At 70.3% G+C, this 112,925-nt stretch carries 102 protein-coding genes, 3 rRNA genes and 1 pseudogene (2 of these 106 only partly in view); 67 read left to right on the forward strand and 39 right to left on the reverse strand.

Annotated features, from left to right (window positions below; genetic code table 11):
- From DEJ49_RS20285 to DEJ49_RS20295, 3 genes are all read left to right on the forward strand, one after another.
- Nucleotides 1-781: the 3' portion of a CobW family GTP-binding protein gene (locus DEJ49_RS20285; RefSeq protein WP_411757241.1), read on the forward strand. The gene continues 404 nt to the left of window position 1, outside the view; only the last 781 of its 1,185 coding nucleotides appear in the window; its start codon lies off the left edge, out of view; it ends in the stop codon at nucleotides 779-781.
- Nucleotides 782-784: 3 nt separating this feature from the next.
- Nucleotides 785-1,024: a 30S ribosomal protein S18 gene (rpsR, locus tag DEJ49_RS20290; RefSeq protein ID WP_150185434.1), complete on the forward strand. Its 240-nt coding sequence runs from the start codon at nucleotides 785-787 to the stop codon at nucleotides 1,022-1,024.
- Nucleotides 1,025-1,295: 271 nt separating this feature from the next.
- A complete protein-coding gene (locus tag DEJ49_RS20295; protein ID WP_223775964.1) occupies nucleotides 1,296-1,535 on the forward strand; it encodes a DUF397 domain-containing protein in 240 nt (79 codons plus the stop codon).
- Nucleotides 1,536-1,546: 11 nt separating this feature from the next.
- On the opposite strand, the gene DEJ49_RS20300 is transcribed toward DEJ49_RS20295, so the two are convergent.
- Nucleotides 1,547-2,041 (reverse strand): ATP-binding protein, encoded by a 495-nt coding sequence (locus DEJ49_RS20300; RefSeq protein WP_150185435.1) that lies wholly within the window; start codon nucleotides 2,039-2,041, stop codon nucleotides 1,547-1,549.
- 304 nt (nucleotides 2,042-2,345) lie between these two features.
- On the opposite strand from DEJ49_RS20300, the gene DEJ49_RS20305 reads away from it, so the two are divergent.
- The 6 genes from DEJ49_RS20305 to DEJ49_RS20330 all read left to right on the forward strand — a co-directional run bounded on the left by DEJ49_RS20305 (nucleotide 2,346) and on the right by DEJ49_RS20330 (nucleotide 7,776).
- Complete coding sequence (locus DEJ49_RS20305) at nucleotides 2,346-3,209, forward strand: helix-turn-helix domain-containing protein (protein WP_150170547.1); 864 nt, start codon at nucleotides 2,346-2,348, stop codon at nucleotides 3,207-3,209.
- Nucleotides 3,210-3,286: 77 nt separating this feature from the next.
- Entirely contained in the window at nucleotides 3,287-4,744 is a 1,458-nt protein-coding gene (locus tag DEJ49_RS20310) for an aldehyde dehydrogenase family protein (protein WP_150185436.1), read from the forward strand.
- A gap of 143 nt (nucleotides 4,745-4,887) precedes the next feature.
- The gene (locus DEJ49_RS20315; RefSeq protein ID WP_150185437.1) at nucleotides 4,888-5,439 is read left to right on the forward strand and encodes a DinB family protein; all 552 of its coding nucleotides are present in this window, start codon (nucleotides 4,888-4,890) and stop codon (nucleotides 5,437-5,439) included.
- A 33-nt stretch (nucleotides 5,440-5,472) separates the two neighbouring features.
- Complete coding sequence (locus DEJ49_RS20320) at nucleotides 5,473-6,090, forward strand: PadR family transcriptional regulator (RefSeq protein WP_150185438.1); 618 nt, start codon at nucleotides 5,473-5,475, stop codon at nucleotides 6,088-6,090.
- An 87-nt stretch (nucleotides 6,091-6,177) separates the two neighbouring features.
- Nucleotides 6,178-6,936 carry a MerR family transcriptional regulator gene (locus tag DEJ49_RS20325; RefSeq protein WP_150185439.1) on the forward strand — a complete coding sequence of 253 codons (759 nt, stop codon included), beginning with the start codon at nucleotides 6,178-6,180 and terminating at the stop codon, nucleotides 6,934-6,936.
- A gap of 147 nt (nucleotides 6,937-7,083) precedes the next feature.
- Nucleotides 7,084-7,776, forward strand: a complete 693-nt coding sequence (locus tag DEJ49_RS20330) for a DedA family protein (protein ID WP_150185440.1) — start codon at nucleotides 7,084-7,086, stop codon at nucleotides 7,774-7,776.
- An 18-nt stretch (nucleotides 7,777-7,794) separates the two neighbouring features.
- Here the strand turns inward: DEJ49_RS20330 and DEJ49_RS20335 are convergent, their stop codons facing one another.
- Nucleotides 7,795-9,468 carry a threonine/serine exporter ThrE family protein gene (locus DEJ49_RS20335; protein WP_150185441.1) on the reverse strand — a complete coding sequence of 558 codons (1,674 nt, stop codon included), beginning with the start codon at nucleotides 9,466-9,468 and terminating at the stop codon, nucleotides 7,795-7,797.
- Nucleotides 9,469-9,586: 118 nt separating this feature from the next.
- Entirely contained in the window at nucleotides 9,587-10,078 is a 492-nt protein-coding gene (locus DEJ49_RS20340) for an inorganic diphosphatase (RefSeq protein ID WP_055701044.1), read from the reverse strand.
- A gap of 124 nt (nucleotides 10,079-10,202) precedes the next feature.
- Here DEJ49_RS20340 and dacB point away from each other — a divergent pair, with 124 nt between their 5' ends.
- From dacB to DEJ49_RS20375, 7 genes are all read left to right on the forward strand, one after another.
- The gene (gene dacB / locus DEJ49_RS20345) at nucleotides 10,203-11,714 is read left to right on the forward strand and encodes a D-alanyl-D-alanine carboxypeptidase/D-alanyl-D-alanine-endopeptidase (protein WP_411757181.1); all 1,512 of its coding nucleotides are present in this window, start codon (nucleotides 10,203-10,205) and stop codon (nucleotides 11,712-11,714) included.
- A 214-nt stretch (nucleotides 11,715-11,928) separates the two neighbouring features.
- Entirely contained in the window at nucleotides 11,929-13,056 is a 1,128-nt protein-coding gene (locus DEJ49_RS20350; protein WP_150185443.1) for a zinc-dependent metalloprotease, read from the forward strand.
- Between the two features lie 231 nt (nucleotides 13,057-13,287).
- Nucleotides 13,288-14,343 (forward strand): tRNA lysidine(34) synthetase TilS, encoded by a 1,056-nt coding sequence (gene tilS / locus DEJ49_RS20355; RefSeq protein WP_150185444.1) that lies wholly within the window; start codon nucleotides 13,288-13,290, stop codon nucleotides 14,341-14,343.
- Nucleotides 14,344-14,397: 54 nt separating this feature from the next.
- Nucleotides 14,398-14,958 carry a hypoxanthine phosphoribosyltransferase gene (gene hpt, locus DEJ49_RS20360; protein ID WP_150175769.1) on the forward strand — a complete coding sequence of 187 codons (561 nt, stop codon included), beginning with the start codon at nucleotides 14,398-14,400 and terminating at the stop codon, nucleotides 14,956-14,958.
- A gap of 208 nt (nucleotides 14,959-15,166) precedes the next feature.
- Nucleotides 15,167-17,191 carry an ATP-dependent zinc metalloprotease FtsH gene (ftsH, locus tag DEJ49_RS20365; RefSeq protein WP_150185445.1) on the forward strand — a complete coding sequence of 675 codons (2,025 nt, stop codon included), beginning with the start codon at nucleotides 15,167-15,169 and terminating at the stop codon, nucleotides 17,189-17,191.
- A gap of 110 nt (nucleotides 17,192-17,301) precedes the next feature.
- Complete coding sequence (gene folE / locus DEJ49_RS20370) at nucleotides 17,302-17,907, forward strand: GTP cyclohydrolase I FolE (RefSeq protein WP_150185446.1); 606 nt, start codon at nucleotides 17,302-17,304, stop codon at nucleotides 17,905-17,907.
- Between the two features lie 118 nt (nucleotides 17,908-18,025).
- Nucleotides 18,026-19,030: an aldo/keto reductase gene (locus tag DEJ49_RS20375; protein WP_150185447.1), complete on the forward strand. Its 1,005-nt coding sequence runs from the start codon at nucleotides 18,026-18,028 to the stop codon at nucleotides 19,028-19,030.
- Between the two features lie 30 nt (nucleotides 19,031-19,060).
- Here DEJ49_RS20375 and DEJ49_RS20380 read toward each other — a convergent pair whose 3' ends face one another.
- The 6 genes from DEJ49_RS20380 to DEJ49_RS20405 all read right to left on the reverse strand — a co-directional run bounded on the left by DEJ49_RS20380 (nucleotide 19,061) and on the right by DEJ49_RS20405 (nucleotide 23,999).
- Nucleotides 19,061-19,546: a DUF3180 domain-containing protein gene (locus tag DEJ49_RS20380; protein ID WP_150185448.1), complete on the reverse strand. Its 486-nt coding sequence runs from the start codon at nucleotides 19,544-19,546 to the stop codon at nucleotides 19,061-19,063.
- A 47-nt stretch (nucleotides 19,547-19,593) separates the two neighbouring features.
- The gene (folK, locus tag DEJ49_RS20385) at nucleotides 19,594-20,205 is read right to left on the reverse strand and encodes a 2-amino-4-hydroxy-6-hydroxymethyldihydropteridine diphosphokinase (RefSeq protein ID WP_150185449.1); all 612 of its coding nucleotides are present in this window, start codon (nucleotides 20,203-20,205) and stop codon (nucleotides 19,594-19,596) included.
- Complete coding sequence (gene folB, locus DEJ49_RS20390; RefSeq protein WP_055565731.1) at nucleotides 20,202-20,561, reverse strand: dihydroneopterin aldolase; 360 nt, start codon at nucleotides 20,559-20,561, stop codon at nucleotides 20,202-20,204. The genes folK and folB overlap by 4 nt, the downstream gene beginning before the upstream one ends.
- Before the next feature lie 155 nt (nucleotides 20,562-20,716).
- Nucleotides 20,717-21,253: a nuclear transport factor 2 family protein gene (locus DEJ49_RS20395; protein WP_150185450.1), complete on the reverse strand. Its 537-nt coding sequence runs from the start codon at nucleotides 21,251-21,253 to the stop codon at nucleotides 20,717-20,719.
- Nucleotides 21,250-22,122, reverse strand: a complete 873-nt coding sequence (gene folP, locus DEJ49_RS20400) for a dihydropteroate synthase (RefSeq protein WP_150185451.1) — start codon at nucleotides 22,120-22,122, stop codon at nucleotides 21,250-21,252. Before folP ends, DEJ49_RS20395 begins: the two co-directional genes overlap by 4 nt.
- Nucleotides 22,123-22,178: 56 nt before the next feature.
- The gene (locus DEJ49_RS20405; protein WP_150185452.1) at nucleotides 22,179-23,999 is read right to left on the reverse strand and encodes a phosphatidylglycerol lysyltransferase domain-containing protein; all 1,821 of its coding nucleotides are present in this window, start codon (nucleotides 23,997-23,999) and stop codon (nucleotides 22,179-22,181) included.
- A 262-nt stretch (nucleotides 24,000-24,261) separates the two neighbouring features.
- Here DEJ49_RS20405 and DEJ49_RS20410 point away from each other — a divergent pair, with 262 nt between their 5' ends.
- Entirely contained in the window at nucleotides 24,262-25,380 is a 1,119-nt protein-coding gene (locus tag DEJ49_RS20410; protein ID WP_150185453.1) for an alpha/beta hydrolase, read from the forward strand.
- A gap of 18 nt (nucleotides 25,381-25,398) precedes the next feature.
- Here DEJ49_RS20410 and DEJ49_RS20415 read toward each other — a convergent pair whose 3' ends face one another.
- Entirely contained in the window at nucleotides 25,399-26,553 is a 1,155-nt protein-coding gene (locus DEJ49_RS20415) for an ABC transporter ATP-binding protein (protein WP_150185454.1), read from the reverse strand.
- 158 nt (nucleotides 26,554-26,711) lie between these two features.
- Between DEJ49_RS20415 and DEJ49_RS20420 the strand changes: the two genes are divergently transcribed.
- The 4 genes from DEJ49_RS20420 (at nucleotide 26,712) to DEJ49_RS20435 (ending at nucleotide 30,466) form a co-directional block, all read left to right on the forward strand.
- Nucleotides 26,712-27,440, forward strand: a complete 729-nt coding sequence (locus tag DEJ49_RS20420) for an ABC transporter permease (RefSeq protein ID WP_150185455.1) — start codon at nucleotides 26,712-26,714, stop codon at nucleotides 27,438-27,440.
- Nucleotides 27,437-28,099, forward strand: coding sequence for an ABC transporter permease (locus DEJ49_RS20425; RefSeq protein ID WP_150185456.1), 663 nt, complete (start codon nucleotides 27,437-27,439; stop codon nucleotides 28,097-28,099). The genes DEJ49_RS20420 and DEJ49_RS20425 overlap by 4 nt, the downstream gene beginning before the upstream one ends.
- A gap of 83 nt (nucleotides 28,100-28,182) precedes the next feature.
- A complete protein-coding gene (locus tag DEJ49_RS20430) occupies nucleotides 28,183-29,154 on the forward strand; it encodes an ABC transporter substrate-binding protein (RefSeq protein ID WP_150185457.1) in 972 nt (323 codons plus the stop codon).
- A 163-nt stretch (nucleotides 29,155-29,317) separates the two neighbouring features.
- Nucleotides 29,318-30,466, forward strand: a complete 1,149-nt coding sequence (locus DEJ49_RS20435) for a hypothetical protein (protein WP_150185458.1) — start codon at nucleotides 29,318-29,320, stop codon at nucleotides 30,464-30,466.
- A 40-nt stretch (nucleotides 30,467-30,506) separates the two neighbouring features.
- Here the strand turns inward: DEJ49_RS20435 and DEJ49_RS20440 are convergent, their stop codons facing one another.
- Entirely contained in the window at nucleotides 30,507-31,796 is a 1,290-nt protein-coding gene (locus DEJ49_RS20440; protein ID WP_223832915.1) for a PH domain-containing protein, read from the reverse strand.
- Between the two features lie 77 nt (nucleotides 31,797-31,873).
- Nucleotides 31,874-32,380, reverse strand: a complete 507-nt coding sequence (locus DEJ49_RS20445; RefSeq protein WP_223832916.1) for a PH domain-containing protein — start codon at nucleotides 32,378-32,380, stop codon at nucleotides 31,874-31,876.
- 55 nt (nucleotides 32,381-32,435) lie between these two features.
- Between DEJ49_RS20445 and DEJ49_RS20450 the strand changes: the two genes are divergently transcribed.
- On the forward strand, nucleotides 32,436-33,599 hold the full coding sequence (locus DEJ49_RS20450) for an NADH-quinone oxidoreductase subunit D (protein ID WP_150185461.1): 1,164 nt from the start codon (nucleotides 32,436-32,438) through the stop codon (nucleotides 33,597-33,599).
- Here DEJ49_RS20450 and DEJ49_RS20455 read toward each other — a convergent pair.
- On the reverse strand, nucleotides 33,564-34,595 hold the full coding sequence (locus tag DEJ49_RS20455; protein ID WP_223832917.1) for an SAM-dependent methyltransferase: 1,032 nt from the start codon (nucleotides 34,593-34,595) through the stop codon (nucleotides 33,564-33,566). The two genes, DEJ49_RS20450 and DEJ49_RS20455, sit on opposite strands and share 36 nt — an antisense overlap.
- Nucleotides 34,596-34,701: 106 nt before the next feature.
- Between DEJ49_RS20455 and DEJ49_RS20460 the strand changes: the two genes are divergently transcribed.
- Together DEJ49_RS20460 and DEJ49_RS20465 are read left to right on the forward strand one after the other, a co-directional pair.
- The gene (locus DEJ49_RS20460) at nucleotides 34,702-35,904 is read left to right on the forward strand and encodes a sensor histidine kinase (RefSeq protein ID WP_150185462.1); all 1,203 of its coding nucleotides are present in this window, start codon (nucleotides 34,702-34,704) and stop codon (nucleotides 35,902-35,904) included.
- Between the two features lie 35 nt (nucleotides 35,905-35,939).
- On the forward strand, nucleotides 35,940-36,611 hold the full coding sequence (locus tag DEJ49_RS20465) for a response regulator transcription factor (RefSeq protein ID WP_150185463.1): 672 nt from the start codon (nucleotides 35,940-35,942) through the stop codon (nucleotides 36,609-36,611).
- On the opposite strand, the gene DEJ49_RS20470 is transcribed toward DEJ49_RS20465, so the two are convergent.
- Complete coding sequence (locus DEJ49_RS20470; RefSeq protein ID WP_150185464.1) at nucleotides 36,608-37,714, reverse strand: DUF5937 family protein; 1,107 nt, start codon at nucleotides 37,712-37,714, stop codon at nucleotides 36,608-36,610. The two genes, DEJ49_RS20465 and DEJ49_RS20470, sit on opposite strands and share 4 nt — an antisense overlap.
- A gap of 258 nt (nucleotides 37,715-37,972) precedes the next feature.
- Between DEJ49_RS20470 and DEJ49_RS20475 the strand changes: the two genes are divergently transcribed.
- On the forward strand, nucleotides 37,973-38,200 hold the full coding sequence (locus DEJ49_RS20475) for a hypothetical protein (protein WP_150185465.1): 228 nt from the start codon (nucleotides 37,973-37,975) through the stop codon (nucleotides 38,198-38,200).
- On the opposite strand, the gene DEJ49_RS20480 is transcribed toward DEJ49_RS20475, so the two are convergent.
- Nucleotides 38,157-39,341 carry a threonine aldolase family protein gene (locus tag DEJ49_RS20480; protein ID WP_150185466.1) on the reverse strand — a complete coding sequence of 395 codons (1,185 nt, stop codon included), beginning with the start codon at nucleotides 39,339-39,341 and terminating at the stop codon, nucleotides 38,157-38,159. The two genes, DEJ49_RS20475 and DEJ49_RS20480, sit on opposite strands and share 44 nt — an antisense overlap.
- Nucleotides 39,342-39,488: 147 nt before the next feature.
- Between DEJ49_RS20480 and DEJ49_RS20485 the strand changes: the two genes are divergently transcribed.
- From DEJ49_RS20485 to DEJ49_RS20535, 11 genes are all read left to right on the forward strand, one after another.
- Nucleotides 39,489-40,409 (forward strand): Rossmann-like and DUF2520 domain-containing protein, encoded by a 921-nt coding sequence (locus tag DEJ49_RS20485; RefSeq protein WP_150185467.1) that lies wholly within the window; start codon nucleotides 39,489-39,491, stop codon nucleotides 40,407-40,409.
- Nucleotides 40,406-41,416: a pantoate--beta-alanine ligase gene (panC, locus tag DEJ49_RS20490; RefSeq protein ID WP_150185468.1), complete on the forward strand. Its 1,011-nt coding sequence runs from the start codon at nucleotides 40,406-40,408 to the stop codon at nucleotides 41,414-41,416. Before DEJ49_RS20485 ends, panC begins: the two co-directional genes overlap by 4 nt.
- A 55-nt stretch (nucleotides 41,417-41,471) precedes the next feature.
- On the forward strand, nucleotides 41,472-43,187 hold the full coding sequence (locus tag DEJ49_RS20495; RefSeq protein WP_150185469.1) for an L-aspartate oxidase: 1,716 nt from the start codon (nucleotides 41,472-41,474) through the stop codon (nucleotides 43,185-43,187).
- Between the two features lie 2 nt (nucleotides 43,188-43,189).
- Complete coding sequence (gene nadC, locus DEJ49_RS20500) at nucleotides 43,190-44,188, forward strand: carboxylating nicotinate-nucleotide diphosphorylase (protein ID WP_150185470.1); 999 nt, start codon at nucleotides 43,190-43,192, stop codon at nucleotides 44,186-44,188.
- A complete protein-coding gene (locus tag DEJ49_RS20505) occupies nucleotides 44,188-44,994 on the forward strand; it encodes a type III pantothenate kinase (protein ID WP_150170621.1) in 807 nt (268 codons plus the stop codon). The genes nadC and DEJ49_RS20505 overlap by 1 nt, the downstream gene beginning before the upstream one ends.
- Before the next feature lie 114 nt (nucleotides 44,995-45,108).
- A complete protein-coding gene (locus DEJ49_RS20510) occupies nucleotides 45,109-45,309 on the forward strand; it encodes a hypothetical protein (protein WP_150185471.1) in 201 nt (66 codons plus the stop codon).
- Between the two features lie 623 nt (nucleotides 45,310-45,932).
- Entirely contained in the window at nucleotides 45,933-46,589 is a 657-nt protein-coding gene (locus DEJ49_RS20515) for a hypothetical protein (RefSeq protein WP_150188355.1), read from the forward strand.
- Between the two features lie 14 nt (nucleotides 46,590-46,603).
- A complete protein-coding gene (locus DEJ49_RS20520; RefSeq protein WP_150170627.1) occupies nucleotides 46,604-46,783 on the forward strand; it encodes a hypothetical protein in 180 nt (59 codons plus the stop codon).
- Nucleotides 46,784-47,004: 221 nt separating this feature from the next.
- Complete coding sequence (locus tag DEJ49_RS20525) at nucleotides 47,005-47,493, forward strand: BlaI/MecI/CopY family transcriptional regulator (RefSeq protein ID WP_223832918.1); 489 nt, start codon at nucleotides 47,005-47,007, stop codon at nucleotides 47,491-47,493.
- Between the two features lie 10 nt (nucleotides 47,494-47,503).
- Nucleotides 47,504-48,055, forward strand: a complete 552-nt coding sequence (locus DEJ49_RS20530) for an amino-acid N-acetyltransferase (RefSeq protein ID WP_150185473.1) — start codon at nucleotides 47,504-47,506, stop codon at nucleotides 48,053-48,055.
- Nucleotides 48,056-48,287: 232 nt separating this feature from the next.
- Nucleotides 48,288-48,623, forward strand: coding sequence for a histone-like nucleoid-structuring protein Lsr2 (locus DEJ49_RS20535; RefSeq protein WP_150170631.1), 336 nt, complete (start codon nucleotides 48,288-48,290; stop codon nucleotides 48,621-48,623).
- Here DEJ49_RS20535 and DEJ49_RS20540 read toward each other — a convergent pair.
- Nucleotides 48,602-49,192, reverse strand: coding sequence for an SCO3374 family protein (locus DEJ49_RS20540; protein ID WP_150185474.1), 591 nt, complete (start codon nucleotides 49,190-49,192; stop codon nucleotides 48,602-48,604). The genes DEJ49_RS20535 and DEJ49_RS20540 overlap by 22 nt on opposite strands.
- Nucleotides 49,193-49,633: 441 nt before the next feature.
- On the opposite strand from DEJ49_RS20540, the gene DEJ49_RS20550 reads away from it, so the two are divergent.
- Nucleotides 49,634-52,162: an ATP-dependent Clp protease ATP-binding subunit gene (locus tag DEJ49_RS20550; protein WP_150185475.1), complete on the forward strand. Its 2,529-nt coding sequence runs from the start codon at nucleotides 49,634-49,636 to the stop codon at nucleotides 52,160-52,162.
- Nucleotides 52,163-52,261: 99 nt separating this feature from the next.
- Here the strand turns inward: DEJ49_RS20550 and DEJ49_RS20555 are convergent, their stop codons facing one another.
- The 6 genes and pseudogenes from DEJ49_RS20555 to DEJ49_RS20580 all read right to left on the reverse strand — a co-directional run bounded on the left by DEJ49_RS20555 (nucleotide 52,262) and on the right by DEJ49_RS20580 (nucleotide 59,218).
- Nucleotides 52,262-54,841, reverse strand: a complete 2,580-nt coding sequence (locus DEJ49_RS20555; protein ID WP_150185476.1) for an NACHT domain-containing protein — start codon at nucleotides 54,839-54,841, stop codon at nucleotides 52,262-52,264.
- A 16-nt stretch (nucleotides 54,842-54,857) separates the two neighbouring features.
- The gene (locus tag DEJ49_RS20560; RefSeq protein ID WP_150185477.1) at nucleotides 54,858-57,413 is read right to left on the reverse strand and encodes an NACHT domain-containing protein; all 2,556 of its coding nucleotides are present in this window, start codon (nucleotides 57,411-57,413) and stop codon (nucleotides 54,858-54,860) included.
- Between the two features lie 291 nt (nucleotides 57,414-57,704).
- A pseudogene (locus DEJ49_RS20565) lies at nucleotides 57,705-57,875 on the reverse strand (DUF397 domain-containing protein); the annotation flags it as partial.
- A gap of 25 nt (nucleotides 57,876-57,900) precedes the next feature.
- Nucleotides 57,901-58,113 carry a DUF397 domain-containing protein gene (locus tag DEJ49_RS20570; protein WP_150185478.1) on the reverse strand — a complete coding sequence of 71 codons (213 nt, stop codon included), beginning with the start codon at nucleotides 58,111-58,113 and terminating at the stop codon, nucleotides 57,901-57,903.
- The gene (locus DEJ49_RS20575) at nucleotides 58,110-58,319 is read right to left on the reverse strand and encodes a DUF397 domain-containing protein (protein WP_150185479.1); all 210 of its coding nucleotides are present in this window, start codon (nucleotides 58,317-58,319) and stop codon (nucleotides 58,110-58,112) included. Before DEJ49_RS20575 ends, DEJ49_RS20570 begins: the two co-directional genes overlap by 4 nt.
- Complete coding sequence (locus DEJ49_RS20580) at nucleotides 58,316-59,218, reverse strand: helix-turn-helix domain-containing protein (RefSeq protein ID WP_150185480.1); 903 nt, start codon at nucleotides 59,216-59,218, stop codon at nucleotides 58,316-58,318. Before DEJ49_RS20580 ends, DEJ49_RS20575 begins: the two co-directional genes overlap by 4 nt.
- A gap of 232 nt (nucleotides 59,219-59,450) precedes the next feature.
- Here DEJ49_RS20580 and DEJ49_RS20585 point away from each other — a divergent pair, with 232 nt between their 5' ends.
- Complete coding sequence (locus tag DEJ49_RS20585; RefSeq protein ID WP_150185481.1) at nucleotides 59,451-59,855, forward strand: ATP-binding protein; 405 nt, start codon at nucleotides 59,451-59,453, stop codon at nucleotides 59,853-59,855.
- Here DEJ49_RS20585 and DEJ49_RS20590 read toward each other — a convergent pair.
- Entirely contained in the window at nucleotides 59,845-62,985 is a 3,141-nt protein-coding gene (locus DEJ49_RS20590) for an NACHT domain-containing protein (protein WP_150185482.1), read from the reverse strand. The genes DEJ49_RS20585 and DEJ49_RS20590 overlap by 11 nt on opposite strands.
- Nucleotides 62,986-63,535: 550 nt before the next feature.
- Here DEJ49_RS20590 and DEJ49_RS20595 point away from each other — a divergent pair.
- On the forward strand, nucleotides 63,536-64,192 hold the full coding sequence (locus DEJ49_RS20595) for a M23 family metallopeptidase (RefSeq protein WP_150185483.1): 657 nt from the start codon (nucleotides 63,536-63,538) through the stop codon (nucleotides 64,190-64,192).
- 22 nt (nucleotides 64,193-64,214) lie between these two features.
- Here the strand turns inward: DEJ49_RS20595 and DEJ49_RS20600 are convergent, their stop codons facing one another.
- On the reverse strand, nucleotides 64,215-64,808 hold the full coding sequence (locus DEJ49_RS20600; RefSeq protein WP_150185484.1) for a TetR/AcrR family transcriptional regulator: 594 nt from the start codon (nucleotides 64,806-64,808) through the stop codon (nucleotides 64,215-64,217).
- A gap of 157 nt (nucleotides 64,809-64,965) precedes the next feature.
- On the opposite strand from DEJ49_RS20600, the gene DEJ49_RS20605 reads away from it, so the two are divergent.
- Nucleotides 64,966-66,588: an MDR family MFS transporter gene (locus tag DEJ49_RS20605; protein ID WP_150185485.1), complete on the forward strand. Its 1,623-nt coding sequence runs from the start codon at nucleotides 64,966-64,968 to the stop codon at nucleotides 66,586-66,588.
- Between the two features lie 75 nt (nucleotides 66,589-66,663).
- On the opposite strand, the gene cseC is transcribed toward DEJ49_RS20605, so the two are convergent.
- The 5 genes from cseC to DEJ49_RS20630 form a co-directional block, all read right to left on the reverse strand.
- Nucleotides 66,664-68,058: a two-component system sensor histidine kinase CseC gene (cseC, locus tag DEJ49_RS20610; RefSeq protein ID WP_150185486.1), complete on the reverse strand. Its 1,395-nt coding sequence runs from the start codon at nucleotides 68,056-68,058 to the stop codon at nucleotides 66,664-66,666.
- 13 nt (nucleotides 68,059-68,071) lie between these two features.
- Nucleotides 68,072-68,785, reverse strand: a complete 714-nt coding sequence (cseB, locus tag DEJ49_RS20615; protein WP_150185487.1) for a two-component system response regulator CseB — start codon at nucleotides 68,783-68,785, stop codon at nucleotides 68,072-68,074.
- 95 nt (nucleotides 68,786-68,880) lie between these two features.
- Nucleotides 68,881-69,483, reverse strand: a complete 603-nt coding sequence (locus DEJ49_RS20620) for a hypothetical protein (RefSeq protein WP_223832920.1) — start codon at nucleotides 69,481-69,483, stop codon at nucleotides 68,881-68,883.
- A gap of 29 nt (nucleotides 69,484-69,512) precedes the next feature.
- Entirely contained in the window at nucleotides 69,513-70,052 is a 540-nt protein-coding gene (locus tag DEJ49_RS20625; RefSeq protein WP_055567865.1) for a SigE family RNA polymerase sigma factor, read from the reverse strand.
- A 253-nt stretch (nucleotides 70,053-70,305) separates the two neighbouring features.
- Complete coding sequence (locus DEJ49_RS20630) at nucleotides 70,306-71,241, reverse strand: A/G-specific adenine glycosylase (RefSeq protein WP_150185489.1); 936 nt, start codon at nucleotides 71,239-71,241, stop codon at nucleotides 70,306-70,308.
- Between the two features lie 345 nt (nucleotides 71,242-71,586).
- Here DEJ49_RS20630 and DEJ49_RS20635 point away from each other — a divergent pair, with 345 nt between their 5' ends.
- Both DEJ49_RS20635 and DEJ49_RS20640 read left to right on the forward strand, forming a co-directional pair.
- A complete protein-coding gene (locus tag DEJ49_RS20635) occupies nucleotides 71,587-73,236 on the forward strand; it encodes a sensor histidine kinase (protein WP_150185490.1) in 1,650 nt (549 codons plus the stop codon).
- Entirely contained in the window at nucleotides 73,233-73,943 is a 711-nt protein-coding gene (locus DEJ49_RS20640; RefSeq protein ID WP_317850458.1) for a response regulator transcription factor, read from the forward strand. Before DEJ49_RS20635 ends, DEJ49_RS20640 begins: the two co-directional genes overlap by 4 nt.
- Before the next feature lie 22 nt (nucleotides 73,944-73,965).
- Here the strand turns inward: DEJ49_RS20640 and DEJ49_RS20645 are convergent, their stop codons facing one another.
- Nucleotides 73,966-74,721, reverse strand: coding sequence for a phosphatase PAP2 family protein (locus DEJ49_RS20645; RefSeq protein WP_150185491.1), 756 nt, complete (start codon nucleotides 74,719-74,721; stop codon nucleotides 73,966-73,968).
- 172 nt (nucleotides 74,722-74,893) lie between these two features.
- Here DEJ49_RS20645 and DEJ49_RS20650 point away from each other — a divergent pair, with 172 nt between their 5' ends.
- Nucleotides 74,894-75,709 (forward strand): hypothetical protein, encoded by an 816-nt coding sequence (locus tag DEJ49_RS20650; RefSeq protein ID WP_150185492.1) that lies wholly within the window; start codon nucleotides 74,894-74,896, stop codon nucleotides 75,707-75,709.
- Between the two features lie 30 nt (nucleotides 75,710-75,739).
- On the opposite strand, the gene disA is transcribed toward DEJ49_RS20650, so the two are convergent.
- Together disA and radA are read right to left on the reverse strand one after the other, a co-directional pair.
- Entirely contained in the window at nucleotides 75,740-76,864 is a 1,125-nt protein-coding gene (gene disA / locus DEJ49_RS20655) for a DNA integrity scanning diadenylate cyclase DisA (protein ID WP_150170668.1), read from the reverse strand.
- A gap of 78 nt (nucleotides 76,865-76,942) precedes the next feature.
- Nucleotides 76,943-78,352 (reverse strand): DNA repair protein RadA, encoded by a 1,410-nt coding sequence (gene radA, locus DEJ49_RS20660; RefSeq protein WP_150185493.1) that lies wholly within the window; start codon nucleotides 78,350-78,352, stop codon nucleotides 76,943-76,945.
- Nucleotides 78,353-78,517: 165 nt separating this feature from the next.
- Here radA and DEJ49_RS20665 point away from each other — a divergent pair, with 165 nt between their 5' ends.
- Nucleotides 78,518-80,329 (forward strand): BACON domain-containing protein, encoded by a 1,812-nt coding sequence (locus DEJ49_RS20665; protein ID WP_223832921.1) that lies wholly within the window; start codon nucleotides 78,518-78,520, stop codon nucleotides 80,327-80,329.
- Nucleotides 80,330-80,363: 34 nt separating this feature from the next.
- On the opposite strand, the gene DEJ49_RS20670 is transcribed toward DEJ49_RS20665, so the two are convergent.
- Complete coding sequence (locus DEJ49_RS20670; protein WP_150185495.1) at nucleotides 80,364-81,278, reverse strand: hypothetical protein; 915 nt, start codon at nucleotides 81,276-81,278, stop codon at nucleotides 80,364-80,366.
- A gap of 71 nt (nucleotides 81,279-81,349) precedes the next feature.
- On the opposite strand from DEJ49_RS20670, the gene DEJ49_RS20675 reads away from it, so the two are divergent.
- The 5 genes from DEJ49_RS20675 to DEJ49_RS20695 all read left to right on the forward strand — a co-directional run bounded on the left by DEJ49_RS20675 (nucleotide 81,350) and on the right by DEJ49_RS20695 (nucleotide 86,272).
- Nucleotides 81,350-82,282: a Ppx/GppA phosphatase family protein gene (locus DEJ49_RS20675; protein WP_150185496.1), complete on the forward strand. Its 933-nt coding sequence runs from the start codon at nucleotides 81,350-81,352 to the stop codon at nucleotides 82,280-82,282.
- A 71-nt stretch (nucleotides 82,283-82,353) separates the two neighbouring features.
- A complete protein-coding gene (locus DEJ49_RS20680; protein ID WP_150185497.1) occupies nucleotides 82,354-83,178 on the forward strand; it encodes a sugar phosphate isomerase/epimerase family protein in 825 nt (274 codons plus the stop codon).
- On the forward strand, nucleotides 83,175-83,810 hold the full coding sequence (locus DEJ49_RS20685) for a TetR/AcrR family transcriptional regulator (protein ID WP_150185498.1): 636 nt from the start codon (nucleotides 83,175-83,177) through the stop codon (nucleotides 83,808-83,810). The genes DEJ49_RS20680 and DEJ49_RS20685 overlap by 4 nt, the downstream gene beginning before the upstream one ends.
- A gap of 178 nt (nucleotides 83,811-83,988) precedes the next feature.
- Nucleotides 83,989-85,842, forward strand: a complete 1,854-nt coding sequence (gene ilvD / locus DEJ49_RS20690; RefSeq protein ID WP_150185499.1) for a dihydroxy-acid dehydratase — start codon at nucleotides 83,989-83,991, stop codon at nucleotides 85,840-85,842.
- Nucleotides 85,843-85,966: 124 nt separating this feature from the next.
- The gene (locus tag DEJ49_RS20695) at nucleotides 85,967-86,272 is read left to right on the forward strand and encodes an SH3 domain-containing protein (protein WP_150188357.1); all 306 of its coding nucleotides are present in this window, start codon (nucleotides 85,967-85,969) and stop codon (nucleotides 86,270-86,272) included.
- Between the two features lie 58 nt (nucleotides 86,273-86,330).
- Here the strand turns inward: DEJ49_RS20695 and DEJ49_RS20700 are convergent, their stop codons facing one another.
- Nucleotides 86,331-88,634: a serine/threonine-protein kinase gene (locus DEJ49_RS20700; RefSeq protein ID WP_150185500.1), complete on the reverse strand. Its 2,304-nt coding sequence runs from the start codon at nucleotides 88,632-88,634 to the stop codon at nucleotides 86,331-86,333.
- 108 nt (nucleotides 88,635-88,742) lie between these two features.
- On the opposite strand from DEJ49_RS20700, the gene DEJ49_RS20705 reads away from it, so the two are divergent.
- The 5 genes from DEJ49_RS20705 (at nucleotide 88,743) to proC (ending at nucleotide 92,942) form a co-directional block, all read left to right on the forward strand.
- Complete coding sequence (locus DEJ49_RS20705; RefSeq protein ID WP_411757242.1) at nucleotides 88,743-89,321, forward strand: EamA/RhaT family transporter; 579 nt, start codon at nucleotides 88,743-88,745, stop codon at nucleotides 89,319-89,321.
- Nucleotides 89,322-89,527: 206 nt separating this feature from the next.
- Nucleotides 89,528-90,325 (forward strand): class I SAM-dependent methyltransferase, encoded by a 798-nt coding sequence (locus tag DEJ49_RS20710; RefSeq protein WP_150185502.1) that lies wholly within the window; start codon nucleotides 89,528-89,530, stop codon nucleotides 90,323-90,325.
- A gap of 63 nt (nucleotides 90,326-90,388) precedes the next feature.
- Entirely contained in the window at nucleotides 90,389-91,273 is an 885-nt protein-coding gene (locus tag DEJ49_RS20715) for an ABC transporter ATP-binding protein (RefSeq protein WP_150185503.1), read from the forward strand.
- A complete protein-coding gene (locus tag DEJ49_RS20720; RefSeq protein WP_150185504.1) occupies nucleotides 91,270-92,007 on the forward strand; it encodes an ABC transporter permease in 738 nt (245 codons plus the stop codon). Before DEJ49_RS20715 ends, DEJ49_RS20720 begins: the two co-directional genes overlap by 4 nt.
- A 110-nt stretch (nucleotides 92,008-92,117) precedes the next feature.
- Entirely contained in the window at nucleotides 92,118-92,942 is an 825-nt protein-coding gene (proC, locus tag DEJ49_RS20725; RefSeq protein ID WP_150185505.1) for a pyrroline-5-carboxylate reductase, read from the forward strand.
- Nucleotides 92,943-92,960: 18 nt separating this feature from the next.
- On the opposite strand, the gene DEJ49_RS20730 is transcribed toward proC, so the two are convergent.
- Nucleotides 92,961-93,548 (reverse strand): cysteine hydrolase family protein, encoded by a 588-nt coding sequence (locus DEJ49_RS20730; protein ID WP_150185506.1) that lies wholly within the window; start codon nucleotides 93,546-93,548, stop codon nucleotides 92,961-92,963.
- Nucleotides 93,549-93,622: 74 nt separating this feature from the next.
- On the opposite strand from DEJ49_RS20730, the gene DEJ49_RS20735 reads away from it, so the two are divergent.
- The gene (locus tag DEJ49_RS20735) at nucleotides 93,623-94,639 is read left to right on the forward strand and encodes a GlxA family transcriptional regulator (RefSeq protein ID WP_150185507.1); all 1,017 of its coding nucleotides are present in this window, start codon (nucleotides 93,623-93,625) and stop codon (nucleotides 94,637-94,639) included.
- Here DEJ49_RS20735 and trpS read toward each other — a convergent pair.
- The gene (trpS, locus tag DEJ49_RS20740) at nucleotides 94,594-95,604 is read right to left on the reverse strand and encodes a tryptophan--tRNA ligase (protein WP_150185508.1); all 1,011 of its coding nucleotides are present in this window, start codon (nucleotides 95,602-95,604) and stop codon (nucleotides 94,594-94,596) included. The genes DEJ49_RS20735 and trpS overlap by 46 nt on opposite strands.
- An 863-nt stretch (nucleotides 95,605-96,467) precedes the next feature.
- On the opposite strand from trpS, the gene DEJ49_RS20750 reads away from it, so the two are divergent.
- From DEJ49_RS20750 to DEJ49_RS20805, 12 genes are all read left to right on the forward strand, one after another.
- Nucleotides 96,468-97,993: ribosomal RNA gene (locus tag DEJ49_RS20750) — 16S ribosomal RNA — on the forward strand.
- A gap of 311 nt (nucleotides 97,994-98,304) precedes the next feature.
- Nucleotides 98,305-101,426: ribosomal RNA gene (locus DEJ49_RS20755) — 23S ribosomal RNA — on the forward strand.
- Nucleotides 101,427-101,513: 87 nt separating this feature from the next.
- Nucleotides 101,514-101,630: ribosomal RNA gene (gene rrf, locus DEJ49_RS20760) — 5S ribosomal RNA — on the forward strand.
- The 16S, 23S and 5S rRNA genes sit together here, the layout of an rRNA operon.
- Nucleotides 101,631-101,717: 87 nt before the next feature.
- Nucleotides 101,718-102,362, forward strand: coding sequence for an HAD family hydrolase (locus DEJ49_RS20765; protein ID WP_150185509.1), 645 nt, complete (start codon nucleotides 101,718-101,720; stop codon nucleotides 102,360-102,362).
- 140 nt (nucleotides 102,363-102,502) lie between these two features.
- On the forward strand, nucleotides 102,503-103,249 hold the full coding sequence (locus DEJ49_RS20770) for a VC0807 family protein (protein ID WP_223832922.1): 747 nt from the start codon (nucleotides 102,503-102,505) through the stop codon (nucleotides 103,247-103,249).
- 56 nt (nucleotides 103,250-103,305) lie between these two features.
- Nucleotides 103,306-104,523, forward strand: a complete 1,218-nt coding sequence (locus tag DEJ49_RS20775) for an MFS transporter (RefSeq protein WP_150185510.1) — start codon at nucleotides 103,306-103,308, stop codon at nucleotides 104,521-104,523.
- Nucleotides 104,474-105,649: an acetoin utilization protein AcuC gene (locus tag DEJ49_RS20780; protein ID WP_150185511.1), complete on the forward strand. Its 1,176-nt coding sequence runs from the start codon at nucleotides 104,474-104,476 to the stop codon at nucleotides 105,647-105,649. Before DEJ49_RS20775 ends, DEJ49_RS20780 begins: the two co-directional genes overlap by 50 nt.
- 129 nt (nucleotides 105,650-105,778) lie before the next feature.
- Entirely contained in the window at nucleotides 105,779-106,594 is an 816-nt protein-coding gene (locus tag DEJ49_RS20785) for a phosphatase (RefSeq protein ID WP_150185512.1), read from the forward strand.
- A 132-nt stretch (nucleotides 106,595-106,726) separates the two neighbouring features.
- Entirely contained in the window at nucleotides 106,727-106,936 is a 210-nt protein-coding gene (locus tag DEJ49_RS20790; RefSeq protein WP_157869005.1) for a helix-turn-helix domain-containing protein, read from the forward strand.
- Between the two features lie 147 nt (nucleotides 106,937-107,083).
- Nucleotides 107,084-107,182 (forward strand): 30S ribosomal protein bS22, encoded by a 99-nt coding sequence (locus DEJ49_RS20795; RefSeq protein ID WP_003948845.1) that lies wholly within the window; start codon nucleotides 107,084-107,086, stop codon nucleotides 107,180-107,182.
- Between the two features lie 175 nt (nucleotides 107,183-107,357).
- Nucleotides 107,358-108,413 (forward strand): NAD-dependent epimerase/dehydratase family protein, encoded by a 1,056-nt coding sequence (locus DEJ49_RS20800; protein ID WP_150185513.1) that lies wholly within the window; start codon nucleotides 107,358-107,360, stop codon nucleotides 108,411-108,413.
- Nucleotides 108,414-108,427: 14 nt separating this feature from the next.
- Nucleotides 108,428-109,498, forward strand: a complete 1,071-nt coding sequence (locus DEJ49_RS20805; protein ID WP_150185514.1) for a lysophospholipid acyltransferase family protein — start codon at nucleotides 108,428-108,430, stop codon at nucleotides 109,496-109,498.
- Nucleotides 109,499-109,580: 82 nt separating this feature from the next.
- Here DEJ49_RS20805 and DEJ49_RS20810 read toward each other — a convergent pair whose 3' ends face one another.
- The 3 genes from DEJ49_RS20810 to DEJ49_RS20820 form a co-directional block, all read right to left on the reverse strand.
- Nucleotides 109,581-110,834: a DUF5667 domain-containing protein gene (locus DEJ49_RS20810; protein ID WP_150185515.1), complete on the reverse strand. Its 1,254-nt coding sequence runs from the start codon at nucleotides 110,832-110,834 to the stop codon at nucleotides 109,581-109,583.
- A 238-nt stretch (nucleotides 110,835-111,072) separates the two neighbouring features.
- Complete coding sequence (locus DEJ49_RS20815) at nucleotides 111,073-111,861, reverse strand: ECF subfamily RNA polymerase sigma factor, BldN family (protein ID WP_150185516.1); 789 nt, start codon at nucleotides 111,859-111,861, stop codon at nucleotides 111,073-111,075.
- 336 nt (nucleotides 111,862-112,197) lie between these two features.
- Nucleotides 112,198-112,925: the 3' portion of an HAD family hydrolase gene (locus DEJ49_RS20820; RefSeq protein ID WP_150185518.1), read on the reverse strand. It continues 226 nt past the right edge of the window; the window shows 728 of its 954 coding nt (coding positions 227-954); the start codon falls outside the window, past its right edge; its stop codon occupies nucleotides 112,198-112,200.

The following is a 112,925-nucleotide window of genomic DNA, read 5'->3' on the forward strand; positions in this document are numbered from 1 at the left end:
CGTCGTCACGGCCGTCGACCCGGCTCTGCTCCTGCCCTGCCTGAGCAACGGCGACGACCTCATGGACGCCGGGCTCGCCGCGGCCCCGAGCGATCAGCGCACCGTCGCGGACACCTGGGCGCGCCAGCTGGAGTACGCGCCGGTGCTCGCCGTGGCGGACGGCGATGACGCCGCAGCCGATGACGAGGACCGCGCCCTCCTGGCCCAGCTCCACCCGACGGCACGACAGGTGCCGGTCGGGCGGGGCGAGCTGGCCGCGGCCGCCCTCGCCGGGTTCGACGTCGAGGCCGCCGCCGCGGCGCAGCACCCCGCCTGCGCGCTGCTGCCGGCCGAGGCGGACGCGTGCGGCGTCGCGACCCTCGTATGGCGCGGGGAGCGGCCGTTCCACCCGGGGCGGCTGTACGACGCGCTGGAGGATCTGACCTGCGCGGCCGCCCGCAGCCGGGGCCGGTTCTGGCTGGCCGACCATCCGGACACGCTGCTCGGGTGGGACGCGGCGGGCGGCGCGCTGTGCGTCGAGAGCGCCGGGCCGTGGCTGGCCTCGCTGCCGGACGCCGCGTGGGAGATGGTCCCGCCGGTGCGCCGCGCGGCCGCCGCCCTCGACTGGCATCCGGAGCACGGCGACCGCTGCAACCACCTGGTGTTCATCTCGCCGGGCCTGGACCGCGACGGGCTCCGACAGCTCCTGGAGTCCTGCCTGCTGACGGACGAGGAGTACGCCGCCGGGCGCGACGCCTGGAAGAACCTGCCCCCCGCCTTCGACACCCTCCTGGAGGTCTGACCCTTGACCCCGCGCAAGTCCGCGGCCCGCCCGCACAAGCCGAAGCCCAACCCTCTGGACGCCGCCGGCATCACGTACATCGACTACAAGGACACCGATCTGCTCCGGAAGTTCATCTCGGACCGCGGCAAGATCCGCAGCCGACGCGTCACGCGCGTGTCGGCGCGGCAGCAGCGCCGGATCGCCGCGGCGATCAAGAACGCCCGAGAGATGGCACTGCTGCCGTACGGGTCGCCGCGGTAACCCGCCGCGTTTCGGCCGACTTCGCCGACCGGACCGCCACCCGGATCGTGGAACACCAAGGGCGCGGCATGCGTCTCTTCCTAGTGCACGAGGAATTCGATCCGGCCGGTCCGGGCTCCGGAACAGGTGCTGACAAGCCTGTAATCAAGGGAACACCCCGCGTGCACGTGCATCTGCCCATGCATCTGCATGTGAACACAGCTATGATCCGGGACAGTTGACCACTGCATCTAGAGCCACACACGGCACCGCATGACCCGGGGAGCGATCTGTGCACCACGCGTTTAACGGCATGGCGGCCACGGAGCTTCACGGGGTCGTCTGGCAGAAGAGCAGGCACAGCAACTCGCAGGGCTCGTGCGTGGAGTTCGCGAAACTGCCGGGCGGCGACGTCGCCGTGCGCAACTCGCGGTTCCCGGACGGCCCGGCGCTCGTCTATACGCGCGCCGAGATCGAGGCGATGCTGCTGGGGATGAAGGACGGGGAGTTCGACCACCTGATAGGTGGCTGACTCGACCGGGCTCAGCTCAGGCTGAACAGCGCCCAGACCACCTTGCCGCGCAGCGCGCCGGCGAGCGGGTGCCAGCCCCAGCTGTCGCTGAAGGAGTCCACGAGGAACAGGCCCCGCCCGGACTCCGCGGAGAAGTCGTCGTCCGTGTCGCGCGCGACCGGACTCTCGTCGCTGGGGTCGCGCACCGCGCACACGAGCCGCGTCGCCCAGTGCATCAGGTGCAGCCGCACGGGCGGCTCCTGGTGATGGTGATCGCGCGGCGTGTCGGCGGGCAGCGCGTGACGCAGCGCGTTGGTGACGAGTTCGGAGACGACCAGCGCGATGTCGTCGAACCGCTCGTCGAGATCCCACTGGCCCAGCGTCTTGCGGGTGAACTGCCGGGCGCTGCCCACTGCTTCGTAGCGGGCGGGGAGGGCGACGGAGGCCGCGTCCGAGACGGCGGAGGGGTCGATCGGAGGTAGCCCCTGCCTTAACGGCTCGAGCATGGTCGATCCATTCGTCCCCATGCGAGGCACTCCCCGGTTTCGCGGTACGTAGCGATGGAGCGGTTGGCGCGGTCGGTCGCCGATGGTGCGGTCGGTACAGCGGTGGCGCGCGGACCATGGTTCCGAATGCGCACAGCAGATGCAAGGGCAGATGCACGTGCACGCGCCCGTCTTGGTCGATCCCGTGCCACTTCTTGCCCATTTCTTCCCACGACTTCTTCTGAGGACCTTTCGGACCCTTTCTGTTTCTGTAACCGGACGTGTACGGCCCGAAGCGTTTAATGGCAGACTGCTGGCTTCCAGTCGATCGGGAGGATTGAGCGAAGTGACCGCAGGGGAGTCGAGCGGCTCGGTGGTACGGCGCATCCTGCTGGGCTCGCAGCTGAGGCGGCTCAGGGAATCCCGCGGCATCACCCGCGAAGCGGCCGGGTACTCCATCCGCGCCTCCGAATCGAAGATCAGCCGCATGGAGTTGGGACGGGTGAGCTTCAAGTCCAGGGATGTCGAGGACCTTCTGACGCTCTACGGCGTCACCGACGACGCCGAGCGCGGCGCGCTGCTCTCGCTCGCCAAAGAGGCCAACCTCACGGGCTGGTGGCACAGTTACTCGGACGTCCTGCCCGGCTGGTTCCAGACATATATCGGCCTGGAGGGCGCGGCCTCGCTCATCCGCGTCTATGAAGTCCAGTTCGTGAACGGCCTGTTGCAGACCGAGGCGTACGCGCACGCGGTCGTCGCCCGCGGCATGAAGGGCGCGAGCCGCGCCGAGATCGACCGCCGCGTCGCCCTGCGCCTCGAACGCCAGAAACTCCTCACCTCCGAGCACGCACCCCGCTTCCACTGCGTCCTGGACGAGGCAGCGCTCCGGCGTCCGTACGGCGACCGCGAGGTGATGCGGGGGCAGATCCAGCACCTCATCGAGATCTCCGAGCGCCCCAACGTCACTCTCCAGGTCATGCCGTTCAGCTTCGGCGGGCACGCGGGCGAGAGCGGCGCCTTCACCATGCTGAGCTTCCCGGAGTCCGACCTCTCCGATGTCGTGTACGTGGAGCAGCTCACCGGCGCCCTCTACCTCGACAAGGCCGAGGAAGTCGCCCAGTACGAGCGCGTGGTCGCGCAGCTGCAGAAGGACAGTCCCGATCCGGTCGGCAGCCGGGATCTTCTCCGTGGTCTACTCCAACTCACCTGAAACATAAGTACTATGACGTGAGATCAGGTGTCTGCTTCCGTTTGCGGCCGTCTGCTGCCGCGGCAAGGGGTCCGCTCATGTCCTTCTTCACCGACCTGGCCAATCAGTACATCGACGGGGAGTGGAAGGCCGGGTCGGGTTCCTGGGACATCATCGACTTCAATCCGTACGACGGGGAGAAGCTGGCGTCCATCACGGTCGCCACGGCGGACGAGGTCGACCAGGCCTACCGCGCGGCCGAGCGGGCGCAGCGGGACTGGGCGGAGACGAACCCCTACACGCGCCGAGCCGTCTTCGAGCGCGCCCTGCGGATCGTCGAGGACCGCGAGGAAGAGATCACCGAGGCGATCGTCGCCGAGCTCGGCGGCACGCGCCTCAAGGCCGCCTTCGAGCTCCACCTCACCAAGGAGTTCCTGCGCGAGGCCGTCCATCTCGCGCTGCGCCCCGAGGGCCGCGTCCTGCCGTCCCCGGACGAAGGCAAGGAGAACCGCCTCTACCGCGTCCCGGTCGGTGTGGTGGGCGTCATCAGCCCGTTCAACTTCCCGTTCCTCCTGTCGATCAAGAGTGTCGCCCCCGCGCTCGCCCTCGGCAACGCCGTGGTGCTCAAGCCGCACCAGAACGCGCCCGTCCTCGGCGGCAGCCTGGTGGCGAAGGTCTTCGAGGACGCGGGCCTGCCGGCCGGTCTGCTCAACGTAGTGATCACGGACATAGCCGAGATAGGCGACGCCTTCCTCGAGAACACCGTGCCGAGCGTCATCTCCTTCACCGGCTCGGACCGTGTGGGCCGCCATGTCGCGACGGTCTGCGCCTCGCACTTCAAGCGCTCCATCCTGGAGATGGGCGGCAACAGCGCGCTGATCGTCCTGGACGACGCCGACATCGACTACGCGGTGGACGCGGCGGTCTTCAGCCGCTTCGTGCACCAGGGCCAGGTCTGCATGGCCGCCAACCGCATCCTCGTGGACCGGTCCGTGCTGGCGGAGTTCACGGAGAAGTTCGTCGACAAGGTCGCGGGCCTGAAGGTCGGCGACCCGGCCGACCCCGCCACCCACATCGGCCCGCTCATCAACTCCTCGCAGGCGGACGCCGTCACGGCTGTCGTCGAGCAGGCCGTCGCGGCGGGCGCGAAGGCGCTGCTGCAGGGGCGCGCCGAGGGCAACCTGGTCGCCCCCTCGGTCCTGACCGACCTGCCCGAGGACTCCCCGGTCCGCACCCAGGAGATCTTCGGTCCCGTCGCCCTGCTGCTGCCCTTCGACGGCGAGGACGAGGCGGTCCGCATCGCCAACGACACGCCGTACGGCCTGAGTGGCGCCGTGCACACCGCCGACACGGAGCGCGGCGTACGCATCGCCAAGCGCGTCAGGACCGGCATGATCCACGTGAACGACGGCACCGTGCACGACGAGCCGATCGTGCCGTTCGGCGGCGAGAAGAACAGCGGCATCGGGCGGCTGAACGGCGAGTCGACGGTCGACGCGTTCACCACGCAGAAGTGGATCTCGGTGCAGCACGGCCGATCGCGCTTCCCGTTCTGATCCACCTCGATTTCTTCCTGCTCCCGGAGCCTTGCGGACAGAAACTGACCGCAAGGCTCCGTAGCGTCTGTGGTGTCGAAAAAGCCCGGCGGACGAGCCCGGCGGAACGGCCCGCGACAGCGGGCGGGAGAGAGGCGGACACCATGGTCACCCACGTCAGCGCGGAAGCCCACGGCGACGAGCGGGGCGCCCTGATCGCCTTCGTGGAGGCGCAGCGCGGCGGCATCCGCCGCTCGGTCATCGGCCTCACCGACGAGCAGGCGAAGACCCGCCCGAGCGCCAGTGAGCTGACCCTCGGCGGCCTCGTGAAGCACGTCGCGGAGGTGGAGCTCAACTGGCTCCGCATGGCGCAGCAGAAGCCCAACGAGAAGGCCCGCACGCAGGAGACGTGGGGCGACGGATTCGTCCTCGTGGAGGGCGAGACGCTCGCGGAGACGCTGGCGTTCTGGGACGGGGTCGCCCGCGAGACCGAGGCGTTCATCCGCGAGGTCCCGAGCCTCGACGACACCTTCCCGCTGCCCGAGGCGCCGTGGTTCCCGAAGGACGGCGCCGTGTCGATGCGCTGGCTGATGCTGCACCTGGTCGAGGAGATCGGACGGCACGCGGGCCACGCCGACATCATCCGCGAGTCGCTGGACGGCAGGACGGCCTTCGAGCTGGTGGCGCTGGAGCAGGGCTACCCTAGTCAAAATTGATGACTCGGGGGGCTGAGTGGAAGGGCGCGGTACATGTCAGCGATCCGGCTCCTTGTCCTGGGGGCCGTGCGCCAGCACGGCCGCGCCCACGGCTACCAGGTCCGCAACGACCTGGAGTACTGGGGCGCCCATGAGTGGTCCAACGCCAAGCCCGGGTCGATCTACCACGCCCTGAAGCAGCTGGCGAAGCAGGGCATGCTGCGCGCCCACGAGGTCGCCCCCTCCACGGTGGGCGGCCCGCCCCGCACGGAGTACGAGATCACGGAGCAGGGCACGGAGGAGTTCCTCTCCCTCCTCCGCGAGTCCCTGACGACGTACGACCAGCGGCCGGACATCCTCACGGCCGCGCTCGGCTTCATGGTGGACCTGCCGCGCGAGGAGGCCGTCGCCCTCCTCAAGGAGCGGGTGCGCCGCATGGAGGAGTGGCGGGCCTCCGTCACCGAGTACTACACGCCGGCGGAGGGCCCCGAACAGCTGGGCCACATCGGGGAGATCATGAACTACTGGGTGCACTCGGCCGACACGGGCGCGGAGTGGACCAAGAGCCTCATCGCGCGCGTGGAGGGCGGCGCGTACACCTTCGCGGGCGAGGGCGAACCCTTCGTGGCGGTGCTCGCGGACGGCCAGGAGAACCCGTACGCGACGGGGTAGCACCGGTTGCCCCGCTGTCGCGCTTGCACCTCACGCGACGTGAGGACAGAGGCTGATGCGCGAACCGAGAGACGAAGGGCGGACGCCATGAGCTGGTCCGTGGGACAGGTCGCCGCTTTCGCCGGAGTGACCGTGCGCACGCTGCACCACTACGACGAGATCGGCCTGCTGGTTCCCGGCGGGCGCAGCCACGCGGGTCACCGTCGCTACGGCGACGACGACCTCGACCGGCTGCAGCAGATCCTGTTCTACCGGGAGCTCGGCTTCCCCCTCGACGAGGTGGCGGCCCTTCTGGACGACCCGGACACGGACCCGCGGGACCACCTGCGCCGTCAGCACGGACTGCTGACCGCGCGGATCCACCGGCTCCAGGAGATGGCCGCCGCCGTCGAGACTGCCATGGAGGCGAAGAAGATGGGCATCAACCTCACGCCCGAGGAGAAGTTCGAGGTCTTCGGGGACCACGATCCCGACCAGTACGCCGAGGAGGTCGAGCAGCGCTGGGGCGACACGGACGCCTACCGCGAGTCGCAGCGCAAGGCCGCCTCGTACACCAAGGACGACTGGAAGCGGATCAACGACGAGCTCGACGCGGTCCACGCGCGCGTGGGCGACCTGCTGGGCCGCGGTGTGCCCGCGGACTCCGCGGAGGCCATGGACGCCGCCGAGGAGCACCGCCGCTTCATCACGGCGAACCACTACGCCTGCTCGCACGAGATGCACACCTGTCTCGGCGAGATGTATGTGGCCGACGAGCGGTTCACGGCCTTCTACGAAGCCATCAGGCCGGGCCTGGCGGTGTACCTGCGGGACGCGATCCTCGCGAACGCGGCACGCAACGGGTGAGGCCTGAGCGGCCCGGCCATGTCCCAGTTGTCGCACGGTGCGGCGGGAGAAGGGCACTGGAACCTGGCCGGGCCGCGGCGCGTTGCTAAATTTGGGGGGCTGCACCTGCCGCCGCCCCGCCCCCTCACCCCTCAGGAGCCCGGAACCGTGACGACGCTTGCGCTCGGACCAAGCTGGTTGGATCCGGACTACCTGCTCAACCAGTTCGGTCTCTGGGGCCTGCTGGTGATCGTCTTCGCGGAGTCGGGCCTGCTCATCGGCTTCTTCCTGCCGGGTGACTCGCTGCTGTTCACCACCGGCCTGCTGATCACCACGAACAAGCTGGACACCCCGCTGTGGCTGGCCTGCCTGCTGATCTGCATGGCCGCGATCCTCGGCGACCAGGCGGGCTACCTCTTCGGCAAGAAGGTCGGCCCCTCGCTCTTCAACCGCCCGGACTCCAAGCTCTTCAAGCAGGAGAACGTGGTCAAGGCCCACGACTTCTTCGAGAAGTACGGCCCGAAGTCCCTGGTCCTGGCCCGCTTCGTGCCGATCGTGCGCACCTTCACGCCGATCATCGCCGGCGTCTCCGGCATGCGGTACCGCTCGTTCATCACGTTCAACATCATCGGCGGCGTCATGTGGGGCGCGGGCGTCACGCTGCTCGGCGCCTGGCTCGGCAACATCGAGTTCGTGCACAAGAACATCGAGGCGATCCTCATCCTGATCGTCCTCGTCTCGGTGGTGCCGATCGCCATCGAGTTCCTGCGCGCGCGCAGCAAGTCCAAGAAGGCCATGGCCGCGGAAGGCGCTCCGGGCACGCCCCCGGCGCAGCAGCGCGGCCGCCACGCCAAGCGCTGACGCACTCCGCGAGAGGACTCAGAAGCCGCGCGTCCGCTTGGCCGCGCGGCGGTTCGCCGCCGAGGCCGCGCCCGGCACCTTCAGGATCAGCCGGGAGACCTCGCTCCCCAGGTTCACGCCGATCGCGATGGCCAGGGCCGTCGCGACGGCCTTGGTGAGCGAGTTCATGCCCGTGTTCAGGTCGTTCTGCGCCAGCGCGAGCAGCCCGAAGTACGTCGCGCTACCGGGCAGCAGCGGCCCGATCGCCGCCGTCACGTACGGCAGTGACGACGCGAACCGGTACCGCGAGAAGAGCTGCCCGAACAGGCCCACCAGACCGGCCGCCACGGCCGTCGCGGCGACGGGCGAGAGCTCCAGCGGCGTCTGCGCCAGCGCCCCGAACATGACCCAGGCGATGCCGCCGTTGAGGGTCACCATCAGCACGGTGTTACGTTCCTGCTGAAGCAGGATCGCGAACGCCAGACTCAGTGCCATCGACGCCAGGATCTGGATGACCGGCCGCGACGACGTCACGCCGAACTTCGTCTCCGGAGTCAGGTTCGTCGCGTCGAGCATGACGCCGAGCGACAGCACGAGCAGCACACCGCAGACGATGCCCACGATGAGGTACATGACCTCAAGGAGACGTGCGGCCGCGGTGATGTAGTAGCCGGTCAGACCGTCCTGCACGCCCGCCACCAGGGCTCGCCCCGGGATCAGCGCGAAGAGCCCACCCGTGATCACCGCCGAGGCCATGGACGCCTCGGTGTGCACGAAGCTGAGCGCCACACCCATCCCCGCGGGCGGCATCGCGGCGCCCACGAACTGGTAGAACTCCGGCAGCCCGCGCCCCGCGCACAGCCAGGCGAGCCGGTCGCCGAGCATCGCGCCCACGGCGGCCACCAGGAAGACCAGCGCGCCACCGCCCACCAGAACCGACGCGGAGCCCGCGAGGAGCCCGCTGGCGGCCGTGAGGGCCCAGCCGGGATAGGGGTGACGGTTACGCCGAATGCCCGCGAGCCGACGGTAGGCCTCCTCCAGGGAGATCTCCAGGTCCGGGTCGCTGATGTCGTCCACCAGGTGGAAGACGGCCGCGAGACGCGTGTAGTCGGTGCCGCGCCTGCGCACCGTCCTGGAGGCCGTGACCGGGTCGTCGACCAGCGAGGGCTGGTGCGAGATCGACAGGAGCGTGAACGTCACGTTCGGCTCGCAGCGGTCGAGGCCGTACGAGCGGCAGACGGCGAACATCGCCGCCTCCACGTCCTCGGCGCCCTCACCGCCCGCGAGCAGCAGCTCGCCGATACGCAGGGTCAGGTCGAGCACGCGCGGCACGGCGGGCCCGCTGTCGTCCTCCTGCTTCTGCGCGGGCTCGGGAGCGGGCCGCTCGGTGACCGGCATGCGCAGCATCGTGCGCATCTGGTCCTGCCACGGCACGTCCTTGGTGAGCTTCACCAGGGGTATGCCCTGCGCGGGCGTGAACGCCTGCGGGGCGTTGCGGGAGGTGTAGGTGTGCGGCGTGGTGAACGCCGACTTCTCGGTCTCCTGCGTCGTCGACGACGGTGTCGCGAGACCGGTGGGAATGGCGAACTCGGACGTCGTCTGGGACTCGTCCTCAGGGGCCGGTGGCTGCGCCACCACACCGCTGGGCTGCACGAACGCGCTGCGTGCTTCGTCCGACTGCGGCTTGCGGTCCTCGGCCTCCTGCTCGGCCACTGATGCCCTCACTTTTCATACGACTCGTACGCACCCTCCGTATGGCCAGTATGGGCACAGATACACGAACGGGCCGCGTGACCCCCTTGGGTCGCGCGGCCCGTCCGGGGCGAGTGGCTCAGTGGCCGCCCTCGTCCTTGAAGCGCTTGTAGGAACGCTCGATCTCGGCCTCGGCGTCCGCGCGGCCGACCCAGTCGGCGCCCTCGACGGACTTGCCGGGCTCCAGGTCCTTGTAGACCTCGAAGAAGTGCTGGATCTCCAGGCGGTCGAACTCGGAGACGTGGTGGATGTCGCGCAGGTGCTCCACGCGCGGGTCGGAGGCCGGGACGCAGAGCAGCTTGTCGTCGCCGCCCGCCTCGTCGGTCATCCGGAACATGCCGATCGCGCGGCACTTGATGAGGCAGCCCGGGAAGGTCGGCTCGTCCAGGATGACCAGGGCGTCCAGCGGGTCACCGTCCTCGCCGAGGGTGTTCTCGACGAAGCCGTAGTCCGCGGGGTAGCTGGTCGACGTGAAGAGGCGACGGTCCAGACGGATCCGGCCGGTCTCGTGGTCCACCTCGTACTTGTTCCGCGAACCCTTCGGAATCTCGATGGTGACGTCGAACTCCACGGGTGGCTCCTCCATGATCAGCACATACTTCGGGTGATTAAGTGTCCCTCACGCAGATGTGTGATCGCGAAAGGGGCTGGTCGTCGTGCCGGAGCTCAAGCCTTGGCAGCGGCCTCGACAGCTTTTGAGACAGCTGCCAAAGCCTTCCGCCACCAAGCTCTCCGGGTTCTCCGGGAAGCTCACGACCTGGCAGCTCACAGCTGGGTCCGCCGCCTTCGGCCTGGTCATCGCGGCCGGGGCGGTGGCCGCGGCCGGCCCTTGGGACTCCTCCGGTCAGCGTACGGCGGAGCGGGACCGGGCCGCTTCCCAGGAGGCCTGGGGTGGCGCAGATCACGCTGGTCGGGCGCCCGGGAGCGAGCCCGAAGCGGCTCCGAGCGCCCCTTCGGTGCTCGCGGGGCTCGGCGCGCCCGCGGGGGTGGCACCGGCACCGACGGACTCCGCGCTGGCGGAGGTGCTCGATCCGCTCATGCGGGATCCGGCGCTCGGTCCGAAGCGGTCGGCCGTCGTGCTCGACGCGGCCACGGGGAAGCCCGTCTACGGCAAGAGCGCGGGCGACGGCCTGACGCCCGCGTCGACCATCAAGATCGCCACGGCCGTCGCGGCGCTGTCCGCGGTGGGCCCGGACCACCGCATCGCCACGAAGACGGTGATCGAACCCGCCGGCTCCTCGGCCGCTCCTGACGTCGTCCTGGTCGGCGGCGGCGACCCCACACTCACCGCCCGCAAGGACGGCCGCTACACGGACACGGCGGCGAGCCTGCGTACCCTCGCCGAGGACACGGCACGCTCCCTCAAGAGCCGCGGCATCGACAAGATCAAGCTCTCGTACGACACGTCGCTGTACTCCGGCCCCGTGCAGCACCCGATCGGCCCGAACGAGAACATCACGCCGGTCAGCGCCCTCATGGCCGACGAGGGCCGCCTGGACGACTCCACGAGCGGCCCCGCACCGCGCACGGCGGACCCGGCGGGCGAGGCGACGAGGAAATTCGCTTCGTTCCTCCGCGACAAGGGCATCGACACATCAACACCCCCCGAGGCGACCCCGGGCCCCTCCAAGGCATCGGACCGCGCCGAGGCCCTGGCGAAGGTCGAGTCGCCGCCGCTGTCGGCGCTGGTCGAACGGATGCTGACGCACAGCGACAACGACATCGCCGAGGCGCTGGCCCGCCAGGCGGCGATCGCCGCGAAGGAGCCGGCGAGCTTCGACGGCGCGGGCAAGGCGGTGCGCGCCACCCTCTCCAAGCAGAAACTCCCCCTCTCCGGCACGAAGTTCGCCGACGGCAGCGGCCTGGACCGTGCCGACCGCGTCTCCGCGGAGCTCCTCGCCGCGCTCCTGGACCACGCGGCGGACCCGGGCCGCCCCGAACTCCGCTCGGTCGTCACGGGCCTGCCCGTGGCGGGCTTCACCGGCACGCTCGTCGACCGCTACCCCAAGGACTCGCCGGGCACGGGGGTGGTCCGCGCCAAGACCGGCACGCTGACGGGCGTGAACAGCCTCGCGGGAACGGTGGTGGACGCGGACGGCCGCCTCCTGGTCTTCGCCTTCATGACCACAGGCACGACGGACCCCCAGTCGGCCCAGAGGGCCCTGGACCACATGGCCTCAACAGTGGCGAACTGCGGCTGCCGCTAAAAGCCCCCTGAACGACTGATCGCCGGGCCCTGAAACCCGAACGCCCGGGAGCCGCCGCCAGGGGCGCGGGGAACTGCGCGAGCAACCCCCACCGGGCCCGCGCGGGAGCAACCGAGGCCCACCCGCCCCAAACGGGCCCTAGGGGCAGGCTCCAGGGCAATGTCAGGGATGCCAGCCCCTCCACAGGAGGGAGCCAGCACGTACCGTTGAGCGCATGACGAGCATCGGTGGTGCCGAGATGGTCGACTGGAATCTCGCGGTGGCGACCGCGACCCGCCTCGTGAGGCCGGGCCCCGAGGTGAGCCGCGACGAGGCGCGAGCCGTCGTCGCGGAGCTCCGTCGGCACGCCAAATCCTCGGAGGAACACGTCCGTTCCTTCACGAGGATGGGGACGGAGGCCACCCACGACACCCCGGTCCTCGTGGTGGACAGGGCCGGCTGGGTCAGGGCGAACGTCGCGGGGTTCAGGGAGATCCTGAAGCCCCTCCTCGACAAGATGCAGGACCGCCGCACGGGCCCCGGCGGCGCCGTGCTGGGCGCGGTCGGCGGCAAGGTGACGGGCGTGGAGCTCGGCATGCTCCTGTCGTTCCTCGCCTCCCGCGTCCTCGGGCAGTACGAGACGTTCGCCCCGGCTACCCGCGACCTCCCCGCGGGAGCGAACGGCGGCGGCAGGCTCCTCCTGGTCGCCCCGAACATCGTGCACGTGGAGCGCGAGCTCGACGTGGACCCCCACGACTTCCGCCTCTGGGTCTGCCTCCACGAGGAGACGCACCGCACGCAGTTCACCGCCGTGCCGTGGCTGCGCGACCACCTGGAGGCCGAGATCCAGTCGTTCCTCGGCGAGACCGAGGTCGACCCGATGACGGTCCTGGAGCGCGTCAGGGAGGCCGCCCAGACCTTCGCGGGCGGCCGTACCGACGCGGCGGAGGGCGAGGAGTCCGAGGGCGGCCGCTCCCTCGTCGAGCTCGTCCAGACCCCCGCCCAGCGCGAGATCCTCGCCCGCCTGACAGCCGTGATGTCCCTGCTCGAGGGCCACGCGGACTTCGTGATGGACGGCGTGGGCCCGGACGTCGTGCCGTCCGTCGGCGAGATCCGGGAGAAGTTCCAGCAGCGCAGGGCCCGCGGCGCGAGCCGCCTCGACCAGGCGCTGCGCAAGCTCCTCGGTCTCGACGCCAAATTGCGCCAGTACCGCGACGGCGAGCGCTTCGTGCGCGCCGTCGTCGACGAGGTCGGCATGGACGGCTTCAACCGCGTGTGGACGTCGCCGAACACGCTGCCCACGAAGGCGGAGATCGCCAAACCGGCGGACTGGGTCGCGCGGGTGCACCGTAAGGGAGACTGACAGGCCGGAAGCGGCCGATGGCAGGAGAACGCCCCCGTAATCACCCGTCCGAGGGACCGTAGGCGATGGGTAGGCGTGCAATGCTCGGGTAACGGCTCGGCTCTGTCACCATCGACACACTCTGAGTGACCGAACGCGCGGGAAGCGAGGCCCCCCGAGGGCCGGACGACCCGAGTGGGTCCTGAGTGACTGGTCCGAGCTCACCCCCGAACTTCACGAAGGGAACCGGACATGGGTCCCCATCCTGCGGTCGCGGCGATACGCCTGGCGGTCCGCCGCGTACTCCACGACGTCCTGACCGACCTACAGCGCACCTCCGAGAACGACCCCCCACGCCCCCCGCTGCCCCCGCACCCCCCGCACGAGCAGCCCGCGTCGCCGCTCGTGCTCGTCGCCTGCTCCGGCGGCGCCGACTCCATGGCGCTCGCCTCCGCGCTCGCCTTCGAGGCCCCCAAGCTCGGCATGCGCGCCGGCGGCATCACCGTCGACCACGGCCTGCAGCCCGGCTCCGACCTGCGCGCCGCGGAAGTCGTCGTGCGCCTCACCGCGCTCGGCCTGACCCCGGTCGACTCCGTGGCCGTGTCCGTGGGCCGCGACGGAGGCCCCGAGGCCGCCGCCCGCGACGCGCGCTACGCAGCCCTGGACGCCGCCGCCGAACGGCATTCGGCGGCCGCCGTCCTGCTCGGCCACACCCGTGACGACCAGGCCGAGACCGTCCTGCTCGGCCTCGCCCGCGGCTCCGGGATCCGCTCGCTGTCCGGAATGGCGGCGACCTCGGGGGTCGCCGGCCGTTACCGCCGCCCCTTCCTGCACCTGGACCGGCAGACCGCCCGCAAGGCGTGCATGGTCCAGTCGCTGCCCGTCTGGGACGACCCGCACAACGCCGACCCGGCGTACACCCGCTCCCGGCTGCGCCACGAGGGCCTGCCCGCCCTGGAGAAGGCGCTCGGCAAGGGCGTCGTCGAGGCGCTCGCCCGCACGGCGCAGCTGTCCAGGGACGACGCCGACGCCCTCGACACCTGGGCCGCCCAGGCCGAGACGACCGTGCGCGACTCCACCGGCCTCCTGGAGTGCGCGAAGCTCTACGCGCTGCCCCCCGCGGTGCGCCGCCGCATCGTCCGCCGGGCCGCCATCGACGCGGGCGCCCCCGCGGGTTCGCTCTTCGCCCGGCACATCGAAGAGGTCGACCGTCTGATCACGGGCTGGCGCGGCCAGGGAGCCATCAACCTCCCGGGCAAAGTCGTGGCTCAGCGCCAGGGTGGCAGACTGGTGATCCGGCAAGGCTGACGAGAGGCCCGTGTGACTGGCGGGCCGAGTCGGCCGGTGGGACGACCGAAAGTGATGCGGGTGGACGCGAAAGACATGGGCACCGACCTCCAGTCGGTGCTCATCACCAAAGAAGAGATCGACGCGAAGCTGGCCGAGCTGGCCGCCAAGATCGACGCGGAGTACGCGGGCAAGGACCTGCTGATCGTCGGCGTCCTCAAGGGCGCTGTGATGGTCATGGCGGACCTGGCGCGTGCGCTGTCCACTCCCGTCACGATGGACTGGATGGCCGTTTCGTCGTACGGCGCGGGGACCCAGTCCTCCGGCGTCGTGCGGATCCTCAAGGACCTGGACACCGACATCAAGGGCAAGCACGTCCTGATCGTCGAGGACATCATCGACTCCGGTCTGACGCTGTCCTGGCTGCTGTCCAACCTCGGCTCGCGCGAGCCCGCCTCCCTCGAGGTGTGCACACTGCTGCGCAAGCCCGAGGCGGCCAAGGTCGCGATCGACGTGAAGTGGATCGGCTTCGACATCCCGAACGAGTTCGTCGTGGGGTACGGCCTCGACTTCGCCGAGAAGTACCGCAACCTCCCGTTCGTCGGGACGCTCGCTCCGCACGTCTACGGCGGCTGACGTCTCGTAGGGCCGCCGAGCGGTCCGCCGAGCGCGCCGCGTACGACGCAGGGGAACCCTCACCCGTTTCCCGACGTTGGAGCATGCGAAGGCCGGATTGCCAGCAGTCCCGGGCAGCTTCGGGTCACAATGCTGGGGTACCGTCCGAAGAACAGTCTTTATCAAACTCACTATGGCAGGAGGGACGGGGCGTCATCGCTCCGTATGGATGGACGTGAAGCGATACTTCCGTGGGCCAGTCATGTGGATCGTGCTGGCCGTCCTTGCCGTGGTCGTGTTGATGCAGGTCGTCGGCTCGTCCGGTGGCTACAAGACGGTGGACACCGGCCAGGTCGTCCAGGCGATCAACGACAACAAGGTCGAGTCCGCAAAGATCACCACCGGTGACGAGCAGATCATCAAGGTCGAGCTCAAGGACGGCCAGAAGGTCAAGGACAGCAGCAAGATCCAGGCGAGCTACATCGGCGACCAGGGCGTCGACCTCGCCAAGACCCTGCAGTCCAAGTACCAGACCAAGGACATCCCGGACGGTTATACCGTCTCGCCGTCCAAGCAGAACCCGTTCGTCGGCATCCTGCTCTCCCTGCTCCCCTTCGTCCTGATCGTCGTCGTCTTCCTGTTCCTGATGAACCAGATGCAGGGCGGCGGCTCCCGGGTCATGAACTTCGGGAAGTCCAAGGCGAAGCTCATCACCAAGGACACCCCGAAGACGACGTTCGCCGACGTGGCGGGGTCCGACGAGGCGGTCGAGGAGCTCCACGAGATCAAGGAGTTCCTCCAGGAGCCGGCGAAGTTCCAGGCCGTCGGCGCCAAGATCCCCAAGGGCGTGCTGCTCTACGGCCCGCCCGGTACCGGTAAGACGCTCCTCGCGCGTGCCGTCGCCGGTGAGGCCGGAGTCCCGTTCTACTCGATCTCCGGTTCCGACTTCGTCGAGATGTTCGTCGGTGTCGGTGCCTCCCGTGTGCGTGACCTCTTCGAGCAGGCCAAGGCGAACGCCCCGGCGATCGTCTTCGTCGACGAGATCGACGCCGTCGGCCGTCACCGCGGTGCCGGTCTCGGCGGTGGCCACGACGAGCGCGAGCAGACGCTGAACCAGCTGCTCGTCGAGATGGACGGCTTCGACGTGAAGGGCGGCGTCATCCTGATCGCCGCCACGAACCGCCCCGACATCCTCGACCCGGCGCTGCTGCGCCCGGGCCGCTTCGACCGGCAGATCGCCGTCGACCGCCCGGACATGCAGGGCCGTCTGGAGATCCTCAAGGTTCACCAGAAGGGCAAGCCGGTCGCCCCGGACGTCGACCTCTCCGCGGTCGCCCGTCGCACGCCGGGCTTCACCGGCGCGGACCTGAGCAACGTCCTCAACGAGGCCGCGCTGCTCACCGCCCGCAGCGACAAGAAGCTGATCGACAACAGCATGCTCGACGAGGCGATCGACCGCGTCGTGGCGGGCCCGCAGAAGCGGACCCGGATCATGTCCGACAAGGAGAAGAAGATCACCGCGTACCACGAGGGCGGACACGCCCTGGTCGCGGCGGCCTCACCGAACTCGGACCCGGTCCACAAGATCACGATTCTGTCCCGCGGCCGGGCCCTGGGTTACACCATGGTCCTGCCCGAAGAGGACAAGTACTCGACCACGCGCAACGAAATGCTCGACCAGCTGGCGTACATGCTGGGCGGGCGCGCGGCCGAGGAGCTCGTCTTCCACGACCCGACGACGGGCGCGGCGAACGACATCGAGAAGGCCACGGGCACGGCCCGCGCGATGGTCACGCAGTACGGCATGACCGAGCGGCTCGGCGCGATCAAGTTCGGCGGCGACAACACCGAGCCCTTCCTCGGCCGCGAGATGGGCCACCAGCGCGACTACTCGGAAGAGGTCGCGGCGCTGGTCGACGAAGAGGTCAAGAAGCTCATCGAGACCGCGCACAACGAGGCGTGGGAGATCCTCGTCGAGAACCGCGACGTGCTCGACAACCTGGTCCTGCAGCTCCTGGAGAAGGAGACGCTCGGCAAGGAAGAGATCGCCGAGATCTTCTCGACCATCGTGAAGCGCCCGGCCCGCCCGGCGTGGACCGGCTCCTCGCGGCGCACGCCCTCGACCCGCCCGCCGGTGCTCTCCCCCAAGGAGCTGTCGCTGACGAACGGTGCGAACGGCGCGACCCCGGCGGTCACGTCGGGCAGCACGGAGCAGCCCCTCGAGGTGGCCCCGGAGGACCGCCCCGAGAGCTGATCCCGCTCGCCTCAGCAGGCCCGGAATGGATGCCGCGCCCCCCTGGTTCTAGCCTGGGGGCGCGGCTTATTTCGTACGCCCGCGTGAGACGCACAGGAACGAGGCACAAGATGACCGACCCGGTGACGCTGGACGGCGATGGCCTGATCGGCGAGTTCGACGAGAAGCGGGCCGAGAACGCCGTACGCGAGCTGCTCATCGCCGTGGGGGAGGACCCCGACCGGGAGGGGCTGCGTGAGACCCCGGGACGCGTCGCGCGGGCGTACAGGGAGATATTCGCCGGGCTCTGGCAGAAGCCCGAGGACGTGCTGACGACGACGTTCGATCTCGGCCACGACGAGATGGTCCTGGTGAAGGACATCGAGGTCACCTCCTGCTGTGAGCACCACCTGGTGCCGTTCCGCGGCGTGGCGCACGTGGGGTACATCCCGTCCACCTCCGGCAAGATCACCGGCCTGTCGAAGCTGGCCCGCCTCGTGGATGTGTACGCGCGCCGTCCGCAGGTGCAGGAGCGCATGACGACGCAGATAGCGGACTCGCTGATGGAGATCCTGGAGCCGCGCGGCGTCATCGTCGTCGTGGAGTGCGAGCACATGTGCATGTCGATGCGCGGCATCCGCAAGCCCGGCGCCAAGACCATCACCTCCGCGGTCCGCGGCCAGCTGCGCGACCCCGCGACGCGCAACGAGGCGATGAGCCTGATCATGGCCCGCTGAGGCAGCCGCCGGATCCGAGCGGGACGGAGGCCTTCGTTCCGCTCAACTCGCCTGCTGTGTGCGGTCGTTGTGGCCGAAAGCGGTGGACGGTGGGGGTGGTGGCCGAAAGACTGCGTGTATGACGAATACGAGCACGCAGTCCCTGCCCACCCGCAAGCTCGGCGGCCTGGAGGTCTCCGCCCTCGGTTACGGCGCCATGGTCCTCTCCCCGGGCGTCTACGGCGAGGTCGACGACGAGCGCGGCGAGCGGGCTCTCCTCGCGGCGGTCGACGCGGGTGCCACGATCATCGACACCTCCGACGGTTACGGCGCCGACGGCCACAACGAACGCCTCATCGGCAAGGCCCTGCGGGGACGCCGCGACCAGGTCGCGATAGCCACCAAGTTCGGCTTCCGGCTGCCGGAGGGCGTGGAGCCGCACCCCTTCCCCATCGGCTACGCCTTCGGTGAGCTGGCGGTCAACGGCGACCCGAAGCACGTACGCGGCTATGCCGAGGCGAGCCTGCGGGGTCTGGAGACGGACTACATCGACCTGTACTACCCGCACTTCCCCGACCCGCAGATCCCCCTGGAGGACACCGTCGGGGCGGTCGCCGAGCTGATCCGGGACGGACTCGTACGGCACCTCGGCCTCTCGAACGTGACGGCCGCCCAACTGCGGGCCGCGCACGCCGTGCACCCCGTGTCGGCGGTGCAGATCGAGTGGTCGATGTGGAAGCCCGCGGAGCCGGAACTCCTCGCGGCGGCGCGGGAGCTCGGGGTCGGGCTCGTGCCGTGGTCGCCGCTGGGCGCCGGCTTCCTCACCGGCACGGTCGGCCAGGTCACGGAGGGCGACTTCCGGCAGAACGCGCCGCGCTTCGACGCTGCGAATCTCAAGGCCAACAACGACCGCTTCGCGCCCGTGCGGGGCGTGGCACAGGAGCTGGACATCACCCCGGCGCAGCTGGCGCTCGCCTGGCTGCTGCACCAGGACCCGAACGTGGTGCCGATCCCCGGCAGCCGTACGCCGAAGCACATCGAGGAGAACCTCGCGGCCGCGCACGTACGGCTGGACGCGGACGTCCTCGGGCGTCTGGAGCGGATCCTGGGGGAGACGGAGGTCGAGGGCGGCACGCTGCTGTAGCGCCCGCCAGGGCGTTCCGGTGGGCGGGGCCTACGCCGCCGCGGGCGTCTCGCCGTTCTCGTCGTCGTCCTCGGGGAGCTTGCAGACGCGCTCCATGAAGAAGCCGGCCGCTATCACCGCGATGCCCATCAGGACCGAAAGCCCCGCGTACACCGCCTGGTCGCGGCGGGGCGGGATGTCGAGGGACTCGAGCAGGAACACACCCGTCCCGCCGTACATCCCCGCGACCAGGGCCGCGACCAGGGCGCTCGCCTGGCCGAAGACGACCGCGCGGGCGGCCATCATCGGCTCGACGCCCTTGGCGCCGGGGCGCCGCTCGCGCTGGGCCTTGAGCCGGGAACGCAGGGACAGCGCCGTCGCGAGGAGGGTGACGGCGATGACCGCGAGCACGATGGGCGCGGCCAGCGGAACGCGCGGCAGGGTGCCGACGGAGTCCCAGAGGCGGGCGCCCGACCAGGACAGGACTCCGGCCGCGAGGAAGAGGCCGACCAGTGTCCTGATGCGCAGTTCCTTCACGGGTGACCCTTCATCGGCTTGCTTACCTCGACCGCCTTCTCCAACGACTACTCCGGCAGTCGGAGTTCCAGGTCGGCGCGGGGAGCCACGCCGTCCAGGGTGACCGCGTCGAGCAGCTTCGCGACCGGGCCCCGGCCGGTCAGCTGGGCCTCGGGCTCCACATCGTGCCAGGGAGCGAGGACGAAGGCGCGCTCGTGGGCGCGCGGGTGGGGCAGCGTGAGGGCCGGGTCGTCGGAGACCACGTCCGCGTACGCCACGATGTCCACGTCGATGGTGCGCGGGCCCCAGCGCTCGTCCCGCACGCGGTGGAAGGCCTCCTCGACCGCCTGCGCGCGCTCCAGGAGCGAGGCGGGCGGCAGGGTCGTCTTCACCACGACGACCGCGTTGAAGTACGAGGGCTGGGTGCCGGGGTCGACGCCCCAGGGCTCGGTCTCGTACACCGGAGAGACCGCCTTGACCCGCAGGCCGGGGGTGTCCTCCAGGGCGTCGACGGCGCCCTGCAGCGTCTCCAGGCGGTTGCCCAGGTTGCTGCCGAGGGAGATCACGGCGCGCTGGGGGTTGGACAGCGTCGAGTCCGCGGCGTCCACCTGCGCGACGACGGAGGTGGGCACCGGCTGGACGGTGGGGTCGCTCTGACCCGCTTTGAAGGGCGCAGTCATACTCGGCTCCGGGTGATGGTGACGGTCACGTCGTCGAAGGGGACGGTGATCGGGGCGTCCGGCTTGTGCACGCAGACCTCGACCTCCAGAACTCCGTCGTGCTTGAGACACGCCTGGGCGATGCGCTCCGCGAGCGTCTCGATGAGGTCGACGGGTTCGCCCTCGACGACGGCCACGACCTCTTCGGCCACGATTCCGTAGTGCACCGTCTTCGCCAGGTCGTCGTCGGCCGCGGCCGCTCGTGTGTCCAGGCCGAGCACCAGGTCCACGATGAAGGTCTGGCCTTCTTCGCGCTCCCGCGGATAGACACCGTGGTGCCCGCGGGCCTTGAGGCCGCGCAGCGCGACACGATCCACGCGAATCACTCCTGCAATCGTCGGTATCGGCCGGCCTGTACCGAGTGCGGTCGGCACACCAGCCTCGATCGAATCTACCTGCGAGCACTGACAGCACTCGCCCGCGGGGCCCGTCGGGCGCCTCGGCACACACTGGTCGAAGCGCGTCTACCCACTCAGGTGGGGGTCTCCTCACCCTCTTCGTCGTCGGTTTCCGCGAGGACGGGGGAGGCGTGGTGCGACCACAGCTTCCAGCCGTCGGGTGTGCGGCGAAACACATTCGTGGCGACCACGAGCTGGCCCACGAGCGGGCCGAGCTCGCCGCCGCCCTCCGGGGGCGGGCCGCCGCTGAGGATGTTCTCCGTGCACGTCACCAGAGCGGTGTCGCCGGCCACGCCGACCTTCAGGTCGGTGAGGAAGAACTGGATGTACTCGGTGTTCGCCATGATCAGCGCGTACGACCTGAGGACCTCGCCGCGGCCCGTCAGGACCGGCCAGCCGGGGTGGACGCAGGAGACGGCGTCACCGGCCGTGTCACCGCCCTCCGCGCCTTCGGCGCCCTCGGTGTCCTCCGCGTCCCCTGAGCCCTCCGGGGTGTCCCCGGAGTCCAGCCAGAGGTCGGAGACCTCGTCGAAGTCGCCGCGTTCGAGTGCTTCGTAGAACGCCGTGTTGGCGAGTTGTACCTGCTCGATGTCGGTCCTGGCGGCGGTCACCGAGGGCCGCCAGCCGCGCCGGTCACGGCGCGGGCGACGCGGACCGCGTCGGCGGTCGCCCGCACCTCGTGCACGCGGACCGCCCAGGCGCCCTGGTGGGCGGCGATGGCGGAGACGGCGGCGGTGGCGGCGTCGCGCTCGCGGGCGGGCGGCGGGGCGCCCTCGGGGCCCGCGAGGACGCGGCCGAGGAACCGCTTGCGGGAGGCGGCGACGAGGACCGGGTGGCCGAGGTCGCGCAGGCGCTCCAGGTGGGCGAGGAGCGTCAGGTCGTGCTCGGCCTCCTTGGAGAAGCCGAGGCCCGGGTCGACGACGATGCGCTCGGGGGCGATGCCGCCCTCGATGGCGGCCTGCACGCGCGCGTGGAGCTCGTCGACGACTTCGGAGAGCACGTCTTCGTAGTGCGGCTCGGCGTGGATGTCGGTGAGGAAGCCGCGCCAGTGCATGACCACGAAGGGGGCGTGCGCGGCGGCGACCGCCGGGACCATGCGCGGGTCGGCGAGGCCGCCGCTGACGTCGTTGACGAGGACGGCGCCGGCCGCGAGCGCCTGCTCGGCGACGGTGGCGCGCATCGTGTCCACGGAGACCGTGACGCCCTCCGCGGCCAGGCCGCGGACGACGGGGACGACGCGCTTGAGCTCTTCGTCCTCGTCCACGCGGGGTGCGCCGGGGCGGGTGGACTCGCCGCCGACGTCGACGAGGTCGGCGCCCTGGGCGACCAGGTCGATGCCGTGCTTGACGGCGGCCGTCGTGTCGAACCAGCGCCCGCCGTCGGAGAAGGAGTCCGGCGTCACGTTCACCACGCCCATGACCGCACAGCGGTCCCACTCCGGCAGCCCCTGGACCGATCCCCGCCCGCGCAACGTACTCATACCTCCAGCCTAGGGCCTGACCCAAACGACAGGCCCTCAGCCCGGAAGCGGTGCGATTACGCCGCCTGGACCTCCCGCTCCGCGGCCCGGTGCGGGCAGGGGCGGCGCTGGGGCGTGCCCCGGCGCAGGAAGCGCGGCAGGGCGAGCGTGACGAAGCCCTCGGCCTGCATCGCGGCGAAGCCGATGCGGGGGAGGTCCTTGCTGGAGCGGTAGACGACGAAGCGGGGCTCCCAGCGGGGGCGGAACTTCGCGTTGAACTTGTACAGGGACTCGATCTGGAACCAGCGGGACAGGAACACCAGCAGGCCGCGCCAGGCGCGCAGGACCGGGCCCGCGCCGATCTTCTCGCCGCGTGCGAGGGCCGCGCGGAACATGGCGAAGTTGAGGGACACGCGCGCGATGCCGAGCTTGGGGGCCGCCTGGAGGGCGGCGACGATGAGGAGCTCGTTCATGCCGGGGTCGGCCGCGCGGTCGCGGCGCATGAGGTCCAGGGAGACGCCGTCCTTGCCCCACGGAACGAAGTGCAGGACAGCCTTCAGGTCGCCGTAGGGGCCCGGCTCCTCGTCGGCCTTGTGGGCGGTGGCGATCAGACAGTCGCCGTCGTCCGGGTCGCCGATGCGGCCGAGCGCCATGGAGAAGCCGCGCTCGGTGTCGGTGCCGCGCCAGGCCTCGGCGGCCCGCTGGATCCGGGTGAGCTCCTGTTCGCCCAGGTCACGGATGCGCCGTACGCGCGTCTCGTAGCCATTGCGCTCGATCCGCTTGACCATCTGGCGTACGTTGCGCATCGCACGCCCGGACAGGGAGAAATCCGCGACGTCCACCACCGCCTCGTCACCCAGTTCCAGGGCGTCCAGGCCGGTCTCGCGGGTCCACACCTCGCCGCCCGTCTCGGAGCAGCCCATGACGGCCGGGGTCCAGGAGTGGGCCTTCGCCTCGTCCATGAAGCGCTCGATCGCGCCGGGCCAGGCCTCGACGTCGCCGATCGGGTCGCCGCTGGCGAGCATCACTCCGGAGACGACGCGGTAGGTGACGGCGGCCTTGCCGCTGGGGGAGAAGACGACGCCCTTGTCGCGGCGGAGCGCGAAGTGGCCGAGGGAGTCGCGGCCGCCGTGCCTGTCGAGCAGGGCGCGCAGCTTCGTCTCGTCGTCCTCGGTGAGGCGCGCGGCCGGGTGCTCGGGGCGGAAGGCCAGGTAGATGGTGGTGAGGGCGGTGAGCATGCCGAGGGCGCCGAGGGAGAAACCGACCGTCCAGGACGTGCGTCCGTAGTAGTCGACCGGGCCCTCGAAGCCGAAGAGGCCGTAGAGGACGTGCTCCAGACGATCGGTGATGCTGGGGTCACCGATGGTCTTGCCGGGGTGGACGCTGACGATCACCAGACCCAGCAGAATCGATCCGGCACCGAGGAGGACGAAGTTGGCGAGGGCACGCCAGCGGCTGCGCGGGTCGGGCAGGGCGGTGAACTCACTCCGATGGCGCAGCAGAAGCGCCAGGAGCGCGATCGAGATGACGACGCCGATGATCGAGTGCCGGTACGCGAACTGCGCCGCGGCGCCCGCGGGCAGCAGCACCACGGCGGCCCGCCAGGCCCGCCGCTTGTGGCGCCGCAGCCCGTGCGCGAGAAGGAGCAGCAGGATGCCGGAGCTGAGCGCGAGCGCGGCGGCGAAGGGGCCGAGCGCGCCGGGCAGCACCTCGGCGATGGCGTGCATACGGCTGTGCCGGAAACGGGGGAAGACGCCCGCCGCGACGTTCAGGAGGCCGACGAGGGTGCAGGCTCTGGCGACCCAGGTGGGCACCGCCTCCGGGCGTGGCCCGCGCAGCACCTTGTGCAGCCGACCGTCGCGGTGGCGCACCTCACTGTCCGGAACCCCGCCCGACATTTCCCCATCTATCCTGACAGACATCGCATCCCGTAGTTCTGCGAGAGAGCTTTAATCCGGTGCCAAAAGCGCATCCGGCTACATTGCGCCCTCTAGGACGGTCCTTCAGGGAGACGGGTTCATTCCCGACCGGAAACGGCTGGAAATGCTCTGGCAGGCCCCCGGCGGGCCCGCGGCATCTCCCGCCGACCGGGCCGTCCAGGGTCCGGTCGAGCCGAGGCACGTGCCCGGCACAGGTTAGAAAGCGCAGGCAGAACTCCCCATGGGTCTCACGAGCAACAAGGTCCTCGCCCTTGCGGTCTTGCTGGCGGTGCTGTTCTTCGTCGGCACGATCTGGCTCTGGCCGCGGCTCGCCCGCCGCAGCTGGAAGGCGGTGACGGGCCGTGTCGGGCTGCTCCTCGCCACGCAGGTCGCGGTCTTCGCCTCGGTGGGTCTGGCGGCCAACCAGGCCTTCGGCTTCTACGCCACGTGGGCGGACCTTTTCGGCCAGGAGACGGCTCCCGGAGTGGTGGTGGACCACGATCCGGCCAAAGGAGCAGGGCCCGTCAAGGTCGTCGACACCCAGACCGTGAACGTGCCGGGCGGCGGCCGGCCCTCCGTCGGAGGCCAGATCCAGAAGGTCGAGATCGGCGGACAGGAGTCCGACATAGGCAGCCCCGCCTACGTCTACCTGCCGCCCGAGTACTTCCAGCCGCAGTACAGGGACCGCAAGTTCCCCGCGTCCGTGGTGCTCACCGGCTACCCGGGCACCGCGGAGGCCCTCATCAAGGGCCTGCACTACCCGCAGACCGCCCACAAGCAGGCGGCCGACGGCAAGATGCAGCCGATGATCCTCGTCATGATGCGGCCGACCGTGGCGCCGCCGCGCGACACCGAGTGCGTCGACGTGCCGGGCGGACCGCAGACCGAGACGTTCTTCGCCAAGGACCTGCCCCGGGCGATATCCGACCACTACAGGGTGGGCCGCAAAGGACAGAACTGGGGCGTCATCGGCGACTCCACGGGCGGCTACTGCGCGCTGAAGCTCGCCATGCACCATCCGGGCACGTACGGCGCGGGAGCGGGCCTGTCCGCGTACTACAAGGCACCCATCGACGTCACCACGGGTGACCTCTTCCACGGCGACAAGGAGCTGCAGCAGCACGCCGACCTGGACTGGTACCTGGACCACATGCCGCCGCCCAAGACGTCCCTCCTGGTGACCACCAGCAAGAAGGGCGAGGGCAACTACCACGACACCCTGAAGTTCATCGACAAGGTGAAGGCGCCCACGCGCGTCTCGTCGATCACGCTCGAGAGCGGCGGGCACAACTTCAACACCTGGCGCCGGGAGATCCCCGCGACGCTGGAGTGGATCAGCGGTCGGCTGAGCGCCGACTAGGGCCCCGGGACACCGGCCTCAGCCCTTGATCGCCGTCACCGTCTCCAACTCGACCTCCGCGCGGGCGATGTCCCGCGCGTCCGCCGCCGTCGAGCGGCGCAGCGCCTCGTGCAGCCGGGCCGGTGTCAGCACGCCCAGGAAGCGGCCCTCGCTGTCCTTGTCGATGACCGCGATCCAGCCCGCGTCGTGCTGGAGCATCGTCGCGAACGCCTGCTTCAGGCTCGCGCCGACCGGCAGCCACGCCTCCATGCGGCGGGCGTGCTCGCGGACCGTGCCGCTCTCCGCGCGCGCGTGCTCGGCGGAGATCCAGCCGTGCAGGTTGTTCTCGCCGTCCAGGACGACGGCCCAGCGCGCGTCGAGCTCCTTGGGGAGCGCGTCGTCGAGGTGCACCACGGGCGGCTGTTCCAGGTCGCCCTCCTCGATCGGTGTCACGGAGAGCCGCTTCAGGCCCCGGTCCGCGCCGACGAAGTCCGCTACGTAGTCGTTCGCGGGCGCCCCGAGGACCGTCGACGGAGTGTCGAACTGCTCGATGCGGCCCTCTCCGTAGACCGCGATGCGATCCCCGAGGCGGACCGCCTCCTCGATGTCGTGCGTGACGAAGAGCACCGTCTTGCGCACCGCCTGCTGGAGCCGGAGGAACTCGTTCTGCAGGTGCTCGCGGACGACCGGGTCGACCGCGCCGAAGGGCTCGTCCATGAGCAGCACCGGCGGATCGGCGGCCAGCGCGCGGGCCACGCCGACGCGTTGGCGCTGGCCGCCCGAGAGCTGTTCGGGGTAGCGGTCGCCGAAGACTGTGGGGTCGAGGCCGACCAGGTCGAGGAGTTCGGCGGCGCGCTCGCGGGCCTTGCCGCGTTTGACGCCGAGGAGGTGCGGGACGGTCGCCGTGTTCTCGAGGACCGTCTTGTGCGGGAAGAGACCGACCTGCTGGATCACATAGCCGATACGGCGCCGCAGTTGCACGGGATCGATTCCGGATATGTCGTCGCCGTCGACGAATATCCGGCCCTCGCTCGGCTCGATGAGCCGGTTCACCATTTTCATCGTCGTCGTCTTGCCGCAGCCCGACGGGCCCACGAGCGTGACCAGTTCGCCCTCAGCGACCTCGAAGGACAGATCGTCGACGGCCGTGGTGCCGTCCGCGTACCGCTTGGTGACGTGCTCGAACCGGATCATGGTTCCCCATTGTGGAGGGCGGCGAGGGGCTTTGCGTGACGGCCGTGTTGCGGCCGTACAACGACTCACTGCGATTGTCGGTGCCGCGCGTTAGGGTCGCCAGACACGGGGGGACGTGTGTACGGCATACGTCTGCGAATTCGGGGGAGGTGGGGCGAGTGGCCGAGCAGAACTGTCTGGTGACGAACGACTGGATCTGCGGGGAATATCTCCGCTCCCGGAGCCAGGAGTTGATCGACGCGACCCTGCAGCACGTCGGGATCACCGTCGCCTCCGTGGCGATCGGGGTCGCCGTCGCCCTGCCGCTCGCGCTGCTCGCACGGCGCTTCCGCTTCCTCGCGGGACCGATCCTCGGCGTGACGACCGTGCTCTACTCGGTCCCTTCGCTCGCGATGTTCTCGCTGCTCCTGCCCTTCTTCGGGCTCTCCGTCTCGCTGGTCGTCACCGGCCTCGTCCTGTACTCGCTGACGGTCCTGGTGCGGAACATCCTGGCCGGTCTCCAGGCCGTCCCCGAGGAGGCGAGGGACGCCGCGAAGGGCATGGGGTACGGCCCGTTGAGGCTGTTGTGGGAGGTGGAGCTGCCGCTCGCGCTGCCCGCGCTCCTCGCCGGCGTGCGCATCACCACGGTCTCCACGGTCGCCCTGACCACCGTCGGCGCGATCGTGGACTACGGCGGCCTGGGCACCCTCATCCTCGACGGCCTCGACACGACCTTCAAGGCGCAGGTCCTGACCGCCTCGGTGCTCTGCGTGCTCCTCGCCGTCACCGCCGACCTGCTGCTGCTCGGGCTCCAGCGGCTGCTGACGCCGTGGACGCGAGCCCATCGCACACGGACGAGCCGGGCGTCCCGCAAGGCGGCCGTGACGAAGGTGGCTGAGCCCGCATGAACGCGATCACGGGGGCGTGGGAGTGGCTGACCACGGGCGCCAACTGGGAGGGCGAGAAGGGCGTCTGGCACCGCCTCGCCGAGCATCTGTACTTCAGCGGGGTCTGCCTCGCCGTCGCCTGCGCGATCGCGCTGCCCCTGGCGCTGTACCTGGGGCACATGGGCAAGGGCGGCGCGCTCGCCGTCAACATCTCCAACGTCGGCCGCGCGGTGCCCACGCTGGCCCTGCTGATTCTCCTCACGCTCACGCCCCTCGGTGAGCACGGTGACGCGCCGACGCTGATCGCGCTGGTGCTCTTCGCCGTCCCGCCGCTGCTGACCAACGCCTACCTCGGCATGCGGGAGGTGGACCGCGCGGTGGTGGAGGCCGCACGCGGGATGGGGATGAGCGGCGGCCAGCTGTTCGCGCGGGTCGAACTGCCGCTGGCGTACCCGCTGATCATGACCGGCATACGGTCCGCGGGGGTGCAGGTCGTCGCGACGGCCACGCTCGCCGCGATGGCGGGCGAAGGCGGTCTCGGCCGGATCATCACGGCCGGGTTCAACCTGCAGAACACCCCGCAAGTGGTCGCGGGCGCCGTCCTGGTGGCGCTGCTCGCGCTCCTCGTGGAGGGGGTCCTGGTGGTGGCCGGGCGGCTCTTCGACCCCATGCGGCGGTAGGCGGCGGCCCGAGGCGGTGGGCGGCTCGTAGACGGCTGTGAGTTCCGAGTTTTTTTCTTTCCTTTCGAAATGGTGGTTCACCGATGAACAGCACAACGCGTCGCGCGCGACGGATGGCAGGGGCGGCCGCGGCCGTCGTGGCGCTGACCGCGGGTCTCGCCGCGTGTGGCGGGGACAGCCTGGAGGACGACGGCAAGGGGTCGGACAAGGCGGGCGGTGACAAGAAGGGCTCAATCGTGGTGGGTTCGGCGCGGTTCACCGAACAGAAGGTGCTCGCCGAGCTCTACGTGGGTGTCCTGGAGAAGGCCGGTTATGACGCGCAGGTCAAGACCGTGCAGAACCGCGAGATCTACAAGCCCGAACTGAAGAAGGGCTCGATCGACGTCGCTCCTGAATACGCGGCGACGCTCGCGGAATTCCTCAACCTGGAGAAGAACGGCCCGAAGGCCGAAGCGGTTGCCTCCAGCGATCTGGACGCCACGGTGAGCGCGCTGGAGAAGCTCGCGGAGCCCGAGGGCCTGAAGGTGCTTCCGGCCGGTGAGGCGGTCGACCAGAACGCGTTCGCGGTCTCCAAGGAATACGCGAAGGAGCACAAGCTCAAGACGCTCTCGGATCTCGGCAGGTCGGGGGAGAAGGTCAAGATCGCGGCGGGCGACGAATGCGAGTCCCGCCCGTTCTGCGCGCCGGGTCTGAAGAAAAAGTACGGCATCGACGTCACCGGGATCGACCCCAAGGGTGTCGGCACCACGCAGTCCAAGCAGGCCGTCAAGAACGGCACGGACCAACTGGTGCTGACCACGACGACCGACGCGACGCTGAAGAACTACGACCTCGTCATCCTCGAGGACGACAAGAAGCTGCAGAACGCGGACAACATCCTTCCCGTGGTGAACGCGAAGGAGGCGGGCGGCAAGGAGATAGCCGAGGCCCTCGGCAAGCTCACCAAGACGCTCACGACGGACGACCTCATCGAACTCAACCGGAAGGTCGACGAGGAGCGTCAGAAGGAAGCGGATGTCGCCGAGGAGTATCTGAAGTCGAAGGGCCTCATCTGAAGATGATCAAGAAAAGCGCCGGGAAGTCCGCCGGTCGCAGCGGAAGTTGAGCGCTGAATCAGAGGAGGGCAGGGGTGGCGAGTTGCGACGAGTTACGACCGCGGTGACTGCTTTTTGGCGGGCGGGGCACCACACTTCGCCTACGCGCGGTAAGTTTCTGGCCATGCCACGTGGACGCCACCGCCATTCCCCACCCCTGCACAGGCTGCTTCCTCCTACGACGGTCGCAGGCGTTTCGATTCTCAGCGCCGGCGGCGCCTGGATGTTCGCGGAACCCGTCGTGCTCCGCGGGCTCGTCGCGGCCGCGGCCGCCGCTGCCGTCGTCGGCTCGGTCGTCATGCGCCGCTGGGACCAGACGGCCGGCAAGCGCGTCGCCGAGCTCACCCGCGCCCGCGCGAGCGACGAGTGGCGCTACGAGGAACGGATAGCCGAGGCCGAGTCCGACCTCGAGGAGTCCCGCGAGCTGCGGGGCAGGCTGGAGACGAAGCTGCGCGCCAAGCGCGCGGAGCTCGCGGCCCTGCGCAACGAACACGCCGCGCTCCTGCGGCGGTACGCCACCGCGGAGACGGAGCGGGCCAGCGCCCTGGAGGGGCGACGGCTGCTCGCCATCGAGGCGACGTCTCCGGAGGCGCCCGCGCTGCCCTCGTCGGGGACGGCTTCGAAGTCCGGTGCCGAGGATCTGGTGCCCGCGGTGCGCTCGGGGGCGCCGGGGCGTGTGCCGGCCTCTCCTGCTCCGCGTAAGGAAACCTCTGCGCGTACGGAGACCTCTTCACGTACGGAGGCCTCCGCGCGTACCGAGACCGCCCCGCGTAAGGACGCCTCCATCGAGCGTGCGCAGGCTTCCGCCAGGCCGGGGGCGTCCCCCACGCCCTCGCTGTTCCTGCGGGCCAACGCGGCGCTCGACCGCATGACCCCGGCCGCGCCACCGCAGGCGGCGCCAGGAGCCGCGCGGGACGCGGAGGACGAGTCGCGGGGGAAGCCCGGGGCGGCCGATGGATACGCCGGGCACGAGCGCGCGGTCGCCGTCGCGCCGCCCGCGCAGTCGCGACGGCAGGCTCCGCAGGGCGGGTTCGACTTCTTCGGCACGAAGAACGTGGCCCCGGCCGCGCTGGAGTCCGTGCAGAACGAGGACCTCGCCGACGTGGTGGGCGAGGAGGCCCTCGCCGTCCACAAGGCGGAGGCCGAGGGCGAGTTCAAGGACGCGCCCGAGGGCGACGCGGCGCGCGGCGTCGGACAGGTCATCGACCTGACGGCCCATGACGAGACCGAGCAGATCGACGTCGGGGAACTGCGGACGGCCCTCCGCGCGTAACGCTTCGCCGGGGCTCCCTCAAGAGAGGGAGCCCCGGGCGTCAGGCCATCCAGCGGTCAGGGATGGCCTCTCTGCGGCCCGTCCGGGAGCGGTCCGCCTGGGCGCGGAGGAGTGCCGCCGCCTCGTCCGCGGGGCGCAGCCGGGCCGCCACCGTCTTGTTGGCGCCCGTGTCCACCCGTACGTCCGCGACGCCCTTGAAGCGCTCCCAGGGGCCTTGGGAGAGCCGCACGCTCTGGACCTTCGCGTGCGGGACGAGGGACAGGCGGCGCTTGAGCAGGCCGTGGCGGGCCGCGAAGACCTCGTCGGTGACCGCGAGGCCGTACCCCCTCCACCACAGCGGCGCACACCACGCCGCACGTGCGGGCGGCCGCACGAGGTCCGCGGCATCCGGCACGCGCACCCCCGGCAGGACCCGCCCGATCACCGCGTCGGCGAGCTCGCGCGGCGCCACCGGGACCAGCACGCTGTTCGCCGACCCCGCCACGTCCAGCTCCACCCGCACCCAGCCGCGCCGCCGCCACAGCAACGGCTGCACCACGTGCACCGTCTGCACCCGGCCGGGGGGCACCGTCTCGTGGGCCTTGTCGAGCAGCCCGTGGTCGATGCGGATGCCGTCGGGGGACTCGCCCACCGTCCAGTCGTACTCCTTGATGAAGCGGCCGCCGCTGCTCGCGAACGCGCCGCCCAGCATGGGGACGGCGGCGCCGAGGGTCGTCCACAGGCTGTGGGTGCCGAACCAGATGAAGGCGGGCACCAGGGACGCCGCGAGGAGCGCGCCCCAGGGCGCGCCGGTGAGCAGCAGGGAGAGGGCGAGCATGCGCGGCTGGACGTGCAGCAGGCCCCGCACGGGTGCCTCGCCGACCTCGCGTGCCTCCTCGGGGACGAAACCGGCCGCCCGCGCGAGGAGTTCGGCCCGCAGTTCGGCCGCTTCGCGCTCGCCCAGGTAGGCCAGCTCGTCCTTCTTCTCCGCACCGACGACGTCCAGTTTGAGCTTGGCGACCCCCGCTATGCGCGCCAGCAGTGGCCGTGTCACGTCGACGGCCTGGAGCCGGTCCAGGCGGATGTGGGCGGTGCGCCGGAAGAATAGTCCTGTGCGGATGCGCAGCTCCGTGTCAGTGACGGAGAAGTGCGTGAACCACCAGCTCAGGAAGCCGTACAACGCGCCGCCTACGACCACGGCCACGCTGCCGAGGAGCAGGGTGGTGGCGGTCAGCGCGGAGAGGCGCTGCTGCGTGCCGTTCGGGTCGTGGACCGCCCAGCCGACCAGGACCGCGCAGGGCGCCCACGCGCGGCGCAGCGGCGTGACGGGGTGCAGGCGCCGCTCGGGCACCGCGTCGTCCGTCCCGGGGCGGACGTCCTGCGCTGCTTCTCGTACGCCCTGTACGGCCCCGTCTTCCCGCGCGCCTTTCACAGCCCCGCCGATCGGGCTTCGCCGAGCTCGGTCAGCCGGTCGCGCAACCGCTCCGCCTCCTCGGGAAGCAGGCCCGGGATACGTGCGTCGGTGGCCGCCGCCGCGGTGTGCAGTTGGACGCTCGCGAGTCCGAAGCGGCGCTCCACGGGTCCCGACGTCACCTCGACGAGCTGCATCCGGCCGTACGGCACGACCGTCTCCTCGCGCCACAGCACGCCCCGGCTGATGAGCAGGTCGTCGGCCCGCTCCGCGTACCGCCACGAGCGCCAGTTGCGGCCGAGCACCGGCCAGCCCCAGGCGACGACGGCGAGCGGCACCAGCGCGAACGCGGCCCACGCAGGCCCCACGAACAGGCCGAGGGGGATCCCGACGGCCGCCGCGAGCGGCACGAGCCAGACCACCAGCAGGAGCCGCCGCAGTCGCAGCAGCCCCCTCGGCAGTCCCGTCCACACCGGCTCGGTCCGCTCCCGTGCCGGTTCCGGCCCCGCTGTCCCCGTGTTCATGCCCCAAGCGTACGTAGCGCCGCTGACACGGCGGCTCGTGCGAGAGACTGTGGCCATGAGTCCCACGACGGAGACCACCACGGAGACCACGCTCGGCGTCGGCGGAGCGGCCGAGAGCACCGACATGGTGCTCAACATCGGCCCCCAGCACCCGTCCACGCACGGCGTGCTCCGCCTCCGCCTGGTCCTGGACGGCGAGCGCATCCAGCACGCGGAGCCGGTCATCGGCTATATGCACCGCGGTGCGGAGAAGCTCTTCGAGGCGCGGGACTACCGGCAGATCGTGATGCTGGCCAACCGCCACGACTGGCTCTCGGCGTTCTCGAACGAGCTGGGCGTCGTCATGGCCGTGGAGCGGATGCTCGGCATGGAGGTCCCGGAGCGCGCCGTCTGGATGCGCACGCTCCTCGCCGAGCTGAACCGTGTACTGAACCACTTGATGTTCCTCGGGTCCTACCCGCTCGAACTGGGCGGCATCACCCCGGTGTTCCACGCGTTCCGCGAGCGCGAGGAGCTCCAGAACGTGATGGAGGAGATCTCCGGCGGCCGCATGCACTACATGTTCAACCGCGTGGGCGGCCTCAAGGAGGACCTGCCCGCCGGATGGACCACCCGCGCGCGGGAGGCGGTCGCGTCGGTGCGGTCACGCATGGACGTGTACGACCGTCTGGTGCTCGGCAACGAGATCTTCCGGGGCCGTACGCGCGGCGTCGGCGTCCTCAGTCCGGAGGCGGTACACGCCTACGGAGTGAGCGGCCCCATCGCCCGCGCCTCCGGAGTCGACTTCGACCTGCGCCGCGACGAGCCGTACCTGGCGTACGGCGAGCTCCAGGACACGCTGAAGGTCGTCACGCGCGAGGAGGGCGACTGTCTGGCCCGCTTCGAGTGCCTCCTGGAGCAGACCCACAACGCGCTGGCCCTCGCGGACGCCTGCCTGGACCGGCTCGCCGAGCTCCCGCAGGGGCCGGTCAACCAGCGCCTGCCGAAGGTCCTGAAGGCGCCGGAGGGCCACACGTACGCGTGGACGGAGAACCCTCTCGGCATCAACGGCTACTACCTCGTCAGCAAGGGCGAGAAGACCCCGTACCGCCTCAAGCTGCGCTCGGCCTCGTACAACAACATCCAGGCGCTGACCGAGCTGCTTCCGGGGCAGCTGGTCGCGGACATGGTGGCGATCCTGGGGTCACTGTTCTTCGTGGTCGGCGACATCGACAAGTAGGGCGCTCAGGGCGACATCGACAGGCTGCAGCAGCCAGCCGAAGTCGCCGAGTCCGCCGGGCGCGGTGAGCTCGGCGGCCTCTCCCGCGCGCGTGAGGGCCCGTACGTACGCCGTCGGGTCGGTGGAGGCGAGCGTCAGGGGCGGACGGCCGCCGCTCACGCCCAGCGCGCCGAGCGCCGCCCGCTGGGTGAGCAGCGCGGCGCCGTCCGCCGCGCAGGCGTCCAGCGCCACATGTGCCGTGATGTCGCGGCTGCCGTCGGGCACGGGGGCCGTCTCGCGGCCCTCCCTGAAGCCCGTCAGCGTCCCGAAGGGCGGCCGGGTGTCCCGGGTGTGGGCGTAGTCGACGGCGACCGCGAGGCCGCGCGTCAGGGTCGCGGTGGCGGCCGCCCACGCCTCGTCCCTGGGGCGCCCGATCTCCGCGCGCAGGCCGGGCTCGGCGTCGAGGGGCCACCAGCGCGCCAGCCACTCCGCGTCCGGCCCCGCCACGGGGTCGCCCGGCGTCTCGCTGCCCTCCTCGTCCACGAGCACGCGGCGCGGCACGCCGTCGGCGGCCACCTCGACGACGTCCACGGGGACGTTGTCCAGCCACTCGTTGGCGAACAGCAGGCCCGTGACTCCGGCCGGCGGAGTGCTCCGCCACTCGATGCGCGGGTCGAGGTCCGCCGGGCGCTCCGCGAGCTCCACGGCGTACGCACGCACGCGTGCCGCCACATCCGGGGGGAGCGCGGCGAGGACGGCCGCGGTGAGCTCGCCGCGGCCCGCCCCCATGTCCACGAAGGCCATCTCGTGCGGGTGACCGAGTGCCGTGTCCAGGCGGGTCAGCAGACGGGCCACGGCGCCCGCGTAGAGGGGCGAGGCGTGCACGGACGTGCGGAAGTGGCCCGCCGGGCCCTCGGGGCGGCGATAGAAGCCCTGAGGGCCGTACAGAGCCGTCTCCGTGGCCTCGCGCCAGCCGCGCGGCGCGGTCGTCCGTAGCACTTCCTTGTCGTTCGTCACAGCCCGCAGGCTAAGCGGGCCTCCACCTTGGGGAGTACATGTACCTGCTACGGATCGGACCTTCGGTTGACCCAAGGGCGCCGATGGCCTGCCTACGCTGGGTTACGTGCAGCGCCTCTATGACTTCCTCCGCAGACACCCGACATGGGTCGACGGCTTCTGGGCCTTCGTCCTGCTCGGGATCTCCGGGATCGGTCTGGTGTCCATGGCCGAGGGGGCAGGGCGCGAGCCGCAGGCCCTGTCGATCCCCATCGCCCTCGGGTTCGCCCTGGTGATGACGCTGCGCCGCCGCGCCACCGAGAAGATGCTGGTGCTCGCCGCGGTCCTCGGTTTCCTCCAGCTCGTCTTCGACGTGGGGACGATGCCCGCGAACTTCGCGATGCTGGTGATCGTCTACACCGCGGCGGCCGACGGAGCGCGCTGGGCCTCGCGGTTCGCGCTGGTCGGCGGGTTGTGCGCGGCCCCGCTGTCGATGATGCGCTGGCCCACGGAGAACACCGACACCGTCGGGCTCGTCCTGCTCACGATGTTCCAGATCGTGCCCTTCGCGCTCGCCTGGGTCCTCGGCGACTCCATCCGCACCCGCCGCGCCTACTTCGCACAGCTGGAGGAGCGCGCCGACCGCCTGGAGAAGGAGCGCGAGGCGCAGGCGAAGGTCGCGGTGGCGGCCGAGCGGGCCCGGATCGCCCGCGAGCTGCACGACGTCGTGGCGCACAACGTCTCCGTGATGGTGGTCCAGGCCGACGGCGCCGCGTACGTCATGGACACCGCCCCCGACCAGGCGAAGAAGGCCCTGGAGACCATCTCGGGCACCGGCCGCCAGGCGCTCGCGGAGATGCGCAGGCTGCTCGGGGTGCTGCGCACCGGGGAGCCCGAGGAGAGCGGCGAGTACGTCCCGCAGCCGGACGTCGAGCAGCTCGACGACCTCATCGAGCAGGTCCGTACGGCGGGCCTGCCCGTCGACTACAAGGTGGAGGGCACCCCGCGCCCCCTGCCCAGCGGCGTCGAGCTCACCGCGTACCGCATCGTGCAGGAGGCCCTCACCAACACCCGCAAGCACGGCGGTGAGAACGCCGGGGCGAGCGTGCGTCTGGTCTACTTCGACGACGGCCTCGGGCTGCTGGTCGAGGACGACGGCAAGGGCGCCCCGCACGAGCTGTACGAGGACGGCGGGGCCGACGGCAGCGGGCACGGCCTGATCGGCATGCGCGAGCGGGTCGGCATGGTCGGCGGCACGCTCGACGCGGGGCCCCGTCCCGGCGGCGGGTTCCGGATCAGTGCGCTGCTGCCGCTGAAACCCGCACACTGAGCACACCACCCCACAGCCCTTCGGAAGGACCCTTGATGTCGATCCGCGTGATGCTCGTCGACGACCAGGTGCTGCTGCGCACCGGGTTCCGGATGGTGCTCGCCGCCCAGCCGGACATGGATGTCGTCGCGGAGGCGGGCGACGGCGTGGAGGCGCTGGAGGTGCTGCGCGGGACCGAGGTCGACGTGGTGCTGATGGACGTCCGCATGCCGAAGCTCGACGGCGTGGAGACGACCCGGCGCATCTGCCAGGACGCCAACCCGCCGAAGGTCCTGATCCTGACCACGTTCGACCTCGACGAGTACGCCTTCTCGGGGCTGAAGGCCGGCGCGTCCGGCTTCATGCTCAAGGACGTGCCCCCGGGGGAGCTGCTCGCCGCGATCCGGTCCGTGCACAGCGGTGACGCGGTGGTCGCGCCGTCCACGACGAGGCGGCTCCTGGACCGCTTCGCGCCGATGCTGCCGAACGCCGGCGGGCAGCCGCAGCACAAGCACCTGGAGCGCCTCACGGACCGCGAGCGCGAGGTCATGATCCTGGTCGCGCAGGGCCTGTCGAACGGCGAGATCGCGGCGCGGCTCGTCCTGTCGGAGGCGACCGTGAAGACGCACGTCGGACGCATCCTGACCAAGCTGGACCTGCGGGACCGGGTGCAGGTGGTGGTCCTCGCGTACGAGACGGGGCTCGTGCGGGCCGGGGGCGCTTCCTAGCGCAGCACGCCCTCGATGAAGTCGCTGCCCAGGCGGGACACGACGCTGATGTCCAGCTGGTGCTGGACATAGCGCCCCCTGCGGCGCGTGGTGATCAGGTCCGCCTTCTTCAGGACGCTCAGGTGCCGGGATATCTCCGGCGCCGTCATGCCGTGCGCGTCGGCCAGCTCGCTCGTGGTGTACGCCCCGCGCGCGAGGTGGCGGCACAGGCGCATCCGCACCGGGTGGGCGAGCGCGGACATGCGGCGGGTCAGCTGCTCCACGGTGGGCGGTGAGGTGAGGCCGGGAGCGCTGATCGGGTACGTGATCGACGCCTGCCAGCCCTTGCGGTGCAGCACCCACAGGTGCGGCCAGCCGAGGCTCGTCGGGACGATCGTCAGGCCGCCGGAGCCGGTGGTGGTCCGGCCGTCGGACATCTTGTCCACGGTGATGACCTGACCGCTCTCGTCCAGGGAGACCGCTCCGGAGATGGCCTTCAGGGCCTCCGCGAGCCCCTTGCGCCGCAGCAGCTCGGTCTTGTGCCGGGCGTCCGCGGCCAGTTGGTGGTGCACGCGGGCCCAGGTGTCGGCGAAGAAGGCCTCGTCGCAGTCCTCCATGAGCGTGCGGAACCACGCGCGGACGACCGGCGGATCCTCCAGGAGCCGCTTGGTGAACCGCACCTGGTGCGGGCCGCGCGCGGCGGCGAGGTCCAGCGCGCGCCGCTGCACGGCGGGGTCGGCGAGGAGCCTGCGGTCCGGCTCCGCGTACGTCGACTGGCAGGTGAACTCCAGGGCCGCGTCCACGAACTGCTCGTCGCTCAGCTTGTCCAGCTGGTCGAGCTCCTCGGCGAGCGTGGCCCCCGGCAGCGCGCTCCGCCCCGGCAGTCCCGCGAAGGGCGCGAAGACGTCGGAGAACGTCGTGCGCCACAGGAAGTCGGCCTCGCAGAGGCGGTCCGCGAGGCAGGGGTCCAGGCGCGTGGACACGGCCGTCACCCAGCCCTGCAGCCCCGGGTGGTGGCCCGGCTCGGACAGGGCGTGCAGCGACATGCCGAGTTCGGACAGGGGCGAGGGCACGACGTGGATCCGCTCCTGGGCAAGGCCGCTGATGTCGATGCTCACGCTCATGGCCCCATGGTGCACCTCCGCACTGACAGCGCGGCCGTCGATTGACGAGCGCCGTCAATCGACGCGACGCGGACGGGGCGGCAGGAGCAGGCTTGTGGTCATCGGGAAGCAGGAGGCACGGCAGCGCCGCCGTGACCGGCCCCCGACACCCACCCTCGACCCCACCCGTCGACCCACCCGTCACCGTCGACGACCGAGCAGGGCACGACCGGCCCATCGATGTCCGTTAAGTACTATTTATTCCGAGAGGTATCCGTCATGAGCGTCACCCAGCAGTTCCTCCTCGACTCCTACCGCGCCGCGCAGCACGGCGGACCGACCCCGCCCGCCCCCGGACAGCACGACTGGCAGGCGGTCCGTGAAGTCCGCGACTACGGCCGCTTCCGCGCGGTCGTGGCCGAACGCCCCGCACGCGGCCGGGTCCGCGCCGCCCTGGCCCGCCTCACGCGGGGATCCTTCGTACGAACTCCGCGACCGCTTCCCTGACGCCATGGGCCGTCCACTTGAGGCCTTCCTCGGTCACGGTGACCTCCGTGACCGAGAGGCCGGGCGGCCCGTCCGGGAACCAGCGCCCGAAGAGCAGCGTGCCGGTCTCCTCCGCCTGCCCGAGACAGGCCTCGTCCAGTACGTCGGAGGCGTACGGAAGCCACACCTGGAACTGGTGGGTGTGCGGGCGCTCCGGGTGCACGCGCGACCAGGGCACGCCCGCGGCCGCGAACCCCTCGTGCAGCGCGTCGGCGACCACGCGCGCGTGGGCGACGTACTCCGGCAGCCGGGGCAGCGTGTGCTTCAGGCCGAGGAGCGCCGACACCGCGACGGGGAACTGCTGGAACAGCTGCCCTCCGTAGCGGTGGCGCCACACCCTCGCTTCCTCGACGAGCGTGCGTGGGCCGGCCAGCGCGGCGCCGCTCAGCCCCTCCAGGGACTTGTAGAACGACACGTACACGGAGTCGGCGAGACCGGCGATCTCCGCGAGGCTCCGGCCGAAATGCGGTGTGCACTCCCAGAGCCGGGCGCCGTCGAAGTGCACGACCGCGTCCCTCTCGCGGGCCGCCGCCACGACCGCCTCCAGCTCCTCCCACCGCGGCAGGACGAAACCGGCGTCCCGGAGCGGAAGTTCGAGCATCAGCGTCCCGAAAGGCTCCTCGAAGTACCGTACTTCGTCCGCCTCGGGCAGCCGCGGCTGGTCCGTCGGATGCACCGTCCGCAACCCGCTGACCACGGAGAACGCGGACCCTTCATGCACCTCGGGGTGTGCCCTGGGATGGAGCGCCACGGTCGCGTTCCCCGTACGGGCCGCCCAGCAGCGCAGCGCGACCTGCTGCGCCATCGTGCCGGTCGGGAAGAACGCGGCGTCCTCCTTGCCGAGCAGCCGGGCGACCTCGCCCTCCAGGGTGGCGACGACGGCGTTGCCGTACACGTCGGTGGGGTCCTCGGGGCCGACCACGTCGGGAGCCGCGGCGGCCAGCGCCGACAGGCGCTCGGTGAGCGGGACGTGCAGGACGGAACGGTGCAAGGTCCGGGCGGCGCCCACGGCGGCGGCGCGGCGGCGGGCCGCCCGGATCTCGTCCGCGTCCGGCGTCTCCCGCGAGTCCGGCTGCTCTTCTACTGCGCTTTCAGAGGGCATCCTCCGAGCATGACCCGTTCTCCGCTCACCGGTCATATGAATAACCACAGCCTGTGGACAGCCGAAGACGCGGCGCCAACCAATCGCGTTAACATGACGAGAAATCGTCCGGTACCCCGAGCGGACTGGAACGGAAGGCGCCGCCGCGTGAACGCATCGCATCAGCCAGACCCGCGGGACCGCCCCGCGAGGCTCACCGTGGGAGTCGTGGGAGCGGGCCGGGTGGGACCCGCGCTTGCCGCGTCGCTGCAGCTCGCGGGCCACCGTCCCGTGGCCGCTTCCGGCGTGTCCGACACGTCGGTGCGACGGGCCGCCGCGCTGCTCCCCGACGTCCCCCTCGTCCCGCCCGCCGAGGTGCTCGAACGCGCCGACCTGGTGCTCCTGACCGTCCCCGACGACGCGCTCCCCGGCCTCGTCGAGGGCCTCGCCGAGACCGGCGCCGTGCGCCCCGGCCAGCTGCTCGTCCACACCTCCGGGCGGTACGGCACACAGGTACTCGAACCCGCCCTGCGCGCCGGAGCCCTGCCGCTCGCACTGCACCCCGCCATGACCTTCACCGGCACCGCCGTCGACGTCCAGCGCCTCGCGGGATGCTCCTTCGGGGTGACCGCCCCCGAGGAGCTGCGGCTCGCCGCGGAAGCCCTGGTCATCGAGATGGGCGGCGAGCCCGAGTGGATCGCCGAGGAGAACCGCCCGCTCTACCACGCGGCCCTCGCCCTGGGCGCGAACCACCTGGTCACACTGGTCGCCGAGTCCATGGATCTGCTGCGCGACGCGGGCGTCGCGGCCCCGGACCGCATGCTCGGCCCGCTGCTCGGCGCCGCCCTGGACAACGCCCTCCGCTCGGGCGACGCGGCGCTCACCGGACCCGTCGCGCGCGGGGACGCGGGCACCGTCGCCGCCCACGTCGCCGAGTTGCGCAAGCACGCCCCGCAGACCGTCGCGGGCTACCTCGCGATGGCCCGCGCCACCGCCGACCGCGCCCTCGCCCACGGCCTGCTCAAGCCCGAGCTCGCCGAGGACCTCCTCGGAGTGCTCTCCAACGGAGCCGAAGGGGGGAGCCGATGAGTACGCGCACCACGCTCCTGCACACCGCCGAGTCGCTCCGCACGCGCGCGCGTGCGGGCCGCCGCGCCGTCGTCATGACCATGGGCGCCCTGCACGACGGGCACGCCTCCCTGGTCCGCGCCGCCCGCCGCGTCGCGGGACCCGAGGGCGAGGTCGTCGTCACGGTCTTCGTGAACCCGCTCCAGTTCGGCGCCGGCGAGGACCTCGACCGCTACCCGCGCACCCTCGACGCCGACATCAAGATCGCCGAACAGGCCGGGGCGGACATCGTGTTCGCGCCCTCCGTGGACGAGGTCTACCCGGGCGGCGAACCCCAGGTCCGCGTCGGCGCGGGACCCATGGGCACCGTCCTCGAAGGCGCCACCCGCCCCGGGCACTTCGACGGCATGCTCACCGTCGTCGCCAAGCTGCTGCACCTCACCGCGCCCGATGTGGCCCTCTTCGGGCAGAAGGACGCCCAGCAGCTCGCCCTGATCCGCCGCATGGTCCGCGACCTGAACTTCCCCGTGGAGATCGTCGGCGTCCCCACCGTCCGTGAGGACGACGGCCTGGCCCTCTCCAGCCGCAACCGCTACCTCGCCCCGGAGGAGCGGCGCACCGCCCTCGCCCTCTCCCAGGCCCTCTTCGCGGGACGCGACCGGCACGCCGCCCAGGAGGCCCTGCGCGCACGGGCCGCCAGCGCCCCCGCCTCACGCGCGCGTGCCGTCGCCCTGAGCGAGATCGGCGAGTCCCGCGCGGCGGCCGACGCGCACGCCGTGGCGGAGTCCGCGGAGCCCTCCGCGACCGGCGGCCCCGCCGCCGTCGTCACCGCGGCCCGCCTCGTCCTCGACGAGGCCGCCCGCCTGGTCCCCCCGCTGGAGCTGGACTACGTGGCGTTGGTGGACCCCGCCGACTTCACCGAGGTCCGCCCCGGCCACCGCGGCGAGGCCGTCCTCGCCGTGGCCGCCCGGGTCGGCTCGACGCGCCTCATCGACAACATCCCGCTGACGTTCGGAGCCTCCGTATGAGCGCGCACCGCACAGGCCCGGCCGCGGCAGCCGTCCACGCGAACGGAGTCCCCGCATGAGCGCCACCGGCATACGGCTGCACGCGCCCGCCCCCGGCTGGTCCCTCGACGCCGACATCGTGGTCGTCGGCTCGGGAGTGGCCGGGCTGACGGCCGCCCTGCGCGGCGCGGCCGCGGGACTCAGGACGGTCGTGGTGACCAAGGCCCGCCTGGACGCGGGCTCCACCCGCTGGGCGCAGGGCGGCGTCGCCGCGGCGATCGGCGAGGGCGACACACCCGAAGAGCACCTGGACGACACGCTCGTCGCGGGCGCGGGCCTCTGCGACGAGGAGGCCGTGCGCACCCTCGTCACCGAGGGCCCCGGTGCCGTACGCCGCCTCATCGAGACCGGCGCCCACTTCGACAAGGACTCCGAAGGCGCCATCGAGCTGGCCCGCGAGGGCGGCCACCACCGGCGCCGCATCGCGCACGCGGGCGGCGACGCGACCGGCGCGGAGATCTCCCGCGCCCTCGTCGAGGCGGTCCGCGCGCGCGGCATACCGACGATCGAGAACGCGCTGGTCCTCGACCTCCTCACCGACGCCGACGGCCACACCGCCGGTGTCTCCCTGCACGTCATGGGGGAGGGCCAGCACGACGGCGTGGGCGCCGTCCACGCCCCCGCGGTCGTCCTCGCCACCGGCGGCATGGGCCAGGTCTTCTCCGCGACCACCAACCCGTCCGTCTCCACGGGCGACGGCGTCGCGCTCGCCCTGCGCGCGGGCGCGGAGGTCTCCGACCTCGAATTCGTGCAGTTCCACCCCACGGTGCTGTTCCTCGGCACCGACGCCGAGGGCCAGCAGCCGCTGGTCTCCGAGGCCGTCCGGGGTGAGGGCGCGCACCTCGTGGACGCCGACGGTGTGCGCTTCATGGTCGGACAGCACGAGCTGGCCGAGCTGGCGCCCCGCGACATCGTCGCCAAGGGCATCACGCGCCGCATGCAGGAAAAAGGCACCGACCACATGTTCCTCGACGCCAGGCACTTCGGCGCCGACATGTGGGAGAACCGCTTCCCGACGATCCTCGCCGCCTGCCGCGCGCACGGCATCGACCCCGTCACCGAGCCCATCCCCATCGCCCCGGCCGCGCACTACGCCTCCGGAGGCGTCCGCACCGACCGGCACGGCCGCACCACCGTTCCGGGGCTCTACGCCTGCGGGGAGGTCGCCTGCACCGGCGTGCACGGCGCCAACCGCCTCGCCTCCAACTCCCTCCTCGAAGGCCTCGTCTACGCCGAGCGCATCGCCGACGACATCGTGGCCCGCCACGCGGAAAACACCCTCCACGCGCGCGTGCCGGTGCCCGTCACCCCGCCCGGGACCCCGACGCACCCCCTTCTCCCGGCCGAGGCCCGCTTCACCATCCAGCGCGTCATGAGCGAAGGCGCCGGAGTTCTCCGCTCCGCCGCCTCCCTCACCGAGACCGCCGCGCAGCTGGCCCGCGTCCACGCCGAGGCCGCGGGCGCGCTCGCGGAGCACGGCAAGACGGCCGAGCCCGGCGTCGACACCTGGGAGACCACCAACCTCCTGTGCGTCGCCCGCGTCCTGGTGGCCGCCGCCCAGCGCCGTGAGGAGACCCGCGGCTGCCACTGGCGCGAGGACCACGCCGACCGCGACGACGCGGCCTGGCGGCGCCACATCGTCGTACGCCTCAATCCGGACAGGACGCTGGCGGCGCACACGACCGAGACCCACGACTTCCCTCCGACCCGTCCCAGTCCCCAGGAGCAGTGACCGTGAGCACCCCCGACGACCTCCCCCTCGCCGCCCCCTCAGCCGCAGGCGGTGGCTGCGGCGACGCCTGCGGCTGCGGCGGTGACGACGCCTACGACCCCATGGAGTGCGGCCTCGACCCCGCGCTCGTACAGCTCCTGACCGAGGCAGGGCTCGATCCCGTGCAGATCGAGGACATCGCGCACATGGCCATCGAGGAGGACCTGGCCGGCGGTGTCGACGTCACCACGGCCGCCACCATCCCCGAGGACGCCGTCGCCACCGCCGACTTCGCGGCGCGCGAGGCGGGCACCGTCGCGGGCCTGCGGGTCGCCGAAGCCATCATCTCCGTGGTGTGCGAGGAGGAGTTCGAGGTCGAGCGGCACGTCGAGGACGGTGACCGCGTCGCGGCCGGCGACGTCCTGCTCAGCGTCACCACCCGCACCCGTGACCTGCTCACCGCCGAGCGCAGCGCGCTGAACATCCTGTGCCGCCTCTCCGGCATCGCGACCGCCACGCGCGCGTGGGCGGACGCCCTGGACGGCACGAAGGCGAAGGTCCGCGACACCCGCAAGACCACGCCGGGCTACCGCGCCCTGGAGAAGTACGCGGTCCGCATGGGCGGCGGCGTGAACCACCGGATGTCGCTCGCCGACGCGGCCCTGGTCAAGGACAACCACGTGGTCGCCGCGGGCGGCGTGGCGCAGGCCTTCAAGGCGGTACGCGAGCAGTTCCCCGAGGTGCCGATCGAGGTCGAGGTCGACACGCTCCACCAGCTGCGCGAGGTCGTCGACGCGGGCGCCGACCTGATCCTCCTGGACAACTTCACGCCCGGCGAGACGGCGGAGGCCGTCGCCCTCGTGGACGGCCGCGCGTTCCTGGAGTCCTCGGGCCGCCTCACCCTGGAGAACGCCCGCGCGTACGCCGAGACGGGCGTCGACTACCTCGCGGTGGGCGCCCTCACCCACTCGTCCCCGATCCTCGACATCGGACTCGACCTGCGAGAAGCGGTGCGCGACTGATGCTCCTCACCATCGACGTGGGCAACACCCACACCGTCCTCGGCCTGTTCGACGGCGAGGACATCGTCGAGCACTGGCGCATCTCCACGGACGCGCGCCGCACCGCCGACGAACTGGCCGTGCTCCTCAACGGCCTGATGGGCATGCACCCGCTGCTCGGCGACGAGCTCGGCGACGGCATCGACGGCATCGCCATCTGCTCGACCGTCCCCTCGGTCCTGCACGAACTGCGCGAGGTCACGCGGCGCTACTACGGAGACGTGCCCGCCGTCCTCGTCGAGCCCGGCATCAAGACCGGCGTCCCGATCCTCATGGACAACCCCAAGGAGGTCGGCGCCGACCGCATCATCAACGCGGTGGCGGCGGTCGAGCTGTACGGCGGACCGGCGATCGTCGTCGACTTCGGCACGGCGACGACGTTCGACGCGGTGTCCGCGCGCGGGGAGTACGCGGGCGGGGTCATCGCCCCCGGCATCGAGATCTCCGTGGAGGCTCTCGGCGTACGAGGCGCCCAGCTCCGCAAGATCGAGCTCGCCCGGCCGCGCAGCGTCATCGGCAAGAACACGGTGGAGGCCATGCAGGCGGGCATCCTGTACGGCTTCGCGGGGCAGGTCGACGGGGTCGTGAACCGGATGGCCCGCGAACTGGCGGGCGCGGGCGGCGACCCGGACGACGTCACGGTCATCGCCACGGGTGGTCTCGCGCCGATGGTCCTCGGCGAGGCGTCGGTCATCGACGAGCACGAACCGTGGCTGACGCTGATCGGGCTTCGGCTCGTCTACGAGCGGAACGTTGCCCGTAGTTGACCGATTGCCGCCGATTGGTGCTCGGCCTGTGTGCACTACGCCTCCGCTTCTGCAAGAGTCTGCGCTGGACGGGGACTTGAGTGGGTGTGGGGCGGGCTGGAGCGGATGAGGCACGTGAAACGACTGTGGATGGGCGTTGTGGCGCTGGGGGCGGTGCTTGTCGGCTCCGCGCCGGTGGCGTACGCGGCGTCGCCCTCCCCGTCCCCCCTCGCGGGGGCCGGTGCGGGGGTTCTCCCCTGGCTCGCCGTCGTGGCGGTCGCCGCGCTCGGCATCGGCGCGGTCGCCTACGCCCTGGCCCGCCGCCGCGCGGACTAACCCTCCCGGGCGGGGCGCCCTGCTCGGGCAGGAGCCCCAGCCCCGCCGCTCCGCGGCGGATAACTCCCACCCACCCACCCGTTCACCCCGCGACGCCCCGTGCGGGTAGGAGCACCGCCCCCGCCGCTTCGCGGCGGATGTTCCCCACCCACCCGCCCGTTTGCCCCGCGACGTCCGGCGGGGGTAGGGGCGGGTGGGTGGGTGGGGAGCTGTGCTCACTCGGGTGGGGCAGGGGGTGGGGGTGGGTGGGGGCGCAGTACCCACTGGCGTGGGGTGGGTTGGGTGTCTGTCGTGGCCCACCGGCAGGGTGGGTGCGGAGCCTCAGCATCCGGTGGGCCCGGTGGTCGTTGCCCCCCGCCCCTACCGGACCGCAGGCGCGTACGAGACGCGGAGGGGACGTGGGGGTATGTGCGCACGGAGCACCGAGCCAGCCATGGCGGTCGGGAATGTCGGGCGGGGCGTAGGGATGGCGAGTACGCACATACCCCCGCGGCCCCGCACCCACAGACGGACCCGAAGCGAACCCCGCCCAAGGCGACCCGCCCGAATTGGCGTTAAGCGGATTTTGTCCGATTGGCGCGTATCGTCAGTCCATGCCCACGCCATACGGATCCCGGGGCGGCATGGCCTTCAGCGCGGAAGAGCTGCGAGTGCTCCGTCGCGCCCTGGGCCTCGCCCTGCACCCCAGCCCCGTCCGCGACGAGGACGTCCAGGACTGCCTCCGGCTCGCCGAATCGGTCGACGAAGCCGTGCGCGAGGGCGCCAGGCTGCGCGCCTTTCTCGTGGCCGACCTCGCCCGCTACCGTGCCGCCCTGCCCGGCACCGCCGCCGGCTACCTCGCCCTCCTCGACGACGTCCTGGGCGGCGGCTACCAGCCGACCCCTGACGACCTCGCCGCCCTGCGCGCCCTCCGCGGCAACCCCACCGCGGCCGCACTGCTCGACCGCAGCCGCGTCATCGCCGAGCGAGCCGTCCGCGCCCGCCTCGCGGGCCGAGCCGTCCCCGTGACCGCCCCCGCCACCCCGGCCCCCCTCCCCATCCCGGCCTCCCGCACCCGCCTTCTCGCCCTCCCCGGCGGGGCGGGGACCGAAGTCGCCGCCGCCCCCGGACCCCGGCAGCCCGCCGAGCGCCCCGCCCACGCCCCCGCCCCACCCCGCCCCGTCCCCACCCCCGCCGAGGTCTTCCCGCCCAAACGGCGGCCCGAGGCACCCGGAGCACCCGGAGGGCCCACCGCGCCCGCCGCGCCCGCGGACCCGCCGCACCAGCTCGTCGCGGGCTAGCTACTCTGGAGGGCATGGACTACGTTTCCGCGCTCGTGCCCCCCGTAGTGATGGCCGTGTTCTTCACGGGGCTCATCGTGACGATCGTGAAGACCCAGGGCGGCGCCAACAAGGCCAAGGAGGACGCGGCCGTGGACGCCGCGATCTCCCGCGCCGAAGCCGTCCGGCAGACCCCGAAGACCGGCAGCGCCTGACCCACCGGCACGGGCACGCACGGCCTCGCAAGGCCAAGCACGGCCCCGCAAGGCAGCACCCGGCAGCACCCCACACCCCATCCCGGCGGCAGCCCCCGGCGTACGACCCGCGCGCGTTTCGAGTCGTACGCCCTTTTTGTTGCGGAAGTTCCAGAAATTGGGCGTACGCCACGTCCCTCACGCATCACGCCAATAGTGACGTCTCCCACTATTGTTCTGCTGTGCCTCGTCCATTGGGAGAACTCGAAGACTCAGTCATGACGCGGGTGTGGAAGTGGAACCGCCCCGTGACCGTTCGAGAAGTCCTGGAAGACCTTCAGGAGGAACGGTCCATCGCGTACACCACCGTGATGACCGTTTTGGACAATCTCCATCAGAAGGGCTGGGTGCGCCGCGAAGCGGAAGGCCGCGCCTATCGATATGAGGCGGTCTCCACTCGTGCCGCCTACGCAGCCGCACTGATGAACGAAGCCTGGTCGCGGAGCGACAACCCCGCCGCCGCACTCGTCGCCTTCTTCGGCATGATGTCGGCGGAACAGCGGGAAGCGCTGAGCGACGCGATGCGTATCGTCCAAGGCCCCGAAGTCGCGCAACGCTCCGAACCCGCACAACGCCCCGAAGTCGCGCAACGCTCCGAAGTCGTCCAACCCCCCGAAGTCACCCGACCCCCCGAGAACCCCGCCTCCGTCGAGCGCGATGCAGAGCGATAGCGTCCGCTTCATGCCAGCAGAGGTCCCCGAACGCAACGAACTCAGCGAACTCAGCGCAAAAGCAGTCTCCGTCCGGAGGGCGCGAACCTCCGATGTGCCGGGCGTCCGCCGCCTCCTCGACTCCTACGTCCGCGAGCGGATCCTCCTGGACAAAGCGACGGTGACGCTTTACGAGGACATCCAGGAGTTCTGGGTGGCGGAACGCGACGACAACGCGGAGTTGGTCGGCTGCGGCGCTCTGCACGTCATGTGGGAAGACCTCGCCGAAGTGCGCACTCTCGCGGTGAATCCCGAGGTCAGGGGCGCCGGAGTGGGGCATCAGCTGTTGGGCAAGTTGCTGCAGACCGCCGGGTGGCTCGGCGTCCGCAAGGTTTTCTGTCTCACCTTCGAAGTCGACTTCTTCGCGAAGCACGGCTTCGTGGAGATCGGCGAGACTCCGGTCGACGGAGATGTCTACAGCGAGCTCCTGCGTTCCTATGACGAGGGCGTCGCCGAGTTCCTGGGCCTCGAACGAGTGAAACCGAACACCTTGGGCAACAGCCGGATGCTTCTGCATCTGTGATCGTCACCCGGTATTCCCGACCGTCCCCTGCCCAGGTGGGCTATGTCCGAAACGCGCACGTTTCCAGGGTTCTAGGGGTACCCGGTCTCTCCCAGGGGTTTGTGTTTTTCCAGCAAAAGCGGTTTGCTTTCCGACGTACTGCAGTACTGCATATAACAGGGGCCGGTGAATCGACGGCGCGTGTCGTGCGGCTTGCGGCCCGGTCTCACAGTTATCGATGAAAGGAAATCCGGTGGCACAGAAGGTTCAGGTCCTTCTTGTCGATGACCTCGACGGTGGCGAGGCAGACGAGACCGTGACGTTTGCGCTGGACGGCAAGTCGTACGAGATCGACCTCACCACGGCCAACGCGGACAAGCTCCGCGGTGCCCTTGAGGACTTCGTGAAGGCCGGCCGGCGTACCGGTGGCCGCGCGGGCGGTCGCGGCAAGGCGCGCGCCGCCGCGACGAGCGGTGGCCAGGACACGGCCGCCATTCGCGCCTGGGCGAAGGAGAACGGTTTCGAGGTCAACGACCGCGGCCGCGTTCCCGCGTCCATTCGTGAGGCCTACGAGAAGGCCAACGGCTGACGGCTGCGACGCCGCAGCCGGACCCGGTGGCACTGCGTCGCCGCCGTGTCCACGAGTCGTACGAGACCGGAGCCCACGGCGGGATCGCTGTGCTGCGCAGTCCCTCCTCCCCCCACCCCGGGCAGGGACGGGAGCGCCGGCAGCGTCGGCTCCACCTCACAGCCGGGCTCCGGGGGTCGCAGCCAGACGGCGGCCCCCCGCGAGCCGGACCACCCCGGGGGCGTCGGCGCGACGATCCGCCCGCCCGCCCCGATCGCGGTGAGCCCGAGGGGGATGTGCCCCCACTCCAGCCAGTCGAGCAGCCCCGGCAGCTCGTCCGCGCTGCCCGCGCTCACCAGGAGGCGCATCGTTTCCCCGCGCAGCGCCACCGGTGCCTTCGGCCCGAGGTGGCGCAGCACCGCGAAACCGGCCTCCGCGGGAAGTTCCAGGACGTCGAAGCGCAGCCCCGTCAGGAGCCGCGCGGGGCCGGGCCCGGGGGCGGTCGCCCAGCCGAGCTCGTTCTCGTACCACTGCCGCACCGGGTCGCTCTGCTCGACCGGTACCCGGGGCTGAGGAACTGTGAGGGCCATGCCGGAGCAACAGCCGGGACGGCGCTCGGGTTACGCAGGGTGGCGGCATGAACGCGCTGCGTACCCGGAAAGAGGGCGTAAGGACGTGTTCGGCGACGCAAGGGTGTTCGCCCGTAGCTGAGGGAACCGGGGCGCGCCGCATGGAGTGTCAGTCCTTACGGGTAAGACATCCCTAGTGGGGAGGGGCGACACGCGGTCCCGGGCGCCACACGTTCGCCATCGGCGTAGTGCTGGTGGGGGTAACTGCCTGGCCTGCGGGAACATCGTCTCGCACCATCGGGTTGGAGCAGTTGTCGGCGTTCGGGGTCAGGAGATCCTCCGAGTTGGGGTCCGGGTGTCGGCAGTTGGAATGAGCGGTCCCCGCTTGCGGGACTAAGCTGCGGAAGGACAGGGAGGGGACCGACCCCTTTACTGCCTGACCGCTCTGAGGAGCGATTAACGATGTTCGAGAGGTTCACCGACCGCGCGCGGCGGGTTGTCGTCCTGGCTCAGGAAGAAGCCCGGATGCTCAACCACAACTACATCGGCACCGAGCACATCCTCCTGGGCTTGATCCACGAGGGCGAGGGTGTCGCCGCTAAGGCCCTGGAGAGCCTCGGGATTTCGCTCGAGGCGGTCCGCCAGCAGGTGGAGGAGATCATCGGGCAGGGCCAGCAGGCTCCGTCCGGCCACATTCCCTTCACCCCCCGTGCCAAGAAGGTCCTGGAGCTCTCGCTCCGCGAGGCCCTTCAGCTGGGCCACAACTACATCGGCACGGAGCACATCCTGCTCGGCCTGATCCGTGAGGGCGAGGGCGTCGCCGCCCAGGTCCTGGTCAAGCTGGGCGCCGATCTCAACCGGGTGCGGCAGCAGGTCATCCAGCTGCTCTCCGGCTACCAGGGCAAGGAGACCGCCACCGCCGGCGGTCCTGCCGAGGGCACGCCCTCCACGTCCCTGGTCCTCGACCAGTTCGGCCGGAACCTCACCCAGGCCGCTCGTGAGTCCAAGCTCGACCCGGTCATCGGGCGCGAGAAGGAGATCGAGCGGGTCATGCAGGTGCTGTCCCGCCGTACGAAGAACAACCCGGTCCTGATCGGTGAGCCCGGCGTCGGCAAGACCGCCGTCGTCGAGGGCCTTGCCCAGGCCATCGTCAAGGGCGAGGTGCCCGAGACCCTCAAGGACAAGCACCTCTACACCCTGGACCTCGGCGCGCTGGTCGCGGGCTCCCGCTACCGCGGTGACTTCGAGGAGCGCCTGAAGAAGGTCCTCAAGGAGATCCGCACCCGCGGCGACATCATCCTGTTCATCGACGAGCTCCACACCCTGGTGGGTGCGGGTGCCGCCGAGGGCGCGATCGACGCCGCCAGCATCCTGAAGCCGATGCTGGCCCGCGGTGAGCTGCAGACCATCGGTGCGACGACGCTCGACGAGTACCGCAAGCACCTGGAGAAGGACGCCGCGCTGGAGCGCCGCTTCCAGCCCATCCAGGTCGCGGAGCCGTCGCTGCCGCACACCATCGAGATCCTCAAGGGCCTCCGCGACCGGTACGAGGCGCACCACCGCGTCTCCATCACGGACGAGGCCCTGGTCCAGGCCGCCACGCTGGCCGACCGGTACATCTCGGACCGCTTCCTGCCGGACAAGGCGATCGACCTGATCGACGAGGCCGGTTCCCGGATGCGCATCCGCCGGATGACCGCGCCGCCGGACCTCCGCGAGTTCGACGAGAAGATCGCGGGCGTCCGCCGCGACAAGGAGTCCGCGATCGACTCGCAGGACTTCGAGAAGGCCGCCTCTCTGCGCGACAAGGAGAAGCAGCTCCTGGCCGCCAAGGCCAAGCGGGAGAAGGAGTGGAAGGCCGGCGACATGGACGTCGTCGCCGAGGTCGACGGCGAGCTGATCGCCGAGGTCCTGGCCACGGCGACCGGCATTCCGGTCTTCAAGCTCACGGAGGAGGAGTCCTCCCGCCTGCTGCGCATGGAGGACGAGCTCCACAAGCGCGTCATCGGCCAGAAGGACGCCGTCAAGGCGCTCTCGAAGGCGATCCGGCGTACGCGTGCGGGTCTGAAGGACCCGAAGCGTCCCGGTGGCTCGTTCATCTTCGCCGGCCCGTCCGGTGTCGGTAAGACCGAGCTGTCCAAGGCGCTCGCCGAGTTCCTCTTCGGCGACGAGGACGCGCTGATCTCCCTCGACATGTCGGAGTTCAGCGAGAAGCACACGGTCTCGCGTCTCTTCGGTTCGCCCCCCGGCTACGTGGGCTACGAAGAGGGCGGTCAGCTGACCGAGAAGGTCCGCCGCAAGCCGTTCTCCGTCGTCCTGTTCGACGAGGTCGAGAAGGCCCACCCGGACATCTTCAACTCGCTCCTGCAGATCCTGGAGGACGGTCGCCTGACCGACTCCCAGGGCCGCGTCGTGGACTTCAAGAACACGGTCATCATCATGACGACCAACCTTGGAACCCGTGACATCTCGAAGGGCTTCAACCTGGGCTTCGCGGCCCAGGGCGACACGAAGTCCAACTACGAGCGGATGAAGAACAAGGTCAGCGACGAGCTGAAGCAGCACTTCCGCCCGGAGTTCCTGAACCGCGTGGACGACGTCGTCGTCTTCCCGCAGCTCAGCCAGGACGACATCCTCCAGATCGTCGACCTGATGATCACCAAGGTGGACGAGCGCCTGAAGGACCGGGACATGGGCATCGAGCTCTCCCAGTCCGCGAAGGAGCTCCTCTCGAAGAAGGGCTACGACCCGGTGCTCGGCGCGCGTCCGCTGCGACGCACGATCCAGCGCGAGGTCGAGGACACCCTCTCCGAGAAGATCCTCTTCGGCGAGCTGCGTCCCGGCCACATCGTGGTCGTCGACACGGAGGGCGAGGGCGAGACCGCCACGTTCACCTTCCGCGGCGAGGAGAAGGCGGCGCTGCCCGACGTGCCGCCGATCGAGTCGGCCGCCGGTGGCGGCGCGGGCCCGAACCTGAGCAAGGACGCGTGACGCTCGCGCTGAGCTGATTGTGTGAAGGGCTGCCCCGGACCGTCTGAGTACGGTTCCGGGGCAGCCCTTTCTCCGCGTGCGGGGTTATGACACAGGCTCTTACGCCGTGATCGTCACGCCCTCCGGTACGTTCCGTACGCGCGGCAGGCGCGGGTTGACGCGCAGGACGCGCAGGCCGGGGAAGCGGGCCAGCCACGCCATGTCCGGGTCGGGCAGCTCCGCGTTGATCCACAGGTGGGTGAGCCGCTCGGGGAGGAGGCCCGCGAGGAGTTCGTCGGTGCGCATGACGCCGGCCACCTGGATGCGGGGCCGTCCGCCGAGACCGCGCAGGGCGGCCAGCTCGGCCGCGTCGGACACCGGGAAGTACAGGCCCGCCGGATCGAGGTGGGCGATGATCTCCCGCGCGTACCGCTCGGTGTCGAAGTGCCGCCAGGGGCGGGCCAGCTCGGTGCGGATGGCGAGGGAGGAGCGGCCGCGCAGCCGGGAGAGGTAGTCGATCGCCGCGTCCTCCTGGACGCGGGTCGCCGTGATGGCGAGGAGCAGCGCCTGCTGGTCGCCGGGCACCTGCTCGGGGTCGGGCAGCTGCTCCAGGACGATGGGTCCGACCCAGCCGAGGCTGCGGGCACCCTGTTCGGTCGTGGGCCGCAGCAGGTTCTTCGTGCGGCGGTGGACGAGTTCCTGGACGGCCGGGTCGAGCTCGCTGACGTGTTCCAGGCAGGCCGCGGCCATCAGCCGCCGGTGGTTGACGTGCGGCCTGCGCAGGCCGGGGGCGGCGGCGAGCAGGCGCTCCAGGAAGGCCGCGCACTCGTCAGGACGAGCGTGGGCGGCGGACATCCGGATGACCTCCTCCCACTCCGGCTGGTGGGCGTGGTCGACGAGGGTGTTGAGGCGGCCGCGCGCCACGATCTCCTTAGCGGCCAGATAGTCCTGGAACGTGCGGTGGATGAAGTCGACGGAGACGCCCGCCTGCTCGCGCAGCAACCCGGTGCGGTGCAGCAGATGCCGGAAGATCTTCTCGCCGTCGCCCGCGGTACGGGCGGACGGGATGGCGGGCAGGGCGCCGTTCAGGACGTCGATGACGCGGTGCCGGGGCAGCTCCGACAGTCCCTCGTCGAGCATGGCGTGGGCGAGCTTGCGCAGAAGCAGCTCCCGGGCGCCCTGCTGGAGCCGTACGTCATCGGCGTACAGCACGTCCCTTTCGGGGTCGCGGCGCTGGAGCAGCATCTCCAGGGCGGCGTCGTAGAGCTCCTTGCGCCCTTTGGGCAGAGAACCGGAGCGATCCCGGTTGAGGGCGCATATGAGGCCGCACATCAGGGGGTTGGTGGCGAGCCGCCGCAGCTCGCGATAGATGCGTACGGAGTGCAGCAGCCGCTGCTCGTACTCCTTGAGGGCGTCCCGGTCCCGCTGCTCCCTGCACTGCTCGTCGCCCATGGCCGCGGTGTGCCAGTCGCGGATGAAGTGGGTGACCTGATCACGGGACATGGGGGCGAGCGACAGCTCCGTGAACCCCTCCTCGGCGAGGCGTTCCTGCGAGAGCCAGCCGTCCTCGACGGCGGAGGGCCGCGAGGTGACCAGGCAGGCGGTGCCGGAGAAGATGCGCAGGAGCCGCCGGAGCTGGTCGCGCAGGGCGCCGCGGGTCTCCTCGGGCGCCTCGTCGATCCCGTCGACGAGGAGCAGGGCGCGGCCGGCGAGAAGGGTCCGTACGACCCACCCTTCGGGCGCCTGGTCGGCCAGGGGATGGCGGATGGCGTGCAGGAAGTCATCGGGTGCGGGAAAGCCCTCCCGCGCGAAGCGGCGTACGGGCAGGACGAACGGCACGCGGGCGCCGTCCCGGGCCGCGTCCACGGCCAGCCACTGCACGAGCGTCGTCTTCCCGGAGCCCGCGACACCGCGCAGCAGCACCCGCTCGTGCCCTTCCAGGGCCCGGTCGGCGAGCAGCACGGTGCGCTGCTGCCCGCCGACGGCGTCCGTGGCGGGCCCGCCGCTGCTCTCCTCCGCCTGGAGGCTGAGATACGTGTCCTCCAGGGGCCACCGGTCGGGCGCATTGGCGAAGTCGACGCCCACGATGGTCAGCCACCCGTGCTGCCGCACGACTTCTTGCGCGTACGCGACTTCGAACTCGGCGTCTTCGCGGGACGGTTCGTTGCGCCGGGCGGCGGCCGCCACCTCGGCGTCGTTGAGATCGACGAGCTGCCGGACGCGGCTGGCGCGCTCGGGCATGTGGCGCTGGATGTACGGGGAGCGGCGCACGAAGTGGTGCAGTACGTGCAGACAGACGGCGACGAGCAGTTCGTCGTGGAACCAGGCGGCGTCGGGGCTCAGCCCGCGGTCCGCACCCTGCACGGCGCCGCGCAGCCGCCGCGCGTAGTCCTGCGGGCCGAGGCGCACGGCGTCGGCGTCGGTGAGGTCGAGCTCGCCGATGGCCAGGAGGGTGCGGGTCAGCACGTCTGCGACGGCGGGCAGTTCGGTCGTTGGTGCGGTGTGCCGTTCGGCGGCGAGCTGGATGAAGTCGGCGGCGGTGCGGTGGACGTGGTCCGGGTCGGTGGTGGCGTCGGGACCGCGCCAGGTGGTGAGGGCGGCGATCAGGTCGGGGGTGGTGGGGGGTCGGGAGGGGGTGCGGAAGAACCGTTGTACGAGGGGCATGGTGCGGGCCGAAGGGGTGCGTACTACGGGCTCCATGGTTATGAAGGGTAGGTCAAGTGGCCGTTGCGGGCGGGCTGTTGAGACGTACGCCGGACGGGACCTGTCGGGCTGTGTCCGCATCCACTGCTGTGGCCACGAGCAGGTCCGTGAGGCGTGGGAAGGCCGAGAGCCAGGCGAACCCTTCGACGGGGTGGGGTGCGTCCAGCGATAGACAGAGGAGCTGTTCGGGCACGATGAGTTCAGTGAGGTCCTCTACGCGGTAGGCGCCGACGACATGGATGTCCGGCCAGCCGCCGATGGAGCGCAGGGCGAGAAGGTCCTCCCGTCCGTGTACGAAGACCGGGGGGCTGAGAGACAGGTGCGCGATGATCTCCCGCAGATAGAGGTGGCGGTCGAAAGCCGGCCAGGACGAGGCCAGAACCAGCTGGACCTGCGGATCGTGATGGTCGCGAAAGCGGCTCAGGAAATGCAGCGCCGGAGTGCTGCCGATCGTGGCGGCCACCAGCGGCACCAGGTATGCGAGCTCGTCGCGGACTTCCTCGGGGCCGGGCAACAGCGAAAGCACCAGATCGCCGCCCGCCTCCGCCAGCGCGTACGCGTCCTGCCTCGTCCGCGGCGGAATCAGCGACCGTACGCCCTCCTCCACGCCCTGCCGCACCGCCGGCGCCAGCTCCGCCGCGTACGAGGCCGCAGCCGCCGCGAGCAGCTTCCCCCGCGCCGTCCCGCTCCCCACCAACCGCTGAAGCATCCGCTCGGCCTCCCTGGGCCGCGCGTGCGCGACCGCGAGCAGGATGACGTCCTCCCACTCCGTCCGGTCCGCGTTGTTCAGGAGCAGGTCGAAGTCCAGCTCCTGTACGGCCAGACGGGCGCCCAAGTAGTCCTGGAACGTGCGGTGCAGGAAGTGCACGCGTCCGTCAGCCGGTTCTCGCAGCAGCCCCGACCGCAGCAGCAGCCAGCCGTACACCTCCTCGCCGCTGCCGTCGAGGTTCATCGCGGGGGCGGCCTCCCCGAGGATGTGTACTGCCTCCGAACGGTCCATCTCCGCGCGGCTGTTGCGGATCAGCCACCAGGCGAGCTTCTGCAGGAGCTGCACCTGCGTGGCGAACGGCAGCCGTGTCGTGGCCCTGACGTCCCGCTCGACGTCCCTGCGTTCGAGCAGCATCGTCAGGGCGGCCTCGTACAGGGACTTCCTGTCCTGCGGCAGGAACCCGCGCCGCTCGCGGTGGAGGGCGCAGAGCATGCCGCACATCAGCGGGTTGGTGGCGAGCCGGTTCAGCTCGGAGGCGCCCCGCACGGCCTCCAGGAGAGCAGTCCCGATGACCTCATCGGCGCCTGCCGCACGGTGCCAGCGACGTACGAACGTCTCGACGTCGTCGCGGGTCATCGGCGACAGCGTGAGCTCGGCGAAGCCGGTGGTGTCCAGCCAGCGGTCCGGGACGGCGGAGGGGCGGGTGGTGATGAGCCACAGGTTGCCGGGGAAGGTCCGCGTCAGATCGCGCAGCCACCGTTTCGCCGACTCGCGCCGGTCCTCGGAGATCTCGTCGAGCCCGTCCACGAGGAGGACACCGCGCCCCGCCCGCAGTACGCGGTCCACCCACCCGGGCGGCTGCCCTCCGGCGACCAGGCATCCGACAGCGGACAGGAAGTCGGCCGGAATGGGGAGCTCCGAGCCCGGCCGTACGATCCGCCGCATCGGCAGCACGAACGGCACGCGCCCGATGAGGTGGGTCAGCCCGTGTTCGTACGTCCGGTCGGCCGCCGTCACGGCGAGCCACTGCACGAGCGTCGTCTTGCCGGATCCGGCGACTCCGCGCAGCAGCACGTGGTCGTGCTGGGCGAGGACTTGTTCGGCGGCGACCTGCGTGGCGCCCTCGCCGGGGCGGTCCCTGGTCGCCTCCAGGCTGAGGTAGGCCGTGTCGAGGGGCCACTCGCTGGTGCCGGCGTAGACGTCGAGGCCGTAGATGGTGAGGGTGCCGTGGTGCGAGGCGATGTACGACGCGTACTGCGCTTCGAACGCGGCGTCCTCGGCCGACTGTGACGGGAGCCGTTCGAGGAGTACGTCGACGGCTTTGACCAGCTGTGCGAGCTGTTGGCTCTGGTGTGTCTGCTGCCGGGCTATGTACGTGGAGCGCTGCGTGAAGAAGTTCAGGATGTGCAGGGACGCGGTGTGCAGCAGCCGGTCGAGGAACAGTTCGGCGTCGCGGCTGAGCGCGAAGGTCGCGACGGCCACGGCCGACTGCGAGCGCAGGGTCCGCGCGAACTCGTCGGGGCCGAGGGCGACGGCTTCGTAGTCCTCGATGGTGAGGGTGCCGAGTGCGCTGAGTGCGTGGGCGAGGGCGGACCTGACCGCGACGGCTTCGGTGGCGTCGACGGGGAGTTCGCCGGGTCCGGCGGCCTTGAGCGCCCTGCGGACGAGTTCGTCGGCGATCTTCTCGACGTCCTTCGGGGTGACGTCCCGCTTCTCGCCCTTGAACGAGACGAGCCCGGAGATCCGCACCGGCTTGGTGACCAGCGCGGCGCCCGGCTGGTCCTTCACGAAGAGCTTCTTCACGAGAGGCGCGACCGCGCTGGACGCGAGCCGGGCGCCGAGTGCGCTGGGGTCGACCATGGGTCGAGGTTAGGTCAACGGGCCTATCCAGACAGGGGTTTAGGAGTCACCGAGACGGCCGGCCTCCGCCTGCTCGATGCCGTCGATGGCTTCCTGGACGACCCGGGACAGGTCCTCTTCGGTGGGGAATCAGCTCATGCAAGGACGGTGATGTGTCACCAGGGCAATTGTGCAACGGCCTGTTGCGCAATTGGTCCCGGCCACGGGGATCGCTGTTCTGGCCTCGGTGTTCTTGCTCATGGCGCCGACGATCGCGTAGGGCGCCTTGTCCGGGGCGGGAATGATGTCACGTCACCCGAACGTGTGGTCGGGCGAGGTGAGGGTGCGTATGAGGGCGGCGAAGGCGGTGGGGCTTGTGGTGAGTGTGGTGGTGGGGGCGTCGCTCTCTTGGAGGTGGATCCGGCCGGTGGGGTGCGCTGCCACGTAGACGCAGTTCGCTTGGTCGCCGCTGAAGGAGGACTTCTGCCAGTCGGCGTACTCATGCCGGTCACCGCGGTCGGTCGGTGCCGGTTGCCGTGGTTGTGCGGGCGGTGAGTGTGCGCATGAGGTTGGCCAGAGCTACTGGGGTGGTGGTCAGGATCGTGGCGGGGTGGTCGCTTTCGTGGAGGTGGACAGTGCCGTCGGGGGCGGCGGCGAGGTAGACGCAGTTGGCGCCTGCTCCCTCGCTGAAGGAGGACTTCTGCCAGGTGAGAGTGCTCATTTCGGGGCTCCCTGGAGGGGGCGAGAAGTGGTGGTGAGGGTTCGTATGAGTGCGGCGAACGTAGCGGGGTGGGTGGTGAGGGTTGTGGCGGGGGCGTCGCTCTCCCGGAGGTGGACTGTTTCGGCATTGTGGCTCGCCGCGACGTAGAGGCAATTGACGCCTGCCCCGTCGCTGAAGGAAGACTTCTGCCAGATGAGTTCAGTCATCGTCGGGCTCCGCTGTGGGCGTAGTGGATGTGCTGGACGAGACCCAGGGAGTCTCGGTCTTCGAGGCGGTCCGGTGTGCTCTCGTTCACGATGGGCGCCAGTGCGCTGGCGCCCAGAGCGGCGATGGTCGCTCGGTACTGGGAGATCGCTTCACTGTCGTGCAGGGTCATGCCGGCGGCGGGGTGCTCGACGAAGACGGTTTCCAGTCCCGGCACTCCCGGGGAGAGGAGGAGGAACGGGGCGCTGCGCCAGGCCTGTGTCCCCTGGTCGAACGATAGGACCTGGATGGTGACGTGGGGGTTGTTGGAGCTACGGATCAGGTGCGCCAGTTGGTTGCGCATGACCTGAGGGTTGCCGACGACCATGCGTAGGGCCGCCTCGTGGATGACGGCGTGGAGGTGGGGCGGGTGTTCGCCGGTGAGGATGCGCTGGCGCGCGAGGCGGAAGCGCACCAACGTGTCGATCTCGGCGGGCCTGGCGCTGGGCCGAGCGTTCTGGAAGAGCGTGCGCATGTACGACTCGGTCTGGAGCAGGCCGGGGATGAGCAGCGTCTCGTAACTCGCGATGCTGGTCGCCCGGTCCTCCAACTCGGCAAGATCGAGCAGCTGCTGGGGCAGCTCCTTGCGGTACTCGGACCACCACCCCTTGCCGTTGCTTTCCGACAGGCGCACCAGTTCGTCGATGTAGGTACCACTAGTGCACCCGTACCGGGTTGCAAGGGTGTGGATGCGTTCCGTTGAGATGCCGGTTCTGGCCGCCTCGATGTGCGTCATGTGGGGTCGTCCCACGCCGATCAACGCGGCCGCCTCGATGAGGTTGAGCCCCGCGTTCTCGCGCAACTTTCGGAGCTCGACGCCGAGTCGTCGCTGGCGCTCGGTGATGTGCTGCCGCAGTGCCAAGGGTGGACCTCCCGGGAGTTCGGGCTCAGTTTGACGCCTCAAGGGTGAAGGTTCCACCGATTCAGGCAAGAAGGTTGCACTAGTGGCACCCACTCCCTACGTTGAGTGAGGCGACGCTCACGTCGGAAGCATCGCTGTCGACGCATTCCCCCGCCCTGCCCGCCCGCAAGGGCCACGTGGGGTCGGTCATCCACCAGGCGAAACAGCGACCCCAACGCCATGGAGGCGTCTCATGGGCGTACCCCCGCATGACCTCACGTCGGACAGACAAGACACCTACACCCTGTTCACCCCCGGCAACGCCCACTCCGCCAAGATCTGCCGTGACTTCGTCCAGCGCACCTTGGAAACCCTCGGCCTCGGCCACCTCGGGGACACCGCCGCCCTCTGCACCTCAGAACTCGTGACCAACGTGCACCAGCACACGAAGAGCGACGTCCACCTGAGAGCCGCCGTCGCCACCACCCACGTACGCATCGCCGTGTACGACGACGGCGACCAACTGCCCACGCCCCGCAGGCCCGACGCGGAGGAAGAGGGCGGTCGGGGGCTCTTCCTCGTGACCGCGCTGTCGGACGTGTGCGGGGTGACGCCCGTGAGCGCGGGCAAAGGCGTGTGGTTTCAGCTCAATCGGTGAGTGAGCCGTAGACATGTACGTCGATGTGGGCGGGGAGGTCGTCCACGCCTACCGCCGCCGCGGGGACCGTCAGCTCCGTCAGGCTCGGGTGGTGGGCCAGGGCGGAGACGTCGATGGGGGTGTTCCGGTCCGGGTTGCCCTCGGGGCGGTTCTGCAGGAACAGCCGCTTCAGCTCCGGCGCCAGCGCACGCAGGCGTGCGACCGCCGCCGTCCAGGACGGATCGGGGCGGAGCTGGAGGTCGACCAGGCCGGGCACCGTCAGGTCCGGCGGGGCGAGCGTGAGGGCGTTCGCCGGCAGGTGCAGGGCCAGGGGGCCCGGCAGGGCGGCGAACACCTCCCAGTCCGTCGCGGACAGCACATCGTCGTCGTCGAACGTCACCCGCTCCAGCGTCGGCCACCGGGTCGCGAGGTGCAGGTCGGTGAGGGAGGCCCGGGATTCCACGAGGCCGAGGAACCGCAAGGGGGCCTCGGCGGGGAACGGTGCCAGGCTCCACGGCTCCAGCGCGCCGACGACGCTGAGCCCGTCGAGGTGGCCGAGGGCACGCAGCGCCTCCGGCGTCAGCAAGGTCGGCGGGAACCTGTTGAGCAGCAGGAAGGTTGGCTCACAGGCCGCTATGAAGCGGGAGGCCACCGCAGGGGTGACGCCCGGCCTGATGTCCAGTTTTCGCGGACGCAGGCCCAGCCGGTCCAGCTCGGCGACCTGTTCGTCGGTGCGCAGGGTGAAGTGGATTCCGGTGCCGTCGAGTTGGGTGATGATCTGCTCCGCGTACGCACGGCGGTCGTACCGTTGCCACCCCCACATCAGCTGACTGCGGACCCCGATACTCCGGTGCCGGGCGAACCGGGCGAGGAAGGGGATCGCCGCGTCGGAGTCCACGCGCGTCCCGGTGATCGTCACGTGCGTGGCCTCCTCGTCGGTCAGGCCGTCCGGCCCCGGCAGCAGGTCGAGCACCATCGGCCCGACCTTCGCCAGCGCCTTCGCGTCCGCCACGTCGCGCGGCGGAATCAGCGCCGCCGTCCGCCGCTCCACCTCCTCCCGCACCGCGGGCGCCAACTCCGCCGCGTGTTCCAGGCAGGCGGCTGCCAACAAGTGGATCCGCTTGCGGGCCTGCTCCTCCGGGTGGCGGTCCCCGTGCGCGAGCAGGTCGCCCAGGATCTCCGCACGTTCACGCGGCCGCGCCTGCGCCACGGCCATGCGGATGACGTCCTCCCACTGGTCGTCCGCCGCATGCCCGGCGAGTACGCCGAAGTCGCCCTCGTCGACCGCCGCCCGCGCCCCCAGGAAGTCCTGGAATGTGCGGTGGACGAAGTCGACCGTGCCGGGTCCGGGTTCGCGCAGGAGGCCGCTGCGGTGCAGGAAGTGGGTGTAGACGGTTTGCGCGTCACCGAGGAGGGCCAGCTCCGGAACCGCGGGCAGCGCGTCCGCGATGATGGACTCGGCGCGCGAACGGTCCATCACCGTACGGCCGTTGCGGATCAGCCAGTACGCCAGCCGCTGGAGCAGCTGGAGCTGCGGCTCCTCGCGCAGCTCCGGGACCGCCATGTGGCGCTCCCGGTCCCGGCGGACCAGCAGCATGGACAGAGCCGCCGTGTACAGATCCTTGCGGCCCAGCGGCAGGAAGCCACGCCGGTCCCTGTGCAGGGCACAGATCAGGCCGCACATGAGCGGATTCGTGGCGAGGCGGCCCAGATCCGGCTTCGACCGCACCGCCTCCACGAGCTGACTCTCGTACGCGACGAGTTCCGCGTCCTCCTCCTGGACCCCCGTGGCCGCAGCCGCGTGCCAGCGCTCGATGAACGCCGCCACCTCCTCCTCCCGCATCGCGGAGAGTGTCAGCTCCGTGAAGCCCTCCTCGGTGAGCCAGTCCACGCGTACGGCCGACGGGCGGGACGTCACCAGCCAGCGGTTGCCCGGGAACGTGTCGATGAGGTCGCTCAGCCAGGCCCGGGTCCGGTCGCGTTCGGCGTCCGGGATCTCGTCGATGCCGTCGATGAGGACGAGGGCGCGGCCGGCCGACAGGACACGCGCCTCCCAGCCCTTCGGCTGGGTCCCCGCGAGCGGGCAGCCGACGGCGGCCAGGAAGTCCGCGGGGGCGGGCAGGCGCTCGCCGTGGCGGGTGAGGGTGCGCAGGGGGAGTACGTAGGGGACGCGGTCGTCGAGGTACGCCATGGACGGGTGTGTCGAAGACGGGGTCGGGCCCGCCACGTCCCTCCGCGTCGCGCTCACCGCAAGCCACTGCACGAGCGTGGTCTTGCCGGAACCCGCCTCGCCCCGGAGGAGGACGCGGTCGTGCGTGGCGAGGGCCTGGTCCGCGGGGAGCGGCGGCGCGTGCTCGGCGATCCCCAGCTCTTCCGCGTCGTGCCCCGTTTCCAGAAAGCGACGCTCCGCTTGCGTCAGATGGCGGAACGTCTGCGTGTGCGCCGGATCCACCGCCTCCAGCGACATATACGCCGCGTCCAGCGGCCACTTCCCCGGCGAGCCCGTCAGATCGATGCCGAAGATCGTCAGCTTGGAGTGCTTCTTCGCCACGTACGCCAGATAGCGCCGCTCGAAGGCGACGTCCTCCGAACCACCGGCGACCGGGGTGCGGGCGATCAACGCGTCGACCTTCGCGATCAGCTCGTCCTGCCCCCGGCTCTGCGCGACCAGCGTCGCCGCGACGAACGTGGAGCGCTGGGTGAAGAACTGCAGGATGTGCAGGCACGCCCACTCGGTGACCGAGTCGAGGTAGCGGGCGGCGTCCGCGGAGAGCCGCGAGTCCGGGGCCGCGCGAACAAGCTTCCGGGCCAGCTTCTCGTGGCCGAGCCGGACCGCCTGCACGTCGTTCATGTCGAGGTCGCCGAGCGACAGGAGCGCCCGGGTCAGGGCGTCGATGACCGCCTCGGTCTCGTCCGGCGGGAAGGGGCGCTCGCCGGGGGAGGCGAGGGAGGCCGCCACGAGCCGCTCCGCGAGGCGCCGCACGTCCCGGCCGCCCAGCGTGCGCTGCTCACCCCTGAACGACACCAGGGAGGAGAGCCGTACCGGCTTCTCCACCAGGCCCGCGCCGGGGCCCTCCCGTACGAACAGACGCTTGATCAGAGGGGCGACGGCACTCGACGCCAGGCGTGTGCCGATGACCGCGGGATCCATGGGCGGGAGCGTAGTCCGGGTCACATTCGCCGCGGGGTGGATCTAGAGGACCGGTGACATGCCGCACAGGCGATTTGACCGGTACTACGCGGAATAGTGGATATGCCGGTACGCCCGCCCGGGACCTTCGGCCCGCAACCTCCGGGACCTTGGACGCGTCCGGGCCCCACAGGCGGGGTCCGGCCGCGGACGCGGGTCAAGAGCGGCTGCGACGTGCGGTTAAACGTACGGATCCGGATGAAATTCTGTTACCAGGCCGTGGGGTAATTGTCCGGATTTCGAGGTGTCAAGCGGTCTAAATCCCTGCCTCGCGCTACGGCTTTCGTTAGTAGATGGGGGGTTTGGGCCCCGGGGCGGGTGGGGGTTACCAAGGGATGGCCGACCCGGCGATGCGTGGTCAGCGGGTGATCGATTCGCCCGCCCCGCCTGCCGGGTCCGTTCATGCCCCCCTCGGTCGTACGCGTCAGGCGTCGCCGCAGTCGTCATCGCAGTCGTCACGTCATCGCAGCCGTCACGGCACCGCGGTCGTCACACCCCGGAGGACATCCCCATGTCGAAGCGCACCAAGTCCCACCGTCCCGGCCCGTCGTTCTTCCGTACCCGCGTGGCCTTCGTCGTCGCGGGCGTCGGGATGTCGACGGCCCTCGGCGCCGGGGTCTCGGTCGCCGCCGGTGACACCAAGAGCGGTGGCGCCCTGCCCGGCGTCGCCGTGAACTCCGTCCAGGCCCAGGCCGCCGCCCAGGCGAAGAAGGCCGCGGACGTCAAGAAGGCCGCCGCCGCGAAGGTCGCCGCCTGGGTCGACCCGGTCAAGAACTACACGCTCTCCGCGAGCTTCGGCCTCGGCGGCACCATGTGGTCGCACAAGCACTCCGGCCAGGACTTCGCCGTGCCGGTCGGCACCGCGGTCGGCGCCGTGCACGGCGGCACCGTCGTCAAGGCCGGCCCGAACGGCGCCGGTGACGGCCCCGCGTACGGCAACGCCGTCGTGATCAAGCACAGCAACGGCACGTACTCCCAGTACGCGCACCTCTCGCAGGTCGACGTCCGGGTGGGCCAGGCCGTGGGCACCGGCCAGCGCATCGCTCTCTCCGGCAACACCGGCAACTCCAGCGGTCCGCACCTGCACTTCGAGATCCGTACGACGCCGAACTACGGCACGGCCGTGGACCCGGTCAAGTTCCTCGCGTCGGTGGGCGTGAAGGTCTGACACCCGGGTCCACCGGGACCGCTCAGGCGCCCGTGTGCGCCCGCGTCACCAGATCGATGGCGACCTCCAGGATGGCCTTGCGCTTCTCCTCGGGGTCGCCTTCGACGTCCTTGAGCACGAACATCCCGCCGTGCATGGTGAAGAGCGCGCTGAAGCAGCGCACCTGGTCGGACATCGGTGCCTGCGGCTCCTTGAGGATCTCGTAGATCCCGAGCATGCGGTCCTTGAAGCTCTCGCCGATCTTCAGGTCGCGGACCGTCGCCTGGTTCTCCTGCATGAAGCGGAAGAGCGGCGCGGCCTTGATGAGGATCTCGCTGTACCGGGTGAGGGTCTTCTGTTTGGTCTCAAGGGGGATCGGCCGCAGCTGCTCGTGACCCCAGGCGATCAGCTCGTCGATGGGCCTGGTGTGGTCATCGAAGATGCTGGTCAGGATGTCTTCCTTGGTCTTGAAGTGGTAGTAGAGCGCCGCCTTCGTGACCTCGAGGCGCTCGGAGATCTCGCGCAGCGACGTCTTCTCGTACCCCTGCTCGGCGAAGAGTTCGAGAGCCACGTCCTGGATGCGCTGGCGCGTGTTCCCGCGGCGGTGCTGCTTGCTCGTGCCTGTGCCCGTGCCCATCGGGGTGCTCCTCGGCTCCACTGAACTGGCTCCACTGAACTTCAAAGAAACTTACTTGACGCCCGGCTAGTTACGGGTCTACCTTCCCCAGTGTAATCAACTAGCCGGGCGGCAAGTAAGTATCGGGGCCCCGGCATCGTACGGGGAGTGGGGAAACATGCCGGAGAAACCGACCGGGGCCGTCCTGGAGAAGGCGGAGCCACAGCCGCGCAGCGTGCGCGTCGTGCTGATGGCCCTGATGATCACGATGCTGCTCGCGATGCTCGACAACATGATCGTGGGCCCCGCGATGCCGACGATCGTCGGCGACCTCGGCGGCATGGAACACCTCTCGTGGGTCGTGACCGCCTACACGCTCGCGACCGCCGCCTCCACCCCCATCTGGGGCAAGCTCGGCGACATGTACGGGCGGAAGGGCTCCTTCCTCACCGCCATCGTCATCTTCCTCGCCGGCTCCGCGCTGAGCGGCATGGCGCAGAGCATGGGCCAGCTCATCGGCTTCCGGGGCATCCAGGGGCTCGGCGCGGGCGGTCTGATGGTCGGCGTCATGGCGATCATCGGTGACCTGGTGCCGCCGCGGGACCGCGGCAAGTACATGGGCATGATGACCGGCGTCATGGCGGTCGCGATGATCGGCGGCCCGCTGGTCGGCGGCTCCATCACCGACCACTTCGGCTGGCGCTGGGCCTTCTACATCAACCTGCCGCTGGGCGCCGTCGCCCTCGCCATGGTGACCTCCGTCCTGCACCTGCCCAAGAAGAAGGCGCAGGGACGCATCGACTACCTCGGCGCGGCCCTGCTCACCGTGGGCATCAGCGCGCTCGTGCTCGTCACCACGTGGGGCGGTTCGGAGTACGCGTGGGGCTCGGCCGTGATCATGGAGCTCATCGGCATCGGCGTCGCCTCGCTCATCGGCTTCCTCTTCGTGCAGAAGAAGGCCGCCGAACCGATTCTGCCGCTGCACATCTTCCAGAACCTCAACTTCACGCTGATGGCCGTGATCGGCTTCATCACCGGCTTCGTGATGTTCGGCGCGATGCTGTTCCTGCCGCTCTTCCAGCAGTCGGTGCAGGGCGCGTCCGCGACCAACTCCGGTCTGCTGCTCCTGCCGATGCTGCTCTCGATGATGGCCGTCTCGATGGTCGCGGGCCGCGTCACCACCTCGACCGGCAAGTACCGCCTCTTCCCGATCGCGGGCACGGTCCTGATGGTCACCGGCTTCTATCTGCTCGCCCAGATGGACACCGGCACCTCCCGCCTCACCTCGGGCCTGTACATGGCGGTGCTCGGCGCCGGCATGGGCTTCCTGATGCAGATCACGATGCTCGTCGCGCAGAACAGCGTCGAGATGAAGGACATGGGCGTCGCGTCGTCCTCGGCCACGCTCTTCCGTACGCTCGGCTCCTCCTTCGGCGTCGCGATCATGGGCGCGCTCTTCAACAACCGCGTCCACGACGTGATGGCCGAGCGTGCGGGCAAGCTCGGCGGCAAGGTCACCGAGACGTCCGCGCAGCTCGACGCCGAGCACCTGAAGATGCTGCCGGCGGCCATCCGGGACGCCTACCAGCACGCGGTGTCGGCCGGTACGCACTCGGCCTTCCTGCTCGGCGCCGCCATCAGCGTCGTGGCCCTCATCGCCTCGTTCTTCGTGAAGGAGGTCCCGCTGCGCGGCTCGGGCCCCGCCGACAAGCCTGCCGGAGACTCGGACAAGCCTGCCGGGAACGCGGACGGGGACTCCGCGCGGGCGGCCGGACAGACGACGGTCGCGGAGCCGGTCTGATCCCACCCCCGCCCCGGCGGACGACGGCCCCCGACGCATCGCGCGCCGGGGGCCGTCGTACGTGTACGTGCGTCCTCAGAGGTTGTCGGGGAGCTTCAGCACCGGGTAGCTGCCCGTGTTCGTGGGCGCGTGCTCCGGCAACCAGAGGACCGCGACCGCACCCTCGGACGGCACCTCGGGGGCCGCGCCCGCGGGGCGTACGTTGCGGAAGGTGAGCCGCGCCCCCAGCACCCGCGCCTGGCCCGCCGCGATCGTCAGACCCAGGCCGTGGCCGTGGCCCGCGCGGTCGGCGCTGCCCGTGCGGAACCGGCTCGGGCCCTCGTCCAGGAGCGCTTCGGGGAAGCCGGGGCCGTGGTCGCGCACCCGGACCACGCGGCCCTCGACGCTGACCTCGATGGGCGGCTTGCCGTGCTTGCTCGCGTTGGCGACGAGGTTGCCGAGGATGCGCTCCAGGCGGCGCGGGTCGGTGGTGACCTCCGACTCGTGCACCACCGTCACCGTCACGTCCGTGGACAGGACGGCCATGCGCCGCGACACGAACTCGCCCAGCGTGATGTCCTGCAGCTCCGCGCGCTCGGCGGCGGAGTCCAGACGCGCCACTTCGAGCACGTCCTCGACGAGCGTGCGCATGGCCTGCGCGCGGTCCCTGACCAGCTCGGTCGGCCGGCCGGGCGGAAGCAGCTCGGCGGCCGTGAGCAGCCCGGTCACCGGGGTGCGCAGCTCGTGCGCGATGTCCGCGGTGACGCGCCGCTCGGCCTCCAGGCGCTGCTTGAGCGCGTCGGCCATGGCGTCCACGGCGCTCGCCACGTCGTCGGTCTCGTCCTTCACGACACCGCCGATCGCCTCGCGCACGCTCACGTCCGTCTGGCCCTGCGCCACCTCGCTCGCCGCCGTCGCCGCCTTGCGCAGGCGCCGTGACAGCTGCCCGCCGATCAGCACGCCGAGGGCGCAGCCGCCGAAGACGACCGCGATCGAACCGATGACCAGGGCCTGGTCGAGGTCCTTCATCACGGTGGCGCTGCGGTCGGTGAAGCGGGAGTGCAGCGACAGGACGTGGCCGTCCGCGAGCGGCACGGCGGCCCAGATGTCGGGCACGCCGTCCGGCTTCTGCTCGACGTACGTGGCGCGGCGGCCGGTGAGGACCTTCTGCCGCAGCTCCTGCGGCAGCTCGGGGTCGTCGACCTTCGTGCCGAACTGCAGCGTCTGGCGCTGGGACGCGGAGGAATACAGGCGCAGCGCGAACTGGATGCGCTCGTCCTGCACGTCGCGCGCGTTGTCCAGCATCGAGACGCGCGCGGCGTTGTGCACGACCAGGCTCAGGGCGATCGCGACGAGCGCGCCGACCAGGGCGATCGCGGCCGCGATCTTCCAACGCACACCGGTGCGCAGCGGTACGCCGCGACCGCGCAGCCGCCCCCCGGAGCGGAACACCTCGCGGACGCGGCCGATCGCCCTGCGCCCCCCGTTCATATGCGCGGTCCCCTCATGCCTTGAGCTTGTAACCGAAGCCGCGGACCGTTTCGATGCGGTCCTGGCCCACCTTCGTGCGCAGCCGCTGCACGTGGACGTCGACGACGCGCGTGTCGCCGCCCCAGCCGTAGTCCCACACCCGCTCCAGAAGCTTGTCGCGGGAGAGGACCGTGCCGGGCGCGGACGAGAATTCGAGCAGCAGCCGCATCTCGGTCGGTGTCAGCGCCACCGGCGCCCCGCCCCGGTGGACCTCCATACCGACCGTGTCGATCTCCAGGTCGCCGAAGGTCAGCACCCCGCCGTCCTCGGCCCCGCCGTGCTCCTGGCCCGACCCCGCCGAACCGGGCCCGCTGGCGTGCCCGAAGCGGCGCAGGACGGCGCGTATGCGGGCGACCAGGACGGCACCGTCGAACGGCTTCGTCACGTAGTCGTCGGCGCCCGCCTCCAGGCCGAGCACGACGTCGATGGAGTCGGCGCGGGCCGACAGCATGATGACCGGGACGGTCGACTCCTCGCGGATGCGGCGGCACAGCGAGACGCCGTCCATGCCGGGCACCATCACGTCGAGCAGGGCGATGTCCGGCTGGTCGGCGCGGAACGCCTCCAGGCCCGCGAGGCCGTCCGGCATGGCGGTCACGGCGAAACCGTCGCGCTCCAGGGCGAGCTGGGTGGCCTCACGGATGACGTCGTCGTCCTCGACGAACAGGACGTGGGTCTGCTCTGCCATCGGGTGTCTCAGTCCTTCTCGGTGCGTCGGGTGCGTCGGGTGCGTCGGGCGCGGCGGGTGCGGCGAGTGCGTCATGAACGGTCGTTACGGGTGCGTCAGTCGACGGACGGCTCGGTCGGCCCGTCGCCCACCGCGTTTCCGAAGTCGTTGCGCGTACGCCCCGACTCCGTGAAACGGTTCGCCGACCAGCGGTACGTGATCACTTCCTCGCCGGAGGGATAGGCCACCGAGTCGCCCGACTCGTACAACTGCTTCGTCACGACCAGGTCGCCCCGGTCGATCTCGGCGTAGACGGAGGCGGGCTCCTCGGCCTGGAAGACATTCTCGTACTTATCGCCCTGGGCGCGATAGACGTAACTGCCGATCCCCACGGCATCGCCGCAGGTCAGCACGTTCACGACAACATCCGACGCGGATCCTCCGGTCAGGTTCCCGTACGACACGTCGACCGGGTACGCCTTGCCCACGCACGGCTTCAGGTCCCGCTTGATCGACGGGCTGACCTTGGGGTCCTCCTTGACGAGCCGCACCGCGTCGATCTTCTTCGCGGGCGCGGGCGCCGAGGGCGAGGGGGACGGGGCGGTGGAGACGACGGGCTCGCTGCGGGCCGGGCCCTCGTCGCGCGCACCGGATCCGCCCGTCGAACAGGCGGTGAGCAAAAGGCCGAGGGCGGCGAACCCGGCCGTCGCCGTGCTCACCGCCTGCACGCTGTGTCTGACCCGGGGGCCTAGGCCGCGCAACTCTCCCGCTCCTCACGTTCGAGCGCGCGCGCGTCCAGGTCACGGCTCTCCAGCTCCTGACGGAGCCGGGCGAGCGCCCGGTGCAGCGTGCTCTTGACCGTTCCGGCCGACATGCCGAGGGCGGCGGCCGTCTCCTCCGTGGACATCTGCTCCCAGTGTCGCAGCACGACCACGCTGCGCTGCTTGGGTGCGAGCACCTTCATGATGTCCATCAGCAGCGCGCGGTCCGCGTGCTGCTCGGTGGAGTCTTCCACGCTCGCGTCGGGCAGCTGCTCGGTGGGCACCTCTTCGAGCTTGCGGGCGCGCCACCACTCCGTACGGGTGTTGATCATGACGCGGCGCAGGTAGGCGTCCGCGAGCCGCTTGTCGGCTATGCCGTCCCAGCGGCCGTACGTCCGCACGAGAGCGGTCTGCAGCAGGTCCTGGGCGTCCACGGGGTCCGGGACCAGGCGCCGGGCACTGCGCAGCAGGGCATCCTGCCGAGTGCGGACGTACTCTTCGAACTCGAGCACCTCGCCGTGCGCCATATCAAACCGCCTCCGTTCCGTCCCCATTGCCGACCGCCGTCCCTGCTGTGCGGTACAGGTAAGAAGCTACGGAGGGCGTGTCACGAGGTTGTGCGGAGCAGCCAGCGGCGGACGCACGGCTGTACGTAGGTTGTGTAACAGAAGTAGGCCCTGAGTAAATGCCTGTGTTTACCAGGGCCCCAGAGGCCCCAGCCATGGGGTCGAAGGCGGACAAGCCGGAGGAACGAGTAAAAACCTACCGGTTCCGGTCAGGTCAGGTCTGAGGCAGCCGGTACAGCCCGTCCGGCAGCGGCTCCACGAGCCCGTCCGCGACGAGCCCGTCCAGCGCGCGGGCCCGCTGCACGGGCTCGTCCCACACGCGGTCGAGCACGGCCTGCGGTACGGGCGCGACGGCCTCGCGCAGCACGGCGAGCAGCTTGCCCCGCACCTGACGGTCCGTTCCCGCGTACGTCTGACCGCGGCGGGCCGGGCCCTCGTGCGCGGGCTTCCCCGCCGTGCGCCAGGCGCACTGCGCGGCGATCGGGCACTGCGCGCAGTTCTCGTTCTTCGCCGTGCAGACGAGGGCGCCCAGCTCCATGGAGGCGGCCGCCCAGCGGGACGCGGTCTCCTCGTCCTCGGGGAGGAGCGCGCGGGCGAGCTTGCGCTCGGCGGCGGTGGTCGCGTTGGGCGGGTACTGCACGCCGGTCACGGCCCGCGCGAAGACGCGGCGCACGTTGGTGTCGAGCACGGCGTGCCGCTGCCCGTACGCGAACGAGGCCACGGCCGCCGCGGTGTACTCCCCGATGCCGGGCAGCGCGAGCAGCTGGGCGTGCTGGCGCGGTACGTCGCCGCCGTGTCGTTCCGTTATGGCGACGGCCGCGCCGTGCAGGCGCAGGGCGCGACGCGGATACCCGAGCCGCCCCCAGGCGCGCACGGCCTCGCCGGGCGCCTCCTTGGCGAGGTCGGCGGGGCGGGGCCAGCGGGCGAGCCACTGCTCGTACACGGGCAGGACGCGGCTGACGGGCGTCTGCTGGAGCATGAACTCGCTGACCATCACGCCCCACGGCCCGGCGTCCTCACGACGCCACGGCAGATCACGGGCATGCGTGTCGAACCACGCGATGACGGGACGGTGCAGGGACTCGCCTGCGGGCTCGGGGGCGTCCCCGGGGACGGGGCTGTTCGGCAGGGGCTTCGTGGGCGCAGTCATGGCACGTCCGATCCTGCCACGCCCCCACCGACACACGAGCCAACCGCGCGGCCCGCGCCGCGGGTTTCGCCCCCCGGCTGCCGGTACGCCGTGGCCGCTCCGTCCCCCCGGTACCGGTGCGTCGTGGCTGGCCGCGCAGTTCCCCGCGCCCCTGAAGACCCCGGCGCCGGGGCCGCCGCAGCTCGTAGCGCGGGCTGCCGCGCCCTGGTGCGGGGGGCTGTTTGGGGGCGCGGGGAACTGCGCGATCAGCCACCGAGGACCCGCACTCGGCGACGAAAGCCACCGTGGCGAGACCTGACGATCGGCAGAGGCGGGGGCCCATCCGCGGCCAGTAGCGTCGGCGGGGTGGATCAGGGAACAGGGACGCGCGCCGGGAGACATCTCGCAGGACACAGCAGAGGCGCGCTGCTGTGGGCCGCACTCGCCGCACCCGCCGTGAGCGTGGACCGACTGGGGCTCAACGAACCCCGCTCCGCGGGGCAACAGCTCGCCGGGATCACCGTTCTCGCCGCCGCCGTCACCCTCCGCCGCTCCCACCCCCTCCCCGCCTTCCTCCTCGCCGCCACCCTGGGCCTCGCCACCGCCCCCTCCCTCTTCACCCTCGCCTACGGCCCCGCCCTCGCCGTCCTCGCGCTCCTCCTCGGCCGCCGCGCCGACCGCGCGAGGACCGCGCTCATCGGCTTCGGCGGCATCGCCGTCGCCGGCACCGTCAAGATCGCCGTGCGCGACGTCGACCCGACCGTCGAGTGGGCCGTCCTCATGGCGACCCTCGTCTTCGGCGCGGTCTTCCCCTGGCTCACGGGCCGCTACTGGCGCCAGGGCCGCGAACTGGCCGCCGCCGGCTGGGCCCGCGCCGACCAGCTGGAGCGCGAACAGCGCATCGTCGCCGACCGCGCCCGGCTCCGCGAACGGGCCCGCATCGCCCAGGACATGCACGACTCCCTGGGACACGAACTGAGCCTGATCGCCGTACGGGCAGGCGCACTCCAGGTCGCCCCCGACCTGCCCGACCCGCACCGCGAGGCCGCCGCCGACCTCCGCGCGGCCGCCTCGCAGGCCACCGACCGGCTGCACACCATCATCGGCCTGCTCCGCGAGGAGGGCGACGAACAGGCACCGCTGGCCCCGGCGGGCGAGAGCATCGACGCACTGGTCGCGCGCGCCAAGGAGTCGGGACTGCGCATCACGTACGCAGATGAGAGGGACCACCCCGAAGCACAGGCACGAGCACAGACGGAGGCCCAGCGTGACCCGGCGCGCCGGGAGTTGATCGACGGCACCGTCCACCGCGTCGTCCAGGAAGCCCTGACCAACGCCGCGAAGCACGCGCCGGGCGCCCACGTCACCGTCACGCTCACGCGGGACGGCCCCGCGACGACGGTGACCGTCACCAACGGACGTAGCGGCGGGGAAGGTTCCCACGCGTCCCCGTCCCCGGCAGGCGGCGGCTCCGGCCTCCACGCCCTCCGCACCCGCGTCACGGACCTCGACGGCACGCTCTCCGCGGGACCGCACGGCGACGGCTTCCGGGTCACCGCCCGCCTCCCCGACCGGGGCGTCGCCCCACGGCCCGCCGCGCCCCGCCTCACCGAGGCCCGCCGCCGCACCGCCCTGGCCTTCGGCGCCGCCGTCGCCGCGGGAGCCCTGCTCGTCGGAGGCACCTTCGCCTGGTACGCGTACACCCGCACGCACTCCGTCCTCGACCCCGCCGACTACGCGCGCCTCCGCGTCGGCGACCCCCGCGCCGACGTCGAACGCGTGCTCCCCGACCGGACCGTCGCCGACCCGCCCCTCGAACGCGCCCCGACCCCGCCGCCACGGGGCGCCGACTGCGCGTACTACCGGTCGAGCGGCGAACTCTTCACCTCCGTCGCGCACTTCAGGCTGTGTTTCGGGGGCAACGACGGGGAGGCCCGCCTCGTGGACAAGGTGGTCATCCCGACGGCACAGGACCAAGACCACCACAACCACCACAACAGGGAGCGTGTGCGATGAACGAGGTGCGAGCGGACGAGGTGCTGATGGACAAGGGCCCCACCCCCGCCATCCGCGTCCTCCTCGCCGACGACGAAGCCATGATCAGGGCCGGCGTGCGCGCCATCCTCGCCGCGGGACGGGACATCGAGGTCGTCGCGGAGGCCGGTGACGGGCGCGAGGCCGTGGCGCTGGCCCAGGCCCACCGGCCCGACGTCGCGCTGCTCGACATCCGCATGCCGCTCCTCGACGGCCTGTCCGCGGGGGAGGAGATCGTACGGACGGCGCCCGGCACCGCGGTGGCGATGCTGACGACGTTCTCCGAGGACGCCTACATCGCACGCGCCCTCGCCGGCGGCGCCACCGGCTTCCTGCTGAAGTCCGGCGACCCGCACGAACTCATCGCGGGCGTACGGGCGGTGGCGGACGGCGCCGCCTTCCTCTCCCCGAAGGTCGCCCGGCACGTCATCGACGGCTTCGGCGCCCGGCGCATGGGCCGCGGCGCCACCGCCCGCGCCCGCGTCGGGGCGCTCACGCCACGCGAACGCGAGGTGCTCGGCCTGGTCGGCGCGGGCCTGTCCAACCCGGAGATCGCCGCGCGCCTGCACCTCGTCGAGGGCACGGTCAAGGCGTACGTGAGCGCGGTCCTCGACCGGCTCGGGGTCAAGAACCGCGTTCAGGCGGCGATCGTCGCGTACGAGGCGGAACTCGTCCCGGAGACGGACTGACCCCGGGACCGAGCTGTTCGGTTCAGTAAGGCCGCTGCGTGTCGTCCCGGCGGATCGTCATGGTGGGCGGATCGTACGCGGCGGGGTCGTACACCGGCGGCTGAGCGGTCGGCGCCTGCGACGGGGCGGGCACGGGAGCCGGTACGTGCGTACGGCCGCGACCGCGTCCCCGGCCGGGACCCGGGCCCGCGAACCACGTCACGATCCCCGTGGACGACCCGCGCATCGCCAGCGTGATCCGCGCCACCGGACGCGTCGTGAGCCGTACGAGCAGGAACACGATCAGCGCGCCGAAGACGAGACCCACCGCCACGTCGTGCGGGTAGTGGACGCCGACGAAGACCCGCGAGAAGGCCATGAGCACGGCCATCGGCACGGTCAGCGCCGCGATGCGCGGCCAGGCGAGCGCGAGGCCGATGGCGGCGGCGCCCGCGATCGTCGAGTGGTTGCTGGGGAAGGACCAGTCACCGTGCGGCGGGCACTCGACGAGTGGCCTCAGCGCGCCGGACACCGCCCGGCACGGGCGCTCCTCGTCGATCGCGGACTTGGCCAGTTCGCTGCACACGTACGCCACCGCCGTGGCGAGAGGAGCGAGCACCGCGACCGCCAGGGCACGGGGGTCCCCGCGCCTGGCCCGCCACCAGGCGACGATGAAGAGCACCCCGAACAGCAGCAGTCCGAGCTCCGTCCACACCTCGGCGAGGTGCTGGAACCACGAGGGAGTGTCGTGGGCGAACTCGGTGATATCGCGGTAGAGATCGTCGGTCATGGTGTCCATGATTACGGACGGTACGTAGTGTGGCCCAATCGTCACATCTGGCGATCGTCCGATCACACACCTGACGATGGGCAGGGGTGAAGAGGCGTCCCGGGATGATGATCCGGAAACTTTGTCGCTCAAGGCGGCGGGTGGGGCGGGAGAAGCGGCGGTTCTCTCGTAAGGTTTGGGCGTGGGATCTCTGCGCAATCCGGTCGGGCCGCTTCCCTCCACCATCTACTGGCGTCGGAGGGCCGTTCTGCTGTCCGTACTGGGCCTCCTGGTGCTCCTCGTCGTCTGGATCGTCACCTCGGGTGGCGGAGGCGGCGGCAACAACGCGGACGGGCCGGGCGGCAACGGCCCCGCCACGTCCATCACCCCGGGCCCGAGCGATTCGGGCCCCGCGATCAGTGAACACCCGGGCGGACGGGACGAGTCGAGCGAGGGCTCAGGGTCCGGCTCGGGCGGCTCCGGCGGCGGCTCGGGCTCCGGCGGTTCCGGCGGTTCGGGTGGCTCAGGCGGCGCGGAGGGCTCCGGCGGCGGCTCCGGTGACGACGCGAAGGGCGGCGGAGGCTCGGGCGACCGGCTCCCGGCCGGTACACGGCTGCCCAACTGCACCGGTGGCGACGTCAAGTTGAAGGTGCGCAGCATCGAGAACCGGTACGCGGTCGACGAGAAGCCGAAGTTCGAGCTGATCGCCGAGAACAGCGGCGGCAAGGCGTGCAAGGTCGATCTCGGCGGCAAGGGCACGGTGCTGACGATCACTCAGGCCGAGGGCGACGACGAGTTCTGGTCCTCGGCGGACTGCCCCGAGGGCAACGGGAGCCTGCTGCTGCGCGTGCCGGCGGAGGGTCGGGTCACGCACTCCGTGCAGTGGGACCGGCGGGCCAGCGAGCCGCAGTGCGCCACGCCTTCGGCGGGAACGGCGGCGCCCGGCACGTACCTGGTCGAGGCGAAGGCCCCCGGCCTCGGCAAGGCCCAGGCCTCCTTCGTCCTCGAGAAGGACTAGCGGCACCAGAGCGGTGCCGCTCGCCGGAACCTAGACGTACCGCTCCAGGATCGACGACTCCGCCAAGCGCGACAGACCCTCGCGGACGCTCCGCGCACGGGCCTCGCCGACGCCGTCGACCGTCTGGAGGTCGTCCACGCTCGCGGCGAGGAGCTTCTGGAGGCCGCCGAAGTGCTCGACCAGGCGGTCGATGATCGCGCCGGGGAGCCGGGGGACCTTCGCCAGGAGGCGGAAGCCGCGCGGGGAGACCGCGGAGTCCAGCGCCTCGGGGGAGCCCGTGTAACCCAGGGCCCGCGCCACCGTGGGGAGTTCGAGGAGCTCCGCGTGCGTGAGGGAGTCCAGCTCGGCCAGCGCCTCGTCGACCGTGCGGGACCGCTTGGCCGTGGGCTCGGGCACGTAGTCCCGCACGACCAGCTCGCGCTCGGGCTCGACGCCCGCGATCAACTCGTCCAGCTGGAGGGCGAGGAGACGCCCGTCCGTGCCGAGCTCGACCACGTACTCCGCGATCTCCGTCGCGATGCGGCGCACCATCTCCAGGCGCTGGGCGACGGCCGTGACGTCCCGGACCGTCACCAGGTCCTCGATCTCCAGCGCCGACAGCGTGCCCGCGACCTCGTCGAGCCGCAGCTTGTACCGCTCAAGGGTGGCGAGCGCCTGGTTCGCGCGGGACAGGATCGCCGCCGAGTCCTCAAGGACGCGCCGCTGGCCGTCCACGTACAGCGCGATCAGCCGCATGGACTGGGAGACGGAGACCACCGGGAAGCCGACCTGCTTGCTCACGCGGTCCGCCGTGCGGTGCCGCGTGCCCGTCTCCTCCGTGGGGATCGTCGGATCCGGCACGAGCTGCACACCGGCACGGAGGATCTTCGTGATGTCCTTGTCGAGGACGATGCCGCCGTCGAGCTTGCACAGCTCACGCAGCCGCGTCGCCGTGAACTCGACGTCCAGGATGAAGCCGCCCGTACACATCGACTCGACCGTCTTGTCCCAGCCGAGGACGATCAGTCCGCCCGTGTTGCCGCGGAGGATGCGCTCCAGGCCGTCCCGCAGTGCCATCCCTGGCGCGACGGCGCTCAGGGAGGCGCGCATCAGCCCATCGGCACCGGAGCCCGAACCCGGCTTGCCGGGAACCGATGCCCGGTCGTTGGCTGCCACTGCACTCCCTCGGTCGCAGGTTCTCCAGGCCTTCGCCGGCACCCTGCTTCGTACGGATGGGCGAGACCAGGGCAAAGTCTACCGGCGCTCTTCCTCCTCCCGTGGGGCCTCTCGGCGACGCGACCTCGGAAGGACACGGAGGGCGTCCCCCATGTCGGCGACTTCGATGACCTTCATACCGGTGGGGATCTTCCCGGGATCGGCCGGCACGAGGGCGTGGGTGAAGCCCAGACGGTGGGCCTCGGCGAGTCTGCGCTGGACACCGGTGACCCGTCTGACCTCGCCCGCCAGGCCCACTTCACCGATCGCCACGAGGTTCTTCGGCAGCGGAGTGTCACTCGCGGCGCTGGCCAGGGCGAGGGCGACGGCGAGGTCCGCCGCGGGTTCGGAGAGCTTCACGCCGCCGACCGTCGCGCTGTAGATGTCGCGCTTGCCGAGCGCGGTGATCCGGCCGCGCTGTTCCAGGACGGCCAGCATCATCGAGACGCGGGAGGTCTCCAGGCCGGACGTGGTGCGGCGGGGGGAGGGGATCTGCGAGTCGACGGTGAGCGCCTGGACCTCGGCCACCAGCGGGCGGCGGCCCTCCAGGGTGACGGTCAGACAGGTGCCCGGAACGGGCTCTGCGCGGCGGGTGAGGAAGAGGCCGCTGGGGTCGGCGAGTCCGGTGATGCCCTCGTCGTGCAGTTCAAAGCAGCCGACCTCGTCCGTCGTCCCGTAACGGTTCTTGACGCCTCGTACGAGACGCAGGCGCGCGTGGCGGTCGCCCTCGAACTGCAGGACCACGTCGACGAGGTGCTCCAGGAGGCGGGGGCCCGCGATGGCGCCGTCCTTGGTGACGTGTCCGACCAGGAGCGTGGACATGCCCCGCTCCTTGGACGCGCGGATCAGCGCGCCCGCGACCTCGCGGACCTGCGCCATGCCGCCGGGCGCCCCGTCGATCTCGGGGGAGGCGACCGTCTGGACGGAGTCGAGGATCAGGAGGGACGGCTTGACCGCGTCCAAGTGCCCGAGGACGGCGGCGAGATCGGTCTCGGCGGCCAGGTACAGATGGTCGTCGATGGCGCCGATGCGGTCGGCACGCAGCCGCACCTGGCTCGCTGACTCCTCACCGGTCACATAGAGCGTGCGGTGCGCGTCGCTCGCCGCCTTCGCCGCGACGTCCAGGAGCAGCGTGGACTTGCCGACGCCCGGCTCGCCCGCGAGCAGCACGACGGCGCCGGGGACCAGTCCGCCGCCGAGCACCCGGTCCAGCTCGGGCACGCCGGTGGAGCGCGCGGTGGCCTGCCGCCCGTCGACCTCGCCGATCGGGACGGCGGAGGAGGTCACGCGGCCGGGAGCGGTCGTGCGGACCGCGGGCGCGCCGTACTCCTCGACCGTCCCCCACGCCTGGCATTCGGGGCAGCGGCCGAGCCACTTGGCCGTCTGCCAGCCGCACTCCGTGCAGCGGTAGGACGGACGGTCCTTGGTGGATTTCGTACGGGCAGCCATGGTCGAAACCGTAGCCGAGCCCACTGACAACGCACCGAGTCCTCGGACAGGGCCACGGAATCGGGGCTTCCTGTCCCCTTTTGAGGGATCTGTTCACCCGTAAGGATTAAATGAGCTCAAGGGGGAGGAAGCGAGCTGCATCATCCGCATAACTTCGCACGGGTGATGAGCAGCAGTCCGGAATCTCCCACGAACACGACCGGCGCACACCGGGCGCACCGTGACGCGCGCAAGGGTGCGCGCAAGCGCGTGGTGCCCCGCCCGGCGCCCCGGACCATGCCTCCCGCGCGCTACGAACCGTGTCTGGACGGCCTGTTCACGTACTGCCTGTCCGTCCTCTGCGACCACGACGCGGCGACGGCGGCGCTGGGCGACGTGCTCCACCACGCCGAGCGCCGCGGCACCCGCGGCCCCGCGGCGGAGAGCGAGCTGAAGACCTGGCTCTACGCCCTCGCCCGCTGGGTCTGCCTGCGCCGACTGGCCGAGGCGAAGCGCAGCCGGGAGGGCGGCGGCAGACACGCGCAAGGGGCGGCCAAGCCAACCTCGGACAGTGGCTCCGGAGCCACAGAGACCCCGGCAGCCTCCACCGCCCCCGCCTCCACCGCAGACACGGAAGCCGCTCCCGCCCCAGAAGAAACCACTCGCCAGCACCGCCGCGAACTCGCCCAGCTCGCCTGGCCGGAGGCCGCGGGCACCACCCCCGAGCAGCGCGAGGCCCTCGAACTGGCCGTCCGCCACCAGCTCACCCCCGCCCAGGTCGCCGCCGTCCTCGGCATGGAGCCCACCAAGGCCCGCGGCCTGCTCGCCTCAGCCGCCTGCGAGGTGGAGCGCACCCGCGCCGCCCTCGCCGTCGTGGAGACCGGCAGCTGCCCCATCGTGGCCCGCCTCACCGGCGACAACCAGCTCCTGCTCGGCACCGCCCTGCGCCGCGAGCTCGTCCGGCACGTCGACGACTGCCCGCGCTGCCGTCGCACCGCCGAGCGCGCCGGCGCGACCGCCTGGCCCGGCACGGCCGTCAGCCCGGCCGCGCTCCCCGTGATCGAGGCCCCGCGCGCCGCGCTGCACATGGCGATGGCGCACGTCCCACGCGCGCGTGGCGGCGGCCCCCGCTACGACCGGCGTGGTTTCCCGATGGACCCCAAGGATCACGCGGCCCGCCGCGACCGCCTCCGCGCGCGTGCCGTCACGACGACCGTCGTCGCCACCGTGGTGGCCGCCCCGGTGCTGGCCCTCTGGGCCGCGTACCGGGGAGCGCCGCTCACCGGTGAGGGTCACGACGGCCGTTCGGTCACCGCGAGCGAGGACGGCGGCGTCGGCGGCCTCGGCGGCGACCGCGTGGACGGGTACGAGAACGCGGGCAACGCCCGCAAGGGCCCCGAGCCCCGCTTCACCAAGGGCAGCCACTCGCCCGACGTCTCCGTGGAGGTCATCAGCGGCGGGTCGGGCTCGTCGACCGGTCCGGGCCGTCTGACCGTCGAGGCGCAGCCCAGCGGTGACACGACGCTCATCACGCTGACGGCGTCCGGTGGTTCACCGGTCCACTGGTCGGCGGCCGAGAGCGCGTCGTGGCTCTATCTGAGCCGCTCGTCGGGGACGCTCGCGCCGGGCCGGTCGGTCACCATCCAGGTGTACGTCGACCACAACCGCGAACCGGCCGGGCACTGGCGTGCGCGGGTGTCGATCGCCCCGTCGGGCGCGATCATCGCCATCGACGGGTACGGGGACGGGCGCCCGCCGACCCGCCCCGGACCGGGCCCGCGGCCCACGGACCCCCGCCCGTCCGACCCCGGCCCCTCGAACCCGGGCCCCTCCGACCCCGGACCCTCGGACCCCGGCCCCTCGGACCCTGGTCCGTCCGACCCGGACCCCACACCGACCCCGACGGACCCGACGCCCGCCCCGTCGGACCCGGGCCCGGGCTCGGGCGACACGTCACCGCCGCAGGGCGACGGCGGCGGAGGATCGAGCCCGAGCTGAACCGGTGCCTGGCATGCCGCCTGACCCACAGGCCCTAGCGAGCCGCCGGACGCACCGGATCCGCCGGATGCGGTGCGAGCAGCGGCAGCTGGGAGGCGAGGCGCTCCTCGCACAGCTCGACGAGCCGGTCGTACCCCTCGCTGCCCATCAGCTCGATCAGCTCGGGCCGATAGGAGACGTACACCGGGTCGCCCGCGCCGTGCGCCGACGTCGCCGACGTGCACCACCAGTGCAGATCGTGGCCGCCGGGACCCCAGCCCCGCCGGTCGTACTCACCGATCGACACCTGCAGCACGCGCGTGTCGTCGGGCCGGTCGATCCACTCGTACGTCCGGCGCACCGGCAGCTGCCAGCACACGTCCGGCTTCGTCTCCAGCGGTTCGCGGCCCTCCCGCAGCGCCAGGATGTGCAGCGAACAGCCGGCGCCGCCCTCGAAGCCGGGTCGGTTCTGGAAGATGCACGACCCCTTGTACGGACGGGTCTGGCGCTCCCCGTCCTCGTCCGTGGAGACCCAGCCGGTCTCCCGGCCCACGTCGTGGTGCTGCCAGATGTCGGGCGTGAGCCGCTCGACGTACCCGGCGACCCGTTTCTCGTCGTCATCGTCCGAGAAATGGGCACCCAGCGTGCAGCAGCCGTCGGCGGCCCGACCCGGCTGGATGCCCTGGCAGCCACTGCCGAAGATGCAGTTCCACCGAGAGGTCAGCCATGTCAGATCGCAGCGGAACGTCTGCTCGTCGTCCGCGGGATCAGGGAACTCCACCCAGGCACGGGCGAAGTCGAGCCCCTTCTCGTCCGGTTCGGCCGGCGCCACCTCCGCCGGCCTCCCGGACTTCCCCGGCTTCTCCCTCTTCGCCGCCTTCCCCGGCTTCGCCGTCTTCTCCGGCTTCGCTACCTTCTCCGGCTTCCCCGACTTCGATTTGTCGGTCTTCGCCTTTTTCGTCTTTGGCACGTCTCCAGGGTATGCGTGCGGCCGACCGGCCGAGGCCAGCCGATCGCCCCATCCGGCGTAGCGTTCCGTACATGAGACTCGGTGTCCTCGACGTGGGGTCGAACACGGTGCATCTGCTCGTGGTCGACGCCCACCCCGGCGCGCGCCCCCTGCCCGCGCACTCCCACAAGGCCGACCTGCGCCTGGCCCAACTGCTCGACCCCGCCGGTGCGATCGGTCCCGAGGGCGTCGACCGCCTGGTGACCGTCGTCCGCGAGGCGATGGTGGCCGCGGAGGACAAGGGCGTGGAAGAAGTCCTGCCCTTCGCCACGTCCGCGGTGCGCGAGGCGAGCAACGCCGACGCGGTGCTCGCCAGGGTCAAGGACGAGACCGGCGTCGACCTGCGGGTCCTGACCGGCGAGGAGGAGGCCCGGCTGACGTTCCTGGCCGCCCGGCGGTGGTTCGGCTGGTCCGCGGGCAAGCTCCTCGTCCTCGACATCGGCGGCGGCTCCCTGGAGATCGCGTACGGCATGGACGAGGAGCCCGACGCGGCGGCCAGCCTGCCCCTCGGCGCGGGCCGCCTCACCGCCGCCTGGCTCCCGACGGACCCGCCGGACCCGGCCGACGTGAAGGCGCTCCGCCGGCACGTGCGCGCGCAGATCGCCCGGACGGTCGGCGAGTTCAGCAGGTTCGGCGCCCCCGACCACATCGTGGCGACGTCGAAGACGTTCAAGCAGCTCGCCCGGCTCGCGGGCGCCGCGCGCTCGGCCGACGGTCTCTACGTACAACGCGAACTGAAGCGCAAATCCCTGGAGGACTGGGTTCCGCAGCTCGCGGCGATGACCACGCAGGAGCGCTCCGAGCTGCCCGGCGTCTCCGAGGGGCGGGCCGGACAACTGCTCGCGGGGGCGCTCGTCGCGGAGGGCGCGATGGACCTCTTCGGCGTGGAGACCCTGGAGATCTGCCCGTGGGCGCTGCGCGAGGGCGTGATCCTGCGCAAGCTCGACCACCTCCCGGCATCGTGAGCGCGGGCCCCGACCAGGGCGGTACGAGGCCACCTCCCCGGCGCCCGGACGCGGCCCGTACGCTGTCCCTCGTGGCAGAACCAGTGGTGCGCATCCCGGATGCGAAGGTCGCCCTGTCGACCGCCTCGGTCTATCCGGAGTCGACGGCGACGGCCTTCGAGATCGCCGCGCGCCTGGGCTACGACGGTGTCGAGGTCATGGTGTGGACCGACCCCGTCAGCCAGGACATCGAGGCCCTGCGCAGACTCAGCGACTACCACCGGATCCCGATCCTCGCCGTCCACGCGCCCTGCCTGCTCATCACCCAGCGCGTCTGGTCCACCGACCCGTGGGTCAAGCTGCAGCGCGCCAAGGCCGCCGCGGAGAAGCTCGACGCGTCGACGGTCGTCGTCCACCCGCCGTTCCGCTGGCAGCGGCAGTACGCCCGCGACTTCGTCGACGGGATCTGGCGCATGGCCGACGAGACAGACGTACGGTTCGCCGTCGAGAACATGTACCCCTGGCGCTACCGCGACCGCGAGATGCTGGCGTACGCACCCGACTGGGACGTCACCAAGGACGACTACCGCCACTTCACCGTCGACCTCTCGCACACCGCGACCGCCCGCGCCGACGCGATGGACATGGTCGACCGCATGGGCGACCGGCTCGGCCACGTCCACCTCGCCGACGGCAAGGGCTCCGCCAAGGACGAACACCTCGTCCCCGGGCGCGGTACGCAGCCCTGCGCCGAGCTCCTGGAGCGCCTCGCGGTCAACGGCTTCGACGGGCACGTCGTCATCGAGGTCAACACGCGCCGCGCGATGTCCAGCGCCGAGCGGGAGGCCGACCTCGCCGAGGCCCTCGCCTTCACGCGGCTGCACCTGGCGTCCGCCGTGAAGGTGCCGCGCTCATGACCGCCACCGGCACGCCGTCGGAGGCCGCGGCCCCGCGGCGCCGGGGCCGCCCGTCCCGTACGCAGACGGAGACCGGCCCCGCGACGCGCGACCAGATCCTGCGCGCGGCCCGCGAGGAATTCTCCGAACGCGGCTACGAGAAGACGTCCGTACGCGGCATCGCGAAGGCCGCGGGCGTGGACTCGGCCCTCGTACACCACTACTTCGGTACGAAGGAGCAGGTTTTCGAGGCGGCCATCACCGTCGACTTCGCCCCCGCGCTGGAAGCGCCCGCCGCGATCGACGAGGGCCCGCTCGACGGCGTCGGCGAGCGCCTCACCCGGTTCGTCCTCGGCGTCTGGGAGAACCCCGCGACGCGCGCCCCCCTGCTCGCCATCGTGCGCTCGGCGGTCGACAACGAAACGGCCGCAGCGATCTTCCGGCGGCTCATCTCCACCCAGCTCCTCGGGCGCATCGCGGGCCGCCTCGGCCTGCCGGACGCGGAACTGCGGGCCGAGCTCGCGGCCGCGCAGCTGGTGGGCATCGCGATGCTGCGGTACGTGATCCAGGTGGAGCCGCTGGCCTCGGCGGATGTGGAGCACCTCGTGGCGCGGGTGGCGCCGGTGGTGCAGGGGCATCTGACGGGGGCGTGAGCGCGGGGCCCGTACGCCCCGGAGGGGTGAGACAGCCGTCCCGCGATCCGGACAGCCTGTCCAGATCCTGGAGCCGCGGCGTACGCTCGACAGCAGTCATATCTCTCCGTAGAACGCACATCTCTCCAGAACGCGTATCTCTCGTAGATCGCTGAAATCCCTGAAGGAGCGAGCGACCATGCCCGAGCTCAGGTCCCGCACAGTCACCCACGGCCGCAACATGGCGGGCGCCCGCGCCCTTATGCGCGCCTCCGGTGTACCCGGGGCCGACATCGGGCGGAAGCCGATCATCGCCGTGGCCAACTCCTTCACGGAGTTCGTCCCCGGCCACACGCACCTGCAGCCGGTCGGCCGCATCGTCTCCGAGGCGATCCGCGAGGCCGGCGGCATCCCGCGCGAGTTCAACACCATCGCCGTGGACGACGGCATCGCGATGGGCCACGGCGGCATGCTGTACTCGCTGCCGTCCCGCGACCTGATCGCGGACTCCGTGGAGTACATGGTCGAGGCCCACTGCGCCGACGCCCTGATCTGCATCTCCAACTGCGACAAGATCACCCCCGGCATGCTGATGGCCGCCCTGCGCCTCAACATCCCGACGGTCTTCGTCTCCGGCGGCCCGATGGAGGCCGGCAAGGCCACCCTGGTCGACGGCACGGTCCGCAAGCTCGACCTGGTCAACGCGATCAGCGACGCCGTCGACGAGAGCATCTCGGACGAGGACATCCTCCGCATCGAGGAGAACGCCTGCCCGACCTGCGGCTCCTGTTCCGGCATGTTCACCGCCAACTCGATGAACTGCCTGACCGAGGCCATCGGCCTCTCCCTGCCGGGCAACGGCTCGGTCCTCGCCACGCACACCGCCCGCAAGGCGCTGTACGAGAAGGCGGGCCAGACGGTCGTCGACATCACGAAGCGCTACTACGACGGCGACGACGCCTCCGTCCTGCCGCGCAGCATCGCCACCCACGCGGCCTTCGAGAACGCCATGGCCCTGGACATCGCCATGGGCGGCTCGACGAACACGATCCTGCACCTGCTCGCCGCCGCCCGCGAGGCCGAGGTCGACTACGACCTGAACGACATCGACGCCGTCTCCCGCCGCGTCCCCTGCCTCGCCAAGGTCGCCCCGAACGCCGCGCCCACGACGACGTACTACATGGAGGACGTGCACCGCGCGGGCGGCATCCCCGCGCTCCTCGGCGAGCTGTACCGCGGCGGACTCCTCAACGAGGACGTGCACACCGTCCACTCGCCCTCCATCAAGGAGTGGCTGGACACCTGGGACATCCGCTCCGGCTCCGCGTCCGAAGAGGCCGTCGACCTGTGGCACGCGGCGCCCGGCTGCAAGCGGTCCGCCGAGGCCTTCTCGCAGTCCGAGCGCTGGGACACCCTCGACACGGACGCGGCGGGCGGCTGCATCCGCGACGTCGCGCACGCCTACTCCAAGGACGGCGGTCTCGGCGTCCTCAAGGGCAACATCGCCGTGGACGGCTGCGTCGTGAAGACCGCGGGCGTCGACGAGTCGATCTGGACCTTCGAGGGCCCCGCGGTCGTCTGCGACTCGCAGGAAGAGGCCGTCGAGAAGATCCTCAACAAGGTCGTGAAGGACGGCGACGTGGTCGTCATCCGCTACGAAGGCCCCAAGGGCGGCCCCGGCATGCAGGAGATGCTCTACCCGACCTCCTTCCTGAAGGGCCGCGGCCTCGGCAAGACCTGCGCCCTGGTCACCGACGGCCGCTTCTCCGGCGGTACGTCGGGTCTGTCCATCGGCCACGCGTCCCCCGAGGCGGCGGCCGGCGGCACGATCGCGCTCGTCGAGGACGGCGACCGCATCCGCATCGACATCCCCGGCCGCTCGATCGAACTCCTCGTCCCCGAGGAGGAGCTGACCGCACGCCGCGCGGCGCTCGGCGGCGTGTACGCGCCGAAGGCCCGCGAGCGCAAGGTCTCCGCCGCCCTGCGCGCGTACGCGGCGATGGCGACCAGCGCCGACAAGGGCGCGGTCCGGGACGTGTCGAAGCTCGGCTGACCCACGGAAACTTTTCGGGGCGCGGGCGCGTCCTTGGTGTGAGACACGCACCGAGGGCGCGCCCGCGCCTTCGTGTACGGGGTGCGTACGGGGTACGGGGGAGAGCACTGTGAGCGAGAACGTCATGGCGCCGGAAGCGGTCGGGACGGTCGAGGCCGTCGAGCCGGAGGGGGCTGTCGAGGAGGCGGCCGCGAGGAGCTACCCGATCGTCGCGGACGTCAACGTCCGGTCAGGGCCTGGCACGTCGTACCGCAAGGTCGGCCGTCTCAGCGCGGGCTCACGCGTCACCATCGCCTGCCAGAAACCGGGCGAGACGGTGACGGGTCCGACCGGCACGTCGAACATCTGGGACCGCATCGGCAGCGGCCGGTACGTCTCGGACACGTACGTGCGCACGGGAAGCAGCGGGTACGTGGCACCGCGCTGCTGACGCCTGATCCTGCCCTCGGAGTTCGGCCGGACGTCAGCGTTCAGCCGGACGTCAGCGTTCAGCCGGACTTCGGCGGCTTCGTCGCGTCGAAGGCGAACACCGTGTTCTTGGCGGCCGCCACGACCACCACGCTTCCCTCGACGCGCACGCGCGGGCTGGCGCCCACCTCGCCCGCGAGGCCGTCGGCCCGCGGGTTCGTGGACCACCGCTGCTCGCCCTTGCGGGAGGTCAGCGCGGTGACGCGGCCGCTCGCCGAGCTGAAGTACAGCAGCCCGTCGCCGTCCCCGGACACCGGTCCGGACAGTCCCTCCACGCCCGTCTGCCGGGACCACTTCTTCCTGCCGGTCGCCGGGTCGAGCGCGGTGACGAGCCCGGTCTGCCCGGCCACGAAGACGGTGCCGTCCGCCATCCCGGGCGTCCCGTCGTACGTCTTCGGCAGCCGCGTGTACGTGGCCTCGTGCGCGTCCCGGTCGACCCGCGTCACCCCGTCGTAGCCCACCATCGCGGGCCCGTCACGACGCTCGTGCAGGAGTACGAGGCTGTCGCCCGAGGTGCCGACCGGCACGGCGGGCCCCCGGACGGCGACGGGCTTGCCGAGCCGGCCCGACGCGAGGTCGACGGGGCGCAGGTCGGGGTGGCGCACATCGGTGGCGGCCACTTCGGCGCGCGGCGCGCACATCGCGTACAGCCGCGTGCCCGCCGTGACCGGGGCGCACTGCCTGCCCGCGGGGAACGGCTGCTTCCAGGCGACCTTGCCGCTGTGCGCCCGGCGCGCCTCGAAGCGGCTGTTGGACGCGTCGATCGTCACGACGGTCGAGCCGACGACGACGGCGTCCCGCGTACGGTTCGTCACGGCCGTCGACTGGGCGCCGGACGGCACCGACCACAGCTCCCTGCCCTTGTCCGCGTCGATGGCGACCACTTCGGTGGCGGGGCCGGCGGGGTCGTCCTGGGCGGCGATGCGGTAGCCGAGCACGGTGTCGTCGGTGACGCCCACCATGTGCATGCCCTGCGCGGGCACGCCGGGGCTCTTCTCCGTCCACACGCGGGAGCCGTCGGAGAGCCTGATCCGGGTGGCGACGACACCGCCGCCCCCGCAGAACAGCGCGTCGCCGCGTGCCTCGCAGCGCAGCTCGTCCGGGATGTCGGCGCGGCCACCCGGCACGGTCTTGCGCCACGGCTCGAACCCGCCGGGCAGCCGCGCCCCCGCGGCCGCGATGTCCCGCCCTTCGCCCCTTGTGCCGCCGGACCCGCCCGAGTCCTTCGCCCCCATCACCGCGACCCCGCCACCGATGGCGGCGACGGCGACGGCGGCGGCGAGCGCGGGGCGCCAGCGGCGACGCAGCCGACCCCCGAGGGCCGTGTTCCCGGTCTCCTGGGCATCCGGCGCGGCGTCAGGTGCGGCGGTCGGCACAGCAGCGGGCGCCGGAGCGGGCACGGGAGCGGGCACCGAGGCTGCCACCGGGGTGTCGTCGTCCGCGGGCAGATGGTGCTGCGTGTCGGTCTCGCGCGTACAGCGCGGCTTCGCGGCGGCCGCCCCCGCCGTACCGCCGAGATCGGACGGCAGATCCCGCAGCCGTACGAGAAGTTCGTCCGCGGAGGGCCGGTCGGCGGGATCCTTCGCGAGACACGGCTCGACGACCTGGCGCAGGGCACCCGGCACCTCACCCAGCGACGGCGGCTCGTGCACGACTTGATACGCCGTCATGTACGGGCTGTCCGCGTCGAAGGGCCCCTGCCCCGTCGCCGCGTACACCAGCAGCGTGGCCAGCGAGAAGACGTCGGAGCGCGGCCCGACGCCGCGCGGCGTCTGCAGCTGCTCGGGCGACATGAACGGGGGCGTGCCGATGACGCGGCCCGTCATCGTCAGCGTCTGCTGGTCGGCGGCGCGCGAGATGCCGAAGTCGATGACGCGGGGGCCCTCGGGGGAGAGGACCACGTTGGACGGCTTGAGGTCCCGGTGCACGACACCGGCGCGGTGGATGTCGCGCAGCGCCTCGGTGAGCCCGATGGCCAGCCTGCGCAGCTCGGCACCGTCGAACGGGCCGTGCTCGGCGATGCGCTGGGCGAGGGTGGGGCCCTCGATGAACGTGGTCGCCATCCACGGGTGCTGCGCCTCGGGGTCGGCGTCGATGACGGCGGCGGTGAAGGCGCCGCTGACCCGGCGGGCCGCGGCGACCTCCTGCCGGAAGCGGATCCGGAACTCGTCGTCGTCGGCGAACTGCTGGTGGATCAGCTTGATCGCGACAGGCCGTCCGGAGGCCGAACGGCCCAGGAACACGGTTCCCATGCCGCCCGAACCGAGACGTGCTTCGAGCGGGTATCCGCCGATTTCCTCCGGATCCCCTCCACGGAGCGACATGCTGACCGACCTCCCCCGCGTTCACCGATGCAACGTTTCGCTGCCCAAACTAGCGGCCGGGCCGTGCGCCCTGGCAAGGCGGGGGACGAATAGGGCGTGCCTGCACACATGCGGGGCCCTCGGGGCGCGTCAGGCAATAATCAAAGGGTGACCGAAGACCCCGCTCCCCAGCCCTCCTCAGGCGCAGCCACCACTCCCGGCACGGCCACCACTCCGGGCACGGCTCCGGGCCCGCAACCGGAACCCCTCCGCTTCTTCGGGACGACCTGGGTGGCCCACGACGGCGGCTACGGCGCCCGCCGCGTCGGCGTGGCCGTCGGCTCGCTCGTGGCGGCGGCAGCGGGCTGCTTCGTGCTGCGCTTCGCCTACGAGGGCCTGGCCATCGCGGCGGTCGGCACGTTCGTGAACCTCCTCGTGGTCATCATGTTCGCGATCTGCAGCGCCCTCGCCTTCCGCCGCACGTGGGAAGGCTTCACCCGCCGCCACGACCCGGCGTCCCAGTCCTCGACCCGCGGCCTGATGACGATCGGCTTCGTCGGCACGCTCCTCGCGTACTTCTTCCGCTCCCTCTCCGAGGCACCGGGCGAAAAACTGCACCGCCAGGAATACGAAACGGCACGCACCCAATACAAAAAGCGCACATCCCGCCGCACAGGCAACCCGTCCCGCAAAAACCGCAACCACTAACCCAAACCTGACGAACCGGCCACCGCTTGGCTTGGTGGGACCTGGGAGGGGCTAAGGCCGCCCAAGCAGAACCGGCACGGCTTCCGCCCCACCCGGGCCCCTCTGCCTGGGCCTTCGCCCCGCCCGGGCCCCCGCCCGGGCCCAGTGGCTCCCGCACGGCCCAAGCGCCCCTGGCGGCCCCACCCCCCGCGCGTCACGATCCCCCCATGACTGCCACCCCTTCCCGTGGCCACCGCGCCCACCGCGACCACCGCGCCCACTCCTTCAACGCGGCCGCCGCCCAGTACGCGGCCTACCGGCCCTCCTATCCCGCCGCCCTCTTCGACGCCCTCGAACGCCTGGCGGGCCGCTCCCTCGTCGGCGCCCGCGTCGTGGACGTCGGCGCCGGCACCGGAATCGCCACCGCACTGCTCGCCGAGCGCGGCGCGAACGTCGTCGCGGTCGAGCCGGGGGACGGCATGGCGGACCAGTTCCGCAGCACGCTCCCGCACATCCCCCTCGTACGCGGCAACGGCAACGCCCTGCCCCTGGCCGACAGCTCGGCCGACCTCATCACCTACGCCCAGGCTTGGCACTGGACCGAACAGGAACGGTCCGTCCCCGAAGCCCTCCGCGTCCTGCGCCCCGGCGGCGCCCTCGCCCTGTGGTGGAACTTCCCGGACCACCTGGACCCCGAGACCCCCTGGCTCGGCGAGCAGACCTCCCGCATCGCCCGCTTCCTCGGCACGGACGACCAGGCCCACCGCGCGGCCGACCCCGCATCGAGCCGCGTCGGCGAGCCGGCGACCACCCTCGACTTCCGCCGCGACCGCCTCCACTGGAGCCGCCGCGTCCCCCTCGACGCCCACCTCGCCAACCTCGCCACGCACTCCGCGTTCCTCGTCCTCGACCACCGGCGCACGGCGGCCTTCCTCGCGCAGGAGCGCGCGGAGCTCCTGAAGGTCTTCCCGGATGCCGTGGTCGAGGAGCGCTACGCGGTCGACCTCTTGGTTGCGACCCCCTGATTCCACCTCGACACCCACCGAACCGGGTTGACGACCCCGGCCGCCGGGAGGATTATTCATCACATGATGAATAAGAGGAGCCCGGCGGCGAGCCCCACGGCTTCGGAGCCCCGCCCGGCCGACCACGCCCCCCGAGCCACCGCACCCACACCCACACCCGCACCCTCGACCACCGCCATCCAGGCCCGTGACCTCACCGTCGTCCGAGGCCCCCGCACCGTCCTGCGCGGCCTCGACTTCACCGTCCCGCGAGGCCAGATCACCGGGCTCCTCGGCCCCTCCGGCTGCGGCAAGTCCACGCTCATGCGCGCGATCGTCGGCACCCAGGCCAAGGTCACCGGGACACTCCAGGTCCTCGACCACCCCGCCGGCGCCCCCGCCCTCCGCTCCCGCATCGGCTACGTCACCCAGAGCCCGTCCGTCTACGACGACCTCACCGTCCGCCAGAACCTCGACTACTTCGCCGCCGTCCTCGACCCCGGCACGGGCACCGCCGCCGACCGCCGCCGCGACCAGGTCACCCGCGTACTCGACGACGTCGCCCTCACCACGCACGCCGACTCCCTCGCCGGACACCTCTCCGGCGGCCAGCGCAGCCGCGTCTCACTCGGCGTCGCCCTCCTCGGCGCCCCCGAACTCCTCGTGCTCGACGAGCCGACCGTCGGCCTCGACCCCGTACTCCGCCGCGACCTCTGGCAGCTCTTCCACACCATCGCCACCGACCGCGCCGCCACCCTCCTCGTCTCGTCCCACGTCATGGACGAGGCCGAACGCTGCCACCGCCTCCTCCTCATGCGGAACGGCGAACTCCTCGCCGACGACACCCCCGACGCCCTCCGCACCCGCACCCACTCCGACACCGTCGAAGAGGCCTTCCTCCACCTCGTCGACGAAGCCGACGCACGCCACACGGCCCCCGGCAACACCACGCCCAGGAGCACCCCATGAACGCCTACCGCACCTTCGCCACCGCCGCGCGAGTCCTGCGCCAGCTCCGCCACGACCCGCGCTCCATCGCGCTGATGATCCTGGTCCCCTGCGTGATGCTGCTCCTCCTGCGCTACGTCTTCGACGGCAGCCCGCGGACCTTCGACTCCATCGGCGCCTCACTCCTCGGCATCTTCCCGCTCATCACGATGTTCCTGGTCACCTCCATCGCCACCCTGCGCGAACGCACCTCCGGCACCCTCGAACGCCTCCTCGCCATGCCACTGGGCAAAGGCGACCTCATCGCCGGCTACGCCCTCGCCTTCGGCGCCCTCGCCGTCGTCCAGTCCGTCCTCGCCACCGGACTCGCCCTCTGGGCCCTCGGCCTCGAAGTCACCGGCTCCGCCTGGCTGCTCCTCCTGATCGCCCTGCTCGACGCCCTCCTCGGCACCGCACTCGGCCTCTTCGTCTCGGCCTTCGCCGCCTCCGAATTCCAGGCCGTCCAGTTCATGCCGGCCGTGATCTTCCCGCAGCTCCTCCTCTGCGGCCTGTTCGCCGCCCGCGACACCATGCAGCCGATCCTGGAGTGGACCTCCAACGCCCTCCCCATGTCGTACGCCGTCGACGGCATGAACCAAGTCCTCCACAACCCCGACGTCACGGGGAACTTCATCCGCGACGTCGTCATCGTCGCCGGCAGCGCACTCCTGGTCCTCGCCCTCGGCGCCGCCACCCTCCGCCGCCGCACGACCTGACCCCTCGCACACCCGGCCGCCTCATCCCGCCCACCGGACACCGCCCCCTCCCTCCACCGCACCGATGCGAGGATGGCCCCCGGACGAAGCAACCCCGGAGGCCCCCGTTCATGAGCAGCAACACGAGCCAGAAAGTCGCCGTCCTCGGCACCGGAAAGATCGGTGAAGCCCTGCTCAGCGGCATGATCCGCGGCGGCTGGGCGCCCGCCGACCTCCTGGTCACCACCCGCCGCCAGGAACGCGCCGACGAACTCCGCACCCGCTACGGCGTCACCCCCGTCACCAACGCCGAAGCCGCCAAGCAGGCCGACACCCTTATCCTCGCCTGCAAGCCGCAGGACATGGCCAAGCTGCTCGACGAACTCGCCCCCCACGTCACCCCCGACCGCCTCGTCATCAGCGCCGCCGCAGGTATCACCACCGCCTTCATCGAAGAGCGCCTGACCGAAGCCACCCCCGTCGTCCGCGTCATGCCGAACACGCCCGTCCTCGTCGACGAGGGCATGTCCGTCATCTCGGCCGGCAGTCACGCCTCCTCCGCCGCCCTGGCCCACGCGGAGGCCATCTTCGGCGCCGTCGGCAAGACCCTCCGCGTCCCCGAGACCCAGCAGGACGCCTGCACCGCCCTCTCAGGCTCCGGCCCGGCCTACTTCTACTTCCTCGTCGAAGCCATGACGGACGCCGGCATCCTCCTCGGTCTGCCCCGCGACAAGGCCCACGACCTCATCGTCCAGGCCGCGATCGGCGCATCCGTGATGCTCCGCGACAGCGGCGAACACCCCGTGAAACTCCGCGAGAACGTCACGTCCCCCGCGGGCACCACGATCAACGCCATCCGCGAACTCGAGAACCACGGAGTGCGCGCCGCCCTCATCGCCGCCCTGGAAGCCGCCCGCGACCGCAGCCGCGAACTGGCCTCCGGCAACAACACCTGACCGACGGTCGGCCGCCCCCTACCGCGCGGCCGCACCTCGCACCATCTCCGCCGTCACCACCTGCGCGAAGCCCCCACCGTGCAGGGAAACCGCCGTGGCCTGCGCCAACTCCTCCGCCGCACGCCGCCAGCCGAAGGGCCCCGCCAGGTCGAAGGTGTACGTCGCGTCCAGCGCGAACACCACCTCGTACCCGAGGTTCCCGCCCATCCGTGCCGTCGTCTCCGCGCACATGTTGGTCTGGATCCCGGCCACCACGAACTGCGTGATGCCCTCGGCCTTGAACCAGGCGTCCAGATCCGGCGTCCCGTAGAACGCCGAGTTCACGGTCTTGGTCACCAACAGCTCGGCCCCCGCCCCCTTCCCACGCCGCTCCTCGACGTACTCCTTGAAGCCGTTGCCCTCATACCCCGGCCGCAGCGGCGACTCCGGCTTCGACGAGTCATGCCGTACGAAGACCACCGGCCGCCCCGTCGCCTGCCACACGTCGATCAACGACGCGATGTTGTCGTCGGCCTCCGGGTTGTTCCGCGTCCCCCAGAACTCCTCCTCCTCGAACCCCTTCTGTACGTCCACCACGACCAGCGCTGCGTTCTCTGCGATCTCCATGACCCCGATGCTGCCGCCCCGCACCCCAACGCCCCAGGGGTACAAAAGACAGCGATCGATGGTTTACTGCCAAGGTGCCGCGTCACCCCGCCCCAGCGCGTGAACCAGCCCCCCAGCGCATCGCCCTCCTCACCTTTCCCGGCATCCGCGCGTTCGACATCTCCGTCATCACCGAGGTCTGGGGCACCGACCGCACCGACCGAGGCGCACCCGCCTTCGACCTCCGCCGCGTCGCGGCCGACCCCGCGCCCGTACCGATCCGCGGCGGCCTGACCCTCACCCCCGACCGCACCCTCGACTGGCTGACCGGCCTCACCGGTACGGACCTGATCGTCGTCCCGGGCCTGGACGACCACCTCACGCCCGCCCCACAGCCCGTCCTCGCAGCCCTACGCGAGGCGCACGCCCGAGGGATCACCGTCGCCGCACTCTGCGGCGGCGCCTTCACCCTCGCCCAGGCGGGACTGCTCGACGGCCGCCGAGCCATCACCCACTGGAACCTCGTCGACCTGCTCCGCGCCCATCACCCCCTCGTCACCGTCGAACCCGACGCCCTCTTCATCGAGGACGACAACATCTGGACCGCCGCGGGCACAGCCGCCGGCATCGATCTGTGCCTGCACCTCGTCCGCACCACCCACGGCTCCGAAGCCGCCGCGACCATCGCCCGATCGATGGTCACCGCCCCCTTCCGCTCCGGCACCCAGGCCCAGTTCATCGAGCACCCCACCCCGCGCGCCGACCGCGACGCCGATGCCCTCGCCTCCGTCCGCGAATACGCCCTGCGTCATCTCCACGAACCGCTCACCGTCACTGACCTCGCCGCCCGCGCGGGCATGTCGGCACGCTCCTTCGCCCGCCACTTCACGGCGGCCACCGGCACGACCCCGCTCCGCTGGCTCCTGGACCAGCGCATCGCGGCCGCGCAGAAACTCCTGGAGCGAACCGACCTCCCCATGCCCGAGATCGCCCGCCGCGCGGGCTTCGGCAGCGAGGTCACGATGCGCCAGCACTTCGCATCGCGCCTCGCCACCAGCCCCCGCGCCTACCGCGCCTCGTTCACCGGCGGCAGCAGTCCGATCGCCCGATAGGCCCCGTCCACCGTCGGCTTGGCCATGCCCCGCGCCCGCTCGGCCCCCCGCCGCAACACCCCCTCCAAGTACCCGGGGTCAGCCACCAGTTCCTTGTGCCGTTGCTGTACGGGCCTGAGCAGTTCCACCACGGCGTCCGCGGTGTCCTTCTTCAGCGCGCTATACGACTCGTAAACGCCGCTCAGAGCTTCCGGGTTCCCACCCTGACAAGCCGCGAGGATCTCCAGCAGGTTCGAGATCCCGGGCTTGGACTCGGGGTCGAACACGATCTCGGTTCCGCTGTCCGTGACGGCCCGCATGATCTTCTTCCGCACCACGTCCGGCTCGTCGAGCAGATAGACGATGCCCGCCCCGGCTTCGTGGGACTTGCCCATCTTCGACGTCGGGTCCTGCAGGTCCATGACCCGCGCGGCCACCTTGGGCGGCGTGGCCCGCGGCACGACGAATGTCTGCCCGTAGCGCTGGTTGAACCGCACCGCGAGATCCCGCGTCAGCTCGACGTGCTGGGTCTGGTCCTCGCCGACCGGCACCTCGTCCGCGTCGTACGCCAGGATGTCCGCGGCCATCAGCACGGGATAGGTGAGGAGCGAAAGCCGCACGCTCCCTCCCCGCGCCCGCTCGAGGACGGACTTCTCCTTGTACTGGATCATCCGCCGCATCTCGCCGTCGGTCGCGACGCACTCCAGCAGATACGAGAGCCGAGCGTGCTCGTCCACATGGCTCTGGACGAAGACGGTCGCCCGCTCGGGATCGATCCCCGACGCGAGCAGCAGCGTCGCCGCCTGCCGACTGAGCCTGCGCACCCGCCCCGGATCGTGGTCCACGGTCAGGGCGTGCAGGTCGACGATGCTGAAGAGGGAGTCGGCCCGGAACTGGTCGACCTCGGCCCACTGCCGGACGGCCCCCAGGTAGTTCCCCAAGGTCAGGTGCCCGGTCGGCTTGACCCCACTGAAGATCCTCGTCATTTCTCCGCCTCCTGGTCAGGACCGCCGGCCCGGCGACCGGGCTCCGGATCCTCCAGGGGGAGAACGAGAAACGGCCGCCGAGGCGGCGGCCGTCGAGTACATGCGTATGTACGGCCGCCCTCAGGCGGCCCACCACAGTTGGGCGTACGCACGTGTAGTCACGTCACCCAGAGTAGACCTGGCGGAGGCCCGTCGTCATGAGTTGACACTCCGGTGGGGCCTACGTAGTGTTCTCCGAGTTGCCCGACGTGAGCGTCGACCACATGGTCGGTCCCCGGGCAGCCATTCCGCAAGAACCATTACAACGATCGACGTCGTGCGCCCTCCTGGGTCTCGCCTTCGGCTCGTTTTCATGCGTATTTGCGAAATGAGGAATCCGCGTTCGAAAGGACGCCCCCGATTAGGTCGGGAGCCAGGGTTCCGCTAAAGTCTCACTCGTCGGAACGGCCCAACAGCCGCAAAGACAAACCCCGCTGACTGGGAGTCAGACCCGAAAGGATCTGATAGAGTCGGAACCGCCGGAAAGGGAAACGCGAAAGCCGAAAGGCCGGAGCGGGAACCGGAAAGGCACCGAGGAAATCGGACACGAAAGAGTCTGATAGAGTCGGAAACGCAAGAACAAAAGAAACACCGAAGGGAAGCGCCCGGAGGAAAGCCCGAGAGGGTGAGTACAAAGGAAGCGTCCGTTCCTTGAGAACTCAACAGCGTGCCAAAAGTCAACGCCAGATATGTTGATAACCCCGGCTCACTTCGGTGAGTTGGAGGTTCCTTTGAAAAAACACAGCGAGGACGCTGTGAACGGACGGGATTATTCCTCCCGACCGTTCCGCTCTCGTGCTGTGTCACCGGATTACCGGTACACATTCACGGAGAGTTTGATCCTGGCTCAGGACGAACGCTGGCGGCGTGCTTAACACATGCAAGTCGAACGATGAACCACTTCGGTGGGGATTAGTGGCGAACGGGTGAGTAACACGTGGGCAATCTGCCCTTCACTCTGGGACAAGCCCTGGAAACGGGGTCTAATACCGGATAACACCGTCTCTCGCATGGGAGAGGGTTGAAAGCTCCGGCGGTGAAGGATGAGCCCGCGGCCTATCAGCTTGTTGGTGAGGTAGAAGCTCACCAAGGCGACGACGGGTAGCCGGCCTGAGAGGGCGACCGGCCACACTGGGACTGAGACACGGCCCAGACTCCTACGGGAGGCAGCAGTGGGGAATATTGCACAATGGGCGAAAGCCTGATGCAGCGACGCCGCGTGAGGGATGACGGCCTTCGGGTTGTAAACCTCTTTCAGCAGGGAAGAAGCGAAAGTGACGGTACCTGCAGAAGAAGCGCCGGCTAACTACGTGCCAGCAGCCGCGGTAATACGTAGGGCGCAAGCGTTGTCCGGAATTATTGGGCGTAAAGAGCTCGTAGGCGGCTTGTCACGTCGATTGTGAAAGCTCGGGGCTTAACCCCGAGTCTGCAGTCGATACGGGCTAGCTAGAGTGTGGTAGGGGAGATCGGAATTCCTGGTGTAGCGGTGAAATGCGCAGATATCAGGAGGAACACCGGTGGCGAAGGCGGATCTCTGGGCCATTACTGACGCTGAGGAGCGAAAGCGTGGGGAGCGAACAGGATTAGATACCCTGGTAGTCCACGCCGTAAACGGTGGGAACTAGGTGTTGGCGACATTCCACGTCGTCGGTGCCGCAGCTAACGCATTAAGTTCCCCGCCTGGGGAGTACGGCCGCAAGGCTAAAACTCAAAGGAATTGACGGGGGCCCGCACAAGCAGCGGAGCATGTGGCTTAATTCGACGCAACGCGAAGAACCTTACCAAGGCTTGACATACACCGGAAAGCATTAGAGATAGTGCCCCCCTTGTGGTCGGTGTACAGGTGGTGCATGGCTGTCGTCAGCTCGTGTCGTGAGATGTTGGGTTAAGTCCCGCAACGAGCGCAACCCTTGTTCTGTGTTGCCAGCATGCCCTTCGGGGTGATGGGGACTCACAGGAGACCGCCGGGGTCAACTCGGAGGAAGGTGGGGACGACGTCAAGTCATCATGCCCCTTATGTCTTGGGCTGCACACGTGCTACAATGGCCGATACAATGAGCTGCGATACCGTGAGGTGGAGCGAATCTCAAAAAGTCGGTCTCAGTTCGGATTGGGGTCTGCAACTCGACCCCATGAAGTTGGAGTTGCTAGTAATCGCAGATCAGCATTGCTGCGGTGAATACGTTCCCGGGCCTTGTACACACCGCCCGTCACGTCACGAAAGTCGGTAACACCCGAAGCCGGTGGCCCAACCCCTTGTGGGAGGGAGCTGTCGAAGGTGGGACTGGCGATTGGGACGAAGTCGTAACAAGGTAGCCGTACCGGAAGGTGCGGCTGGATCACCTCCTTTCTAAGGAGCACTTCTAAGCCAAGCTTGCTTGGTTCAGAGGCCAGTACATCAGCGAATGTCTGATGCTGGTTGCTCATGGGTGGAACGTTGACTACTCGGCCTGAATCTGGGCCGGAGGCTGCAAGTACTGCTCGCAAGAGTGTGGAAAGCACGATCTCCGGACAGGAACGGGCCGGGCACGCTGTTGGGTATCTGAAGGTACGGCCGTGAGGTCGCCTTCAGTGCCGACCCCGGTGCACTCACTGGTTTCCAGTGGGGTGATGGGTGGTTGGTCGTTGTTTGAGAACTGCACAGTGGACGCGAGCATCTGTGGCCAAGTTTTTAAGGGCGCACGGTGGATGCCTTGGCACCAGGAACCGATGAAGGACGTGGGAGGCCACGATAGTCCCCGGGGAGTCGTCAACCAGGCTTTGATCCGGGGGTTTCCGAATGGGGAAACCCGGCAGTCGTCATGGGCTGTCACCCGCTGCTGAACACATAGGCAGTGTGGAGGGAACGCGGGGAAGTGAAACATCTCAGTACCCGCAGGAAGAGAAAACAACCGTGATTCCGGGAGTAGTGGCGAGCGAAACCGGATGAGGCCAAACCGTATGCGTGTGAGACCCGGCAGGGGTTGCGCATACGGGGTTGTGGGATCTCTCTTTCACAGTCTGCCGGCTGTGAGACGAGTCAGAAACCGTTGATGTAGACGAAGGACATGCGAAAGGTCCGGCGTAGAGGGTAAGACCCCCGTAGTCGAAACGTCAGCGGCTCGTTTGAGAGACACCCAAGTAGCACGGGGCCCGAGAAATCCCGTGTGAATCTGGCGGGACCACCCGTTAAGCCTAAATATTCCCTGGTGACCGATAGCGGATAGTACCGTGAGGGAATGGTGAAAAGTACCGCGGGAGCGGAGTGAAATAGTACCTGAAACCGTGTGCCTACAAGCCGTGGGAGCGTCGGGATGGAGCTTGCTCCATCCTCGTGACTGCGTGCCTTTTGAAGAATGAGCCTGCGAGTTTGCGGTGTGTTGCGAGGTTAACCCGTGTGGGGAAGCCGTAGCGAAAGCGAGTCCGAACAGGGCGATTCAGTAGCGCGCTCAAGACCCGAAGCGGAGTGATCTAGCCATGGGCAGGTTGAAGCGGCTGTAAGAGGTCGTGGAGGACCGAACCCACCAGGGTTGAAAACCTGGGGGATGACCTGTGGTTAGGGGTGAAAGGCCAATCAAACTCCGTGATAGCTGGTTCTCCCCGAAATGCATTTAGGTGCAGCGTCGTGTGTTTCTTGCCGGAGGTAGAGCACTGGATAGGCGATGGGCCCTACCGGGTTACTGACCTTAGCCAAACTCCGAATGCCGGTAAGTGAGAGCGCGGCAGTGAGACTGTGGGGGATAAGCTCCATGGTCGAGAGGGAAACAGCCCAGAGCATCGACTAAGGCCCCTAAGCGTACGCTAAGTGGGAAAGGATGTGGAGTCGCAGAGACAACCAGGAGGTTGGCTTAGAAGCAGCCACCCTTGAAAGAGTGCGTAATAGCTCACTGGTCTAGTGATTCCGCGCCGACAATGTAGCGGGGCTCAAGCGTACCGCCGAAGTCGTGTCATTCCAGCAATAAGCCCCAACGGGTGCTGGGATGGGTAGGGGAGCGTCGTGTGCCGGGTGAAGCTGCGCCGGAAGGCAGTGGTGGACGGTTCACGAGTGAGAATGCAGGCATGAGTAGCGATACATACGTGAGAAACGTGTGCGCCGATTGACTAAGGGTTCCTGGGTCAAGCTGATCTGCCCAGGGTAAGTCGGGACCTAAGGCGAGGCCGACAGGCGTAGTCGATGGATAACCGGTTGATATTCCGGTACCCGCTGTGAAGCGTCAAACATCGAATCAGGCGATGCTAAGTCCGTGAAGCCGCCCCGGAGCCTTCGGGCAAAGGGGAGTGGTGGAGCCGACGGACCAGACTTGTAGTAGGTGAGTGATGGGGTGACGCAGGAAGGTAGTCCAGCCCGGGCGGTGGTTGTCCCGGGGTAAGGGTGTAGGCCGTGCGGTAGGTAAATCCGTCGCACACGAGGCTGAGACCTGATGCCGAGCCGATTGTGGTGAAGTGGATGATCCTATGCTGTCGAGAAAAGCCTCTAGCGAGTTTCATGGCGGCCCGTACCCTAAACCGACTCAGGTGGTCAGGTAGAGAATACCGAGGCGTTCGGGTGAACTATGGTTAAGGAACTCGGCAAAATGCCCCCGTAACTTCGGGAGAAGGGGGGCCATCACCGGTGATGAGTCTTGCACTCTGAGCTGGGGGTGGCCGCAGAGACCAGCGAGAAGCGACTGTTTACTAAAAACACAGGTCCGTGCGAAGCCGTAAGGCGATGTATACGGACTGACGCCTGCCCGGTGCTGGAACGTTAAGGGGACCGGTTAGTGCGCTTTCGGGCGTGCGAAGCTGAGAACTTAAGCGCCAGTAAACGGCGGTGGTAACTATAACCATCCTAAGGTAGCGAAATTCCTTGTCGGGTAAGTTCCGACCTGCACGAATGGCGTAACGACTTCTCGACTGTCTCAACCATAGGCCCGGTGAAATTGCACTACGAGTAAAGATGCTCGTTTCGCGCAGAAGGACGGAAAGACCCCGGGACCTTTACTACAGTTTGATATTGGTGTTCGGTTCGGCTTGTGTAGGATAGGTGGGAGACTGTGAAGCGGGCACGCCAGTGTTCGTGGAGTCGACGTTGAAATACCACTCTGGTCGTGCTGGATGTCTAACCTCGGTCCGTGATCCGGATCAGGGACAGTGTCTGATGGGTAGTTTAACTGGGGCGGTTGCCTCCCAAAGGGTAACGGAGGCGCCCAAAGGTTCCCTCAGCCTGGTTGGTAATCAGGTGTTGAGTGTAAGTGCACAAGGGAGCTTGACTGTGAGACCGACGGGTCGAGCAGGGACGAAAGTCGGGACTAGTGATCCGGCGGTGGCTTGTGGAAGCGCCGTCGCTCAACGGATAAAAGGTACCCCGGGGATAACAGGCTGATCTTCCCCAAGAGTCCATATCGACGGGATGGTTTGGCACCTCGATGTCGGCTCGTCGCATCCTGGGGCTGGAGTCGGTCCCAAGGGTTGGGCTGTTCGCCCATTAAAGCGGTACGCGAGCTGGGTTTAGAACGTCGTGAGACAGTTCGGTCCCTATCCTCTGTGCGCGTAGGAATATTGAGAAGGGCTGTCCCTAGTACGAGAGGACCGGGACGGACGAACCTCTGGTGTGCCAGTTGTCCTGCCAAGGGCATGGCTGGTTGGCTACGTTCGGAAAGGATAACCGCTGAAAGCATCTAAGCGGGAAGCCTGCTTCGAGATGAGTATTCCCACCCCCTTTGAGGGGTTAAGGCTCCCAGTAGACGACTGGGTTGATAGGCCAGATCTGGAAGCCCGGTAACGGGTGGAGGTGACTGGTACTAATAGGCCGAGGGCTTGTCCTCAGTTGCTCGCGTCCACTGTGTTGGTTCTGAAACCACGAACAACCCCATGCAAGGTCACGCATGGTGCGGTTGACAGTTTCATAGTGTTTCGGTGGTCATAGCGTGAGGGAAACGCCCGGTTACATTCCGAACCCGGAAGCTAAGCCTCACAGCGCCGATGGTACTGCAGGGGGGACCCTGTGGGAGAGTAGGACGCCGCCGAACTTTTTTTGGAGAAAACCCCCGCACCGTTTGGTGCGGGGGTTTTCTGCGTTCCAGGGGCAGTCCACGTAAAAGGCTTAGGGTCGGGATATGCGATACGACCTCGTCATCTTCGACAACGACGGTGTCCTGGTGGACAGCGAGCCGATCTCCAATACGATCCTGGCCGCCTATCTGACCGAGCTCGGGCACCCCACCTCGTACAAGGACTCCTTGCGCGATTACATGGGGGGTGCCATGCACCGCGTACACGATCTGGTTCTCGAGCGGAGTGGGCAGCGGCTTCCCGAGGACTTCGACGAGGTATTTCACGGGCGGGTGTTCGCCGCGTTCGAGCGGGAGCTGCAGCCCGTGGACGGTGCCGTGGAAGTGCTGGAGAAGCTGACCGGGGACGGTACCGCGTATTGTCTGGCCTCTTCCGGGAGCCACGAGCGGATTCGGGTCGGGCACCGGAAGGCCGGGCTCGACAAGTGGTTCGGCGAGGACCGGGTCTTCAGCTCGCAGGACGTGGGGCGGGGCAAGCCGGCGCCCGACCTCTTCCTGTATGCCGCCGAGCGTATGGGCGTCGCGCCGGAAAAGTGTGTCGTGGTCGAGGACAGTCCGCTCGGGGTGCAGGCCGCGATCGCCGCCGGAATGGATGTCCTCGGGTACACCGCCATGACGCCCGCCGAACGGCTCGTGGGGGCGAATGAACTCTTCAGTGATCTGCGGGAGTTGCCTGACCTGCTCGTATGACGGCGGCCGGGTCGCAGGGCTGACATTTGTCACGAGGAGCTCCGGACGATCGTTTCTGTCGGCGGGTGGGTCGTGGAGGCGAAGCTGAGGTCGTCGCGAAGGAACCCGACACACACCGCAGCCCGACGGAGGAACCGACCATGAGCCAGCTCGCCACCGACGCCCCTGTCGCGGTCCAGCCCCGTAACCACTCCGCCGATGACGCCGGCGACGTACGCAAAGCGCGTGTCGAGTCGCTGAAGCCGCTCGTGCTCGACGCGCTCGTGCCCACCGCCTCGTACTACCTGCTCAGCAAGGGGTTCGGGATGGGCACCATGGCGGCGCTCGCCTGGAGCAGCGTCGTTCCCGCCGGGCGGACGGCGTGGGGGCTGGTCAAGGAGCGGCGGGTCAACGGGCTCGCGGCGCTCATCCTGACCGCCAACGTCGTCGGGCTGCTGATGAGCCTGATCGCCGGGGACCCGCGGCTGATGCTCGCCAAGGACAGCGCCATCACCGCGACCGTGGGCATCGCCGTCCTGCTGTCAGTGGTGGCCGGGCGGCCGTTGATGACCGCTGCTTTGAAGCCCTGGGTGACCAAGGGGAAGGCGGAGCGGGTCGAGGCCTGGGAGCTGCTGAGCGCCGGGCGGGGGCGGTTCGTGCGCATGGAGCGGATGTTCTCGGTCGTGTGGGGTGCGGCGCTGTTCGGGGAGGCCCTGCTGCGGGTCGTGGGGGCCTACACGCTGCCCGTCGACACGATGGTGTGGCTCGGTGGGGTGATCGCGGCCGTGACGATCACGCTCACCATGTCGGTCAGTGGCGGCCTGGTGGTCGCGCCCATGGAGAGGATGGTCGGGGAGACGGTCGAGAAGACGGCAGGCGCGTGCGCCGAGGGGCGCGACGGCTGCTGAATTGGTTGAGTGATCCATCTACCCACGGGTAGTCCGGGGCCCTACGCTCTCCAGCCATGACCGAATGGCTGCGGCGCGGCAGGGCCTCGCTGGCGTTCGCGTTCCTGGTGCAGGGCGTGACCTTTGCTCTGCTCGTGACGCGGATCCCGGCGATCCAGGACCGGTACGGGATATCCGACGGGCTGCTGCCCCTCTTCCTCGCGGCGGTGCCGATCCTGGCGGGGGTCGGGAGCGTGGGCACCGAGCAGCTGGTCAAGAAGGTGCCGCCGAGCTTGGTGCTGCGGTGGTCGCAGCCCGTCGTGCTGCTTGCGCTGCTGGGGGTGGGTGCAGGCGACGCGCTGTGGCAGGTCGCCGTGGCGCTCGGGGCGTTCGGGTTCGCGGTGGGTGCGCTGGACGCCTCCATGAACATGCTCGGGGTGAGTCTTCAGCGGGCGTACGGGCGGAGCATCATGCTCGGGTTTCACGCCGCGTACAGCCTGGGCGGGATCGTGGGGGCGTCGCTGGCCTGGGCGGGGGCGCACTGGGACCTGTCGCTGTTCGTCTCCTATGTGCCGGTCGTGGGCGTGCTGCTGCCGGCCGCGTTGATCGGAAGCCGGTGGTACGTCGACGCGGAGGGCGCCGAGGCGGGGGCGGCCGAGGCGGGCGGGCGGGGGCACGGCGTCGTCTTCAAGGTGCTGCTTCCGCTCTGCCTGGTGATGACCTTCGCCTATATCGGGGACTCGACCGTCTCCAACTGGAGCGCCAAGTATCTGGAGGACGTGCTGGGGAGCTCGGAGGAGGTCTCCACCGTTCCGTACAACGTCTACATGGTCATGACGCTGGTGGGGCGAGGGCTCGGGGATCTGGGGGTGCGGCGCTTCGGGGCCGTGGCGGTGGTGCGGGCCGGGTCCGTGGTGGCGGCGCTGGGGTTCGCGGTCGTGGCGGTGGCGCCGGGTGCGTGGGTCGGTATCGCCGGGTTCACGGTCCTCGGCCTCGGGCTGTGCGTGATCGTTCCGCAGACGTTCGCCGCAGCGGGGAGGCTGTTCCCGGGGGCCTCGGATGCGGCCGTCGCGCGACTGAATATCTTCAACTATGTGGGCTTTCTGATCGGTTCGCCGCTGGTGGGAGCACTTGGGGACGCCTGGAACTACCGCGGGGCCATGGTCGTTCCCATGGTGTTGGTGCTCTTGACCTTGCTGTATGCCCGTTCCTTCGCCCCGGGACCGGACCGGTACGGTGACGGGCATGAGTGGCCGCGCACAGCTGATGTGGGACGAGGCAGTAACGGGCTATGACTTCGGCCCGGGTCACCCGATGGACCCGGTCCGGCTCGGGCTGACCCGAAGTCTGGTCGGCGCCTTCGGGCTCGACCGGGATCTGGAGGTGGTCTCGGCCAAGCGTGCCGGTGACTCGACGCTGCGGCTCGTGCACCGCGGGGACTACGTGGACGCGGTGAAGGCCGCTTCCGTGGATCCGGCGTCCGCGCGGGGGGAGTACGGGCTCGGCACGGAGGACGACCCGGCCTTCGCCGGGATGCACGACGTGTCGGCGCTCATCGCGGGTCAGTCCGTCGGCGCGGCCGAGGCCGTGTGGCGCGGGGACGCGCTGCACGCGGTGAACTTCGCGGGCGGACTGCACCACGCGATGCCCGGCGGCGCCTCCGGGTTCTGCATCTACAACGACGCCGCGCTGGCCGTCGCCCGGCTCCTGGAACTGGGCGCGGAGCGCGTGGCGTACGTGGATGTCGACGTGCATCACGGCGACGGGGTGCAGGCCGCCTTCTGGGAGGACCCACGGGTTCTCACGGTCTCGCTCCACGAACATCCGCGGACGCTCTTCCCGCAGACCGGCTGGCCCGAGGAGACGGGTGCGGACGGAGCGGCGGAGGGGACGGCCGCGAACGTCGCGCTGCCCGCCGGCACGGGGGACGCGGGGTGGCTGCGGGCCTTCCATGCCGTGGTGCCCGAGCTGCTCGCCGAGTTCCGGCCGCAGGTCCTCGTCACGCAGCACGGTGCGGACACGCACTTCGAGGACCCGCTGGCACACCTCGCGGTCTCGCTCGACGCGCAGCGGGCCGTGCAGGTGGCGTGCCACGAGCTGGCCCACGAGTACGCGGACGGGCGGTGGGTCGCGCTCGGCGGCGGGGGATACGCGGTGGTGGACGTGGTGCCGAGGTCCTGGACGCATCTCGTCGCCGTCGCCGCGGGGCGGCCCGTCGAGCCGACCGCGGAGATCCCCGAGTCCTGGCGGCAGGAAGTCTTCGCGCGGACGCGGCAGTTGGCGCCGGGGCGGATGACGGACGGCCGGTGGCCGGTGGACTGGAAGGGGTGGGAGTCGGGGTACGACCCCGCCGACCGGCTCGACCAGGCGGTGCTCGCCGCGCGGCGCGCCGTGTTTCCGCTGCGGGGGCTGCTGGCGTAGCGGCGCGCCCGAGACCTGGGGCGCGCCTCAGTGGAGAGGCCCGTCCCCATTGTGCCCGTGTTAGCCCAACTGTGGGGGTTTTCCGGGGTTTTGGGGACGGGTGGCCGTGGATGCGTCAGCATCGGCAGCGTGTTGAGCACCGGCGCGCTGCGTGCGCATCTGTTGGCGGCTCGGTTGGCCGGGCCCGTGGCCACCTCCCGGGAGGAGAGCCTGCGGAGTTATCGGCTCTTCGCGGCCCGCGACCCGCGGATACTTCTCGGGCTCGACCCCGAGTGGAGCTGGGGCTCGGGCGACCTGTTGCGCCTGATGTCGGACAAGTGTGGAGTGTCGGCCGATCCGCGGTGCACCTCGGGAGCCGACGTCATCGATCCGGAACGGACGTTGGCGGCGCTCGACGCCTTCGCGGAACGGCTCGCGGCCGCCGCGCGGAGGCGGCTCCCCGTGCTCTTCGGGACCGGTCACCCGCATCGGCTGCTCGGGTTCTACGCCGCGTTGGCGGACGCCTTGTCGGCGGCCGGATGTCCCGTCCTCACCCCCGCGCAGGGTGACAGTGTCGACATAACGACCCGGTTTGGCCTACGCACGTACAACCTTGACTACGTACAAGGAGTCGCGCTGGTGCGCGAACCCGGCGTGCGTCCGACCGGGAGTGAGACCGGCGCACACACCCACTCACCGCTCCCGGTTCGAGCCGCTCTGGATGCCGCGGCGGAGGCCGGCGGACCGCTTCCGGGGTTGGTCGTGGGGGACCACGGATGGGTCTGCGGAGCAGGTCAGCTGGGGTTTGAGGCGATCGGTCTGGCGGATACGGACGATCCCGCGCTGTTCGTCGGAGAGGCCGAGGGGCGGGTGTCCGTCGTCGTTCCGCTTGATGACGCTGTGCGGTCTGATTACTACCGACCGCTTACTCGCTATGTACTCAATCGAGCGTGTCTGTCACAGTAGGCGGCCGATGGCTGCTCCTCTTCCCCACTCGCATCATCCGCCCCTAGTCTGGGGAGTGAGCGCGCAGCGACGAAGAGTCACCGGAAGGGGAAGCCGGTGCCCGTCATGTGCGGAAGGTTCAGGTGGGGTGTCATGGCTGCAGACCAGAGGCCGCTGAACGAGGTTCAGTTTCTGACCGTGGCGGAAGTCGCCTCGGTGATGCGAGTGTCCAAGATGACCGTGTACCGGCTGGTGCACAGCGGTCATCTGCCCGCCATCCGGGTCGGAAGGTCCTTCCGGGTTCCGGAGCAGGCGGTTCACGAGTACCTCCGCGAGTCCTATGTGGGGGTCGAAGCAGGTTGAGCGAGGGGTCCCGAGGGCCCGTCGCGCAGGGGTCATGGCCCCTCGATTACGTCCCTCACGCGGGGACGGGTAGGCTAGGCCGACGTAGGTCGTGTGGGCCCAGTCTGCTGCCCCGCACCGAGTGAAGAGAAGTGAGCGAGGGTAGTCGTGGGCTCTGTTATCAAGAAGCGGCGTAAGCGGATGGCCAAGAAGAAGCACCGCAAGCTGCTGAAGCGCACCCGCGTTCAGCGTCGCAACAAGAAGTAGGCGACCGCTGTAACAGCGTGTTTCGAAGCCCTCCCGTCATCCGACGGGAGGGCTTCGGTGTTTTCGGCCGTCTCCGGGTGCACGGACATCACACCGCAACGTCCACCCGATAGCGTGGTCCGGAACACAGCCGACAGCGGCGCGGCGAGGGTTTGGGGAAAGGCAGGCGCTGATCTTGGGCAAGGTCGTGCTCGTGACCGGGGTGGCCCGACAGCTGGGCGGACGGTTCGTCCGGCGCATCCAGCGAGACCCGGACGTCGACCGGGTGGTCGCCGTCGACGCGGTACCGCCCGAGCACCATCTGGGCGGAGCCGACTTCGTCCAGGCCGACATCCGCCAGCCCACGATCGCCAGAGTCCTCGCCGAGCACGGCGTCGACACGGTCGTGCACATGGACGTCACGGCGACAGCGCTCGGCGGGCGCGGCGGCGGGCGCGGGTCCGTCAAGGAGACCAACGTCATCGGCACCATGCAGCTGCTCGGCGCCTGCCAGAAGTCGCCGACGGTGAAGCGGCTCGTGGTGAAGTCGAGCACCAGCGTGTACGGGTCGGCGCCCAAGGACCCCGCGGTCTTCACGGAGACGACGCCGCCCAAGTCGCTGCCCAGCGGTGGCTTCGCCAAGGACACCGTCGAGGTCGAGGGGTATGTGCGCGGCTTCGCGCGGCGCCGCCCGGACGTCGCGGTGTGCGTGCTGCGCTTCGCGAACATCCTCGGCCCCGCCGCGGACTCCCCGCTCGCCGAGTACTTCTCGCTGCCGGTCCTGCCGACCGTGTTCGGCTATGACCCGCGCCTCCAGTTCGTCCACGAGGACGACGCGGTCGAGGTGCTGCGGCTCGCCTCGCACGAGCCGCGGCGCGGGACGCTCAACAGCGGCACGTTCAACATCGCGGGCGACGGCCAGCTGCTCCTGTCCCAGTGCTCGCGGCGGCTCGGCCGCCCCACCGTGCCGATGTTCCTGCCGGCCGTCACCTGGGTCGGCTCGGCGCTGCGCACGCTCGGCGCGACGGATTTCTCGCCCGAGCAGATCCGGCTGCTCACCCACGGGCGGGTCGTCGCCACCCGGCAGATGCGCGAGACACTGGGGTTCGAGCCGAAGTACACGACCGCGGAGACCTTCGCGGACTTCGTACGCAGCCGGGGCCCCGGGCTGCTGCCACCAGGTGCCCTCGCGGGGGCAGTCGACCGGATCGCCGCGCTGCCCCTCGCGGGCGGCCACCCGAGCGCCAACTGAGGAGAGCGTCAACGATGGCGGACGCCAAGGTCATTCCGTTCGACGACGACCGGTCGCGCGGGAGCGCGCAGCGCACCTCGCGCCGCAGGTCCGCGCCCCGGCGCAAGGGCGACCCCGTGGCCGGGGTCAAGGCGCTGCCCGGGCAGCAGGAGGGCCGGCCCCAGGACGTGCAGCAGACCGCGGAGCCGCAGCCGGCGCCCGCGGAGGAGCGGGGCCGGGTGCCGGGCCCGCGGGCCGGTGGCGGCGGAGGCTGGGACCGGCGCATCGCGGGCGGCCTGGCGTTCCTGCGGCGGCGGCTGACGGGTGAGTACGAGGTCGACGACTTCGGTTACGACGAGGAGCTCACCGACCAGGTCCTGATGTCGATGCTCCGGCCCTTCTACGAGAAGTACTTCCGGGTCGAGGTGAAGGGCATCGAGAACATCCCCGCCGACGGCGGGGCGCTGATCGTTGCCAACCATTCGGGGACGCTTCCGCTGGACGGCCTGATGATGCAGGTCGCGGTGCACGACAACCACCCCGACGGCCGGCATCTGCGGCTGCTCGCCGCTGACCTCGTCTTCATGCTGCCGGTCATCAACGAACTGGCCCGCAAGGCGGGGCACACACTGGCGTGCGCGGAGGACGCCGAGCGGCTCCTGGAGCGGGGCGAGCTGGTGGGCGTGATGCCGGAGGGCTTCAAGGGCATAGGGAAGCCTTTCAGCGAGCGCTACAAGCTGCAGCGGTTCGGCCGCGGCGGCTTCGTGTCGACGGCGCTGCGGACGGGCTCGCCGATCGTGCCGTGCTCGATCGTCGGGGCGGAGGAGATCTACCCCATGATCGGCAACGCCAAGACGCTGGCGCGGGTCCTCGGTATTCCGTACTTCCCGATCACGCCCACGTTCCCGTGGCTCGGTCCGCTGGGTGCGGTGCCATTGCCGACGAAGTGGACGATCCAGTTCGGCGAGCCGATCCCGACGGACGGCTATCCGCCGGAGGCCGCGGAGGACCCGATGCTGATGTTCAACCTGACGGACCAGGTGCGGGAGCAGATCCAGCATTCGCTGTACAAGCTGCTCGTGCAGCGGCGGTCGGTGTTCTTCTAGGCCGTGTTCTTTTGAGTGTGGGTACGCGGCTGGGGGCGCCCTCCCGGTGTGGAGGGCGCCCCCAGCCGCGTACGGGTGGGGACTAGTCCGCGTCCTCGCCCTTGATGCCGAGCTCCGGGAGCTGGAGGCCGGGCAGGAGCGGGGGCAGCGTCACGTCCGGCTCTTCCGGATCGCTGTGCCGGCCGGGTTTGCTCTTGCCGTCCGAGGGCTCCGGGCTGGTCTTGTCATCCGGTGGTTCGAGGAGACCGCCGGTGGTGCCGCCGAGGAGGCCGTCGTCCTTGCGGTGCGACGTGGAGGGCTTCGGCCTGCTGTCGCCGCCCGGACCGCTGCTGTGCGAGCTGCCGCCACCGGAGGGGTGGGAGGTCCGGCCGTCGGCGCTGTCGGAGCCGCTGGGGCTCTGTGACGTACGTCCGCCGGAGCCGCCCTTCTCCGGTGCGCTGGGCAGGAGGGAGCGCAGCGGGTCGACCTCTTCGTCTATGGCGTCGAAGACGGAGTTCACCTCCTCTCCGACGTCGCCCAGCTGGACGGGCAGGCGGCCCTGGAGGTCGGTCCAGGCCTCGCGGTGCGACCGGGAGAACGCGGAGAGCGCCTGGATGGGGCCCAGGGAGCCGTCGCGTTCGTACGCCTCGAGGAGCAGGCGGTGGCCTTCCGCGGCGTCGTGCCGCATGCCGGAGAGGGCTCGCCTGACCTCGCCGAGGGACTCGTGGTCGAGAGGGCCCGATCGGCCTCGCTCCATGAGCCTGCGGGCCTCGTTCAGGCGGGTCGATGCGTGGTCCAGATAGATCTGGCCGCGGTCGGTGTCGTCGTCGGCAAGGCCCAGCTTGAAGTCCTCCATGCCGCGCTTGAGGCCGTACAACGAATCGCCGGGGAGTGCGTCGGAGCTGGCCGCGGCCACTCCGCCGAACGCGCCGGCGGCGACGCCGACCGTGAGGCCGCCCGCCGCGATGCCCTTGGACAGACGGGTGCGCGGCCGCAACTTCCGCAGGGCACCCGCTCGGTGGGCACCCTTGCGGGACCGCTGCGCGGGCACGGAAGGACTGCCGCCCTCGAGGAGCATGGCTTCCATCGCGGCCACGAGCTGGGCGCGCTGGACGACCTTGACCTCGGGGTCCAGGGCGGGCTTGGGCAGCGCGTCGAGACCGTCCGCCAGGGCCAGCAGGTGGCTCTGCTCGGACGGTTCGGCGCGGCCGGTGGTTTCGGGGGACTCCACGGGTGCGGCCGCGGGTACGGGCGCGGAGTCCACGGACTGCTCGGCCGCCGGACCCTGGTCGGAATGCTCCTCCAGGGCCTGGGCGAAGGCGTTCGCCCGCCGGTGGGCCGATACGTTCGCGATCACTGGCGGCACCTCCTCTCGTCAAGACGGTCGACTCCCCAGGGGGTCCTGAGGGTTGCATGTCCTGACCATTTCCACACGATCGAGTGAGCGGAGCCAGCCAGGTAGCGACCACAGGGAGCCTGCATCCCGCACAACGAGCGTCGCGGCACTTGGGTTACGGACGAAAGATGATCGGACCGCGACAATTCCGTGACGCCCATCTGGCCGCCACGGAAGGTGAGTTGGGCGCTACGGAGCGCTAACGGGCATCGTCGGGCAGGAGTCGGGCGAGCGTGCGCACCGCGCGGTACTGGAGGGTCTTGATCGCGCCCTCGTTCTTGCCCATGACCCGCGCGGTCTCGGCGACGGAGAGGCCCTGGAGGAAGCGCAGGGTCACGCACTCCTGCTGCTGGGGGTTGAGGCGGCGGACGGCTTCGAGGAGTGCGGCGTTCGAGAGGGACTCCAGGACGGAGTCCTCGGGGCTGCGCTCGACTTCGTTGGCGTCGAGCATTTCGCCGGTGGTCACCTCGAGGCGGAATCGGCTCGATTTGAAGTGGTCGGCGACCAGGTTGCGCGCGATCGTGACCAGCCAGGCACCGAAGTCGCGGCCCTGCCAGGTGAAGGTGCCGATGCGGCGGAGGGCGCGCAGAAAGGTCTCACTGGTGAGGTCCTCGGCGGTCGCCTTGCCGCCGACGCGGTAGTAGATGTAGCGGTAGACCGTGTCGCTGTACTGGTCGTAGAGGCGTCCGAAGGCGTCGGACTCGCCGGCCTGGGCGCGTTCGACCAGGTCCATCATGCGGGCGCTGTCGCTGTCCGCCGCGGGGCGGCGGGGGGTGGGGGCCGAGGTGGCGGCAGCGGAACGGGCCCGTCTGCTGACTGCCGCACCGCCGTTCGCCAGGGCATAGCAGGGCCCGGCGGGTGCGGGGACGGCAAGGGCGGGGACGGCGGGGACGGCGTACGCGGTGGGGACGAAGCCGCGCAAGCGGTCGATGACCGTTGCGCGCAGCGTAGCCAGGCCCGAGGCGTCAACCCCGACGTGTGGGTACACGGGACTCCCAGAGGCAGAGCTTCCATCACGTGCAGTGCGGGACCGTTCACCCGTCGTAGCGACGCGCGGGGTCCCTTATGCGTCTGAGGAGAATAACGCTTCGTACAGGCAGCGCTACACCCAGTTGCTCAAATCATCGATTACGTCGCTTCTGTAACCGATTGACGCCCGTTCAAGTACCGCAGAGTGACCAACTGTTGATCGAATCAGTTCACATTCCGTGTCGGCCTGAGGCGTGTTGTGGCCGAGTGCTACCGGCGTGACTGGCGGGAGGCGTGGCGGGGTAGGACCGACGGAATGCTCGGGCCGGGGCGTGCGCGGGGTCGAAATGCGACGTCAGTGGCGGCGGCGGTGCAGGGCCACGGCCGCGGCCGCGCCGCCCGCGAGCGCGCCGACGCCGGCGGCGGCCGGGATGCCGACCTTCGCGGCCTTGCGGCCCGTGCGGTAGTCCCGCAGCCGCCACTCCCGCTCACGGGCGTGCTTGCGCAGCTTGGCGTCGGGGTTGATCGCGTACGGGTGTCCGACGAGGGAGAGCATCGGGATGTCGTTGTGCGAGTCGCTGTACGCGGCGCAGCGGCCCAGGTCCAGGCCCTCGGCGGCGGCCAGGGCGCGGACGGCCTCGGCCTTCGCGGGGCCGTGCAGCGGCTCGCCGACGAGCTTTCCGGTGTAGACGCCGCCGATGGACTCGGCGACGGTGCCGAGAGCGCCGGTCAGGCCGAGGCGGCGGGCGATGACCGTGGCGATCTCCACCGGTGCGGCGGTGACCAGCCAGACCTTCTGGCCCGCGTCGAGGTGGGCCTGGGCGAGGGCGCGGGTGCCCGGCCAGATGCGCTCGGCCATGTACTCGTCGTAGATCTCCTCGCCGATGGACATCAGCTCGGCGACCCGGTGGCCCTTGACGATGGACAGGGCGCTGTCGCGGGCGTCCTGCATGTGCTCGGGGTCCTCGACGCCCGCGAGCCTGAACCAGGCCTGCTGCCATGCGAAGCGGAACAGCTCCTGGCGCTCGAAGAACTTGCGCTTGTAGAGGCCGCGGCCGAAGTGGAAGATCGCGGCGCCCTGCA

The sequence above is a fragment of the Streptomyces venezuelae genome, from assembly GCF_008642335.1.
GTDB lineage: Bacteria > Actinomycetota > Actinomycetes > Streptomycetales > Streptomycetaceae > Streptomyces > Streptomyces venezuelae_F.

What these genes read in the sequence shown, in the direction of transcription:
- DEJ49_RS20300 (WP_150185435.1), bottom strand. Translation starts at nt 2,041, where the DNA reads ATGGGGACGAATGGATCGACCATGCTCGAGCCGTTAAGGCAGGGGCTA.
- DEJ49_RS20310 (WP_150185436.1), top strand. Translation starts at nt 3,287, where the DNA reads ATGTCCTTCTTCACCGACCTGGCCAATCAGTACATCGACGGGGAGTGG.
- DEJ49_RS20315 (WP_150185437.1), top strand. Translation starts at nt 4,888, where the DNA reads ATGGTCACCCACGTCAGCGCGGAAGCCCACGGCGACGAGCGGGGCGCC.
- DEJ49_RS20320 (WP_150185438.1), top strand. Translation starts at nt 5,473, where the DNA reads ATGTCAGCGATCCGGCTCCTTGTCCTGGGGGCCGTGCGCCAGCACGGC.
- DEJ49_RS20325 (WP_150185439.1), top strand. Translation starts at nt 6,178, where the DNA reads ATGAGCTGGTCCGTGGGACAGGTCGCCGCTTTCGCCGGAGTGACCGTG.
- DEJ49_RS20350 (WP_150185443.1), top strand. Translation starts at nt 11,929, where the DNA reads ATGACGAGCATCGGTGGTGCCGAGATGGTCGACTGGAATCTCGCGGTG.
- tilS (WP_150185444.1), top strand. Translation starts at nt 13,288, where the DNA reads ATGGGTCCCCATCCTGCGGTCGCGGCGATACGCCTGGCGGTCCGCCGC.
- hpt (WP_150175769.1), top strand. Translation starts at nt 14,398, where the DNA reads ATGCGGGTGGACGCGAAAGACATGGGCACCGACCTCCAGTCGGTGCTC.
- ftsH (WP_150185445.1), top strand. Translation starts at nt 15,167, where the DNA reads ATGGACGTGAAGCGATACTTCCGTGGGCCAGTCATGTGGATCGTGCTG.
- folE (WP_150185446.1), top strand. Translation starts at nt 17,302, where the DNA reads ATGACCGACCCGGTGACGCTGGACGGCGATGGCCTGATCGGCGAGTTC.
- DEJ49_RS20375 (WP_150185447.1), top strand. Translation starts at nt 18,026, where the DNA reads ATGACGAATACGAGCACGCAGTCCCTGCCCACCCGCAAGCTCGGCGGC.
- folK (WP_150185449.1), bottom strand. Translation starts at nt 20,205, where the DNA reads ATGACTGCGCCCTTCAAAGCGGGTCAGAGCGACCCCACCGTCCAGCCG.
- folP (WP_150185451.1), bottom strand. Translation starts at nt 22,122, where the DNA reads ATGAGTACGTTGCGCGGGCGGGGATCGGTCCAGGGGCTGCCGGAGTGG.
- DEJ49_RS20405 (WP_150185452.1), bottom strand. Translation starts at nt 23,999, where the DNA reads ATGTCGGGCGGGGTTCCGGACAGTGAGGTGCGCCACCGCGACGGTCGG.
- DEJ49_RS20410 (WP_150185453.1), top strand. Translation starts at nt 24,262, where the DNA reads ATGGGTCTCACGAGCAACAAGGTCCTCGCCCTTGCGGTCTTGCTGGCG.
- DEJ49_RS20415 (WP_150185454.1), bottom strand. Translation starts at nt 26,553, where the DNA reads ATGATCCGGTTCGAGCACGTCACCAAGCGGTACGCGGACGGCACCACG.
- DEJ49_RS20425 (WP_150185456.1), top strand. Translation starts at nt 27,437, where the DNA reads ATGAACGCGATCACGGGGGCGTGGGAGTGGCTGACCACGGGCGCCAAC.
- DEJ49_RS20430 (WP_150185457.1), top strand. Translation starts at nt 28,183, where the DNA reads ATGAACAGCACAACGCGTCGCGCGCGACGGATGGCAGGGGCGGCCGCG.
- DEJ49_RS20435 (WP_150185458.1), top strand. Translation starts at nt 29,318, where the DNA reads ATGCCACGTGGACGCCACCGCCATTCCCCACCCCTGCACAGGCTGCTT.
- DEJ49_RS20445 (WP_223832916.1), bottom strand. Translation starts at nt 32,380, where the DNA reads ATGAACACGGGGACAGCGGGGCCGGAACCGGCACGGGAGCGGACCGAG.
- DEJ49_RS20450 (WP_150185461.1), top strand. Translation starts at nt 32,436, where the DNA reads ATGAGTCCCACGACGGAGACCACCACGGAGACCACGCTCGGCGTCGGC.
- DEJ49_RS20465 (WP_150185463.1), top strand. Translation starts at nt 35,940, where the DNA reads ATGTCGATCCGCGTGATGCTCGTCGACGACCAGGTGCTGCTGCGCACC.
- DEJ49_RS20470 (WP_150185464.1), bottom strand. Translation starts at nt 37,714, where the DNA reads ATGAGCGTGAGCATCGACATCAGCGGCCTTGCCCAGGAGCGGATCCAC.
- DEJ49_RS20475 (WP_150185465.1), top strand. Translation starts at nt 37,973, where the DNA reads ATGAGCGTCACCCAGCAGTTCCTCCTCGACTCCTACCGCGCCGCGCAG.
- DEJ49_RS20480 (WP_150185466.1), bottom strand. Translation starts at nt 39,341, where the DNA reads ATGCCCTCTGAAAGCGCAGTAGAAGAGCAGCCGGACTCGCGGGAGACG.
- panC (WP_150185468.1), top strand. Translation starts at nt 40,406, where the DNA reads ATGAGTACGCGCACCACGCTCCTGCACACCGCCGAGTCGCTCCGCACG.
- DEJ49_RS20495 (WP_150185469.1), top strand. Translation starts at nt 41,472, where the DNA reads ATGAGCGCCACCGGCATACGGCTGCACGCGCCCGCCCCCGGCTGGTCC.
- DEJ49_RS20505 (WP_150170621.1), top strand. Translation starts at nt 44,188, where the DNA reads ATGCTCCTCACCATCGACGTGGGCAACACCCACACCGTCCTCGGCCTG.
- DEJ49_RS20515 (WP_150188355.1), top strand. Translation starts at nt 45,933, where the DNA reads ATGGCCTTCAGCGCGGAAGAGCTGCGAGTGCTCCGTCGCGCCCTGGGC.
- DEJ49_RS20520 (WP_150170627.1), top strand. Translation starts at nt 46,604, where the DNA reads ATGGACTACGTTTCCGCGCTCGTGCCCCCCGTAGTGATGGCCGTGTTC.
- DEJ49_RS20530 (WP_150185473.1), top strand. Translation starts at nt 47,504, where the DNA reads ATGCCAGCAGAGGTCCCCGAACGCAACGAACTCAGCGAACTCAGCGCA.
- DEJ49_RS20540 (WP_150185474.1), bottom strand. Translation starts at nt 49,192, where the DNA reads ATGGCCCTCACAGTTCCTCAGCCCCGGGTACCGGTCGAGCAGAGCGAC.
- DEJ49_RS20550 (WP_150185475.1), top strand. Translation starts at nt 49,634, where the DNA reads ATGTTCGAGAGGTTCACCGACCGCGCGCGGCGGGTTGTCGTCCTGGCT.
- DEJ49_RS20555 (WP_150185476.1), bottom strand. Translation starts at nt 54,841, where the DNA reads ATGGAGCCCGTAGTACGCACCCCTTCGGCCCGCACCATGCCCCTCGTA.
- DEJ49_RS20560 (WP_150185477.1), bottom strand. Translation starts at nt 57,413, where the DNA reads ATGGTCGACCCCAGCGCACTCGGCGCCCGGCTCGCGTCCAGCGCGGTC.
- DEJ49_RS20570 (WP_150185478.1), bottom strand. Translation starts at nt 58,113, where the DNA reads ATGAGCACTCTCACCTGGCAGAAGTCCTCCTTCAGCGAGGGAGCAGGC.
- DEJ49_RS20575 (WP_150185479.1), bottom strand. Translation starts at nt 58,319, where the DNA reads ATGACTGAACTCATCTGGCAGAAGTCTTCCTTCAGCGACGGGGCAGGC.
- DEJ49_RS20585 (WP_150185481.1), top strand. Translation starts at nt 59,451, where the DNA reads ATGGGCGTACCCCCGCATGACCTCACGTCGGACAGACAAGACACCTAC.
- DEJ49_RS20590 (WP_150185482.1), bottom strand. Translation starts at nt 62,985, where the DNA reads ATGGATCCCGCGGTCATCGGCACACGCCTGGCGTCGAGTGCCGTCGCC.
- DEJ49_RS20595 (WP_150185483.1), top strand. Translation starts at nt 63,536, where the DNA reads ATGTCGAAGCGCACCAAGTCCCACCGTCCCGGCCCGTCGTTCTTCCGT.
- DEJ49_RS20600 (WP_150185484.1), bottom strand. Translation starts at nt 64,808, where the DNA reads ATGGGCACGGGCACAGGCACGAGCAAGCAGCACCGCCGCGGGAACACG.
- DEJ49_RS20605 (WP_150185485.1), top strand. Translation starts at nt 64,966, where the DNA reads ATGCCGGAGAAACCGACCGGGGCCGTCCTGGAGAAGGCGGAGCCACAG.
- cseC (WP_150185486.1), bottom strand. Translation starts at nt 68,058, where the DNA reads ATGAACGGGGGGCGCAGGGCGATCGGCCGCGTCCGCGAGGTGTTCCGC.
- cseB (WP_150185487.1), bottom strand. Translation starts at nt 68,785, where the DNA reads ATGGCAGAGCAGACCCACGTCCTGTTCGTCGAGGACGACGACGTCATC.
- DEJ49_RS20625 (WP_055567865.1), bottom strand. Translation starts at nt 70,052, where the DNA reads ATGGCGCACGGCGAGGTGCTCGAGTTCGAAGAGTACGTCCGCACTCGG.
- DEJ49_RS20630 (WP_150185489.1), bottom strand. Translation starts at nt 71,241, where the DNA reads ATGACTGCGCCCACGAAGCCCCTGCCGAACAGCCCCGTCCCCGGGGAC.
- DEJ49_RS20640 (WP_317850458.1), top strand. Translation starts at nt 73,233, where the DNA reads ATGAACGAGGTGCGAGCGGACGAGGTGCTGATGGACAAGGGCCCCACC.
- DEJ49_RS20645 (WP_150185491.1), bottom strand. Translation starts at nt 74,721, where the DNA reads ATGGACACCATGACCGACGATCTCTACCGCGATATCACCGAGTTCGCC.
- radA (WP_150185493.1), bottom strand. Translation starts at nt 78,352, where the DNA reads ATGGCTGCCCGTACGAAATCCACCAAGGACCGTCCGTCCTACCGCTGC.
- DEJ49_RS20665 (WP_223832921.1), top strand. Translation starts at nt 78,518, where the DNA reads ATGAGCAGCAGTCCGGAATCTCCCACGAACACGACCGGCGCACACCGG.
- DEJ49_RS20675 (WP_150185496.1), top strand. Translation starts at nt 81,350, where the DNA reads ATGAGACTCGGTGTCCTCGACGTGGGGTCGAACACGGTGCATCTGCTC.
- DEJ49_RS20685 (WP_150185498.1), top strand. Translation starts at nt 83,175, where the DNA reads ATGACCGCCACCGGCACGCCGTCGGAGGCCGCGGCCCCGCGGCGCCGG.
- ilvD (WP_150185499.1), top strand. Translation starts at nt 83,989, where the DNA reads ATGCCCGAGCTCAGGTCCCGCACAGTCACCCACGGCCGCAACATGGCG.
- DEJ49_RS20695 (WP_150188357.1), top strand. Translation starts at nt 85,967, where the DNA reads ATGGCGCCGGAAGCGGTCGGGACGGTCGAGGCCGTCGAGCCGGAGGGG.
- DEJ49_RS20700 (WP_150185500.1), bottom strand. Translation starts at nt 88,634, where the DNA reads ATGTCGCTCCGTGGAGGGGATCCGGAGGAAATCGGCGGATACCCGCTC.
- DEJ49_RS20705 (WP_411757242.1), top strand. Translation starts at nt 88,743, where the DNA reads ATGCGGGGCCCTCGGGGCGCGTCAGGCAATAATCAAAGGGTGACCGAA.
- DEJ49_RS20710 (WP_150185502.1), top strand. Translation starts at nt 89,528, where the DNA reads ATGACTGCCACCCCTTCCCGTGGCCACCGCGCCCACCGCGACCACCGC.
- DEJ49_RS20715 (WP_150185503.1), top strand. Translation starts at nt 90,389, where the DNA reads ATGATGAATAAGAGGAGCCCGGCGGCGAGCCCCACGGCTTCGGAGCCC.
- DEJ49_RS20720 (WP_150185504.1), top strand. Translation starts at nt 91,270, where the DNA reads ATGAACGCCTACCGCACCTTCGCCACCGCCGCGCGAGTCCTGCGCCAG.
- proC (WP_150185505.1), top strand. Translation starts at nt 92,118, where the DNA reads ATGAGCAGCAACACGAGCCAGAAAGTCGCCGTCCTCGGCACCGGAAAG.
- DEJ49_RS20730 (WP_150185506.1), bottom strand. Translation starts at nt 93,548, where the DNA reads ATGGAGATCGCAGAGAACGCAGCGCTGGTCGTGGTGGACGTACAGAAG.
- trpS (WP_150185508.1), bottom strand. Translation starts at nt 95,604, where the DNA reads ATGACGAGGATCTTCAGTGGGGTCAAGCCGACCGGGCACCTGACCTTG.
- DEJ49_RS20765 (WP_150185509.1), top strand. Translation starts at nt 101,718, where the DNA reads ATGCGATACGACCTCGTCATCTTCGACAACGACGGTGTCCTGGTGGAC.
- DEJ49_RS20770 (WP_223832922.1), top strand. Translation starts at nt 102,503, where the DNA reads ATGAGCCAGCTCGCCACCGACGCCCCTGTCGCGGTCCAGCCCCGTAAC.
- DEJ49_RS20775 (WP_150185510.1), top strand. Translation starts at nt 103,306, where the DNA reads ATGACCGAATGGCTGCGGCGCGGCAGGGCCTCGCTGGCGTTCGCGTTC.
- DEJ49_RS20780 (WP_150185511.1), top strand. Translation starts at nt 104,474, where the DNA reads ATGAGTGGCCGCGCACAGCTGATGTGGGACGAGGCAGTAACGGGCTAT.
- DEJ49_RS20790 (WP_157869005.1), top strand. Translation starts at nt 106,727, where the DNA reads ATGGCTGCAGACCAGAGGCCGCTGAACGAGGTTCAGTTTCTGACCGTG.
- DEJ49_RS20805 (WP_150185514.1), top strand. Translation starts at nt 108,428, where the DNA reads ATGGCGGACGCCAAGGTCATTCCGTTCGACGACGACCGGTCGCGCGGG.